The following is a 113,450-nucleotide window of genomic DNA, read 5'->3' as shown; positions in this document are numbered from 1 at the left end:
TGCCCGTATCACAGCTGGTCGTACGCGCTCGACGGCACGCTGCGCGCGCTGCCGTACGGCGACGGCTACGAAGGCGTGTGCGAGAAAGGCGACCTGCCGCTCGTGAAGCTGCGCGTGGGCGTGTACCAGGGGCTGATCTTCGCGAGCTTCAACGACGCCATCGAACCGCTTGCGGATTTCCTCGGCGGCGCGAAGCCGTGGATCGACCTGTTCATGAAGCAGGGTGCCGGCTACCCGATCAAGGCGAACGGCGAGCACAAGTTCAAGTTCAAGGGCAACTGGAAGATCCAGCTCGAGAACACGACCGACCTCTATCACTTCCCCGTCGTGCACAAGTCGTGGATGAAGTCGATCGACGACGAAACGGCGGCCGCGATCACGAGCTTCATGACGAGCGAGGACGCCTTCTGCCGCGGGCTCGGCAACGGTCACAGCCTCGCGGTGCTGATGCCCGAGCTGATCGATCTCGACCAGGACGACGGCGCGCCGCTGCCCGAACGCTTCGCGCCGCTCGCGGCGAAGCTCGCCGAGCGCCACACGCCGGACGAAGTGCGCCGCATCGTGCGCTCGCTGATGGGGGTCGGCTTCAACCTGAACCTGTTTCCGAACCTCGCGCTGTCGATGGCGTTCTTCCGCGTGCTGCGGCCGATCTCCGCGAACGAAACCGAGATCCGTCACGTCGCGCTCGCGATGGATGGCGGCCCGGACGAAGCGAATCGCGAGCGGCTGCGGATTCACGAGCATTTCCAGGGACCGTTCGGCTTCGGCAGCCCCGACGACGCGGAAGCATGGGAGCGCGTGCAGCGCGGCGCGCATGCGGGGCCGGACGTGCCGATCCTCGTGAACCGCGGGCTGAACCGCGAGACGACCGCCGCGAACGGCGAAAAGACCGCGCATGCGACCGACGAGACGGGCATGCGCGAGGCCTACCAGCAATGGCGCAAGATGATGGAGCAACAGTAATGGACGACCGCAACGCCCTCTTTTCCGAGCAGACCTTCGCCCGCGCGGTCGAATTCGTGTGGCGCGAAGCCGAGTTGCTCGACCGCCGAGACTATCGCGCATGGCTCGACCTGTGGGATCCGGCCGGTCACTACGTGGTGCCGATCGATCCCGACACCACCGACTTCGCGGCGACGCTCAACTACGTGTTCGACGACCAGGACATGCGCGAGAAGCGCGTGCAGCGGATGCTGTCCGGTTACTCGGCGTCGGCGACCGACGCGGCGCGCACGGTGCGCACCGTGTCGCGCTTCACGCTGGAGAGCAGCAGTGCCGGCATGGTCGAGCTGAAATCCGCGCAGGTCGTCGTCGCGTACAAGCGCGGCGTCGCGACGCTGTTCGCGGCCGACGTCACGCACAAGCTGCACATCGACCCGGACGGCGAAATGCGGATAGCGGAGAAGGTCGTGCGCCTGATCGACTCGACCGAGGCACTCAGCGCGATCGGCTTCCTTCTGTAAGCGGCCGCCGGTTCGCTGTCGCCAGCGCAACGGTGAACCGGCCACCTTCACCTTTCGGGACGCTCATGCTCACACTCTAATGCGGAAACGGTCGTCCGTCCGATCGGTTCGGCCGAATCACTCGGCGCGATCGGAACGGTGAGGCGGCCACCTTCACCTTTCCGGACGACCCAGCCCACACTCGAATGCGGAAACGGTCGTCCACCTGATCGGCTCGACCGATGCGCGCAGCGAGATCGGCTTCCTGCTGCAAGCGGCCACCGGTTCGCCGTCGCCAGCGCAACGGTGAGCCGGCCACCTTCACCTTTCCGGACGACCATGCCCACACTCGAAGTTTTTCTGCCGGCCGGCCACGACGACGCGCGCAAGGCCGAGCTGATCGCGCGGCTCAGCGGCGCGACCGTCGACGCGATCGGCGCACCGCTCGAATCGGTGCGCGTCCTGCTCACCGAATTGCCCGCCACGCACATCGGCCTTGGCGGCCGCACGGCCGCCGATGGCGCACCGCCGTCGCTGCCGGTGATCGTCGCGATCCTGATCGCCGGCCGCACCGACGAGCAGAAACGCGCGTTGATCGCGGCGCTGTCGGACGCCGGCGCGAACGTGCTCGATGCGCCGTTGCAGGCGACGCGCGTGATCATCAAGGACATCCCGAACACCGACTTCGGGATCGGTGGTCAAACCGCGCGGGCGCTGGGGCGCTGATCGTGTGCAGCGCGTCGCTGCCCGGTCGCGATGTGCGCGATGTGCGCGATGTGCGCGATGTGCGTGATACGCGTGATACGCGTGACGCGCGCGACGTGCATGGCGCCCGTTACGCTTGCGCCGCGACGCACCGGTTACGCCTGCGTACCGACAAGCGGCAGCGTCACGCGACAGTCGAGCCCGCCGCCTTCGGCCGGGCTCGCGCCGATGCGCCCGCCATGACGCGTGACGATGCTCTTGCACAGCGACAGCCCGATCCCGTTGCCGCCGGCCTTCGACGACGAGAAACCGTCGAACAGCCGGTCGTGCGCCCCTTCGGCGATACCAGGCCCGTTGTCGATCGCCCGCAGCTCCGCGTGGCCGCCGACGTCGGCGGTGCCGAGCGTCAGCGTGCACGGCGCGCGCGCGCACCCGGCGAACGCCTCGATCGCGTTGAAGGCCAGATTCAGGATCACCTGCCCGATCAGCACACGCTCGCAGCGAATCGGCAGCGGCCTGTCGGCCTGCACGATCGCGACCGTCACGCCCGCTTCCTTCGCACGCAGCTCGATGAAATACGCGACGTCGGCGAGGATCTCGCGCAGGTCGGCGAGCGCGACGACCGGCTCGCGCTTCACGATGAACTCGCGCACGCTCTTGATGATCAGCGCCGCATGCTCGGCCTGCCGGTCCGCGCTGCGCAGCCCCCAGATCGCATCGTCGACGGCGCCGCGCGTGTTCAGCCGCTGCACCGCACCCTCGATGAAGTTGCGCACGGCCGCGAGCGGCTGGCTCAGCTCGTGCGCGATCACCGTCGCCATCTCGCCCATCGCGTTGTAGCGGCCCGCGTATTCGAGCATGCGCGCTTCGGCGCGGCGCGCCTCCTCGATCGCGACTTCGTCGCTGACGTCGCGAAAATGCACGAGCAAGCCGTCGAGGTCGCCTTCGATCTCGACTTGCCGGCACGTGATGCGCAGCCAGCACGCCGAGCCGTCGCGCCGCACGAAGCGGTAGCGCTGCGGCTCGGACGGGCACGTCGACGGCGCATCGCGCAGCTGCGCGACGAGCCGGTCGCGATCGGCCGCGGTGCAGTAGTCGAGCACGCCGCCGAGCGCTTCGTCGGGCGCGAGCCCGAGCACGCGGCGCCCCGACTCGCTGATGAACTGCGCGCCGCCGTTCGGCGTCACGACCGCGATGCCTTCGTCGAGGTCCTGCATGAATTCGCGCAGCCGCGCCTCGTAGCGGCGCAACTGCTGACGGATCGCCTCCTCCGCGCTGATGTCGCGGAACTGCACCATCACGACGTCGCGCCCGCGCAGCGGCACGTGCGTCGCGATCGCCTCCGACAGCATGTCGACGCCGGTGCGCGACCGATAGCACCACTCGTACACCTGCGGGCGCCCTTCGGCAATCGCGCGATCCATCGCGCCCACGCCGATCTCGCGCCGGTATTTCGGTTCGGGACGCGTCATGTCCGGCGCCTTCAGCGGCAGCAGCTCCTCGACGGAAAAGCCGAGCGCGATGCACGCGGCGCGGTTCGCCCACACGATCGCCTTGGTCTGCGCGTCGTGCAGCAGCACGCAGGTCGTCAATGCGTCGAGCAGCCGGTGGAAATCGTCTTCGTCGGGGAAGCTCATGAGCGGATTCGGTTGAAGGCGCGCGGCGTCGCGCGGCCGGATGTCCAACATAGCACCGGCGTGCACGGCCCGCATCTGAAGATTTCTTTAGTCCGGCACGGAGCCACACCAGTCGCGCGGCCTTACGCACCAATTGCTGCGTGTTTTCGGCGTTTCTAGACTGATTGCATCGTCTTTCGAACCCCATTCCCAGGAGCCACTCATGCCCAACGCCGCCCTCGCCATCGACGCCGCGTCCCCCTCGCCGCATGCGGTCCGCGAAGCGGTCGCGCGGGTGTCGCCGCTCGACGCGGTGATCGAGACCGTCGCCGCGCGCCGCGACGAATTCGACCGCCTGTCACACGTGCCGCGCGACGTGATCGCGCTGTTCAAGGAGGCCGGCATCTATCGCGCGGGCACGCCGCGCCGCTTCGGCGGCGATGCGCTCGCGCCCACCGCGTTCCTCGACATGATCGAGCGGATCGCGACTGCCGACGGGTCGGCCGCATGGGTCGCGAGCTTCGGCTCGGCCAACGTCTATCTCGCCGCGCTGCCGCTCGCCACGCAGGCCGAGCTGTACGCGGGCGGCCCCGACCAGGTATTCGCGGGCGGGCTGTTCCCGGTCCAGCCGGCGCAGGCGGCACCCGGCGGCTGGCGCGTGAACGGCACGTGGAAATTCGCGAGCGGCTGCAAGGGCGCCGACTGGCTCGGCGTCGGCATCGCGGTGCCCGGCGCGCAGGACGCCGCGCCGAACAAGCCGCGCACGGCCGTGTTCCGTGCCGCCGACGTCGAGATCGTCGAGAACTGGAGCGTGGTCGGCATGCAGGGCACCGGCAGCCACGACCTGCGCGTGGACGACCGCTTCGTGCCCGACGCGTGGACCTTCGTGCGCGGCGGCGAGCCGACCGTCGACGAGCCGCTGTACCGCTATCCGACCGTCGCGTATGCGGCGCAGGTGCTCGCCGTGGTCAACCTCGGGCTGGCCCGCGCGGCGCTCGACGTCGCGAACCGGATGTCGGGCGGCCGCCAGACGACCACCGGCGCCCCGCGCCTCGCCGATCGCGCGTATTTCCGCATCGAGCTCGCGAAGGCCGAAGCGCAGCTGCGCTCGGCGCGCGCGTTCTTCTACGACACGACCGACTCGGTCTGGCAATCGATCCTGGCCGGCAACCCGGTCACGCCCGAGCAGGTCAGCCTGCTGCGGCTCGCGGCCACGCATATCGCCCGCGAAGGCGCGAGCGTCGTCGAGCGCGCGTACCGCCTCGGCGGCACGGCCGCGATCTATCGAACGCATCCGCTGCAGCGCCTGCTGCGCGACGCGATGGTCGTCACGCAGCACGCGTTTCTCAGCGAAGGCAACTTCGACGGCGCGGGTGCGGTGTTCACCGGCGTCACGCCGTTTCCCGGCTATCTGTAATCCGCGTCGATTCGCTTCGACGCCGCACAACGCATTCTTCAGGAGAACCTTTCATGTCCGATTCGAATCCGCTGCCGCTGCGCGTGCTGTTCTGCTGCGGCGTGTCGCAAAACTTCTTCGACCTGCCGCGCGAGAAGATCGGCGAAGTGTGGCAAGCGTACGGCGCGATGCTCGCCGCCGTCGAGGCGATGCCCGGCGTGCGCGTGCTCGGCGTGATGGATGACGATCGCCTCGTCGTCGGCCAGGCCGACGGCGCGCCGTGGACGTTCTACATCATGGCCGACGTCGCGGACTTCGACACGACGGTCGCGGTATGCAACCTGTATCGCACGACGCCCGTCGGCGAATACAACCTGTGGCGCTACGGCAAGATCGAGGCGCGGGTCGGCCGTGCGCTGACCGTGCCGCCGGCCGCGAAGCCCGCGGCGTGAGGCGCGCGATGACCGGACCCGATTCGACGCGCGCGCTCGAAGCGCCCGACGCACGCGAAGCCGTCAAAGCGCTCGACGCGCTCGCGCGGCGCGTGGCGATGCTCGACGCCGAACGCGCGGTGCGCGCGACGATCACGCGCTACATGGCGCTGTGCGACGTGCCGGAGGATGCCGGCGACGGGCCGGCGCTCGCCGCGCTATTCACGGCCGACGCGGTGTGGGAAGGCATCGGCCCGCAGTACGCGCGCAAGTTCGGCCGCCTCGAAGGCACGGACGCGATCGTCGCGATGCTGCGCCGCTACCTGCCGCCCGAACCACATTTCTCGGCGAACCTGCACTTCCTGACGTCGGAGTCGATCGACGTCGGCGCCGATCATGCAAGCGCGCGCGGCCGCTGGATCATGCTGCAGGCGTCGCGCTACGCCGACGGCACGGCCGAGCTGATCGCCGCGCGGCTGACCATCGATTTCGCGCCGGCCGCCGACGGCGCGACCTGGCTGATCCGCCATTTCCGCACCGAGCGCGTGCTCGACGGCCCGTGGCCGCTCGCCGCCGCGCCGCTCGCCTGCCCCCCTTCACCGCAACTCGCACGCCATCGACCATGACAGGCTTCATCGACACCTTCACGCTGGGCGGCCCGGGCCCGACGATCGCAATCAAGGACACGATCGACATCGCCGGCCATCCGACCCGCGCGGGCAGCCGCGCGCTTGCCGACGCAGCGCCCGCCGCGCAGCACGCGGACGTGGTCCGCCTGCTGCTCGACGCCGGCTGGCAGATCGCCGGCAAGGCGAACATGCACGAGCTCGCGTTCGGCATGACCGGCATCAACGACTACACGGGCACGCCGGTCAATCCGCAGGATCCGACGCGCATCCCGGGCGGCTCGTCGAGCGGGTCGGCATCGCTCGTCGGGCTCGGCGCCGTCGACGCCGCGCTCGGCACCGACACCGGCGGCTCGATCCGCGGGCCGGCCGCCTGCTGCGGCGTGGCCGGGCTCAAGCCGACGTTCGGCCGCGTGTCGCGACGCGGCGTCGCGCCGGACGTCACCACGCTCGACTGTGTCGGGCCGTTCGCGCGCGACATCCGCACGCTTGCGGCCGTGATGGCCGCCATCGCGCCGGGCTTCGACCGGGCGCTCGCGGCGGCACCCGTTGCCGGCTGCACGATCGCACGCGTGATCGTCGAAGCCGAGCCGGCCATCGCGGCCGCGCTCGACGCGGCGATTGGCGCGTCGGGCCTGCGTACGCACGACGTCGTGCTCGATGCGATGCAGGATGCGTTCACCGCGGGGCTTGCCGTCATCAATGCGGAAACGTCGCGTGCATTCGGTCATCTCGTCGAAACCGGCAAGCTCGGCGCGGATCTCGATGCGCGGCTGCGCTCGGCCGCGACGACGCCCCCCGCCGCGCTCGCGCAAGCGGAAGCCGTGCGTGCGCGCTTCACGGCGCAGGTCGATGCCGCGCTCGAGCGCGCGGAGGTGCTGGTGCTGCCGACCTTGCCCGCGCTGCCGATCACGCTTCGGCAGGCACGCGACGGCGTATCGGTCATTGCGATGTCGTCGCTGATCCGGCCGTTCAACCTGAGCGGCCATCCGGCGCTCAGCCTGCCGCTGCCGCTCGCGGGAACGCCGCTGAAGGCCGGGCTGCAGATCGTCGGACGCAAGGGCGCGGACGAACACGTGTGCGCGGTCGCCGCGCACTTCGAAGCGGCGCTCGCCGCATGAACCACGATGCGGGCGCGGCTGTGGCCACGATCCGCGAACCAACGGAATCACGCACCATGTCAGACCGAGTCGTCCTCGTCACCGGCGCCGCGCGCGGGCTTGGCACCGTCATCGCCGAACGCTTTCATGCGGCCGGCTATCGCGTCGCGCTGGCCGACATCGCCGTCGACGCCATTCACGCGCATGCGCGCGACCTCGACGCGAGCGGCGCACGCGCAGTCGCGCTGCCGCTCGACGTCACGTCGAAACGCGATTTCGAAGCCGCGCGCGATGCGCTCGTCGCGCGCTGGGGCGCGATCGACGTGCTCGTCAACAATGCCGGCGCATCGAAGGTCGTGCCCGCGATGGAGATCACGGCCGAGCAGTTCGACCAGGTGATCGACGTGAACCTGCGCAGCGTGCTGTTCGGCTGCCAGGTGTTCGGCCAGTACTTCGCGACGCGCGGCGCGGGCCGCATCGTCAACATCGCGTCGCTCGCCGGGCAGAACGGCGGCTCGGCGACGGGCGCGCACTACGCGGCCGCGAAAGGCGGCACGCTGACGCTGACCAAGGTGTTCGCGCGCGACCTTGCCGCGCAGGGCGTGACCGTCAACGCGATCTCGCCGGGGCCGCTCGACCTGCCGATCGTGTACGAGAGCGTCGCGCCGGACAAGCTGCGGCAGGTGCTCGCGAGCCTGCCGGGCGGCAAGCTCGGGTCGGCCGGCTTCGTCGCCGATGCGGCCATGCTGCTCGCGTCGGGCGACGCGCATTTCGCGAACGGCGCGTGCTGGGACATCAACGGCGGGTTGTACATGCGTTGAGCGGCGGCATGCGTCGAGCGTGCGGTGCAATCTGCTAGCGCGACGACTCCCCGTCGTCGCCCCACACGACCATCACGTCGCGCACCAGCGCGGCGATCGACGTCGCGCCGAGCTTCTCCTTGATGCTCGCGCGATGCACGTCGACGGTCTTCACGCTGATCGACAGGTCCGACGCGATCTGCTTGCTGCCCTTGCCGTCGACGACACCGCGCAGCACCTCCTTCTCGCGCGCGGTCAGCGCATCGAGCCGCTGGCGCAGCTCGCGGTGACGCTGGCCGACCGCGTGCCGCTGCTGCGCGAGCCGCAGCGCGCGTTGCACGCGCTCGAGCATCTGCTGCGAGTTGTACGGCTTCTCGACGAAGTCGATCGCGCCGTTCTGCAGCGCGCGCACCGACATCGGAATGTCGCCGTGTCCGCTGACGAAGATCACCGGCAGCGTCGCGCCGCGCGCGTTCAGTTCCGCCTGCACGTCGAATCCGCTTTTCTCCGGCATTCGCACGTCGAGCACCAGGCACGCGGGCAGGTTCACGTCGAAGCGCGCGAGAAAATCGGCGGCATTCGCGAATCCCTCGGACGCGATGCCGACCGATTCGAGCAACCACGCGAGCGAGGTCCGCATGCCGCTGTCGTCGTCGACGATGTATACGATCGGAGCGGGTGACGTCATCGGGTTGTCTCGCAAGATATCGGTATCGGTATCGCACGCGCCGCGGGTGAGGCAAGCGTCGTTCGTCGGGGGTGTGCGGCACATCATAACGAGCCGAAAATGCGCTGAATACCCCTTTACGTACCGCTCGAACGCCCGATCGCACTTTTTTTCGCGCGTCGTATCGCGCATCTAGGTAGAACCTTTAGATGCGTTGGCGGGAACGCCATCTTCATCGTCAATCGTGCGAATGTTCGCCGGCTTTTTCGCGACGTACGCTTGGTTCATCATCGACGATCCGCTGCCGCATCGACAATGCGCACGTTCGCCGCCCTCATTCACCCAGGAGCGCCCATGTCCGCAACGACCGATACCCCGCAACCGGCACGCGCCGCCCCCACCGACGCGCAACAGGCCTTCCGGCAGGCAATGGCCCACCTCGGCGCGGCCGTCAACGTGATCACCACCGCGGGGCCGCACGGCCGCTGCGGCATCACCGCGAGCGCCGTCTGCTCCGTCACCGACGCGCCGCCGACGCTGCTCGTGTGCCTGAACCGGTCGAGCGCGATGCATGCGATCTTCGAGCGCAATCGTCAGGTCTGCATCAACGTGCTGCCGGCCGAGCACGAACTGCTCGCGCGCCATTTCGCGGGGATGACCGAGCTGCCGATGGAACGCCGCTTCGAATTGCCGGTGTGGGATCGCGGCGAGCAGGACGTCCCCGTGCTGCGCGATGCGCTCGCGAGCCTGCAGGGCAGGATCGCCGAGATGAAGGAAGTCGGCTCGCATTCGGTGATGTTCATCGAGGCGACGTCGATTCGCGTGCGCAACGACGGCGACAGCCTCATCTACTTCAGCCGCGCGTTTCATCGCGTGTCGCGCACGGCCTGCGTGCGGTAACGGGAACGGTAACGGTCGCACTCACGTTGTCGCGCTCGCCGGTCGTTGCAGGCCCGATCGGCTACGCCGACGCCCTCAATGCACGCTGTCCGGCCGCGAGGGCCGCGCCCGCGAACAGCGTCAGCGCCGAATAGACGAGCCCGCGCGCAAGCCCCGCGCTGTCGGACACCCAGCCGATCGCGACCGGCCCGGCGATCTGCCCGAACGCGAAGATCGTCGTGAACGCGCTGATGCCCTTCGCCCAGCCTTCCGGCGGCAGGTTGTGGCGCACGAACGCGGTCGTCGACGCGACCGCCGACAGGAACGTCGCGCCGAACAGCACGCCCGACGCGAACGCGGCCGCCGGATGCACGAACAGCGCCGGCATCAGCGTCGCCACGCCGAGCAATGCGTTGAGCACGGCCAGCGCCTGGCCGCCATGCATCCGGTCGAGCAGCCCCGACCACAGCCGCGCCGACACGACGGTCGCGACGCCGAGCATCACGTAGAACGCGGACACGACCGTCCCGCTCATTCCCGCGCCGCGCAGCAGCGCGACGATGAACGTCATGTAGCCGATGTAGCCGACGCCGAACAGGCCGTAGCCGGCGAGCGCGAGTGCGAAGCGCGCGGGGCTCGCGGTCGCCGCCGGCGCGGCACCGCCACGCCGCGCGGCCGGTGCCGCGTGCGCATGCTCGATGCGACGCGCCGCCGACACGGCGATCGCCGAGAACAGCACGCATGCGAACGCGAGCGCGAACCATGCCGGTTGCCAGCCGTGCGCGCGCTGCACGAGCGTGGCGGGCACGAGCAGCGACGACGCGACGATGCCCCACCCGGTGCCGCCGTAATAGAGCCCGAGCAGCAGCCCCGCGTCGCGCGGCGCTGCGGACGCGAGCCGCGCGGCCAGCACGCCGCCGCTGATGAAGATCAGCGCGCTGCCGACGCCGGTCGCGAGCCGCTCGACGAGCAGCGCGTTCATGCCGGACGTGAGCCCGCATGCGGCCATCAGCGCCGCGGTCAGCGCGCAGCCGGCCGCCAGCAGCGTGCCGGTGCGCCAGCGGCGGGACAGCAACGGAAAGACGAGCGCACCGATCAGGTAGCCGGCCGCGTTGGCCGTGTTCAAGGCGCCTGCCTGCGCGAAGGTCCAGCCGAGATCGGCCTTCATCGGCGGCAGCAGCAGTGCGTACGAGAAGCGCGCGAGACCGAGCGCGATCGCGCTGCCGAGCGACAGGCAGATCGCGAGCCGCCACGCGGTCATGCGGTCGGGTTCGGTGGCGCCGGCGTCCTGTCGTGCTGGCCCGGCGTGCTCCGGTTGCGGCGTTGCGCGCATCGCGGTGTCTCCATCGTGGTTCGCATCGTGCCGCCGGGACGGCGGCAGGCGCGCGGCTGCGGCCCGCGCGCGAGGTCGTCAGATGGTGCCAGAAAACCGCTGAAGCCGGTTCGCGTCCACGATAACCGCGCGCATTGTTCGTGAATGGCGGAAATCGAAATGATCGACACGATTGAACTCGCGATTCAAAAAATCGCTTGAATGAATCAATCAATCGATCGCGGCCCCGATATTCGAAAAAAATCCTCGGGTTTTGCGATTGGATTCATACGCCTTCACCGCGCGAAATGTAGCGAACCCGCATGTTTAGCACGCCGCGGCTAAAAACCTCGCCACGCATTGCATTCACCAAATCATCAGACTAATATCGACGCCACTCGTCCGGTATTCAAAAAACATCGGATGAGCCGCGGTAATCCCGTTACCGCGCTTTCATGTTGAATCGCTCATGTTCACCACAGGAGAATTGACATGCAGGAAACCCGGCAGATCGAATTGCTTGACTGGATGCAGGAAGACACGCACCCCGAGGCCGTCGAGATGATGGTCGAGGATGCCGTGGTGCCGTTCGGCACCGCGCTCTGGCCGGTCTGAGCGGCCAGCCCGTTCCCGCGGAAGGGCCGCGGCCCTTCCGCCGCCTCCGGAGACACGCATGCTGAACCTGCACCGTGCGCTGGGGTATCACCCGGCGCTGCGCGACAAGCTCGCACGCGGCGAGACGGGCAAACTGCTGGTCGGCTGCGACAGCCGCAACCGCGACACCGCGTTGCGTGCGTTTTCCGCCCTGCCCGACTCGCTCGACGCGACGATCCTCTGCCTCGACACCACCCCGCCCGCCGACATCGCCGCCGCGCTCACGCACGCGGACCTATTCGTGCTGCTGTACGACTCGTCGTGCCTGCCGACGCCGTCGCCGAGCGGCCCGCCGTTCCTGGCCGCGATCCGTCCCGCGATCGTCAGGCACTGGAGCAAGTCGGTGCTGTTCAAGGATTACGGCCCGCATCTCGACGAGGCGTTCGCCGAATCGCTCGACGACATCGCCGCGCGCAACGGCCGGCTGATCGAAGCGGCCGCGCGCGCATCGCAGATCCATTTCATCGACGAAGCCGGCAACACGCTGACCGGCTCGCTTGCGCCGGACCAGAAATGGACGAGCGTGGACGGGATGGGCAATCTCGACGTCGTGCCCGGCGAGATCGCGACGCACGTCACCGACCTGCACGGCTCGATCGTGTTCAGCGGCACGTTCCTCGGCACCGTGCCGTTCGCGATCAAGTACCGCGTGACGGAGCGGCTCGCGACGCTGCATGTCGAAGACAGCCTGATCGTCGATTTCGACAGCGACGACACGGGCTTCCGGCGCGACTTCGCGTCGTACCTCGACCGGCACGACAATCACCGGCGCATCGAGGAATTCGGCATCGGCACGAACTTGGGCATCCGCGGGCTATACGGCCGCAACGCCGGCTTCGAGGAACGCCATCCGGGCCTGCATCTCGGCCTCGGTGGCGGCGCGAACGGCAGTCACCACCTCGACCTGATCTTCGCGCGCGGCACGCTCGCGTTCGACGAGCGGATCGTGTTCGACGGCGCGTTCGCCGTCTGACCTTGGCATCAGGCGTCGGCGGCCGCCGCGTCGCCGAGCCACTTGAACATCACGAAGCAGTCGACGAAGCCGAGCCGCGCGTGACGATACGCGCGCGGCAGGCGGCCGACGATCTCGAAGCCGAGCTTCTGCCACAGCGCGACCGCCACCTCGTTCGTCGCGACCACCGAATTGAACTGCATCGCGAGGAAGCCGCGTTCGCGCGCCACCTGCTGCGAGTGCTCGCACATCAGGCGCGCGACGCCCTTGCCGCGCGCGGCCTCGCTGACCATGTAACCGCAGTTGCACACGTGATTGCCGGGGCCGGCCGCGTTCGCCTTCAGGAAGTACGAGCCGAGCAGCACGCCATCCTCTTCGGCAACCCACGTGCAAAGCGGCGCATCGAGCCACAGCGCGCGGGCGGCTTCACGCGTGGGCGCCGGATCGAATGCGTAGGTCTCCTGCGCGGCGACGATCGCGTGGTACGTGGGCCAGAAGCGGGGGAAGTCGTCTTCGGTCATCGGGCGAAGCGTGATCATGCGGGTCCTCTCGTGAAGGGGTTGGGGAATGCGCGCGTGGCGCGACACTGCGTCAGGGCGAGCCGCCGTCGCGCAGCAGGCCGCTGCGATACGTGCCGGGCGGCACACCATACCAGCGCTTGAACGCCTGCGAGAAACTCGACAGGTCGCTGAAGCCGAGCCGCTCGGCCACTTCGGTTAGCGACAGGTGCGCATCGCCGAGCAGCGTCTCGGCCATCGCGCCGCGCGCCTGCGCGAGCAACACCCTGAACGTCGTGCCTTCTTCCTGCAGCCGGCGCTTCAGCGTGCGCGGGCTCGTGTTCATCAGCCGCGCCATGTCCTCGAGCGAGAACGGCACGTTGCCGGGCGTCGCCGTCAGATATTGCCGCACCATCTCCGACGTGCCGAGCCGCGCGCGCCGCGTTTCGACCAGCTGGCTGCACATCTGCTCGCACATCGAGACCGTCAGCGGGTTCGCATGCGGCAGCGGCCGGTCGAGAAACGCACGGTCGAATGCGAGGCTGTTCGCGCGGGCGCCGAACGCAGGTTCGACGCCCGCGATGCGCGCTGCGGGTGCGAACGCGGCTGCGCTCGCCGCGCTCGCGGCCTGCATCGTGAAGCGCGACAACGCGAAATCGCCGCCGCCGATTTCCTGCAGCAGCACGGCCGCAGCCGCCATGTCGCGTTCGACGAGGAACCGGCTCAGGTCGGCATCAAGCTCCGGCGCGCCGAAATTGAGCACGCCCGTCTGCAGTTCCTCGCGGTACGTGATCACCGTGAACGCATACGTGAGCGGCAGGAAGCGCATCGCGAGCGCCAGCGCGTCGCGCGCGGTCGCGCTCGCGATCAGCCCGTAGCCCCACACGCCGTACGCGGAGAAGTGATAGCGCTGCCCGACTTCGAACCCGAGGCCCGGCGCGCGCCCGAGCGCGCGCAGCAGGTTGCCGGTCAGCCGCAGTTCCTGCGCGGCCGTCACCTCGACGTTCGGATCGTCGAGCTGCGCGTCCGCGAGCCCTGTACCGGCCAGCAACTTCGCGCGCGGCACGCCGCGTTCGTCGCCGAAATCGACCAGCAGCCGCGCGCTGGCCGGACTCCGGGTGAAGTCCCAGAAGCTCATGCGGAGAAACCCTCGAAGCGCCGATTTGGCCCAAATACTAAAACAATTGTCCCGAAGCAGCATTGGTGTTTTCCCATGCGGCCCGCACCATCGGCGTCATCAGTCGTCGCCCGAACGACGTCAACGCCCCCGGAGGAGACACCATGCGACCGAGTCGCCCACCCGACCTCGCCGCCCGCTTCGAACACCAGCGCGAGGCATGTGCCCGCGATCCCGCCCCGCCGCTCGCGATCCGCCTGTCGCGGCTCGATCGCCTGTGCGCGCTGCTCGATACGCACAAAGCCGCGCTCGTGCGTGCGATCGACGCCGATTTCGGCGGACGCTCCGCGCACGAAACGCGGCTCGCCGAACTATTCGTGGTTCGAAGCGGCCTGCGCCATGCACGCGCGCATCTGCGGCACTGGATGCGCGAACGCCGCGTGCCGACCGCCGCGCACTTCCGGCCCGGCTACAACCGGATCGCGCCGCAACCGCGCGGCGTCGTCGGCGTGATGGCCCCGTGGAACTATCCGCTGCAACTCGCGATCGGGCCCGCGGTTGCGGCGCTCGCTGCCGGCAACCGCGTGCTGGTCAAGCCGTCGGAACTGACACCGCAGCTGTCGGCGCTGCTCGAGACGCTCGTCGCCGACGCGTTCGATGCCGACGAGCTGCGGGTCGTCACCGGCGACGTCGACACGGCGAAGGCGTTCGCGCGCTTGCCGTTCGATCATCTGTTCTTCACCGGCTCGACCGCGGTCGGCCGCGACGTCGCGCAAGCTGCGGCCGCGAACCTCACGCCCGTCACGCTCGAGCTCGGCGGCAAGTCGCCGGCGATCCTCGATCCGTCGTGCGACGTCGCACACGCGGCCGGGCGCATCGCGTTCGGCAAGCTGCTCAATGCCGGCCAGACCTGCATCGCGCCCGACTATCTGCTGGTGCCGGCGGGCACCGCACCGATCGTTGCCGCGCGCCTGTCGGACGCGATCGCGCGCCGCTACCCGACCCTCCTCGCCAACCCCGACTACACGGCGATCATCGGCGCGCGCCACCGCGACCGTCTGGCGGCCCTGGTCGACGATGCGCGCGCAGGCGACGCACGCGTGCTCGAAGTCAATCCGGCCGGCGAACGCTTCCCCGCCGGCTCGCGCAAGTTCGCGCCGACGCTCGTGCTCGGCGCGCGCGACACGATGCGCGTAATGCGCGAGGAGATCTTCGGCCCCGTGCTGCCGATCGTCGAATACGCGGATCTCGACGAAGCGATCGAGCGCGTGAACCGCGGGCCGCGCCCGCTCGCGCTGTACTGGTTCGGCCGCGACGCCGCGCGCCGCGATCGCGTGCTGCGCGAAACGGTGTCGGGTGGCGTCACGGTAAACGACTGCCTGTGGCATCTCGCACAGGAACACCAGCCGTTCGGCGGCGTCGGCCCGAGCGGCATCGGTGCGTATCACGGCAAATGGGGCTTCGACACGTTCAGCCATCACAAGCCCGTGTTCCACCAGGCGCGTCGCAGCGGCACCGCGCTGTTCCACCCGCCGTACGGCAAAACCTTCGACCTGCTGCTGCGCGTGCTCACGCGCATCGCTTGACCCATCGACCATCGGGAGACGATTTCATGAGCAAGACTTTCGACTACATCGTCGTCGGCGGCGGATCGGGCGGCTGCGTCGTCGCGGGGCGCCTCACCGAGGACCCGGCCGTCACCGTCTGCGTGCTCGAGGCCGGTGGCCGCGGCGACAACGCGCTCGTCAACGTGCCGACCGGCGCGGTCGCGATGCTGCCGACCCGCATGAACAACTGGGCATTCGACACGGTGCCGCAGCCGGGGCTCGGCGGGCGCATCGGCTATCAGCCGCGCGGCAAGGCGCTCGGTGGCTCGTCCGCGATCAACGCGATGGTCTACGTTCGCGGCCATCGCGTCGATTACGACGGCTGGGCCGCGCTCGGCAACGAAGGCTGGTCCTACGACGACGTGCTGCCTTACTTCCGCCTGAGCGAGCACAACGAGCGCTTCGACGACGCCTTTCACGGCCGCGACGGCCCGCTGTGGGTCAGCGACCTGCGCACCGGCAACCCGTTCCATGCGCGCTACCTGGAAGCGGCGCGACAGGCCGGCCTGCCGCTCACCGACGACTTCAACGGCGCGCGGCAGGAAGGCGTCGGCCTCTATCAGGTCACGCAGAAGCACGGCGAGCGGTGGAGCGCGGCGCGCGCGTACCTGCTGCCGCACGTCGGCCGCCGCGACAACCTGACGGTCGAGACACACGCGCAGGTGCTGCGCATCCTGTTCGACGGCACGCGCGCGACGGGGGTCGAGGTACGGCAGCGCGGCGAGGTTCGCACGCTGCGCGCACGGCGCGAAGTCGTACTCGCGGCCGGCGCGTTGCAGACGCCGCAGTTGCTGATGCTGTCGGGCGTCGGTCCGGCCCGCGAACTGCAGGGGCTCGGCATCCCGGTGCGGGCCGACCTGCCCGGCGTCGGCCGCAACCTGCAGGATCATCCGGACTTCATCCTCGGCTACCGCGCGCGCAGCGTCGACACGATGGGCGTGTCCGCGCGCGGCGGGCTGCGCATGCTGCGCGAGTTCGCGCACTTTCGCCGCGAGCGGCGCGGGATGCTGACGTCGAATTTCGCGGAAGGCGGCGGCTTCCTCAAGACGCGAGCCGACCTCGATGCACCCGACATCCAGCTGCACTTCGTCGTCGCGCTCGTCGACGATCATGCGCGCCGGCTGCACGCCGGCCACGGACTGTCGTGCCACGTGTGCCTGCTGCGGCCGCGCAGCCGCGGCTCGGTCACGCTGCACAGCGCCGATCCGCTCGCCGCGCCGCGCATCGACCCCGCGTTCTTCGACGATCCGCGCGATCTCGACGACATGGTCGCCGGCTTCCGCATCACGCGCCGGCTGATGGAGGCGCCGGCACTCGCCGAATGGATCACGCGCGACCTGTTCACCGCGAACGTGACGACCGACGACGAGATCCGCGACGTGCTGCGCCGGCGCACCGACACCGTGTATCACCCGGTCGGCACGTGCCGGATGGGGCGCGACGCGTTCGCGGTCGTCGATCCGCAATTGCGCGTGCATGGCGTAGCGGGGCTGCGCATCGTCGATGCGTCGATCATGCCGACGCTGATCGGCGGCAATACCAACGCGCCGACGATCATGATCGCCGAGAAGGCCATCGACCTGATCCGCGGCGTGCGGCGTGTGCCGCTACACGCCGCGGCCGACACCGGACGCGAACCGGCCGCCGTGCCGGCACATCGTGACACTGTTCCCGCGTCGTGCGCGCCGCACGATGCGATCCTGCCCGAGGAAAACCGCCATGTCGTCGCCTGAAGCATCCCGTCCCGCCGCACCGGCCGCGCCGCTGTCGGCGATCATCATCGGCGCCGGCTTCGCCGGCATCGGCATGGCCGTCGCGCTGCAGCGCGCCGGCATTCACGACTTCGTGATCGTCGAGCGCTCGCACGACGTCGGCGGCGTGTGGCGCGACAACCGCTACCCGGGCGCCGCGTGCGACGTGCCGTCGCATCTGTACTCGTTCTCGTTCGAGCCCAACCCGGACTGGTCGCGCGTGTTCGCGCCGCAGCCTGAAATCCATGCGTACCTGCAGCATTGCGCGCGCAAGTACGGCCTCGCACGCTACCTGCGCTTCGGCGCGAACGTCGAACGCGCGCAGTATGACGAGGCCCGTGCGCTGTGGCACGTCACGCTCGCCGACGGCACGACGCTCAGCGCTGCCGTGCTCGTCAGCGGCACCGGCCAGTTGAGCCGCCCCGCGATGCCGGACCTGCCCGGCATCGACACGTTTCGCGGCCGCGCCTTCCACTCCGCGCACTGGGATCACGACTATCCGCTCGCGGGCAAGCGCGTGGCGGTGGTCGGCACCGGCGCGTCGGCGATCCAGTTCGTGCCCGCGATCGCCGGCGACGTCGAGCGCCTCGTCGTGTTCCAGCGCTCGCCGGCCTACGTGATGCCGCGTCCCGACCGCGCCTATCGTCCGTCGGAGCGGGCGCTGTTCCGCCGGCTGCCGTGGGCGATGAAGCTGCATCGCGCGTCGATCTACGTGCGCTACGAGTCGCGTGCGATTGCGTTCACGCGGCTGCACGGGCTGATGGACATCGCGGTCGGCCGGCCGTTCCGCAAGCTGCTCGCGCGCGACGTGCGCGACCCGGCGTTGCGCGAACGGCTCACGCCCGACTATCCGATCGGCTGCAAGCGGATCCTGCTGTCGAGCGACTACCTCGCCGCGATCGGCCGCGACAACGTCGCGCTCGTCACGCAGCGCATCCGGCGCGTGACCGAGACCGGCATCGAGACCGACGACGGCGTGCACCATCCGGTCGACGCGATCGTCTACGGCACCGGTTTCGCGGCGACCGCGTTCCTGTCGCCGATGCGCATCACCGGCCGCGACGGGCTCGACCTGAACGACGCCTGGCGGCGCGGCGCGCAGGCGTATCTCGGGCTCACCGTGCCGGGCTTCCCCAACTTCTTCATGCTGTATGGCCCGAACACCAACCTCGGCCACAACTCGATCGTCTACATGCTCGAAAGCCAGATCGCGCACGTGATGCGCTGCGTGCGCGCGATGCGGCGCGACGGCGCGTGCGCGATCGACGTCGATCCGCGCCGCTACCGGCGCTACAACACGCATGTGCAGCAGCGGCTCGAAGGCTCAGTGTGGAGCGGCTGCAAGAGCTGGTACGTCGACGCGTCGGGCCACAACAGTACGAACTGGCCCGGCTTCACGCTGACCTATCGATGGATCACGCGCTTCACGGGGCTGTCCGCGTATCGCTTCACGCAGCCGTTGCCCGGCACGGCGACACCCACATCAACCCCGACGACGACGCACGGTGCCGTCGTCGCGCCGCCCGCCGGCCGCGTGGAAGCACTCGCCGCGGCGTCGCTGCGCGGCTTTCTGCGCGTCGCGTTCCGGCCGCTGATCGGGCCGCCGTTCGGCGCGCGCATGCAGCGCCGCGTCGTCGCGCTGCTGTCGCCGCTGATGCCGGGCACAGGCGACACGCTGCGCTACCGGACGTCCGCCGCCGGCGTGCCGGTCGAAGTGATCGCGCCGAAGCGCGGCGAGGCGGGCGGCGCGATCCTCTATCTGCACGGCGGCGCGTTCTGTCTCGGCGGCCCGCATACGCATCGCGGCGTGACGACGCGGCTCGCGACCGAAGCCGGCCTGCCGGTGTGGGTGCCCGACTACCGGCTCGCGCCCGAGCACCCGAGCCCGGCGGCGCTCGACGACGCGCTGGCCGCATACGATGCACTGCGCACGCAAGGCTACGCGCCGCACCGGATCGTGATTGCCGGCGATTCGGCCGGCGGCGCGCTCGCGCTGGCGCTCGCCATCGCGCTGCGCGAGCGCGGCGAACCCGCCGCGGCCGCGCTGCTGCTGATCTCGCCCGTGACCGACCCGACGCTCGGCGGCGACACGCTCGCATCGCGCCGCCACGACGATCCGATGATCCGTCGCGGCTGGCTCGAACAAGGGCTGCGCTGGTATCACGGCGCGGGCTCGGCTGCAGCGCCCGGCCCGCTCGACACCGACCTGCGTGGACTGCCGCCGATGCTGGTGCAGGCTGGCGACCAGGAAGTGCTGCTGTCGGACGCGCAGCGACTCGCGTCGCATGCGCTCGCCTGCGGCGTGCCGTGCCGGCTGGAGATTCATGCCGCGCGCTGGCATGTGTTTCATCTGCAGGCGTTCTATCTGCGCTCGGGGCGGGACGCGTTGCGGACGCTGGCGGGATTTGCCGCGCGGCGGGTGGCGGCGACGGCGGTCGCGACGTGACGATCCGGTGATGCCGGCGATCGAGGCTGCGGAGCGCGACTGCCTCGATCGACCCGCTTGCAACAATGCGACACCCTCTTGCCAAAACCGGCCGTTTATTTTTTTCCGGCATGCGCGGCCGGCATGATCTCCGCCAGCCTCGGCGTCGTGCCGCGGCGACGACCACCCCACCCTGGCGGAGACACCAATGAAAAAAGGCCCCATCCTCAAGACGCTTGCGCTGCTCTGTTGCCTGGGCGTCCAGTGCGCGACGTCGGCATTCGCGGAGGAACCGAAGAAGGTCGCGTTCGTCGATACGGGCAATACCGGACGCAGCGTGATGGCCGAAGCGATCGCCGGACAACTGATCGCGCAACGGCACGCGCATATCGCCGTGATCTCGCGCGCGGTCGACGAGGATCCGTATGACGAAAAGCCCGAGGAAAACGGTGTGATCCTGATGAAGCGGCGCGGAATCGACACGTCCGCGCATCGTTCGGTGCAACTGAATGCGAACGACGTCAAGCACTCCGACGTGATCCTGACGATGACCGACAAGCACAAGGAGAAGGTGCTCACGCTCTATCCGTCTGCCGCCGGCAAGGTCTTCACGCTTGCCGAATACGCGACCGGCGTGCACAAGGACGTACCCGACGCGTGGGGCAAGCCGATCGACTTCTACGAATCGGTGACCGCGCAGCTCGACACGTTCATCCCGGCCGCGCTCGACAAGGTCGCGACGGCCGCGCCGGCGAAGCAGTAACGCAGGGCCGGACTCGCCGGGTCGACCGTCGCGTCACGCGGCGGCACCGGCGGTCCGATCGTTTGAGCAGTCCCTCCCCCGCACGGCGCGTTTCCCGTACGCGCCGACGAGATCAGCCGTTCGGCCGAATCGTCATCCGACGCCCCGAATCAAAGAATGATTTTCATTCGGGCAACCGGTCTCGCCGCCCGACACCCCGAGCCACGAAGGCACTGCAGGCATTCCCGCGCAGCGCCTTCGCGTCGTGCTTCGTCTCGATTCGGCAGTCGGCCCGCGTGCGTTTCACGTCATCCGCCTCATCGGGCCCACAACGCAATCACGCCGATATCCATGCCCTTCATGTAACTTATAAGCTACAATGCTCTCCAAGTTCGAACTGCTTCGCTATCAGCGCGCCGACGGTCGCGAGCCTTTCACCGAATGGTTGAACGCCGTGCGCGACAAGGTCGCCCAGGCGCGGATTCGCGAGCGGCTGCGTCGCGTGCAGACCGGAAATTTCGGCGATTGCGAGCCCGTCGGTGAAGGTGTGATCGAACTGCGCATCCACGTCGGTGCCGGCTATCGCGTGTACTTCGGCCGGTACGGCAGTGCGCTGGTGCTGCTGTTGTACGGCGGCGACAAGCACAGCCAGTCCGACGATATCAGGCATGCGAAGGAACACTGGCTGGACTGGAAACGGAGGCAAGCATGAACAAGCTCAAAGGCGCGGTATCGCACCACGACGCGGAAGTCGCCGAACTCGGCGCGGACCGCGAGCTCGCGGTGGCCTATTTGCGCGTCGCGATGGAATCGCTCGACGACCCCGACAACCGCGCGGCCGCGCTGCTCGCGCTGCGCACGGTCGCGGAAGCGTATGGCGGGCTCGGCGCGGTCGCGGCCGACGCCGGCATCAGCCGCGAATCGCTGTATCGCACGCTGTCGCCCAACGGCAACCCGACGCTGAAAACCCTGCTCGCGGTGCTCAAGACGGTCGGCCTGCGCCTGTCCGTCGTCCCCGCGCAACCGTCGCACGCATAACGCGGCGCACGCGCTTCAAGGCTGCACCATCCACACGAGCAGCACCGCGGCCGGCGCCCCGCTCATCCCCGCCGGCGGCCGCGCGAGCGTCGGCTCGACCTGCAGCGCCTGCGCGATCGTCGCCGCATCGTCGATCGTCGTCGTGCGCACGACCGTCATCAGCCCCGCGGGCCGATGCAGCGTCTCGCGATACAGCGCGCCGTACCACAGCGGCCGCGTGCCGAGCGCATCCTGCAGCGCGTACGGATAACGCCACAGCCGCAGCACGAGGCGGCTGTCCGGACGGGCCGGATCGACACGCACGAACACGCGGCGCGTACTCTCGCCGTGCGTATAGCGCGGCAGCACGGGCAGCGCATCGGCCGGCCCCTGCGGCAGCAGCCAACGCAGCGCGGCGGCGGCCGACCACGGCGTCGCGCGCTGCCAGCCGGCCAGCGAAAGATGGCGATCGAGCGTGTCCGACGTCGCGCACCATTGCAACGGCAGATATTCCTCGCGATCGCCGCCGATCTCGGTGCGCCGCGTCGGCACGCGCGGCCACCCGCCGCGCATCCATTGATCGACGGTCATCGCGACGACGTCGCCCACGTGCGGACGCGCGGCGCGATCGAGTTGCCATTGCGCGGGCACGGTCCAGACGCCGGCCGTCGCGAGCACGACGAGCACCGCGACGAGCGCGCCCCGCGGCTGCACATGCTCGCGCACCTGCCAGTACGCATAGGCGCCCGCCAGCACCGCGAACCACGCGAGCCCGAGGCTCCAGCCGCCGAGCAGACCCGACAGCCACGTATCGCCGACGTACAGCCGCGCGAAGCCGCCCAGCACGATCCACAACACGACCGCGGTCACGACCGGAATGCGCCACAGCGCCGGCCGGTCGCGTGTGATCACCCAGCCGATGCCGCTGCTCGCGAGCATCGCGAACGCCGCGTCGGCGTCGGGCAGCGGCACGTGCGGCGCGCCGGGCGGCAGGCTCGCGGGCGTCATGCCGGGCAGGCCGGTGCCGAACGCCGGCACGAGCACGACCGCGATGCCGACTGTCGCGAGCCACCACGCGGACGTCACCCAGCAGCGATGGATCATCAGCCAGACCAGGAACGCGGCCGCGACGATCAGCCCCGTATCGTGTCCGTGCAGCACCGCGAGCGCGCGCATTGCGGCATCCACCGGCGGCGTGCGCAGGTCCTGCAGGAACGCATACACCGTGATGTCGGCGTGCATCAGCGGATCGTTCGCGACGACGTCCTGCACGATGCCGGCAAACAGCCACACGCAGCCGACGAACAGCAGCGCGAACACGGGCACCACGCCCGGCAGGCGGCGCCCCTTCTCGATCGCGTCGTGCAGCCAGCCGCCGACGCGCGGCCAGCGGCGCGCGCATGCATGCACGGCCGCGCCGGCCGCGCGGCGCAGCAACGGCCAGCCGCGCCGCAGCGCGACGCGCACGCCGATCCACACGAGCGCGACCAGCGCGGCGATCACGAGCAGGATCGCGGCGACCCGCACGCTGATCGCGGCGGCCAGCACCGCCGACGCGCCGAACAGGATGCCCGGCACGATGTGCACGGGCGCCCAGATCAGCGCCGACACGACATTGACCGGGTAGAACGACCGGCGCGGCAGCGTCGCGCAGCCGACCACGACCGGCACGACCGCGCGCACCGGCGCCAGGAAACGCGCGAGCACGATGCTCTTCGTCCCGTGGCGCAGCACGAACTGCTCGCCGCGCGCATAGGCATCCGCATAGCCCAGCCGGACCCACCCGTTTCGAATCGCGCCGCGGTAGCGGCGTCCGAGCTCGTAGCTGATCCCGTCGCCGAGGATCGCGCCGGCGGCCGCGACGCCGATCGCCGTCCAGCCGTCGAGCGCGCCCGCGCCGATCAGCGTGCCGGCCGCGAACAGCACGGCACCGGCCGGCACGACCGTGCCGATCAGCGCGATCGCCTCGGCACAGGCGGCGGCGAACACGATCGCCAGCACGAGCGCCGGATGCGCGCCGATCGCACCGAGCCATGCGTGGATGGTGTCGCTCATCGCAGGCCGCGCGGCGTGGCGGCGCGGCGTGTCTGCACCGGGCCGGCGGTGGCGTGGGGAAGGTTCATCGGCGTGTGCGCGCGGTCGCGCCGGCGGGCGGCGTCAGTCGAACTCGTGCTGGCGCGCGTCGGCCTCGAGCGGCGCGTCGTGGTAGCCGACGGTCGCGATCTCGTGCAGATAGCGCGCGAGAAACGCGCCGATCGACCCCGCTTCCTCGTACTGATGCACATGGCGGAATTCGTGCGTGAGCAGGCGTCGCGTGTCGTGACCGCGCAGCACGAACACCGCATGGCCGAGCGTGAGGCCGATCGTCCCCGGCGACAACAGGCCGGTGTCGCGCGCGATCGCGCCCAGCGCCGGCGTGTCCGGGAACGGCAGCCGGTCGGCGACCACGACGCGGATCCGCTCCGGCCGGGCGACGCCCACGGTGCGCGCGTCGTCGGCCTGCGCGGGCGTCAGCGGCACGCCCTGCGCGAGCCCGTGGGCCGCCTGCGCGTCAGCCCACGCGACGGCGTCGGGCAACGCGGACGGCAGGATGTCGGCGAGATCGATCATCGTGGCGGCTCCTCGGGTCGGGACGGTGCAATCAGGCACCAGTTTATCTCTGAATCAGGGCGGTCCGCGACGCATGCCGCCCGCACGGCGGCGACCATTCCTCGGGAATACCCGCCCCATCTGGCCCTATCGCCTGTACCATTTCACGCCGATTATTTCGCTTCAAGACAGATTCGACACTCTCGTATCTCAAAAATATCCCGCAGGTGCACCATTTTTGGTTTCGGCGGAATATATTGGTCAGAAGAACGGCCGCGGCGGCTACCGGCGGAGCAGCCCGCGGCATCATCCCGAAGAGGACCGCTAGATGATCAGGGTAATGCTGGCTGACGATCACGCAGTCATGCGGGACGGACTGCGTCACATCCTGGAAACGGCCGGCGGTTTCGAAATCGTCGGCGAGGCGAGCGACGGCGCGGCCACGCTCGCGCTGGCCGAGCGTCGCGCCGCCGACGTGCTGCTGCTCGACCTGTCGATGCCCGCGCCGACCGGTATCGAGCTGATCCGGCTGGTCAGGACGCATGCGCCGTCGCTGCGCATGCTGGTGCTGACGATGCATGCGGAGGCGCAGTACGCGGCGCGCACGTTCAAGGCCGGCGCAACCGGCTACCTGACGAAGGACAGCGCGACCGCCGAACTCGTCGAGGCCGTCATCAAGGTCGCGGCGGGCGGCGTGTACGTGAGCCGGTCGGCAGCCGAGAGCCTCGCGCGCACGCTGCGCACGCCGGCCGACATGCTGCCGCACGAGCGGCTGTCCGCGCGCGAACTCGACGTGATGCGCCGCATCGTCGCGGGCCAGACGGTCACGCGGATCGCGGCGGAACTCACGCTGAGCGCGAAGACGGTCAGCACCTACAAGACCCGCATCCTCGAGAAGATGGAACTGCCGCACGAAGCGGCGCTGGTGCGCTACGCGATGCGCCACGATCTCGACCTCGGCGTCGACGACGCATGATGCCCGCGTTCCGCGTCCGCTCCGCCGCCCCCGACGACGACGACGCGTCGGATCCGTCGCGCCTGTTCATGTCGTCGCTGCCGCCCGACCGGCGCGAGCGGCGGCTCGCGATCGCGACGGTGATCGTGTCGGCCGTGATCTTCGCCGCCCTCGCGCCGTTCGCGGGCGTGCCGCTCGCGCGCGTGTTGGGCTTCATTCCCGTGTACCAGTCGGCGATCGTGATCAACGACATGGTGACGGCCGGCCTGCTGCTCGGCCAGTACGCGATCCTGCGCGAGAAATCGTTGCTCGCGCTCGCGGGCGGCTACCTGTTCACGGGCTTCATGGCCGGCACGCACATGCTGACCTTTCCTGGGCTGTTCTCGCCGACGGGCCTGCTCGGCGCGGGCGAACAGACCACCGCGTGGCTCTATCTGTTCTGGCACGGCGGCTTTCCGCTGACGGTCGCCGCGTACGTGCTGCTGCGCGCGGCGGCGCGCGCGCGACCGCCGTCGCTCGAGCAGCGTCGCGCGGCGATTCCGATCCTGCTTTGCATCGCGTCGGCCGCGGGCGCGACCGTCGCGCTCGCGCTGCTCGCGACCGCCGGCCACGACCTGCTGCCGCGCATCATGCAGGGCAACCGGATGGCGTCGACGATGACGCACGCGATCACGATCGTCTGGGCACTGAACCTCGCCGCGCTCGTGTTGATGTGGCGGCTGCGGCGTCGTCATTCGGTGCTCGATCTGTGGGTGATGATCGTGCTCGTCGCCTGGCTGTTCGACATCGCGCTGTCGGCGATGCTGAACCACGGTCGCTTCGACCTGGGCTTCTACGCCGGGCGGACCTACGGCCTCGTCGCATCGTGCGTCGTGCTGTTCGCGCTGCTGTTCGAGAACGGCCGGCTGCATGCGCAGACGGTGCGCGCGCTGGCCGGCGCGCGCTATCAGCACCTGCTCGTCGTGCAGAAGAGCGCGCAGCTCAACGAGGCGAACGAACGGCTCGAGCAGCGCGTCGCGGCGCGCACCGCGCAGTTGAGCGCGTCGAACCGCGACCTGCGGCGCGAAGTCGAGGAGCGCGTGCGCGCGGAGCGGGCGCTGCAGGCGTCGCGCGAGGAGTTGCGCGAGATCGCGGCGATCAGCGCGAGCGCACGCGAGGCCGAACAGCGCCGCATCGCGCGCGAACTGCACGACGAACTCGCGCAGACGCTCGCGGCGCTGAAGAACGATCTCGAATGGCTGCTCGACCGCGTGCCGCAGGACGACGCGCCGCTGGCGCGCAAGATCGCGGCGATGCATGCGCTCGCGCGCGGCGCGGTGACGGCCACGCGGCGCATCGCGTCCGACCTGCGTCCGCTGATGCTCGACGACCTCGGGTTCGCGGCCGCGATGCAATGGCTCGTGGAGGATTTCCAGCGCCGTCACGGCATCGCGTGCGCGCTGCACGTCGAGCCGGGCGAATTGCTGCTCGACGAACCGTATGCGACGGCCGTGTTCCGTATCGCGCAGGAAGCGCTCGCGAACGTCGCGCGGCACGCGGCCGCGTCGAGCGCGACCGTGGCGCTCGTCTACCGTAACGAGATGATCGCGCTGACGATTCGCGACGACGGTGCGGGCTTCGATCCCGGTGCGCCGCGCAAGTCGGGATCGTTCGGGCTGGTCGGCCTGCGCGAGCGCGCGTATCTCGTCGGCGGCACGCTGCGGATCGATACGACGCTCGGCGAAGGGACGACGGTGGAGGTGGATATTCCGGTGGCGTCGGCGCATGTGGCGATTGCGCATGACGGACGGGGGACGTCACGGACGGAAGAGGTAAGGGCGAAGCAGTAGCGGCGGTGTGCTGCCATGGGGGTCAGTGGTAGTCCTCTTCCCGCTGATGCCGAACGGTGAGGATCGTGACTTGTTCGACCGTGCCCGTCGATCGCCACCACTCGTCTAATCAGTTGCCAACGCTACACGTGCGGCTTTCAGCATCGTCACAGGTCAGGTCTGGACTTCTGCGGCATCGACGTATTCACCGACCATGCCCGTCGCTCACCCCGCTCGTCTAACCGGTTGTCGTCGCTGCACGCGCGGCATTCAGCATCGTCCCAAGGCTGGCCTGGACTTCTGCGGCATCGACGTATTCACCGGTACGCCGCGCCTCATCGGCCGACGCCAGGCCGCGCGCGACAAACTCGCGCTGCGTTCGTCGGCGTGCGACGGCAGCGCGCAGCGTCGATTCGACGAACGCGGACAGCGTCTCGTTTTCCTCCAACACGCTTTCCGCTGCCTCGAGCAACTTGCGATCGACTCGAAGCACGGACATCGCCGTCGTTTTCATTTCGCTCTCCATGCATGCGGAACGCATGCACGGTAGCACATCGGCCCGATCGGCAGCAGGGACTGCGCGATACCGCAGCCCCCGGCCGCCGCCGCCCATCACACCCGCGCCGCCACCATCCCCCGCTCCGAGCGCGTCCACGCGACGAGCGCGCCGATCCCGAGCAGCGCGAGGCACACGATCGGCACGATCATCGGCCCGAACGCCGTGCCCGTCACCTTGCCCGCGAACGGCATCAGGTTCTGGCTGAAGAAGCCGCCGAGGTTGCCGATCGAGTTGATCGCCGCGACGCTCGCCGCCGCACGCGCGCCGGTGAAGTAACGCGGCGGCATCGACCAGAAGCACGGATACAGCAGCGGGATGCACGCCCCGCCCAGCACGAGCGCGACGAAGCGCAGCGGCGTCGACGGCAGCACGAGGCTCAGCAGGAAGCCGAGCGCGCCGAGCGCCGCGACGATCGCGATCGTGCGCAGGATGCTCTTCGCGCGGCGCAGCTTCGACGGCAGCCACACCAGCAGCACCACCGCGAGCGCCCACGGCAGCATGCTCAGCAAACCGTTCGTACTGCTCGACACACCGAACGATTTCACGAGCGTCGGCAGCCAGTACGTAACGCCGTACAGCGACGTCGACATCAGCATGTAGGTCGCCGCGAACAGCATCACGCGCGGATCGAGCAGCGCCTTCCACGGCTGCGCATGCTCGGCCTGCGCCGGCTTCTCGCGCTCCAGCGCGGCCGCGACGATCTGCTTCTCGCGTTCGTCGAGGAACGGCGCCTCGCGGAACGACGCCGGCAGCACGCGGAACACGACGATCGCGACGATCACCGCCGGGATACCCGTCGCCACGAACACCCACTGCCAGCCCGCGAGCCCCCACACGCCGTTCAGGCTCAGCAGCACGCCGCCGACCAGCGAGCCGAGCATGTTCGCGAGCGCGCTGCCGAGCGTGAAGATGCCGAGCACCTTCGCGCGATAGCTCTGCGGGAACCACAGCGTCAGGTAATAGATCACGCCCGGATAGAAGCCGGCCTCGGCGATCCCGAGCAGGAAGCGCAGCGAACAGAACGCGGGCATCGACGTCGTGAAGCCCATCAGCACGGTGATGAGGCCCCACGTCAGCATGATCCGCGCGAGCCACACGCGTGCGCCGTAGCGATGCAGTGCGAGCGTGCTCGGCACCTCGAACAGCAGGTAGCCGATGAAGAACAGCGACGACGCGAGACCGAACGCGGCCTCGGTCATCCCGAGGCTGTGCACCATCTGCAGTTTCGCGAAGCCGACGTTCTGCCGGTCGATGAACGCGATCAGGAACATCACGACGAGGATGGGCATCAGGCGCCGCGCCATCTTCGACATGATGCGCTGCTCTTCGGCGGACGCGGGGTCCAGGGTTTCGGTGGCATTCACTGCGGGCTCCTCCGTGAAGCGGTTGCTTGTCGGTTGAATCGGCGCCGCGCGCGATGCATGCGCGGGCGCGGTTGGGTTCGATGAAATCGGGATCCGGAAACGGATGGCCGCCGTCGTCAGCCGGTCCGGTAGTCGTCGAGCATCGGCGCGAACATCTCGTGCCACGCGCGCGGCTTCGCCTTGATCGTGCCGGCGAGATACAGGAATTCGACGTAGTCCATCAGCTGGTTCGGCTGCACCGAGAAACGCGTGTCAGGCGCGGCGAGCATCTGCATCACATCGTCGTGCGACACGGCGACACCCGACGACGCCGCATACAGCGCGGCCGCCGCGCGCGGGTCCTGCGCGATCAGGCGGTTCGCTTCGTCGAGCGCACCGAGAAACGCCGCGGCCAGCGCGGGCTCCGTATCGACGAGCCGCTTCGGCGCGAACACGACGTCGAGCGTCAGCGGGCCGAGCACGTCGACCGAATTCACGACACGATGAATGCCCGGCTGCCGCAATTCGAGGGTCGAGAACGGCGGCGACGTGAAGTGTGCGGTGACGCCGTTCTCGCGGCGGATCAGCGCCTGCATCGCCTGCGGATGCGGCAGGTTCACGGTGATCGAGTCGAGTTGCGTGAAATGCCGCGCGCCGAGCTGCCGGCTCGCGACCATCTGCAGCACGACCGCCGACAGCGACGTGCGGATGCCCGGCACCGCGATCCGGTCGGACGGCGTGAAGTCGCGCAGCGACGTCAGGCCCGGACGGTTTGCATTGAGCGACAGCGAGGTCGTGGACAATCCGCTGATGCCGATCACCTCGACGTTCGGAATCCCGCGCGCCCGCGCCCACAGCTCGATGAAGCCCGGCGCGCCGGCACCCGCGAAATCGAGCGTGCCGGCCATCATCGCGTCGTTGACGGAATTGCCGCCGTCGAGCAGCACCCAGTCGACCGCGACGTCGCGCAGGCCGTGCCGCGCCGCATGCCGCTCGAACAGGCGCTGCTTCTCCATCACGAGCAGCGGCAGGTACAACACGCCATAGCCTTTCGAGATCCGCACCGTGCGTGGCTTCGCGCGCACCGGCGACGGCGCCCCGAGCGCGCCCAGCATGCCGAGGCCGGCGGCGAGCAACGCGCGGCGGCGCGGCGACGTCTTCATGCGCATGCCTCCATGCGGCGCGCGACCAGCGGCAACGTGGCAGCCGGCGTCAGGCTACGCCGTGCATCCGGCCGCGCCTTCGTCGTGCCCGTGACATGCTGCATGTTGCCGTCTCCTCTGGTATTAATGCCGTCGTCGCTTGCTCCGGCTGAACACAGGTTATCGAGCGAGTCTGAGAAAATACTGACATCCCGCCCCCGGGAAAACCCCTAACCCCTCACCCTGCAAACGGCACCATGCGCATTCTCGTCGTGGAGGACGATGCCGAAATCGGCGCGGCGATCCGCAGCCGCCTCGCGCGGCTCGGCCATGCCGTCGATCTCGAAACCGACGGCTCGACCGCGAACGGCCTGCTGCGCGTCGAGCGCTTCGACCTCGTCGTGCTCGATGCGAACCTGCCCGGCCTCGACGGCTTCGCGGTGCTGCGCAACCTGCGCGCGTCGGGCAGCACGACGCCGGTGCTGCTCGTCACCGCGCGCTCGGCGATCGACGACCGCGTGAGCGGCCTCGGCCTCGGCGCCGACGACTATCTCGTGAAGCCGTTCGACTACCGCGAGCTCGATGCGCGCGTCCAGGCGCTGCTGCGCCGCAACAGCGGCCATGCGAACGACGTGCTGACGCTCGGCGGCCTCGTGATCGACCGCAGCAGCCGGCTTGCCGAACTCGACGGCCAGCCGCTGTCGCTGTCGCGCCAGGAATTCGCGCTGCTGGAGATCCTCGCGAGCCGTCCGCAGCGGATCTTCTCGAAGGACGAACTGCTGAACCAGCTGTTCAGCTTCGGCAACGAGCCGACCGCGAACGCGGTCGAGCAATACGTGACGCGCGTGCGCAGGAAGCTGCAGGGCAGCTCGGTCGAGATCCGCACCGCGCGCGGGATGGGGTATCAGATTGCCGCGCACTGACTGGTTCCCGAAGACGCTGTTCGGGCGCACGCTGCTGTTCATCGCGCTCGTCGTCGCGACCGGTGCGCTCGCGCTGGCCGCGATCGCGCGCTACTACGCGGGCGTCGCGGCCGAGCGCGCGTACGACCAGCTGCTCGCCGGCGCGTCGATCCAGGTCGCGGAGAACCTGTACGTGCAAGGCGGCGTGCTCGCGCTGAACCCGCCCGTCGCCGCGCTGTCGACGCTGTCGCGCTACGACCTCGTCTACTACAAGGTGGTCGATTCGCGCGGCGTCGTCGTGGCCGGCTACAACGATCTCGCGAACCCCGCGACGCTCGCGGCCGCGAAACAGGGCCCGTCATTCGCGAACGCCGTCTACCAGGGTCACCGGATCCGCACCGCGACCATCGCGCGCTACATGCCGGAGGAAAGCACGCCGGGCTGGGCGCTCGTGACGGTTGCGCAAACAACCAATGCGCGGCAACAGCTGACGAACGACATGAGCATCAAGGTGTGGACGCTGATCCTGCTGATGAGCGTGCTCGCGATCGGCGCGAGCGGCCTCGCGATCCGGCGCGGGCTGCGCCCGCTCGCGCAGATCGGCACGATCATCGCCGCGCGCGACCCGGCCGACCTGCGGCCGGTGGCCGTCGACACGCCGAGCGAGATCGACGCGATCATCGGGTCAATCAACGGGCTGATGCGGCGGCTCGCCGAGCGGATCAACGCGATGCAGCGCTTCATCGCCGACGCCGCGCACCAGATGCGCACGCCGCTCGCACGGCTCGACGCGCAGATCGAACTGCTCGACGGCGAAGCCGATCCCGCGCGTCATGCGGCGCGGCTCGATGCGTTGCGCGCGACCTGCTCGGATGTCGGGCGGCTCACCGGGCAGTTGCTCAATCATGCGATGGTGATTCATCGCACCGAGGTGGTGCCGCTGCAGCCCGTCGATCTCGTCGCGCTCGCGAAGGACGTGCTCGGCCGCACGATTCCGCTCGCGGACGCGCGCGACGTGGCCGTCGCGTTCGCGAGCGACGCGCCGCATGCGTGGATCGACGGCGATGCAATCAGTCTGCAGGAGGCATTGTCGAACGTGCTGCACAACGCGCTGCTGCACGGGCATGCGGACGATATCGTCGTGTCGGTCGCCACCGCGGGCAACGCGGATCGGTCGGTGACGCTGACCGTCACCGACAACGGGCGCGGCATTCCGCGCGAGCATTGGGACGCGGCATTGCAGCCGTTCGTGCGGATCGCGCCGGACGGCAGCGAACGCCGCACCGGGTCGGGGCTCGGGCTCGCGATCGTGCAGGAAGTGATGAAGGCGCACGGCGGGCGCGTCGGGTTCGCGTTTCCCGATGCGGGCGGGTTCGCGGTGGTGCTGACGTTTCCGCGGCCGGCGACGGCGCACGCCGGTCACGCATGAATCGGCGGAACGCGGCGCCCCTTCCGTCGACTACGCCGCCACCGCCTCCCCGCCGAGATACGCATCGCGCACGCGTTCGTCGTCGAGCAGCGTTTTCGCGGGCCCTTCGAGCACGACGCGCCCCGTCTGCAGTACGTATCCGTAATGCGCGATCTCCAGCGCGAGGCTCGCGTTCTGCTCGACCATGAACACCGTCACGCCCTGCCGGTTGATCGTGTCGATCAGTTCCAGCACCTTGTCGACGTAGAGCGGCGACAACCCCATCGTCGGCTCGTCCATGCAGATCAGCTTCGGACGCGCCATCAGCGCGCGCGCCATCGCGAGCATCTGCTGCTCGCCGCCCGACAGCGTGCCCGCGCGCTGCGCGAGCCGCTCACGCACGCGCGGAAACAGTTCGAGCACGCGCGCGTAGTCGTCGGCCACCGCCGTACGATCGCCGCGCGTATAGGCGCCCATCAGCAGGTTCTCGCGCACGCTCATGTCGCCGAACAGCCGCCGCGCCTCGGGCACGGCCGCGATCCCGCGCCGCACGCGCTGCGGCGTCGCGAGCGCGGTCACGTCGTCGCCGTCGAAACGCACGACGCCGCGACGCGGCCGCATCAGCCCGAGAATCAGCTTCATCGTCGTGGACTTGCCGCTCGCGTTGCCGCCGAGCAGGCTGACGATCTGCCCACGACCGACTTCGACGTTCACGTCGAAATGCACCTGCACCGGGCCGTAGAACGTGTCGAGGTGTTCGAGTTTCAGCAGTGCGTCGGTCATGGTCGTGTCGGGTCCGGAAGAAGGTGCGCTCATGCGGCCGCCTGCACGGTGCGCTCGGCCGTCGTGCCGCCTGCATGGCGGCGACCGAGATAAGCCTCGATCACGCGCGGATCGTGCCGCACGTCGCGTGGCGCGCCTTCGGCGATCTTCACGCCGTTGTCGAGCACCATCACGCGGTCGGACACGCGCATCACGAGTTCGAGCTTGTGCTCGATCAGCAGGATCGTCAGGCCGCGCGTCTTCAGCGACTGGATCAGTTGCAGCATCTCGGCGGTCTCGGTCTCGTTCATCCCGGCGGTCGGCTCGTCGAGCAGCAGCAGGCGCGGATGCAGCGCGAGCGCGCGGCCGATCTCCACGCGCCGCCGGTTCGCATACGACAGGCTGTGCGCCGGATGATCGATGCGCGGCGTGAGCCGCTCGCCGAACCCGGCGATGATGTCGCGCGCCTCGTCGCGCAGCGCCGCTTCCTCGCGCCGCACCGACGCAGGCCGCACGAGCGCGCGCCACACCTCGGCCGCCGCGCCGAGCGCCGGCCAGCCCGGCCGCGCCGCGCGCAACCGCGCGTGCGCGCCGATCAGCACGTTGTCGAGCACGCTCAGGTTGCCGAACACGCGGCCGTGCTGGAACGTGCGCGCGATGCCGAGCGCCGCGAGCCGTTCCGGCGGCGTGCCGGTGATGTCGCGGCCGTCGAACGTCACGCGGCCGGCATCGGGGCGGTCCGCGCCCGCGATCAGGTTGAACAGCGTCGACTTGCCCGCGCCGTTCGGGCCGATCACGCTCAGCAGCTCGCCGTCGGCGAGCGTCAGGCTTGCCGCGTCGAGCGCGGTCACGCCGTCGAAGCGGCGCGTCAAACCCCGTACGTCGAGCAAGGGTCGAGTGGTGGTCATCGCATTCCTCCTCACACCGTGCCGAGCAGGCCCTGCGGCCGGAACCGGACGAGCAGCAGCAGCACGAGGCCATAGATCAGCATCCGGTAGTCGGCCGCCCAGCGGAACAGCTCGGGCAGCCCGATCAGCGCGATCGCGCCGACGACGCCGCCGAGCACGTTGCCGAGCCCGCCGAGGATCACCATCGTCAGCGCGAGGATCGACACCTGCGAATCGAAGGTCTGGTGATTGATGTAGCTGTACAGGTGCGCGGCGATGCCGCCGCTCACGCCGGCCGCGACGCCGCCGACCGCGAACGCGATCGCCTTGTAGCGGTTCGGTGCGATGCCGTGCGCACGTGCGGCGACGTCGTCCTCGCGCACCGCGCGCAGCGTGCGGCCGAGATGCGAGCGCAGCAGCCGCACCTGCACGAGCGCGAACGCGACGAGCACCGCGAGCGTGAACCAGTACGCGGCGCGCGCGGTCGTCGCCCACGGCAGCGGCGCGATGCCGGTGATGCCGAGCGGGCCGCGCGTGAGGCCGTCCCAGTTCAGGATCACGAGGCTCACCACTTCGCCGATCCCGAGTGTCGCGATCGATACGTAGTGCCCGCGCAGCCGGAACGCCGGATAGACGAGCAGCGTGCCGAGCACGGCGGTGATCGCGCCCGCGCACGGAATCGTCACGGCCGGCGACCAGCCGAGATCCGACGACAGCAGCGCCGACGCATACGCACCGATCACGAGCAGCGCGGCGTGGCCGAGCGAGATCTGCCCGACCGTGCCCGCGACGAGCGTGAGGCTCAGCGCGAGCAGCCCGTACAGCCACGCGTTGGTCAGCGTCTGCAACACATAAGGCGATGCACCGAACCACGGCAGCACGGCCGCCGCCACGATCAGCACCACGAGCACCGGGCGCGGCACGCGCACGGCTTTCGCGGCCGCGAAGAAGGTGCCCGTCATCGGCTCCGGCGGCAGCGCGCGCTTCCCGCTGAACAGGCCGTTCGGCCGCCACACGAGGAACACGATCAGCAGCCCGAACGCGAACAGGTCGCGATAGCTGGTGCCGAACAGCGCGACGCCGTAGCTTTCGACGAGGCCGAGCAGCAGGCTGCCGGCGATCGCGCCGGGCACGTTGCCGAGCCCGCCGATCAGCAGCGCGACCACGCCCTTCAGCGTCGCCTGGAAGCCCATCGCCGGATCGATGCTGTTGTAGTACATGCCGACCAGCAGCCCGCTGACACCGCCGAGCGCGCACGCGATCGCGAACACCGTCTGGTTCACGCGATCGACGTCGACGCCCATCTGCAGCGCCGCGTCGCGATCCTGCGCGGTCGCGCGCACGGCCCAGCCGAGCCGCGTGAAGCGCAGGAAGCCGTACAGCAGCGCGGCCGCCGCGAGGCCGATGCCGGCGATCAGCAGGTCGAGCGCACCGAGCGTCGCGCCGGCGATGCGCAGGTGCCAGTCGGGCAGCGGCGTCGGCACCGCACGCGGGTCCGCGCCGAACGCGAGTTGCGCGAGCTGGTCGAGGATGAAGCTGATGCCGATCGTCGCGAGCAGCGGCGCGATGCGCGCGGCGTGGCGCAACGGCCGCAGCCCGACCCGCTCGATCGCGATGCCGAGCGCGCCGCAGCCGACGACGACCGCCGCGAGCGCGGCCGGCAGCGGCAAGCCGAAGCGCGTCAGGCACAGCCAGCCGATGAAGGCGCCGACCATGTAGACCGAGCCGTGCGCGAAGTTGATCAGGTGCGACACGCCGAAGATCAGCGCGAGCCCCACCGCGAGCAGCGCGTAGATGTTGCCGACGATGAGGCCGTTGAGCGTGTAGTCGAGCCAGGAAGCCATCACGATGCGTCCGTCATTTGCATGCGGTTCCGGGTCGGGGTCAGCGCGCCGCGAGCTGCGGCTTCGCGCCGTCCCACAGCGCCCACTGCCCCTGCTTCACGACGAGATACACGGTGCGTGCGCCCGCGACGCGGCGCGTCTGCGGATCGAAACGCACCTTGCCGAAGATCACGCTCGGCACGTCGCTCACTTTCTCGAAGCCGTCGTGCGCGGCCTGGCGCGTCACGCCGTAGCGGCGCAGCACTTCGGCCGACAGGATCAGCGCATCGTATGCACGCGCGACGAACGAATCGGGATCGGCATGGAATTTCGCGCGATAGCGCTGCACGAACGCCTGCACCTCCGGTCGCGGTTCGGCCGGGAAGAAGTTCGATTCCGTATAGACGCCTTCGACGGCCGTGCCGCCGAGTTCGAGGAACTTCGGCGAATACACGGAGCCGACTGCCGCGATCGGCAGCGTGAGCCCCGACGTGCGCGCCTGCCGCACGATCTGCGCGCCGTCCGCGTAGTAGGAAATCAGCACGATGGAATCGGGCTTCGACGCACCGATCCGCACGAGCGTCGAGCGGAAATCCTTCTCCGCCGGCTGGTAGCCTTCGGCCGCGACGACCTGCGCGCCGAGCCCCGTCACCGCCTTCGCGAAGATGTCCTTGCTGGTGCGGCCCCAGTCGGTGTTCAGGTACAGCACCGCGATCCGCTTGAAGCCGAGCTCCTTCACCGCGTAGCGCGCGAGCAGCGGCTGCTCCTCGGCCTGGCTCAGCGCGGTGCTCCACAGGTAGTCGCCGCCCTTCGTGAAATCCGGATGGGAGTTCGTGAAGCCGAACTGGATCAGCTGCCCGCGCTGGTAGATCGGCGACGCGGCCATCGACGTCGCGCTGGAAAAGTCGCCGAGCTCGATCACGATGCGCGGGTCCGCGACGAATTTCTGCGCGATCGCCACCGCCTGACGCGGATCGCTGCGGCTGTCCTGGAAGTCGACCGCGAGCGGCCGGCCGTGGATGCCGCCGCTGCCGTTGATCTCGTCGAGCGCGAGATCGAAGCCGCGCTTCCATTGTTCGCCGTATTGCGCGTCCTGCCCGGTGAGCGGCCCGCTCACGCCGATCACCACCGGCTCGCCGGACACGCCCGCCGCGAGCGCGCCGCCCGTCGACAAGCCCCATGCGGCAGCCAGTGCCGCCACCGTGCCCAGCACGCGCCGCCATGCGCCGCGTGCGTCGTTCCCCGAAACGTTCATGCGTCCCCCCAGCTTCAGTCAGTCGAAAAGAGTGAGGGCATGTAACCATCCGGTTCAGGGCGTTCCAACGAAGTTTTGCGCATATCGATATCGTGCGCGGCGCGAAGCGCAACATCACTGCCACGGTCTCCTGCACGGCGCGTCCCGCGCGACGCATCGGCATGCGCTGCAGCGCATTGATTCGATTGACGTTTGCCGTCGTGCAGCGCTGCCGGCCGACGCGCGTGCATGCACGGCTCGTCGTCCCGGCGCGCGTGCCCTTCGCATGTTTGGTACTGTCGATAGCAAAAATCATTATATGAATCGTGCATGCTCGCACTCCTACAATGCGCAAATCGCATCATCGGAACGCGTCATGGAGTTGCATCAACTCGAAGCCTTTTCCGCGGTCATGTCGGCCGGCAGCGTGACCGGCGCGGGCGAACTGCTCGGCCGCTCGCAGCCGGCCGTCACGCGGCAGATCCAGGAGCTCGAAGCCGATCTCGGCTATGCGCTGTTCGACCGGCACGGCCCGCGCGTCACGCCGACGCGCCGTGCATTCCTGCTCTACGAGGAAGTCGAACGCTCGCTCGTCGGCCTGCGCGCGATCGAAGCGCGGGCGCGCGCACTCGGCGACGAAACCGCCGAACCCGTGCGCATCGCGGCCACGCCTTCACTCGCGGCCACGCTCGTGCCGGCCGCGCTCGCCGCACTGCCCGACGGCGCGCACGCGCCGCACTACCAGTTGCGCAGCGAGTCGGCCGAACACGTCGTGCACGAAGTGCTCGCCGGCACGGCCGATATCGGCGTCGTCACGCTGCCGATGGCGCATGCGGGGCTCGACGTGCACTGGATCGCGCAAACGCCCTGCGTCGCCGTGCTGCCGGCCGACGATCCGCTCGCGGGCAAGCCGCGCATCGCGCTGCGCGATCTCGCGGGCCGCCGCATCGTGACGGTCGCGAACCGGCACCGGCTGCGCCAGCGGATCGATGCGGCATTCGCGGCCGCACGCGTCGACGCGCACGTGTTCATCGAAACCAATGCATCGCTGAACGCGGTGATGGCCGCGCGCGCAGGCGTCGGGATCGGCATCGTCGACCCGGCGACCGGCGTGGCACTGCCGGTGGACGGCGTCGTCGCACGACCGCTCGATGTCGACATCCCGTTCGCGTTCGGTGTCGCGACGCCCGCCGGCAAGACGCGCACGGCCGCCGTCGAGGCGCTGCTCGACGCGCTGCAGAACACGACGCGCGCGCTGCTCGACGACGTGACCTTTCACGATGCATCCGTGCACGACGCGTTGTTGCGAGGCGACCGGTTGCGCATCGATCGCCCGCCTCGCGTGACACGCGCCACACGAACCGCCCGCACACGCGGTACCCGCCCGGAGGCCGCATGACGGCGACGCCCGACACACCCGACACACCCGACACACCCGACGCACCCGACACGCTCGACGCACTCGAAGCCCGCCTCGCCCAGGACCTACGCTGGCTCGACCTGCCCGCGCCGTCGTGGGTGCCGCCGCGCGACGTCGACGGCACGCGCGTGCTCGACGTCGCGATCGTCGGCGGCGGAATGGCGGGGCTCGCGGCATCCGCCGAACTGCGCCTGCTCGGCATCGACAACCAGTGCGTGATCGACCGCGCACCGGCCGGCTACGAAGGCCCGTGGATCACGTTCGCGCGGATGGAGACGCTGCGCTCGCCGAAGCAGCTCACCGGCCCCGCGCTCGGCCTGCCCGCGCTGACGTTCCGCGCGTGGTTCGAAGCACGATACGGCCGCGACGCGTGGGATGCGCTCTACAAGATTCCGCGCACGCAATGGATGGAATACCTGCGCTGGTATCGCCGCGTGCTCGACCTGCCGGTGCGCAACGACACCGCGCTCGTGGCACTGCGTCCGCGCGACGACGGCCTGCTCGCGCTCGACCTGCGCGCGAACGGCCAGGCGCAGACCGTGCTCGCGCGACACGTCGTGCTGGCGACCGGCCGCGACGGGCTCGGCGGCCCGTACGTGCCGGCCGTCGCGCAACGCGCGCCGCGCTCGCGTTGGGCCCATTCGTCCGAGCCGATCGATTTCGCTTCGCTCGCCGGCAAGCGCGTCGGCGTGGTCGGCGCGGGTGCGTCCGCGTTCGACAATGCGGGCACCGCGCTCGAAGCGGGCGCCGCGCGCGTCGACCTGTTCTTCCGTCGCGCGGACATTCCGCGCATCAACAAGCTGACGGGCATCGGCAGCCCGGGCCTCGTGCACGGTTATGCCGATCTCGACGATGCGACGAAGTGGCGCTTCATGCACTACGCGCTGACGTCGCAGACACCGCCGCCGCGCGACAGCGTGCTGCGCGTGTCGCGGCATGCTCACGCACACTTCCATGCAGCCAGCCCGATCGAAACGCTGGTCGAACACGCGGACGGCCTCGACGTCGTCACGCCGCGCGGCCGCTACACGGTCGACTTCCTGATCTTCGCGACGGGCTTTCATTCCGACTGGACGACACGCGCGGAATTCGCGTCGTTCGGGCCGCATGTGCGGCGCTGGAAGGATCGCTATCAACCGGAACCGGACACATGGCTCGACGAGCTCGCCGAGTCGCCCGACCTCGGCCCCGCGTTCGCGTTCCAGGAACGCGAGCGCGGCGCCTGCCCGGCCGTCACGCGCATCCATTGCTTCAACCATGCGGCGAGCCTGAGCCACGGCAAGCTGTCGGGCGACATCCCCGCGATCAGCGCGGGCGCCGGGCGGCTCGCACGCGGCATCGCGAGCCGGCTGTTCGACGCCGATCGCGACCGCCACTACGACGCGCTCGTCGCGTTCGCGACCGCGGAGCTGCAGGGCGACGAATGGCGCGACGCCGACGCATGAGCGCCGCCGCGATCCACGCTACTCACGACGACTGGAATCCATCACGATGACCGAACCCATCCCGCCGGCCGCCGCGCCGGATACGATCGACGCCGTCGCCGGCCTGCGCGAAGGCGATGCCGTGGCCACGCTGCGTCGCGCACGCGACAAGGTGCTGCTCCATACGCGGCTCAGCGAAGCCGCGCTGTTCGACACCGCTCTGCCCGATCTTTCGTTAATCGAACGATTGCATGCGGCGCGGTACGTCGCGCAGCGCTCGAATGCGCACGCACTGGCCGCAACCTATCGCGCACGGCTGATCGACGCAGGCGGCACGCCCGACGACATCGCCCGCGCGGATGCCGATGCATTCGACGCGCTGCCTCGACGCCTCGGCGCGCTCCTCGCGCATGCGCGGCGCCTGACGCGCTCGCCCGCCGACGCACGCCCGTCCGATCTCGACGCACTGAAGTCGGCCGGGTTCACGACACCCGCGATCGTCGCGCTGTCGCAGCTCGTCGCCTTCGTCTCGTATCAGCTGCGTGTCGCGGCAGCGGCGCAAGCGTTGCAGGCGCGTGCCGCCCGGGAGGCCGCATGACGATGGCCACGCACGGTTTCACGTCCGCCACGCTCGGCTGGCGTGCATGGCTCGACACGGTGCCGCTCGAGCGCGCCACGGCCGACCAGCTCGCGGTGCTCGAAGCGAGCCATCCGCAAGCGAAAACGTCTGACTACTACCTGCTGCTCGTCCACCTGCCCGACATCCTGCGGCAGCGTTCCGGCGTGTTCAACGCGATCATGTATGGTCCGGGCGGACTGTCGCGCGCGGAACGCGAGCTGGCAAGCACGGCCGTGTCGCGCGTGAACGGCTGCGTGTATTGCGCATCGGTGCACGCACAACGCTTCGCGCAGCTCGCGAAACGCACCGATGCGATCGACCAGGTGTTCGACGATCCGTCGACAGCCGGCACGACCGCGCGCGAACGCGCGATCATCCGCTATGCGGTCGCGCTGACCGAGCGGCCCGACACGGTGGACGAACGCGACATCGCCGCGCTCGAAGCCGAAGGGCTCACCCACGAAGAAATTCTCGACCTGTCGCACGCCGTCGCGATCTTCGCGTGGGCGAACCGGCTGATGCTGACGCTGGGCGAACCGGTGTTTCCCGAACCCGCAGCGGGCAACTGACACGCCGCCGCGCTGGCGCAGGCGAGCACGCCGGCCGACGCGCGCCGCCGCGCGTCACGCCTTGTGCGTCGACAACAGAATGCTCGTCTCCGTATTCGCGATCCCGTCGATCAACCGGATCGCGCCGAGCACGCGATCGAAATGCTCGAGCGAATCGGCGTGCAGCTCGGCGACCAGATCCCAGCGCCCGTTGGTACTGTGGATCGACGCGACGTTCGGATGCCCGCGCAGCACCTTCACCACTTCCGCGCCGCGATTGCCCTGCACCGCGATCGACATCAGCGCGCGGATCCGGTGCCGCTCGGCGGCCGGCTTGAGCCGCACCGTATAGCCGACGATCACGCCGTTCTTCTCCAGCCGCGTCAGCCGGTTCTGCACGGTCGCGCGCGCGACGCGCAACGCCTTCGCAAGGGCGACGACGGGCATCCGCGCGTTGTCGCGCAGCAGCGCGATGAGTTGCCGGTCGACGTCGTCGAGCGTAATCATGAACGGACCTTCCTGTTGAACGTGACACGGCCGCCAGCGTGCCGGACGGCACGCATTTCGACCAGCATGATTTGAACAAACTGCCATATCCGGCCAGCAATCTGCCAAGTCTATCGAGAAATCTGCCATTTTTGCCGTCTTTTTGTTGGCTCGACTCACGGAAATAATGACTCCATCGACCGGCCGCATGGGCCGCAACGCCGCTTTTGATGGAGCCGGGGCCCGGGCCGACACGCCCGCCCCGGTCGACCAGAACGCCTGGACACGCGTCCGGGGCAACAAAATGGAGACAGACCTATGACCCGCTTCCTCGACGTTCCCGCCACCGCCCGACTGATCGCCCAGACCGGCGTCACGCCGTTCCTGCGCGCGCTCGTCGACACGCTGCGCGCCGATTACCTGCACTGGGCCGACTTCGACAAGTCGCCGCGCGTCGCCTGCCACTCGCGCGACGGCGTGATCGAGCTGATGCCCGTCGCGAACGCGTCGCTGTTCGCGTTCAAGTACGTGAACGGCCACCCCGTCAACGCCGCGCGCGGGATGCACACCGTGATGGCGTTCGGCGCGCTCGCCGAAGTCGACACCGGCTACCCGCTGCTGCTCGCCGAACTCACGCTGACCACCGCGTTGCGCACCGCCGCGACGTCGGTGCTGGCCGCGCAGGCGCTCGCCCGCCCCGACGCGCGCACGATGGCGCTGATCGGCAACGGCGCGCAGAGCGAATTCCAGGCGATCGCATTCCATACGCTGCTCGGCATCGACGAGATCCGCGTGTTCGACGTCGATCCGCTCGCGACCGACAAGCTCGTGAAGAACCTCGCCGCTTACCCTGAATTGCGCGTCGTGCGCGCCGCGTCGACCGCCGACGCCGTGCGTGGCGCCGACATCGTGACGACCGTCACCGCCGACAAGGCGTATGCGACCATCGTCACGGCCGACATGATCGAGCCCGGCATGCACGTGAACGCGGTCGGCGGCGATTGCCCGGGCAAGACCGAGCTCGACGCGGGCGTGCTGCAGGCGGGCCGCGTGTTCGTCGAATTCGAGCCGCAGTCGCGCATCGAGGGCGAGATCCAGCAGATGCCGGCCGACTTCCCGGTGACCGAACTGTGGCGCGTGCTGCAGGGCGAGACGACCGGCCGCGAGCGCGCAGATGAAGTCACGGTGTTCGACTCGGTCGGCTTCGCGCTCGAGGACTACTCGGCGCTGCGCTACCTGTATGCGCTCGCGCAGCAGCACAACGCGGGCGTCGAGATCGCGCTGATTCCGCCGGCCGTCGATCCGAAAAACCTGTTCGCGCTGATCGACGATCCGGCCGCGATCGCGCAGGGTCATGCGGCGTTCGTGACCGAAGCCGTCGCCGCGTTCGCACGCTGATCGTCATCCCGAGCGGCCGGCGCGCCGCCCGATTCTCCGCCTGTCTCTTCAAACGTTCATGAATCTCGTATCGATCCAGGCGCCGGCCGCCGTCGTGATGATCCGGCCGCACCGCTTCCTGCCGAATCCGCAGACCGCGGCCGACAACGCGTTCCAGCGCACGGCCGTCGGCGGCGCGCACGACACGCTGTCGGTGTCGGCCGCCGCGCGCGACGAAGTCACGGCCGCCGCGCGCACACTCGCCGATGCAGGCGTGCGCGTGCACGTGTTCGACGATCACGGCGAGCGCGACACGCCCGACTCCGTGTTCCCGAACAACTGGTTCTCGACTCATCCGGGCGGGCATATCGCGCTGTTTCCGATGCATAGCCCGAACCGCCGCCGCGAGCGGCGCGCGGACATCGTCGAAATGCTGAAAGAGGAATACCGCGTGCAGGACGTGATCGACTACTCGGGGCTCGAATACGACGACGTGTTCCTGGAAGGCACCGGCGCGATGGTGCTCGACCACGTCGCACGCATCGCGTACACCGCGCGTTCGCGCCGCGCCGATCCGGTCGCGCTCGAACGCTTCTGCACGCACTTCAACTTCGAGCCGATCTGCTTCGACACGGCCGATGCGAACGGCAACCCGATCTATCACACGAACGTGATGATGAGCGTCGCCACCGAGTTCGCGATGATCGGCCTCGACCTGATCGCCGACCGCCGGCGCCGCGACGAAATCGCGCAACGCCTGACCGAAACGGGCCGCACCGTGATCGCGCTCGATCATGCGCAGATCGCGAATTTCGCGGGCAATACGCTTGAGTTGTCGGGCAAGGACGGGCGCGTGCTCGCGCTGTCGCGGCGCGCGTTCGACTGCCTCACCGGCGGCCAGCGCGCGACGATCGAACGCTCCGCGCGGCTGCTGCCGCTCGACGTGTCGACGATCGAACTGGCCGGTGGCTCGGTGCGCTGCATGCTCGCGGGCATTCATCTCGCGCGGCGGGCCGCAGCACATGACGTGAAGGAAATGGAATCGGCGGCGCGGTAACGCGAACCGGTGCCGCACGCCTGAGCGGACATCCTGCGGCGGATAGCCCGATGCGTCGCCGGACGATGCTTCGATCTGCGAATCAGATCGAAGCATCGTCCCGCCCGTTCATCACCCCGCCAGCAGCTTCAACCCGGCCGGCAACGTTTCGCCGAACACACGTGCGGTGTCGGCTTCATCGAACGCAATCGCCTCGCGCACCATGTCGATCCACGCGGCCGACACATTCGCGGAAGACAGGCGCTTGATCACCGCCTCACGCGTTTCATCCGGCAAATCGCGTTCGCGGTCACCTGTCATCCGCGCGATTTGCGCGACCGCGAACGCCGCGGGTTCGACCTGCTTCCAGTCCAGCGCGAACAGCGCATCGAGCCAGCGGTTCGCGACGTCGGCCGGCACCACGCTGTGCGCGCTGCCGTAGAACGGCCGGCGCGCACCGATCCGCCCGAGCGCCCACGCGCACAGCGTGCGCTCGGCCGGCTTCTGCAATTGCACGATCAACCGCTCGGCCAGTTCCACCTTGCGCTCGACCGGCAGTCGTTCGAGCGACGCGGACAGGCGCGTCATGTCGGCCGGGCCGACCTTGGCCGGGTCGAACGGCAGCTTGCGGCGCTTGTCGTCGGACGGTTCGAGGAACGCGATCGCATCGCGCACCTGCGTCTGCGCGTCGTCGTCGAGGCCGCCGGACACGCGCCGCCACAACGTCCACCACTCGGACCACACCTGCGCGTCGTTCACGTACTGGATCCCGTCGTCGAACAGCGGCCACAGCTGCTCGATGCGCCACGCATCGAGCGGATGGCCGAAGCCCGGGCGCAGGCAATAGCCGGCGAGGTTCAGCCACGCGCGTTCGTGATCGGCCGAGCGCCGCCGGCGACGCGCGCGCGCAAGCAACGCGTCGAACAGCTCGCGCGCGAGCGCGACGTCCCACTCGTCGCGCGGGCCGAGCACCTGTTCAAGTTGCGCGCGCAACCGTCGCGTGTCCTTCGGCGTGACGTCCGCGGCCTTGCTGCCGAACGAGCGGTCGATCAGCTCGATCGCGTGATCGACGCGCGGATGGCGCGCGAACGCGGCATCGTCGCCTTGCGCGGGCGCATCGCCGCGCAACTGGAATTCGAGCCGCCAGCGGCGCGCTGCATCGTCGGTCGCGATGCAGTGCATTTCGAGCGTGCCGACCTCGGTCAGCGACGCGGTCAGTTTCACCGGCGTTTCGCGCACATCGCTACCGGCCTTCGCGTCGACGACCGTCGCGATCGGCGGCAGCCGCACGAAGTCGCCGCCGTCCAGCTCGACCAGATCGCCCGGCTGGTACGCGGTGTCGGCGACCGTCGACACGAGGTGGAAACGCACCGGCTGCCCGAGCTGCAGCGCGAACGTGCGTTCCTCGAGCCGGATCTCGCGGCCCTCCTCGGCACCGCGCGGCAGCAGGCAGACACCGCGCGCCGCCGTGGCGCCCTCGCCATCGTCGAGCACGAGGAAATAACTGCGCGCGGAACCGCCGCCGATGCGCGGCGCATGCCCCGCCCGCGCCAGGCCATAAGCCACCGCGCCGCGCGCGACCGCCACGTCCGGATGCGCGTTGTGCAGCACGTCGAGCGGCGCGCCGCGCCACGCGCCGAGCGTCTGCGCGAGACGGCCGGCCAGCGCACCCGCGCGGAACACGCCGCCGTTGAGCAGCAGCGTGTCGGGCAGCGGGCCTTCCGCATGACGATTCAGGAACGCGGCGACGTGGCGCGTGACGGCCGGGTCGCTCGCATACGGCAAGCCGAATTCGACGATCGCGGCCCGCGCGCGGCGCGGCAGCTCGCCGGCCTCGACCTGCGGAAAGAAGCCGTCGACGACGATCTGCTCGACTTCCTGACGCGTCAGCTCGGCCGAGCGTGCGCCGCCGACGAGCTTGCTGCCCGCGCCGAGCAGCGTCACGGTGACGGAGGCCGGCGCGTCGTCGCCGAGCAGCCGCTCCTTCGCCGCGCGGCAGCGCTCGACGAGCTGCGACAGGCTCGCGGCCGACAGCCGCGTGCCGGGCTCGGTCAGCCGCGTCTCGACCAGGCGCGCGAGCGCGAGGTCCATGTTGTCGCCGCCGAGCATCAGGTGATTGCCGACGCCGACGCGCGTGAAGGCCGGTTCGCCATCGTCTCCCGGCGCGACGTCGACCAGCGTGAGGTCGGTCGTGCCGCCGCCGACATCGCAGATCAGCACGCGGCGCGGTGCGGCGAAGGTGTCGCGCAACGTCGCGCGCTGGCCGTACAGCCAGTCGTAGAACGCGGCCTGCGGTTCTTCCAGCAAGCGCAGCGCCGGCAGTTTCGCGCGTTTGGCCGCCTCGACCGTCAACGCGCGGGCGCCGTCGTCGAACGACGCCGGCACCGTCAGAATGACGTCCTGCTTCGCGAGCGGCGCATCGGGAAAACGCGCATCCCACGCGGCCCGCACGTGCGCGAGATAGCTCGCGCTCGCGTCGACCGGCGACACCTTGTCGACGCCGTCGGCCGCGCCCCACGGCAGGATCGCCGCGAGCCGGTCGACCGATGCGTGCGACAGCCAGCTCTTCGCGCTGGTGACGAGCCGCCCCGGCACCTGCGCGCCGAGCGTGCGCGCATAGCGGCCGATCACGGCCGGCGGTGCACCGGCCGCATTCGCGTTGGCCTTCGGATCAGCCTTCGCACCCGCCTTCGAATCGGCCGCCCACGGCAGGCGCAGCGCGTCCGGCGGCAGCTCACCCGCCGCCGGGTGATAACGCACCGACGGCAGCAGCGGCTGCGCCGCCACCGCGCCGGGGCCGACCAGCTGCTCGACGTCGAACACGCGGATCGCGTCGGAGCCGGCCTCGACGTATGCGACGACCGTGTTGCTCGTGCCGAGGTCGATGCCGACCGTATAGCGCTTCATCGCGCTCAGGCGGCGCCGCGCACGTCGAACTCGACCTTCCAGCGCTCGTTCGTGCCGCTCGGGATCGCCTCGAGTTCGAGCGTGCCGGCTTCGGTCACGCGCGCATGCAGCTTCACCGGCACGACCTCGCCGACCGTGCGCCCTTCGGCGGGCAGCGTGGCCTGGATTTCCTCGAGTTCCTGCAGCTCTTCAGGCGACCAGTAGTCGAGCAGCGTGCCGACCTGGTCCTGGCGACGCACCGACGACCCGAAGAAGCGGAACTGCACCGGCTCGCCGACGACGAGGCCGAACTCCTGCGGCGGCAACGCCGCATCCGAGCCTTCCTCCATCCCGAACGGCGCGACGCAGAGCGCCTGCACCGGCGGCTCCAGCCCCGGCACCGCGGGCATCGCCGACTCGATCGCGACGTAGTACGCACGCGCCGTGCCGCCGCGAATGCGCACGCCGCGGCCGCGCTTCACGTAGCCGTAATAAGCCGCGCCGCGCGCGACCGCCAGATCGAGGTCCGCGCCTTCGAGCAGGCGCGCGGCCGGCGCGCCTTCGGCCACGAGCCAGCTATTGAGCGTATCGAGCACGCGCTGCGTGAGCAGCGGCGACTTGAACACGCCGCCGTTGAACAGCACCGCGGTCGGATGCAGGAACGTCGCACCTTGCGGCAGCGTGCGCTGCACGCCTTCGAGCGCGTCGAGCGCCGCGACCTGGCGGCCGAGGAACGCCGCGAGGTGGCGCGTGATGCCCGCGTCCTGCGCATACGGCAGGCCGAGCTGCGTCAGGCCGACGCGCGCGCGGCTCACCGGGCGCGCGGCCGCGTCGACTTGCGGGAAGAAACCTTCGAGAATCGTCTGCGTGAGTTCCGCGCGCGTCAGTTCCGTGCGGATCGAGCCGCCGATCAGCTTCGAGCCGCGGCTCGGCACGACGAGCGGCACCGCGTCGGTCGTCGGGTCGGACAGCAGCGTTTCCTTCGCCGAGCGGCACGCGTAGGTCAGCGCGCGCAATTGCCACGGATCGGCCTGCGTGCCCTGCTGCGCGAGCTTGCGCGCGACCACGTGCGCGAGCGCGAGGTCCATGTTGTCGCCGCCGAGGAGGATGTGCTCGCCGACCGCCACGCGATGCAGTTCGAGATTGCCGTCGCGCTCGACCACCGCGATCAGCGACAGGTCGGTGGTGCCGCCGCCGACGTCCACGCACAGGATCAGGTCGCCGACCTGCACCTGCTTGCGCCAGCCGCCTTCGCTCTTCTGGATCCAGCTGTAGAGCGCCGCCTGCGGCTCTTCCAGCAGCGTCATGCGCGAATAGCCGGCGGCACGCGCGGCTTCCGCCGTCAGCTCGCGCGCGGCCGGGTCGAACGACGCGGGGATCGTGACCGTCACGTCCTGGTCGGCGAACGGCGCGTCGGGATGCGCGTGGTCCCACGCTTCGCGCAGGTGCGTCAGGTAGCGGATCGAGCTTTCCAGCGGCGACACGCGCGCCACTTCCGGCGGCGCATCGCTCGGCAGGATCGCCGCGCGGCGATCGACGCCCGGGTGGCACAGCCAGCTCTTCGCGCTCGACACGAGGCGAATCGGCGTGCCAGCGCCACGCGTGCGCGCCATCTCGCCGACCGCGAACGCGCGCGAGGCCGTCCACGGCAGCGTCAGGTCGCCCTGCGTCAGCTCGCTTTCATGCGGAAGATAGAGGAACGACGGCAGCAGGTCGCGCGACTCCAGCGCGCCGGGCGCGGTCAGCTGCGCGATCGGCAGCACCTGCTGCGTGATCGTTTCGCCGTCGCTCGCGGCGCTGTCGACGTACGACAGCGCGCAGTGGGTCGTACCGAGGTCGATACCGATCGAATAGCGCGGATCGTTCACAGTTCCACCTCCGCCGGTGCGACCACCGAGGCGTCGTGGCTGCCGGTCAGCTTCGGCAGGCGCACGTCGGCCACGCGCCAGCCGCGGTGGCTGACCGTGCCCGTGAACGGCGCGGCGCCGACCACGTTGCCCGTCACGCGCACGGCCGTCGCGTCGAAGCCGGCCGGCAGCGTCACGCGGCTGCCTTCGGCTTCGTCGCGCACCGGCACGATCGTGAAATGTTCGCGCAGCGCGGCGCGGCAGCCGTCGTGCACGAGGCGTGCGGCGGCGCCGATGTCGGCGTCCGCGTAGCCCGCGATGTCTTCCTCGACGAAGTCGATGAAGCGCGCATCGCGCTGCAGCAGGCCGAGCAGTTGCAGCGCGGCTTGCGGGCTCGCTTCGCGCAGCTCGGGGGCCGGCGCCTTCACGGGCGCGGGTGCCGGGGCCGCCGCGGGGGCCGGCGCAACCGGCGCCGGCGCGACCGGTGCCGGGGCGCCGTCGCGCACGCGCAGCACGCCGGCCGCGAACTCGCGGTTGCCGATCACGGAGAAGAACGTGCCGACGGCCAGCGATAGCCGGCCGAAGAAGGACAGGTTGGATTCGGGCATGGGGTCTGGACTCCTGTGGGCTCGCGACACGGCGAGCAGCTTGCCTGGGCGCCCGGCGGCGGCGTGCGAATGCGCACTGCCGCCGCCCGGCGCGTGATTCGGACGCGCCCTCGCGGGTGCGGAAAACCCGTATTTTGCCCTGTGGCGGGCGAACCGGGCAGAAGTTGGGGGACAGAACACAACGGCGCGCGGGTTTTGGGCGGCGCCGGATTGCATCGGACTGCCGGCTATCGGGGGTCGGCCGGGTGTCGGCCGCGATGTTGCGGCGCGTCAGCGCGGCTTGCGGCGGCGTACCGCCTTCACCCCAAAATCGCGCGAATTCGGGCGCGCGACGTGAAACGCATGCCCCCGCATGGGGACCGCGGCGGCGTAGCGCTACATGCTTCATGCAATGTGATGTTTAATGCCCGGCAACGCCAGCATTAAAGGACACGCAATGCTCGACCTCGACGACCTTCGCCTCGTGCGCGCGATCGGCGCGTCGCGTTCATTGGCATCCGCCGCGCGCCTGCTCGACCTCACCCCGCCCGCGGTCACGATCCGCCTGCAGCGGATGGAGGCGCGGCTGGACGTCCGGCTCGCCGTGCGGCAGCCGAAAGGGATCGAGTTGACCGACGAAGGTCAGCGGCTTTATCGGGAAGCCGTGGAGATTCTCGAGCGCGTGGACGCGCTGCCGGGCAACATCGCGGGCGATCACGGCGACGTGCAGGGCACGCTGCGCGTCGTCGCGCCGTTCGGCTTCGGACGCAAGTACGTCGCGCGGATCGTGCGCGACGTGCAACGCGCGCATCCGAAGCTCGAAATCTCGCTGCACCTGTCGGAGAGTCCGCTGACCAGCGCGTCGGGGGCCGACGTGGTCATCCATGTCGGCAGCCTGAAGTCGTCGTCGTGGATCGGCTATCCGCTCGCGCCCAACGAGCGCTTCCTGTGCGCGAGCCCCGGTTACGCGCGGCGCATCAAGCAACTGGACCATCCGTCCGACCTCGCGCACTACGACTGCCTGTGCCTGCGCGAGAACGACGAGGACGTGCCGCGCTGGCGCTTCTCGCAAGCCGGCGACGGCAAGGGCGAATCCAGACGATCGGCGGTGATTCGCGTCACGGGCGCGCTGTCGTCGAACGACGGCACCGTCATCACCGACTGGGCGCTTGCCGGACTCGGCATCGTCGAGCGCTCCGAGTGGGACGTCGCGCCGCTGCTGGCGAACGGCAAGCTGGTCAGGCTGCTGCCCGACTGGCATTTGCCGCCCGCGCCCGTGACCGCGCTGCTGCCGTCACGCACGGGCCGCTCCGCGCGGCAGCGGGTTTTCCTCGAAGCCGCGACGCAATTCCTCGCTCCGCCGCCGTGGCGCGGCAAGGCATGAGCGCGGTCCCGGGATTAAATGCTGCTTAATGCTCGATTTGGCATGCGTTAAACACGCTGCGCGCCAAACGCCCTACTGTGTTCGCTGTCGGCAATCCACCGAGGCAACGCATCATGGGCATTCCCCTCCTTCTCAACACCCCCGCCGCATTGATCGACGTCGGCCGCATGCGTGACAACATCGCGCGCATGCAGGCGCGTCTGGACGCGCTCGGCGTCAGGTTCCGGCCGCACGTGAAGACGACCAAGTGCCAGCACGTCGTCGACGCGCAGGTTGCGGCCGGCGCGCAAGGCATCACGGTATCGACGCTGAAGGAAGCCGAGCAGTTCTTCGCGGGCGGCGTGCGCGACATCGTCTACGCGGTCGGCATGATTCCCGCGAAGCTCGGCCAGGCGCTCGCGTTGCGCCGGCAGGGCTGCGACCTGAAGATCGTCGCCGACAGCCTGCAGGCCGCGAATGCGATCGCAGCGTTCGGGCGCGAGCACGGCGAGCGCTTCGAAGTCTGGATCGAGGTCGATGTCGACGGCCATCGCTCGGGGATCGCCCCCGACGACGACCTGCTGATCGACGTCGGCCGCGCGCTGGTCGACGGCGGCATGACGCTCGGCGGCGTGCTCGCGCACGCCGGCTCCAGCTACGAATACGACACCCGCGACGCGCTGGTCGCGATCGCCGAACAGGAGCGCAGCCGGACCGTGCACGCCGCGGAGCGCCTCAGGGCCGCCGGGCTGCCCTGCCCGGTCGTCAGCATCGGTTCGACGCCGACCGCGCTGTCCGCGGAGCGTCTCGACGGCGTGACCGAAGTCCGCGCGGGCGTGTACGTGCTGTTCGACCTCGTGATGCACAACGTCGGCGTGTGCGCGCTGTCCGACATCGCGCTGTCGGTGCTGACCACCGTCATCGGGCACCAGGAAGAAAAAGGCTGGGCCATCGTCGACGCGGGCTGGATGGCGATGAGCCGCGATCGCGGCACGCAGCGGCAGGCGCGGGATTTCGGCTACGGGCAGGTGTGTAGCGACGACGGTGACGTGCTCGGCGAGTACGTGATGAGCGCGGCCAATCAGGAGCACGGCATCGTGTCCCGCATCGGGACGCCGGACACGGATATCGCGAAGCGGTTTCCGATCGGGACCCGTTTGCGGATTCTGCCGAACCACGCGTGCGCGACCGGCGCGCAACATTCGGAATACCACGCGGTGGGCGACGACGGCATCGTGCAGAGCTGGCCGCGCTTCTATGGGTGGTAAGCAGAGGCGGCGCGGTGGCGTTCGCCGGTGCGGCGAACTGATACGCCGACGTCCGGCGACGCAACCGGCCGCCGCGCGCGACCGACTGACCGCCCTCCCGACATTGACTATTTGTCCAATTCTATACAAACTATAAAAGCGCGATTCACATTGCATCCGACAGGCTCCCCCACCATGCCGACAGACGCCCACCTCCTTCTTCTCGACCGGGATGTCGTCGAACCGGCCCTTCAAGCCGAACACGTGATGGCGGCGGTCCGCGAAGCCTTCGTGCTGCACAGCCAACGCGCGGGGCGCGTGTTCCCGGTCGTGCGCGAGAAGCTGCATACCGGCGGCGTGTTCGGCATCAAGTCGGGCGACGTCGCGAGCCAGGATCTGCTCGGCTTCAAGGCGGCCGGATTCTGGCCCGGCAATCGCAGCCTGGGCGGCGAGCCGCACCAGGCGACGATCGCGCTGTTCGATCCGGCCACCGGCCGCCCGTTCTGCATCATGGACGGCAACGCGATCACCACCGCCCGGACCGGCGCGGCCGGCGGCCTGGGCCTGCAGGCGCTGGCCCGCCGCGACAGTACGCGCATCTGCGTGTTCGGCACCGGCGTGCAGGCGCGCGTCCAGCTCGACCGTGCGCTCAGGCTGCTCCCGCAACGGTGCGCGGTGCAGTACGTGAACGCGCGCGGCGAAGCGGACGCGGTGTTCGAATCGGCATTCCGCGAACGCTGCGACATCCGCGTCGCACGCGACCGAAACGATGCGGTGGCCGACAGCGACGTGGTCATCACGGCCACGCCGGGCGGCGGCCCGCTGTTCGATGCGGACGCGGTTCAGCCCGGCACCCACCTGACCTGCGTCGGCGCGGACACCGCGGGCAAGCGCGAGCTTCCCGAAGGCGTGCTGCAGCGCGCGCGCATTTTCGTGGACGATCACGAGCAGGCGCGCGGCATCGGCGAGTGCCAATGGGCGCCCGATCTGCCGCGCACCGAAATCGGCGACGTGCTCGCCGGGACCGTGTCGGTCGATCGCTCGCCGGGCGAGATCACCGTATTCGACATGACGGGGCTCGCGCTGCAGGACCTGACCGTGGCGCGCTTCCTGTATCGGCAGGCCGTCGAGCGCGGCACGGGACGCTCGATCCCGTGGCCGTGGTGAACGGCAACGGCGTGATATCTTCCATCGCCATGCGTCTATCCAAAGTTTCCGCCATCTCGTTCGATCTCGACGACACGCTATGGCCGTTCGGCCCTTCCGTCGCACGGGCCGAGGCGTCGCTGCATGCGTGGCTGATCGCGCACGCCCCCGATACCGCGAGCGTGCTGCCGACGTCGCAGACGCTGGCTCAACTGCGCGATGAATACGAACGCTCGCGGCCAGATCTCGTCGGCGACTATCGCGCGTTGCGCATCGGATCGATCCGGCTGGCGTTGCAGCGCGCGAACGAAGACGTCTCACTGACCGACCGCGCCTACGACGTGTTCTATTCGGCGCGAAACCAGGTCGAGTTCTTCGACGATGCATTGCCGGCGCTCGCGTGGTTGAGCGCGCGGTTTCCGCTGATCGCGGTGACGAACGGCAATGCGGACCTTCAACTGACCGGCGGCGGCGAGTTCTTCCGTGAAACGCTCAGCGCGCGTGCGTTCGGGTTCGCGAAGCCCGAGCCGGAAATCTTCCATGCGGCCGCCGCGACGCTCGGCGTGCCTGCGGCGGAGCTGCTGCACGTCGGCGACGACTTTCACCTCGATATCGTCGGCGCGTTGAATGCGGGGCTTCAGGCAGCGTGGGTCGTGCGTCACGCAGGGGCGCAAGCGGAGCACGCTGCGCATCGTGCCCCGTCGCCGCATCTGACCGTTCGTGACTTGTCGGTGCTGTGTCGCGCGCTGGGTGCGCCTGACGCGGTGTCGTAACCGCAAGCCCGCAAGATCGCGCGGCCGCGGTCGATCACGCCCGTCGACATGACCGACCGCCGCTTCACGCCGCCTTGCGTGCGTCCGCGATCCGTTGCGGCGCCTTCGGCCGCGCATAAAGCCGCTCGAGGTACGCACGCAATTGCGGGAACGGTTCGATCAGGTGGCATTCGCTCGCCCAGTCGATCAGGTAGACCGTCACGCAATCGGCCACCGTCAGCGTGTCGCCGACGATGAATTCGCGCCCTTCGAGATGCCTGTCGAGGATCGCGGCCATCGTCGCGAAATCCTCGCGTGCCAGCTCGATATCGGCCGGCGAGCGCTTTTCCGGCGGATAGAGGAACGAATGGCGCGTAATCCGCCACAGCGGCTGCTCAAGCTCCGTCACCGCGAACATGACCCATCGATAGGCCTGCGCGCGCAAAGCGAGATCGACGGGCAGCAGCGCCTTCTCCGGGTACTTGTCCGCGAGATACAGCACGATCGCGGCCGACTCCGGAATCACGAGGTCGCCGTCCACCAGCACGGGCACCTTGCCGGCCGGATTGAGGCGCAGGAATTCGGGCCGCTTGTGCTCGCCTTTTAGCAGGTTGACCGACACGAACTCGAAATCCGCGTCCAGTTCCTTGAGCCCCCAGAGCGCGCGTTGCGTGCGCGTGCCGGCGAATCCGTAAAGCTTCATCGCAATGTCTCCATCGATAATGTCGGGAAAAATCGCCGCGCGCAGGCGACGGCCAATCGGCCGCTTCGAATGCTTCGAATGCTTCGAGTGCTTCGAGTGCTTCGAGTGCTTCGGGTGCTTCGGGTGCTTCGGGTGCTTCGGGTGCTTCGGGTGCTTCGGGTGCTTCGAGTGCTTCGAATGATCTGAATGCTTCGAACGCTTCGATCACTTCGGCCGCTTCGCCCGCGCATGCAGCGCCTGTCGCCGCTCACATGCCGGGTACCGGGAGCACCGGCATCACGTCGATCGCATCGCCCGGGAACAGCGTGAAATGCGGATGGCCCTCGAACAGCGCGGCGGCCGCGTCGTGCGATGCGGCACGCACGACCGTGAAGCCGCTCATCGCATTGGCGGTGTCCGTCACGCCGCCCTTGCCGATCGTCTTGGTCTTGCCGAGCGGCCCGCCGGGCTCGACGATCGCGTCGCGATGCCGCTCGACCCACGCATGCCACGCGGCGATCCCTTCGCGCTCCCGCGTGCGCCGCTCGTCCTCCGGCAACGCCATCCACGCCTTCATGCCCGGGCTATCCTTGCTGCCGAGGAATACCGCGAGATACAACTGCTGTTGAGCACTCATGCTTCCTCCGTCCGATGGCGGGCACGGCGGGCTGCCGCACCTCGCCCTTGACACAGTAGGTTGATATCAACACAATTGCAACATGGCACGCAAAGAAAAGCTCCCTTTCGAAACGACGCTGATGGTGCGCGATTGCTGCCTGTGCCTGCACATGCAGCGCGCGGCGCGCAATCTCGCGCGCATCTTCGACGATGTGCTGCGTCCGCTGGATCTCACCAACGGCCAGTTCTCGCTGCTGATGTCGCTGAACCGGCCGCAGCCGGCCGCGATGAAATCGGTCGCGTCATTGCTCGCGATGGATCGCACCACGCTGACTGCCGCGCTCAAGCCGCTCGAGCGGCGCGGGCTGCTCACTATCACGACGGATCCGGACGACAAGCGCAGCCGCCGGCTCGAACTCACGCCGGCCGGTCATCAGTTGCTGGCCGAAGCGTTCCCGCTCTGGCAGCAGACCCATACCGAGATCGAACGGCCGTTCGCGCCGGAAGCAGTCGATGTGTTGCGCGGCCAGTTGCGCGCGCTGTCGGAGGATCCGGCTACGCGCGGCTGAAGCGGCGCGTCACGTCATTCACTTCCGGCCCTTCTTCGGCATCAGCAGTTGCGCGCATTCCTGCAGGAAGCGCACGGGCCCGTGCGCATGCAGTGCCTGCCCGCTGCTGAGCGCGCCGTCGATGACGGTCGCGAGCCGCAGCGCGTAGGTTTCCGGCGGTTTCATCGACAGCGAGCAGATGCCGAAAGCACGCTTCGGGCGTCGCGCCGCCATGCCGGCGGCGCACATCGCCCAGGCGGCGTCCTGTCCCGCTATCCGCTTGATACGATCGACTCGGCCACGCCACGCCGCATGAACCGGGCCGGCTAATGCACGACTGGCGCGACCTCGCCGCGCCACTAGCCGATGCGCGATCGCGCGCATCGGCGTGCCGTAATCCGTCACTCGGCCAGCGCCGGTGCCACGCCGACCCGCTTCGGCACGCCGGTCACGATCGTCGCGACCGCGACGGCCAGCACCGCGGCCGCGCCCAGGAACACGCCGCCCGCGCCGTTCGCGTCGAACACGACGCCGCCGGCCGCCGCGCCCGTCGCGATCGCGAGCTGGATCGCCGCGACGATCAGCCCGCCCGCGCTCTCGGCTTCGTCGGGCACGGTGCGCGTGACCCACGTCGACCACGCGACCGGCACGCCGCCGAACGCCATCCCCCACAACGCGACGAGCACCGCGTCGATCATCGGCGCGCGGCCGAGCGCGACGAGCGCGACGCCGAGCACGACCATCAGCGCGGGCATCCCGATCAGCATCGGCCGCAGCCGGTGCTCGAGCACGCGCCCGGCGAGCGACGTGCCGACGAAGTTCGCGATCCCGTAGCCGAGCAGGATCGCCGACAGCCCGTTCACGCCGACGCCCGCGACCTGTTCGAGGAACGGCCGCAGATACGTGAAGAACGCGAAATGCCCGGTGAACACGAGGATCGTCGCGAACATCCCGAGGCCGACGGTCGGCCGGCGCAGCACGTCGACGAGCGTGCGCAGCCGCGTGGTGCCGCTCGGCGGCATCGACGGCAACGTCATGACCTGCGACACGAACGCGAGCGCGCCGAGCCCGGCCGCGATCAGGAACACGTTGCGCCAGCCGATCAGGTGCCCGAAATAACTGCCCATCGGCGCGGACGCGATCGTCGCGACCGCCACGCCGCTGAAGATGATCGACAGCGCACGCGGCACCATCGCGGTCGGCACGAGCCGCATCGCGGTGGCCGTCGCCATCGTCCAGAAGCCGCCGAGCGCGATGCCGAGCACGACGCGGCCGATCAGCAGCATGGCCAGGTTCGGCGCGAACGCGACCGCCAGGTTCGACGCGACGAGCAGCACCGAGAACACGAGCAGCACGCGCCGCCGGTCGATCGTGCGCGTCAGCGCCGAGATCAGCAGGCTCGTGACGAGCGCGACCGTCGCGGTGGCCGTGACGGCCTGGCCGGCCACGCCTTCGGTCACGCCGAGGCTTTCGGCCATCGGCGTGAGCAGGCTCGCGGGCAGGAATTCGGCGGTGACGAGGCCGAACACGCCGAGCGTCATCGCGAATACCGCGCCCCAGGCCGGTTCACGGGGGGCCGCCGTCGAAGCGGCCGAGGAGATTCCGGGATTCATGCGGGGTTCCGTGTCGGTTAGGGAAAGTACTGATGAGGGCGTATCGTAAGGAACAGCGGCAGGACGGTCTATGACATACAATCCGTTCTTGTTGATCGATCGTCCGAATCTCGCGATGTCCGAGCCCTTGCTTCCCCCCGTGCCCGACGTACACGACCTCGTCAGCGAGTTGCTGCTGGGGATGCGCCTGAGCGGCGTGCAGTACCGCCGGATCCAGGTGCCGCGGCCGTTCGGGCTGAGCTTCGGCCATGCGCCGGGCCGCGCGCAGTTCCATTTCGTCGGGCGCGGGCCCGTGCTGCTGCGCGACGCGGACGGCACGACGGTGCGGCTCGAGGCCGGCGACGCGATCCTGCTGCCGCACGGCCGCACGCATGCGCTGGTGTCCGATCCGGACGCGCCGTGCCGCGAGATCGGCGGCTTCGCGGCCGCGAAGATCTGCGACACGGTCGCGTCGGTGGGCGCGACGACGTGCGCCGCGACGGAGCCGGCCGCCGGCGATACGCTGATCTTCAGCGCGTGCATGGAGCTCGATCTCGGCGGCATGCAGCCGCTCGTCGGGACGATGCCGGCATTCATGCACGTCGGCACGCTGCTCGCGCGCTACCCGGAAATCCGCCCGATGCTCGACGCGATGGAGCGCGAATCGTGCGCCGCGCGCGCGGGTTTCGCGGGCATCCTCGCGCGGCTCGCGGACGTGGTCGCCGCGTTCATCGTGCGCGGCTGGGTCGAGTGCGGATGCGGCGACGCGACGGGCTGGGTGCAGGCGTTGCGCGAGCCGAAGCTCGGCCGCGCGATCGTCGCGCTGCATCGCGATCCGGGGCGCAACTGGAGCGTCGCGGAACTGGCCGCCGAAGCGGGCGTGTCGCGCTCGGTATTCGCCGAGCGCTTTCTCGCGGCCACCGGGATGACGCCGGTGCGTTACCTGACCGAGTTGCGGATGCGGCTCGCCGCGCAGTGGATCGCCCGCGAGGGCGAGACGATCGAAGCGGTGGCGTACCGGCTCGGCTACGGGTCGCTCGCCGCGTTCAGCCGCGCGTTCAAGCGCGTGGTCGGCAGGCCGCCGGGCGCGGTGCGTGCCGAAGGCGACACGCACGCCGATGCGTGACGTGTAACGCGTCACGCGCAACGCACGGCGCAGCGAACGCCTGCCGGGTCGCCCCGGCATCGCACGATCGGCCGCCGCGCGTGACGATTCCGTTCAGCCGCTGCGCGCGTCGAGCTCGTCGATCAGCGCCGTCGCGCACTTCACGGCCAGCGCCGCGCACTGTTGCGCATCCACCGGCGCGCCGTTCGTCACCGCGCCCTGCACGATCCGGCCCAGCAATTCCTTCGACAAATCGGCGATCTCGTGTTCCCGTTCCGTCATGTTCCTCTCCTGCGCGCCGGCCGGCTTTGGCCGCGCGCGCGATTGCACCGGCGCCGCGTGCGCCGCGCCCGACCTTCAACGTTGCCTGGCCCGCACGACGATCTGCGCCTGCGTGTCGCGTTCGATGCGTTCGAGCGACGCGCGCAGCGCCGTGAACTCGTCGGGCGTGCAGACCTGGCGGCCGAATTCGGCCTTCATCCTCCGCTTGACCTGCACGACGTGCGCGGCCGCATCGAATACGTAATGCGACGTGAACTCGACGAAACGGTCGTGCACGGCCGTATCGGCCGGCAGGTCGGTCACCGCGACGTCGGCCGGCAGCGCGACCTGGCCGGTCTCGTCGAACGTGCCGCCGATGCATGCCCACGGCTGCGTGCGCACGGGCTCGGCCAGCCAGCCCTCGACCTGCGTCGCGATGCCGCCCGTGAGACTCGACAGCGCGGGCACGGCGGTCGTGCCGTCCGGCCACACGAAGTGATCGAGCGTGCCGGCATACGTGACGTCGAACGGCCCGTCCGTCGCACGGCGATCGCTCGTCGCGATCTGCGCGCGGCCGCGCAGCCCGCTTTGCCGCAGGCGTTCGTTCGCGAGCTGCCGGATGCGGTCGGGCGCCGCCCGGCGAAACAGCGTGCGTTCGAGTTCCGCGGTCCAGCCGTCGTCCTCGACGCGCGCATGAAACCGCGCGGCGCCCGGTTGCGCGGCATCGATCTCCACGCGCGCGGCGCGGTGCTTCGGCTGCGTGGCCGGCGTGCGCGACAGCACGCCGGTGTCGACGAGCAGCGCCGGCCGGTCCATCACGATCGGCGGCAGGTAGCCGAACGCGATGCCGGCCGTCGTGGTATCCGCGTAGACGCCGAGATCGGGCAGCCACGTGATCGCGTGATTGATCGCGCCGCCGCCGTAACCGGGCACCGACGGCAGCGTGTACACGGAGCCGAGATTGATCAGCACCGGTTCGCTGCGGATGCCGGCCGCCGCGAGCAACGCGCCGAACAACGCGACGTGGTCCTTGCAGTCGCCGTAGCGGTTGCGCAGGATGTCGGTCACGCGGTGCGGCGCGGCGGCCGTCTCGCCGAGAAAAAGCGCGACGTAACGCACGTTCGCCTGCACCCAGTCGTACAGGACGCGCGCGCGATCGCGCGGATCGGCGGTGCCGGCGGTGAGCGCGCGCGCCAGTTGCACGACGGCCGGATCGTTTGCGCCCGGGTCGACGGCCGCGTTGCGGTAGCGCGCGGCGAACGCCGCGTAGTCGGGTAGCGTGGACACCACGAGCCGGTCGCCGTAGGTCGGATAGCCGACCGAGCCGTTCTCGATCCGGTCGTACGTGCCGTGCCGGTATTCGAATGCGTAGCGCGTGCGGCCGTTCGCGGTCACCGGCGGCAGCGCGACGTAACCGCGTGCGTCCGCATGCAGCGGCATGTCGGCCGGCACGTCGAAGATCAGCCGCTGGTTCTCCACCGGCTCGCGCGACGGTTCGACGTAGTAGCCGAAGTAACCTGCGTTGACCGGCTTCGTGCGCGACTTGCGGAACGCGATGCGCGTGCTCGATCCGGCTTCGACGCCGGGAAACACGACGGTGCGCAGCAGCCCGTCCTGGAACGTCGGTGCGCCGGCCGAGCGCGGCTCCTGCACATCGCGGATACCTTCCGGACCGACCGGATGCGCGACGCCGTCGCGATCGATCGTCTCGGCCGCGACCAGGTCGACCTTCTCGAGGTTCTTGTCGAACCACACGTAACGCTGCGCGATCGCATCGATCCCGTTCGCATCGTTCGCGCGCAGTGTCGAATCGTCGTCCTCGTCGAGCGAGCCGTCGTGCTGGATCACGAATACATGGACGTCGCTGACGAGCGTGACGGGCGCGGCGTCGCCCGCGTCGGCGAACGCGGGACGCACGAACGCCAGCGCGATCGCGGTCACGGCAACCGCGAGCGTTGCGGCGCGACCCGGCAGCCTGCCGGTCGATCGGAACGGAAAACGCACCACGTCGAAGCTCTCCGCGCGTTCGTGTTCAGGTCGGGACGCAACGGGCACGCATTGGCGCGCGCCGCGCCCCGTCGTTCGACCCAGTGTGGGTGACGTGCCCGCGAGCGTCAAGCCACGGGGCGGCGGCCCGCGCCGCCATGCACCGGGCGCACGAGGAAGCGCGCATGCGTCATGCAGGCATGACTGTCGAACTTTCGCGCCCTGCTGGCTGCGCGATCGCCATTTATGTCATGTCGCGACATATTATTTGGGCGCGTAACGCGCGCGTGCGAGGTCGCCGAAACGCATGACGATCGGGTGAATTCGACACGCCGACATGGGGATGGAGACATCGTGCCGATCGACACGAATTCGAAATCCGTTATCTCGTGATCGCGTTCGCGCTGCCGGGCGTGATCCCGATCGGTGCGCTGCATCTCGAACGGTGGCATCCTGAACGTGTCGGCGCCGCGATCGGCGCGCGGCTCGGAATCGCGCTGATCGAAGCGATGCCGATGCTGACGCGAACGCGGCCTGGCCCTCGTTCTTGCCCCCCGTTTCCGCTGCGCCGTGTGCGCGTTCGCGGCCCGGGGTCGGAACGAGCGGCACCGGCCCCTACCTGCCGGAGGCGACATGGAAAACGCTATCGTCGCGATCATCCTGATGCTCGCGGTCCTCGTGTTCGCGGTGCTGTTCTTCGCGGAACGGCGCAGCCGCGACCGCACGCGCGACCGGCTGCTGCACCGCTCGTCGCAGCGCTCGGCACGCTCGCATACGCATCACCATTCGTAAGCGGAAAGCGCGCCGCGCACGTCGAGCCCCTTCAAGCGTACAGCCCCGGAATGGCGGCACATGTTTCTCGAGGACATCAACGGGCGCAGAAGGGCGCTCGTGGTCCGGCTGCTTGCGCGTCGAGCGTCGTTGCGTTCAATGGCAATCGCCGACGCGCTTGCCGCGCCACGTCCACGCGAGCGTGTATGCGCCGGCCTGTGCATGCTGCCCGTGCAATTGCCCCTTGAGGTCGTAGCGCGTCGGCGTCACATCGCCCGTCACGGTCGCGTTGCCGCGGCCCTGTTCGTTCGCGCAGCGCGTGCGCCCGGTCCGGCGTGCGTTATTGCTGCACGAGTTCGACGCGGCGGTTCTGCGCGCGGCCGGCGTCGTCGCCGTTGGACGCAACCGGCGACAGCGACCCGACACCCTTCGCGACGAGCCGCGCCGGCGCGATCTTGTAGGTCGTCGCCAGTGCCTGCGCGACGGCCTCCGCACGCTTTTGCGACAGGTCGGCGTTGTGCGCGAACTGCCCTTGATTGTCGGTATGGCCGACGATGTACACCTTCAGCGCCTGATTCGCCGTCAGCAGCTTCGCCATCTCGTCGAGCTGCGGCTTCGACTCGGGCTTCACCTGCGCCTTGTCGGTGTCGAAGTAGATGCCGTACAGCGCGATCTTGCCCGTCGCGGCGAGGCCCTTCTGCAGCGCACCGGAATCGAGCACCTTGACTTGCCCGGTCTGCATCGGCTTCACTTCGACGACTTCCTCGTAGACGAGCGTGCGCTTGTTCGATGCCGAATTGTCCATGATGTGCAGGAACACATACGCATCGCCGGACGCTCGCGGCAGCTTCGCGAGGATCGTGCGGTGCTTGTCGCCGAAGTTCGCGTCGCCGCCGCCCGCCTGCCGCAGCCGGCCGGAATTGATCACGACGCTCTGGAAGTCGTTGCCGCCGCTCTTTCCGCACTGCTCCGCCGTGCAGCGGAACAGAATCTGGAAGCCGCCCTTCTGCAGCGCGTCGAGATAGTTGCGCTCGACTTCCAGCGTCGACCGGCCGCCGTCGATCGCGTACGAGATCCGCGTGATCTTGCCTTCGAGATTCAGGCCCTTGGCGGTCCTCTCGTCGTCGATCGGCTGGTTCGGCAGGAACGCCTCGTCGAACGGCGTCTGCGAATATGCGGTGATGGTCGCGCCGGCGAAACGCGTGAGCAACAGATGATCTTTCGCACCCGGCTTGTCGCCGCCAGCGCTCGCCAGCGACGAAAGTGACAGCAGCGCGGCGGCGAACAGTGCGTTGCGGCCACGGCGCGCGACATGGAATACGGACGATGCTGCGTTCTTCATTGAGCCCCTCGGAAAGGATTTGTCGTTCTGTTGATGGCGTCGAAGCGCGCGCATCTTATCAAATCTTTCCGGGAAAACGGGCAATAGCTTTCGGATACTGAACGTTCTGACGCGCCACGTCATGTTGAATCGTTTCCAGGCGTGCGCGGGCGTCTCCCGCGTGCATCGCTACCCGACGTTCATCGGCAACAACACCATCTGCCGCCCCTCGACGTGCAGCCGCGCCTGCAGCTCGACGGGCGTCTGGTTGTGCAGCCACGCGGTCAGGAAATTCACGCGCCTGAAGATCAGCTTGCTCGCGAAGCACACCGCGTTCGGATAGGCATCGAGCGTCGACGACGCGAGGTTCATGAATTCGACGACCGGGTTCGTGCCGAACGCGATCCGGTAGTCGGCCGCGATGCCGTTGCGGCGGCAGTGCGCGACGTAATAGTCGAGCGCTTCGGTGATCGTGTGACGCAGCCGCTCGAGATGCTCGTGCCCGTCGTACGCCTTCGCATCGACCTCGCCCACCGCGAGAAAGATCACGTTGCGAAAGTGCCCGGGAAACAGCCGGTTCACCCACAGCAGCGCGTGCATGCTCGCGCCGCGATGCTTGCCGACCAGCAGCACCGCGGTCGGCTGCGACGGGTCGGGCTTGCCCGGCGCCATCGCCTCGTCGACTGCAGGCGGCGGCCCCGAGAACAGCGCGTCTTCCTTCGCGAGCTGCGCGCGCGTGTACGCGTAGTGGCGGTTGATCATGACGCACAGCGCGATCACCGCGCTCGTCACGAGCACCGTGAGCCAGCCGCCGGCCGTGAACTTCTCGATCAGCGTGATGACGAGCACCGTCGACGTCACGCTGAACCCGAGCGCCGACAGGAAGAAGTGCTTGAACCAGCCGCGCTCGCTGCGATGGCGCCACCAGTACGTGCACAGCCCCAGCAGCGACATGCTGAACGTGAGGAACACGTTGATGCTGTACAGCACGACGAGCACGTCGACGCTGCCGTGCGTCCACAGCAGGATCAGCAGGCCCGACAGGCCGACGACGATGATGCCGTTCTGCCGCACGAGGCGCGTCGACAGGTCGCGGAAATGGCGCGGCACCCACGAGTCCGACGCCATGTTCGACAGCACCGCCGGCCCGTCGAGAAAACCCGTCTGCGCGCCGACCAGCAGCAGCCCTGCCTCGAACGCGAGCACCGCCGCGAGCAGCGCGTGGCGCGCGACCGCGGAGCCGAGCCCGAGATGATCGATCACGCTGCCGAACACGACCGCGTTGAGCGTCTCGCCTTCGACGGGCCGTGCGTGCCACAGCATGTACAGCAGGATGATGCCGCCGGCCGTGAACGCGAGCGACGTCGACATGTACCACATCGTCGCCTTGCCGTTCGGCACGCGCGGATCGGCGAGCATGTTCACGTTGTTCGACACGGCCTCGAGGCCCGTATAGGTGCCGCCGCCGAGCGAGAACGCGCGCATCAGCAATGCGAGCATCACGAACACGCCGAGCGATTGCGACATCCCGTGCGCCTCGTGCACCGCGTCGGGCACGATCGTCGCCAGCGCGCTGCCGTGCACCGCGACGCCGTACACGATCAGCCCGAAATGCAGCACGACGAAGCCGATGAAGATCGGCAGCAGCACCATGATCGATTCGCGCATCCCGCGGAAGTTGAGCCCCGTCATCAGCAGGATCAGCACGATCTCGGTCGTGAGCTTGAACGCCTGCGCACTGACCGGCAGCAGGCTGAAGAACGCGTCGACACCGCTCGCGAGCGACGTCGCGACGGTCAGCACGTAGTCGACCAGCAGCGCAGCGCCCGACACGAGCCCCGGCTTCGACCCGAGCAGCGAGGTCGCGACGCGATAGCCGCCGCCGCCGGTCGGGAACAGCTCGATCACCTGGTTGTAGCCGAGCGCGATGATGAACACGGTCGCCGCGGTGGCGCAGGCGAGGAACAGCGCAAGCGGCGTGTGGTGCGCGAGCGCGAGGAACGCCTCCTCCGGGCCGTAGCACGACGACGACAGGCCGTCCGCGCCGAGTCCGACCCAGGCCAGCAACGGCGTCACCGCGATCGCATGGCGCGTGCGCGGATCGAGCGGGTCCAGCGGCTTCCCGACGAGCAGCTGCCACATCTTCTGGAATGCGGTCACGGTCCCCTCCCGGGACGCCGGGCGCGGCGGCGTCATCTTCTAAAGCTAGCCGACGCCCGGCCGCTGCACCAGTCCGCACAATCCATGAGACGCGGTCGGCGGCACGGCGTCGCTTTCACCGCGTAAGCGGCCGGCACGCCGCGCGTCGGCCGAAGCGGCGTGCCCGTACCGCCCGCCGGCCGATCGCGCGGATCGCGCACGGCATCGTCATCGCGGCCGCCCTCACCGCCCTCACCGCCTTCGCTGCCTTCGCTGCCTTCGCTGCCTTCGCTGCCTTCACCGCCCCTGACGACCACCGGCCCGATCCCGCCCACCTCTCATCACGGTTCTCCCGCCGGGCGATCACATCGACCACATCGTTCGCATCACCCGCATGACCCGCACGGTTCGCGCCGGACGCGATACCCGCCCGCGCCCCCGTCATGCGTTGTTCCCCGCAATTCGACATTTGTGCGCGCGCAACAATGGCGGTGCCTCGCGGCCGGCGCCGTGCGGGGGCAGGTTTCCACGTCGCCGGCCGCGTCGGTCTCTGAAAAACCACATCTCTCGAGGACATACCATGCAACTCCAATCCCATCCGGCGTGCCGTCCGTTTTACGAAGCAGGCGAACTCACGCAACTGACCGCGTTCTACGAAGAAGGCCGCAACGTCATGTGGATGATGCTGCGATCGGAGCCGCGGCCGTGCTTCAACCAGCAACTCGTCACCGACATCATCCATCTCGCGCGCGTCGCACGCGACTCGGGCCTGCCGTTCGACTTCTGGGTGACGGGCTCGCTCGTCCCCGAGCTGTTCAACGTCGGCGGCGACCTGAGCTTCTTCGTCGACGCGATCCGCAGCGGCCGCCGCGACCAGCTGATGGCCTACGCGCGCTCGTGCATCGACGGCGTATACGAGATCTACACGGGCTTCGGCACCGGGGCGATCTCGATCGCGATGGTCGAGGGCAGCGCGCTGGGCGGCGGCTTCGAGGCCGCCCTCGCGCACCACTACATGCTCGCGCAGAAGGGCGTGAAGCTCGGCTTCCCCGAGATCGCGTTCAACCTGTTCCCGGGCATGGGCGGCTATTCGCTGGTCGCGCGCAAGGCGGACCGCGGGCTCGCGGAATCGCTGATCTCGTCCGGCGAGGCGCATGCGGCCGAGTGGTACGAGGATCGCGGGCTGATCGACCAGACGTTCGACGCGGGCGACGCATATCTCGCGACACGCACCTTCATCGACGTGATGAAGCCGAAGCTGAACGGCGTGCGCGCGATGCTGCGCGCCCGCGAACGCGTGTTCCATCTCACGCGTTCCGAGCTGATGGACATCACCGAGGAATGGGTGCACGCGGCGTTCACGATCGAGCCGAAGGATCTCGCGTACATGGAACGCCTGGTGATGCTGCAGAACCGGCGCGTGTCGAAGCTGCGCACGGTGTGACGTGAGCGGCGCGCCGCCGCGCAAGCGGCGGCGCCCGTCATGCGGGGAGGCTCAGGCGATCAGCCTGAGCTTTCTGGTTTCCGCGAGCCAGGCCTCGAAGGCCTGGGCCGGCATCGGCCGCGCGAAGTAGAAACCCTGCGCGTGGTCGACGCTGATCTGCTTCAGGAATTCGGCTTCCGCGTGCGTCTCGACGCCCTCGGCGACCACCGAGAAACTCAGCGCCCGCGCGAGCGACACGACCGAGCGCACCAGCGCCTGCGAGCGCGGGTTGCGGTCGATGCCCGTGATGAAGCTGCGATCGAGCTTGATCGAATCGAGCGGCAGCCGCGACAGTTGCGACAGCGACGAATAGCCGGTGCCGAAATCGTCGAGGTGAACCTCCGCGCCGAGCTGGCGGAACTGCTTCATCAGCTCGTGCGCCGCTTCTTCGTCCTCGATGAAGCTGCTTTCGGTGAGCTCGATGTCGACGAGGCTCGGCTTCAACCCGGCGCTGTCGAGGATCGACGCGAACTGATCGACGATGTTCATGTCCTGCAACTGCCGCGCGGACACGTTCACCGCGATCCGCACGTCGAGCCCCTTCGCCTTCCACGCGGCGGCCTGCGCGGCCGCGGTGCGCATCACCCAGCGCCCGAGCGGCGCGATCAGCCCCGATTCCTCGGCGAAGCGGATGAACTCGATCGGCGCGACGAGCCCGCGATCCGGCGACTGCCAGCGGATCAGCGCCTCGACGGCGTGCACGTCGCCGGTCGCGATGTCGACGACCGGCTGGTAGTGCAGCACGAACTGCTCTTCCTCGAGCGCCTTGCGCAGGTTCGTGTCGAGCCACATGTACTTCGCGACCTTCTGGTTCATCTCCAGCGAGAACACGCGGTACGTATGCTTGCCCTCTTCCTTCGCGACGTACATCGCGGTGTCGGCGCTGCGGATCAGCGTTTCGAGCGAATCGCCGTGCTGCGGATACATCGCGATGCCGATCGAGCAGCTCGTGTAGACCTCCACCAGCCCGAGGTGGATCGGCGTACGCAGCCGCTCGAGGATGATTTGCGCGGTCGCCTCGAGCAGCGGCCGCGTGCCGTGCTCGAACAGCACCAGGAATTCGTCGCCGCCGAGCCGCGCGAGCGTCGCGCCGGACGGCAGGCAGCCGCCGATGACCGCGGACACGTCCTGCAGCAGGCGGTCGCCGGTGATGTGCCCGTAGTGGTCGTTGACGCGCTTGAAGTTGTCGAGATCGAGGAACAGGATGCCGACCTGGCCGCGCACGTCGGTGCGGTCCGCGGCCAGCGCGACGCGGATGCGCTCGCTGATTGCATGACGGTTCGGCAAGCCGGTCAGCACGTCGGAATTCGCGAGTTCGCTGAGCCGCTGCTGCGCGTTGCGCTCCTCGGTGACGTCGACGCCCGAGCAGATCAGGAACTGCTCGTCGGCGCCGCTGCCGCTCTGCACGAACTTGTTGCGGAACTGGAACAGGCGCGGGCCGTTGACCGTGTTGATGTAGCGCTCGACCTCGAACGCCCGGTTGCTCGCGAAAAAGCCGGTGATGTTGCTGCGCGACTGCGCACCCTGGTCGGGGCTCATGAACAGCTCGAACGCGCTGCGGCCGATCACGTCGACCTCGCGCTTGCCGGTCACTTCCTCGCACAGGCGGTTGAAGCGCTGCACCATGCCGTTGCGGTCGAGGATCACGACGAGCGAATTCACCTCGGACACGACCTGCTCGGCGAACGCGAGCCCGTGCGCGAGGTCGCCCGCGACGGACGCGGTATCGGAATAGGCGGAGGCGGTGCCGGCCCAATTGGCGGTGTCGACCTTCCTGCCGACCAGATGGAGGCTGACCGGATCGCCGAACAGCGCGAGTTCGAGCACGAGGTGCGACGTGACGCCGGTGAGCGCGCGGATTCGCGCGGCCTGCTCGCCGGTCAGCGCCACCGCGACATTGGTCAGGCCGCGAACGGCGGCCAGCTCGAGTGCATTGCTATCGCTGCCGAGCCGCCAGCACGGGCTATGCGTACCGAGATGCGCTTCGAGCACGGCGCGATCGTTTTCGTCATCCATGGACACGCCCCGATCCAGAAAAAACGCACAGTGTAGACGGAGGCGAGCCGGCCGCCCCCGATCCCCGGGCGCGCAGTGCGCCTACCTGGTGGGGCAGTCGTGATGACCGTGCCAGTGGCCCTCGTTCCGTACTTGTTTCCAACCAATGCGAACCGGCGTTCGCGCATCTCGCGCGCAGGTTTTCCAAACGAATGATGGAACCCATCTTATCAAATGACGAAGAAGATTGGCACTCACATTTGGAACGAGGTGTCAAGGAATCGGAACTCGGTTGGCATAACGGATTTTTCGTGATCGGCGGGACGCATGAAGCCGGTCGCGAACGCGTCGAACCCGGCCGGTGGAATCGCCGGAGCGCCCCGCCGGACGGCGGTTTGCGGGAAATCGAGGCATCCCGGCAGCGATGTGTCGGCACGGCGCTGCGGCGGGGTCGGATCGCATTGCGCAGCGCGCGGAATCGGGATTCTCGTTGCCCGTTCGTGCGTGAATGCGCGCCCTTATTCCCAGCGCCGTTGCAACATCGCGTCGATCGGTGCGAGCGAATAGATCGCCGGACCGCGCAGCCGATGCAGCGGCATGAATGGAACCGGTGCGATCGCCGCCCGGAACGCGCGAAAGCGGTGCGGCGGGCGCCCCGCCGCACCGCTTTCCGCGTGCGCCCCCTGCCGCTCAGCCCGCCGCGCCGTACCCGCCGCCGCCCGGCGTTTCGACGACGAACACGTCGCCCGGCGCCATCTGCGCGCGGCCGATATGCTCGAGCGTCTCGACCGTGCCGTCCGCCCGCTCGATCGTGTTGCGACCGAGCGCGCCGGCCTCGCCGCCCGCCGCGCCGAACGGCGCGTGGATCCGGTTGTTCGACAGGATCGACGCGGTCATCGGCTCGAGGAAGCGGATCCGCCGCACCGCGCCGTCGCCGCCGCGCCAGCGCCCGGCGCCGCCGGAACCCGCGCGCAGCCGATGCGAGTCGAGCCGCACCGGATAGCGCCATTCGAGCACCTCCGGGTCGGTCAGCCGCGAGTTCGTCATGTGGGTCTGCACCGCGCCGACGCCCGCGAAGCCGTCGCCCGCGCCGCTGCCGCCGGCGATGGTCTCGTAGTACTGGTAGCGATCATTGCCGAACGTGAAGTTGTTCATCGTTCCCTGGCTCGATGCGACGCAGCCGAGCGCGCCGTACAGCGCGTTGGTGATCGCCGACGACGTCTCGACGTTGCCCGATACCACGGCCGCCGGATACTCGGGGTTCAGCATCGAGCGCGCCGGCACGATCACCGTCAGCGGCTTCAGGCAGCCGGCGTTCAGCGGGATGTCGTCGCCGACCAGCGTGCGGAACACGTACAGCACCGCGGCCATGCAGACGGCCTTCGGCGCGTTGAAGTTGTTGTCGAGCTGCGCGGACGTGCCGGTGAAGTCGATCTCCGCGCGGCGCGCCGCGCGGTCCACGCGGATCGCGACGCGAATCTCGGCGCCGTTGTCGAGCGGATAACGATACGCGCCGTCCTGCAGCGCGCCGATCACGCGCCGCACCGCTTCTTCCGCGTTGTCCTGCACGTGCCCCATGAACGCGAGCACGACGTCGCGGCCGAACTGCCCGACCATCCGCCGCAGCTCGTCGACGCCCTTCTGGTTCGCCGCGACCTGCGCGCGCAGGTCCGCCATGTTCTGCTCGACGTTGCGCGCCGGATAGCGGCCCGACGCGAGCAGCGCGCGCGTGTCGGCATCGCGCAGCACGCCCGCCGACACGAGCTGCCAGTTGTCGATCAGCACGCCTTCTTCGTCGATGTGCGTCGAATCGGGCGGCATCGAGCCCGGCGTCGTGCCGCCGATGTCCGCATGGTGGCCGCGCGAGCCGACGTAGAACAGCGGCGTGTCCGAGCCGTCCGCGAACACCGGCGTGATGACGGTGACGTCCGGCAGGTGCGTGCCGCCGTGATACGGGTCGTTCAGCATGAACACGTCGCCGTCGCGCATGCGGCCGCGGTTGCGCTCGATCACCGTGCGGATGCTCTCGCCCATCGAGCCCAGATGCACCGGCATGTGCGGCGCGTTCGCGATCAGGTTGCCATCGCCATCGAAGATCGCGCACGAGAAGTCGAGCCGCTCCTTGATGTTCACCGAATACGCGGTGTTCTGCAGCCGCAGCCCCATCTGCTCGGCGATCGACATGAACAGGTTGTTGAAGATCTCGAGCCGCACCGGATCGGCATCGGTGCCGAGCGAGCGGCGCGTCGGCAGCGGCGTCGTGCGCGTCAGCACGAGGTTGCCTTGCGCGGTCATCTGCGCGCGCCAGCCGGGTTCGACGACGGTCGTGCCGTTCTTCTCCGCGACGATCGCCGGGCCGTCGATCGCGTCGCCGGCCAGCAGCGCGTCGCGCACGTACAGCGCCGCGTCGTGCCATTGACCGCCGGAATGGAAACGCACGGCGCTGTGCGCGCGTGGCGCCGCGCCCGTGTCGCGCGGCACGAGCGGTGCGATCTCGACCGGCGCATCCGAGCGGCCGATCGCCTCGACCGATGCCAGCTCGGCGACCAGCGGCGTGCCGGGCATCAGGAACGCATAGCGCTGCCGGTACGCGGCCTCGAACGCCTGCTGCATCGCGGCGACGCTGCCGGCCGGCACGTCGAGCGCGGAATCGGTGCCCTGGTAGCGCAGGTGCACGCGCCGCTCGGTCGCGATGCGCTCCGGCGCCACGCCCTGTTCGAGCAGCGCGCCGACCGCGTCGTCGGCCAGCCGGTCGAGCGCCGCGTTCAGCGCCGGCAACGATTCATCGGACAACACGGCTTCCACCGCGCGCTCGCGCATCGCGGTCTGGTCGGCGAGCCCCATCCCGTAAGCGGACAGCACGCCCGCGAGCGGATGCGCGAACACCTGCGTCATCCCGAGCGCGTCGGCCACGCCGCAGGCGTGCTGGCCGCCCGCGCCGCCGAACGTCGTCAGCACGTAGCGCGACACGTCGTGGCCGCGCTGCACCGAGATCTTCTTGATCGCGTTCGCCATGCTGCCGATCGCGATTTCCAGGAACCCTTCGGCCAGCGCCTCGGGCGTGTCGCGCCGCCCGGTCGCCGCGTGAATCTCGTCGGCGAGCGCCGCGAATTTCGCGGCCACGCCGTCGCGGTCGAGCGGCTGGTCCGCATGCGGGCCGAACACGCGCGGGAAGTGATCGGGCTGGATCTTGCCGAGCATCACGTTGCAGTCGGTCACCGTCAGCGGGCCGCCGCGCCGGTAGGCGGCCGGCCCCGGGTTCGCGCCGGCCGATTCGGGCCCGACGCGCAGCCGCGCGCCGTCGAAGCCGAGCACCGAACCGCCGCCGGCCGCGACCGTGTGGATGCTCATCATCGGCGCGCGCATCCGCACGCCGGCCACCTGCGTCTCGAACACGCGCTCGAATTCGCCGTTGTAGTGCGACACGTCGGTCGACGTGCCTCCCATGTCGAAGCCGATCACGCGCTCGAAGCCGGCCGCGCGCGCGGCGCGCACCATCCCGACGATGCCGCCGGCCGGGCCGGACAGGATCGCGTCCTTGCCCTGGAACGCGTCGGCGCGCGTCAGGCCGCCGCTGCTCTGCATGAACTGCAGGTTCACGCCGGGCATCTCGTGCGCGACCTGCTCGACGTAGCGGCGCAGGATCGGCGACAGGTAGGCGTCGACCACGGTCGTATCGCCGCGCGACACCATCTTCATCAGCGGCGACACCTCGTGCGACACCGACACCTGCGTGAAGCCGATCCGGCGCGCGAGGTCCGCCAGCGCGCGCTCGTGCGCGGTGTAGCGATAGCCGTGGATCAGCACGATGGCCAGCGCCTGCACGCCCGAGTCGAACACGCGGCGCAACGCCGCTTCCGCGCGTTGCACGTCGAGCGGCACGACGACGTCGCCGTGCGCGCCGATCCGCTCGTCGACCTCGACGACCGTCTCGTACAGCGCATCGGGCAGCACGATGTCGAGATCGAACAGGCGCGGCCGGTTCTGGTACGCGATGCGCAGCACGTCGCGAAAGCCGCGCGTCGTCGCGAGCGCGGTGCGTTCGCCCTTGCGTTCGAGCAGCGCGTTGGTCGCGACCGTCGTGCCCATCTTCACCATGTCGACGCGCTCGGGCGTGATCGGCTCGCCGTCGGCGAGGCCGAGCAGGTGGCGGATGCCGGCGACGGCCGCATCGCGATACTGCTCGGGATTCTCCGACAGCAGCTTGTGCGTGACGAGCGAGCCGTCGGGCCGGCGCGCGACGATGTCGGTGAAGGTGCCGCCGCGGTCGATCCAGAATTGCCAGCGCGCGGCGTCGGAGGAAACGGGGAAAGTGTGTCGGTCAGTCATGGCGATGAACTCGATGCGTCGTTGAACGAAGGACGAGCGCCGCCGCACGGCGCGCGTCGCGCGCCGCGTGAGGGCTTCGATGAAAAGGGAGCGGTAGAAAGGCGGCGGGCGGGCGCCCGCCCATGCGGCGTTATGCGGCGTCGAGTTCGCGGCCGCGCGTCTCGGGCAGCGTCAGCGCGGCGACGATCAACACGCCGTAGGCGGCGACCGCGAAGATCCCGATGCTCGCGCCGAGCCCGTAGTGCTTCGACAGCGCGCCGATCAGGAACGGGAACAGGGCGCCGATCGCGCGGCCCACGTTGTAGCAGAAGCCCTGGCCCGAGCCGCGCACCCGCGTCGGGAACAGCTCGGTGAGGAACGCCCCCATCCCGGAGAAGATGCCCGATGCGAAGAAGCCGAGCGGGAAGCCGAGCCACAGCATCGACGCGTTCGTGAGGTGCAGCACCGGCGACGTGTAGGCGAACGCGATCACCATCGAGCCGAGCGCGAACAGGATGAAGTTCGGCTTGCGGCCGAGCCGGTCGGTCAGGTACGCGCTCGTCAGGTAGCCGACCCACGAGCCGAAGATGATCATCGCGAGATAGCCGCCGGTGCCCATCACGGTCAGGTGCCGCTCGGTCTTCAGGAAGGTCGGCAGCCAGGTCGTGATCGCGTAGTAGCCGCCCTGCGCGCCGGTGGTCAGCAGCGCCGCGCGCAGCGTCGTCGACAGCAGTTTCGGCGCGAAGATTTCGGTGAGGCGCGGCGCGTCGGCTACCTTCGCCTGCGTGGCCTTCTCCTTCTCGTAGACGTCCGGCTCCTTCACGTAGCGGCGGATCACGACCACCAGCAGCGCCGGCGCGAGGCCGACGAGGAACAGCGCGCGCCAGGCCTGTTCGGCCGGCAGCACCGAGAACAGCAGCGCATACAGCAGCGCCGACAGCCCCCAGCCGATCGCCCAGCCCGACTGCACGAGGCCGACCGCCTTGCCGCGATCGCGGGCGCGGATCACTTCGCCGATCAGCACCGCGCCGGCCGTCCATTCGCCGCCGAAGCCGAAGCCCATCAGCGCGCGCGCCGCGAGCAGCTGGTGATAGTTCTGCGCGAGCCCGCACAGCGCGGTGAACACGGCGAACCACAGCACCGTCAGCTGCAGCGTGCGCACGCGGCCGATCCGGTCGGACAGGATGCCCGCGATCCAGCCGCCGAGCGCCGACGCGAGCAGCGTCATCGTGCCGATGAAGCCGGCGTCCGCGAGCGAGATGCCCCACGTCGCGACGAGCGTCGGGATCACGAACGACAGCATCTGCGTATCCATCCCGTCGAGCATGTAGCCGACCTTGCAGCTCCAGAACGCGCGGCGTTCGCGCGGCTGCGCGTCCGCATACCATCCGAACAGGCCGTTGCGTGCGGGGCCCGCGGGGTCGGCGGCGGGCGCCGCGAGGGTCTTGCTTTCCATGGTGAAGCTCCTGTCGAAATATGCGGTCGAAACCTTGCGTGTGGTGTCGTGCGCTTCTTGCGTCGTGCGTTGCTTGCGCGCGTCGCGCCGCGGGTGCGCGCCGCCCTCCGGGCGGGCGGATCGTCTGTGGTCGCGGCATGCCGCCGCGCCGGGGCCGGACCGGCGCCCGTGCGGGCCGCCGGCGTCGGTCGGGTCAGAACACGGCCAGCGACGCGTTCGTGATGTCGGTCATCAGCATGTAGCCGGGCGTATGCGCGATCGCGAGCGGCAGCTTCGCGTCCATCAGCGCGGTTTGCGGCGTCACGCCGCACGCCCAGAACACCGGCAGTTCGCCGTCGCGCACCGTCACCGCGTCGCCGAAATCGGGCGCGCCGAGATCGGCGATGCCCAGTTCCTGCGGATGGCCGATATGGACCGGCGCGCCGTGCACGCCCGGGAACCGGCTCGTGATCTGCACCGCGCGGATCGCGTCGGCGCCGCGCAGCGGCCGCATCGACACGACCAGCTGGCCGCCGAAGATTCCCGCGCGCCGGTTCGGAATCGTCGTACGGTACATCGGCACGTTGCGACCCTCCTCGATGTGGCGCAGCCCGATCCCTTCGCGCGCCAGCATGTCCTCGAACGAGAACGAGCAGCCGATCGCGAACACGACGAAATCGTCGCGCCACAGCGCTTCGAGCGATTCGACCCGCTCCGTCAGGCGCCCGTCGCGGTAGACGTTGTAGCTCGGCACGTCGGTGCGGATGTCGAGATCCTCGCCGAGCACGTCGAGCCGGAACGCGCCGGGTTCGCCCACGCCCAGCAGCGGGCACGCTTTCGGGTTCGCCTGGCAGAAGCGCAGGAAGTCGTGCGCGTACGCGTTCGGCAGGATCGCGAGATTGGCTTGCGCGAACGGGCCGCACTGGCCGGCCGTCGGGCTGCGAAACGTGCCGTTGCGCACGGACTGGCGGAATTCGGTAGGCGTCATGATGGTCGCGGGCAGATCGATATGTCGTCGGAATGACGGTTGCGTCAGCGGATACGGCGAAGAATAGAAAAGAAAAAATTTTGTCGCCAACGAGTTTTTTTGCGTCGCGTGTATAGAATTTCTTTACACGAAGCCGGGTTTTCCCCAGTCCCGTTCATTTTTTCAGCGGGGCAAGCTGCGCGCCCAACGCCTTGCCGACCGCCATGAACACGCGTTTCCTCGAAACCTTCGTCACGCTCGCGAAGCTGCGCAACTTCCGCACGACGGCCGCCGCGCTGCATGCGACGCCGGCCGCGATCTCGCAGCGCCTGAAGGCGCTCGAGGACGAATTGCAGACCGTGCTCGTCGATCGCGACAGCCGCGAATTCCGGCTCACGCCGAACGGCGAGTACCTGCTCGGCTATGCGAAGGCCGTCGTCGAGGCGACACACGAGCTGCAGGCCGCCGCGGCCGGCGAAAGCGCGCTGCGCGGCAAGTTGCGGCTCGGCGTGATCGAGACGGTCGTGCACAGCTGGCTGCCGCATTACCTGCGCCGCCTCGCCGCCGACTATCCGCAACTGGAGATCGACCTGACCGTCGACGTCAGTGTCGTGCTGCAGCGCCGGCTGATGGCCGGCGAACTGGACCTGATCATTCGCGTGGAGGGAAGCGACGAGGCGTCGGTCGTCTGTGACGCGCTCGCGAACTATCCGGTGCGCTGGATCGCGCGCGCGGGGCTGCTGCCGACTGCGCGCGCCGGCCTCGCGCGGCAGGTGCTGCGCCAGCCGATCCTGACCTACGGGCGCGGTACCGCGCCGCACCGCGCGCTCGAGGACATCGTGCGCACGCTCGCGCACGCGCATGGCGTGCCGCTGTCGGAGACGCGCATCACCGGCTCGCCGTCGATCTCGGTGATCGTGCAGCTCGTGCGCGACGGCTTCGGCGTCGCCGCGATTCCGGTGCTGTTCGTGGATGCGCTGATCGCGAGCGGCGAGGTCGTCGAGCTGCCGCTGCAGCCGTCGCCGCCGTCGATCGTCGTGTCGATGTCACGGCGGGCGGACGCGCCGAAGTTCGTGCATGGCGCGTCGATCGCGGCACGCGCCGCGTGTCACGAGTATTGCGAGAAGAGCAACCGGCTGCTGGTCGAGGCGCTTTGATGTCGTGTGGCGATGCCGGGCGGATCACGCACGGCGCCTGAATCGCCCGTTCGGCGATCGGCTTACGCCGGCTGCCGCGCATGCGGCTGCGCGAGCTTGCCGTCGCCGTACTCGTGCAGCACCTGCGAGATCACCACGCGATAGCCGTCCAGCCAGCGCGCCTGCTTCGCCTTCGCTTCCAGATGCGCGGGATGCTGCATCAACTGCCGCAGCGCCGCCTCCGATTCCCAGTAGTAGACGTTCTGGATCAGCCCCGCCTCGGCGTTCTCCCACGTCTCCTCGCCGAGGTAGCCGGGCGTCGCGCGCGCCATGTCGGCGATCTGCCGGTCGAGGCGGTGGAATTCGTCGTCGTATTGCCCTGCGCGGAAAATGAAGGTCGATGCGTACATGCGCGCCCCATCGGAGACGGTTGAAAGAGCGCCAAGTGTAAGGCACGCGCGGCGTGCCGCCGGTGTCACGCGGTGAGCGCGATGGAAGCGTGCCGATCGTCGAGCCACGCGTCGATGCGCGGGGCGTCGGTGCGCGTGCCCGCCGTGGCGGCCGGCATGGCGGCGAGTGCGTTCCCCGCACGTTCGAGTGCCTGCGCAAAGCCGCGCAATTCGGCCGTCGCCGGCCGGTCGTCAAGACGACGGCGTGCGAGCGCCGCCTCGATACGTGCGTCGATCAACGCGCGCTGCGCGTCGATGAAGTCGATGCACAACGCGCGGCAATGTGCGGACACCGATGCGACCGCCAGCAGCACCGGCACGATCGACATCGTCAGGTAACCGCCGGGCGCAAGCCGCGCCAACGCCGCGCGCACCTGCGGTCCGCCGTCGATCAGCGATGCGAACACCGCGTCGCGCCATACCGCACGCTCGAACGCGAGCGCATCGCGAAACGTGTCGAGCGCCGCGCGGTCCGCGAGCTGCCCTGCCGTCACGAGCGGCAGCGCCGACGCCATATCGACGGAAGCCGTGCCGTCGTCCGCGCCGACGATGCAATTCGCACCGAGCCACGCCGTCTCGTCGCGCCGCCCGGCGAGCACGCGGGATTGCAGGCGGTCCGGCAGCATCGGATCGAGCGGCACGGCGCCGCAGATCGAAGGCTTGTCCGCATGCACGCTGCAGCGGCCGTCGTCGGCCAATGCAGGACAGCGCCCGAGCGACGGATAGTCGTAGCCCTGAAGCGTCAGCGCAATCCATTCGTCGTTCGCGCCGCGTGCGCGGTGGAACAACGCGTTCGCGAGCGCATCGCAGGCGGCGATGTCGTCCGCGTCGAGCGCATGCTCGCGTCCGCCCGCGCGCGTTCGTTCACCGATGCGCCGCTTCGGCACACGATGGATCGTCAGCGCGCCGACGAAGCGGTGCCGATGCCGGAACAGTTCGCGCAACGACAGCGTCGGCGCGCTGTTGCAGCAGCGGCCGCACGCATTGCACGCGAGGCGGTAGTCGTCTACCACGGCCGCCGCACCGAGTCCTGATAGCGTGTCAGGATGAAATGCGCGACGTCGTGCGAGTGATACGCGGCGACGAGCTGCGCGACCCACGGCTTCGTGCGGTCGGCGTCGCGCACGGTCAGCACGTTCGCATACGGCGAGCGCGCATCCTCGAGATTGATGCTGTCGCGCGCCGGTTGCAGCCCAGCGCGCGCGGCGTCCTCGTAGTCGATCGCGACGAACGCGGCCGAGTCGAGCGCCGCATGCAGCCGGTCGCGGCGCAGCGCGACGAACTTCAGCGCGAGCCGGTTGCCCGTCACGTCGCGCAGCGTCGCGTGCAGGCCGGCCTGGTCGCGCAGCGTCACCAGCGTGTCGTTCTGCAGCAGCACGAGCGCGCGAGCCATCCCGCGCGGATCGGCCGGGATCGCGACCGTCGCGCCGGGCTGCAGTTCGTTCAGACTCCTGATCTTTCGTGAATAGAGCGCCATCGGCAGCGTGACGGTCGGCGCGACGGCGTTCAGTGCATGACCTTTCGCCGTGCGCGTCGCGGCAAGGCGCTGCGCGTCCTCGAAGCTCGCCGCGTCGATCCTGCCGTCGGCGAGCGCGGTATCGATGCGCGACGCGTCGTCGAATTCGACGACGTCGACATTCAGCCCGCGCGTGGCGGCGACACGCTTCACCTCGTCCAGGATGTCCGCATGCACGCCGCGCGTCACGCCGACGCGGATCGTCGACGTGACGGTTTCGGCCGCAACGATCCAGCCCGAATGGGCGACACCGCACGCAACGATCAACGACGCGGCAACGCAATGCATCACCCGCTTCATGACGCATCCCTCAGAATCGTGCGGAACCCGATATGCGATGCACCGAGATCCGCTTCCTGCTGCTCGCGCGACGACGCGCGATAGCGCACGCAGTAATCGCGCGAGCACAGGAACGAGCCGCCCTTGATCACCATCGGCGTGTCGTGCCGGCGCGTCGGCGGTGCGACGGCCGCCGTGTCGCCGTTCGTGTGCGACTGATGCTGGCCCGTGTATGTGTCCTTCGTCCATTCCCACGCGTTGCCGATCATGTCGTACAGATGGAAACCGTTCGCCGCATAACAGCCGACCGGTGCGAGGCCCGCGTGGCCGTCCTCGGCCGTATCGAGCACCGGGAACGCGCCCTGCCAGTAGTTCGCGGCCGGCTTGCCCTGCGCGTCGCGCGGCGCCGCATCGAGCGACGCGTCGTCGCGACCGGCCTTGCCCGCGTATTCCCATTCGGCTTCGGTCGGCAGATCGCGGCCGAGCCAGCGCGCATACGCGAGCGCGTCGCGCTGCGTGACGAGCGTGACGGGCAGGTTGCCGAGCCCGTCGACGCTGCTGCCGGGGCCGCGCGGCTGCCGCCACGATGCGCCCTTCACCCAGGTCCACCATGCGAGGTCGCGCGCGTTCAGCTCGTCGCGCGTCGGCACGTGAAACACGGCCGCGCCGCCCTGCTGCTCGGCCTCGGTCACGTAGCCGGTCGCCTGCACGAACGCGGCGAACTGCGCGATCGTCACGTCGGTCTGGTCGATCCAGAAGCCGCCGACGCGCGTCTTGCCGTCGCCCGCCGGACGCTCGTCCGCATAGCCGCGTGTGCTGCCGAACACGAACGCGCCGCCGCTCAGGTGCACCATCCCGGCCTTCGGGTCGTCGCGCCACTTCGCGGGCAGGCCCGAGTAGCGCTCGCACTGCCGCTCCGAGCCGAGCGGCACGAGCGGGCGGCCGCGATTCGCGTCGTCGAAGGCGCCGGCGGGCGGCGCCGACGGGCTCGCATAGCCGACGGCGAACGCAGCCGCGAACAGCGTGGCCGCGAGCGCCGCGCCGAGTGTCCGGAAGCGGAACCGCATCGTGCCGTCCTCAGTAGTAGCCGCGCGGACGCAGCGATTCCACCCCGCCGACGTTGCTCATGTACGTCTTCCACTGGTCGACGAGCGTGCTGATCACCGACGGGTTCTGCGCCGACACGTCGGTCGTCTCGCCGCGATCCGCTGCAAGGTCGTACAGCTGCCAGTGGCCATCGAGCGGCCCGAGCGGCGGCTCGGTCCACAACGCCTTCCAGCGGCCGTCGGCGCTGCGCAGGTATGCGCGGCCGTACGCTTCGTCGCCGAACGGCGTGGTATGCACCTCGCCCGTCGCCGAGCCGGTGAGCACCGGCAGCAGCGACTGGCCCGTCGGCGGATAGACGTAGCGGTTGTTGTAGACGACCTTGCCCTTGTTCTGGTCGACGCCCGTCAGCGTGTTCACGAGCGGCGGCGCCGGTTGCGACGGCGGCGTGACGCCCGCGACCGCGAGGAAGGTCGCCGTGTTGTCGGTCACGTGCGTGAACGCGCGCAGCGTCGGCAACTGGCGTGTCTGCCCCGGCAGCCGCACGATCGTCGGCGTCGACACGCCGCCTTCGGCCGAATAACCCTTCGTGAGCCGGAACGGCGTCGCGCTCACTTCGGCCCAGCGCAGCCCGTACTGCAGCCGTTGCGCGTTCTGCTTGCCGTTGTCGGTGCCGAGCGTCGAATAGACCGGCTCCTGCCCGTTCGCGGTGTCGGTCGCCGTCGGGTCCGCGCCGGAGTCGATCGGCCAGCCTTCCGCGCCGTTGTCCGACTGGAACATGATGAACGTGTTGTCGTATTCGCCGATGTCCTTCAGGTGCTGGATCAGGAGGCCGATGTTGTAGTCGAGATTCTCGACCATCCCCGCGTAGATTTCCATGTAGCGCGCCTGCGCGCGGCGCTCGGCCGGGCTCAGGCTCGCCCACAGCTTGTCGACCTTGCCGGTGCCGTAGTCGCTGTAGCCGTCGGCGGCGGAATGCACGGCGCTGATGTACTTCGCGTTCGCGGTGCCGTTGTTCGCCGTCGCCGGCGACGCGGCCGTCGTTTCGGGCAGGCCGTCGAACGGCTTGAAGTCGGCGGGGATCAGGCCGAGCGCCTTCTGCCGCGCGATCCGCGCGTTGCGGATCGCATCGTAGCCGGCGTCGTATACGCCCGCGTACTTGTGCAGCCACGGGTCCGGCACCTGCAGCGGCCAGTGCGGCGACGTGTAGGCCGCGTACGCGAAGAACGGCTTGCCGTCCTGCCTGTTCGCATCGATGTACGAGATCAGCTTCTGCGTATAGAAGTCCGTCGAGTAGAACACGGCCGGATTGCCGCCCGCGCCGCCCGGCTGTCCGGGCTGGCCCGGCTGCACGTAGCTGCCGTCTTCCGTGTAGTTCGACGAGCCGGCCGGCTCGTGCGCGAAATGGTTCGTCGCCGCGCCGCCGAGCAGCACGTAGCTGCGCTCGAAGCCCCACTGGTCGGGCGTCTGTCCGCTGCCCGTCGCACTGCCGACGATCCCCGAGCCGATGTGCCACTTGCCGGCGATGTACGTGTGATAGCCGGCGTCCTTCAGTAGTTGTGCGAACGACAGCGCGCGATCGTTCAGGTAGCCCTCGTAGCCGGGCAGCGCGCGCCGCTCGTCGGTCGGCACGCCCATCGTGCCTTCGCCGACGAGGTGGTGGTCGGTGCCGGAAATCAGCATCGCGCGCGTGATCGCGCAGACGGTGCCCGTGTGGTGGTTCGACAGGATGCGGCCCGACGCGACGAGCGCGTCGAGGTTCGGCGTGTTGATCTCGCCGCCGAATGCATGGATGTCGGAGTAGCCGAGATCGTCGGCCATGATGTACAGGATGTTCGGGCGCTTCGCGGCCTGCGGCGGTGTCGCGGCCGACTGCGACGGCGCATCGCTGTCGACGCCCCCGCACGATGCGAGCGACAACACGCCGGCAATCGCGGCGCAGACGACACGGAAACGGAAGGCATGCAACGGCGACGCGGACTTTTTCATTTTGTCGAACGCTCGATTACGGATCGGCGATCTTAGCGGCGCCCGCGCGGCGCCCAAAGTCGGATTCGTCACATGCTAACGGGAAGCAGGAATATGCACGCCGCCCGTTGATCGACGACTCGCGCCGTCATGCACGCGTTGCGTCAGTTGCGTCCGCCGAGGGTACCGCCGTCGTTCACCGCGAGCGCGTTGACCGTCACGCCGTGTCCGGCGAGTTCCAGCGCCCACGTGCGCGTGCAACCGACGAGCGCGCTCGCGCGCGGCGCATGCACGACCCGCACCGATTGTCCGTCAGGCGCAGAAAACGCGTGTGGTCGCCGTCGTCCGCGTCTTCCGCATCGCCCGATCCTGCGGCGTCGCTACGTAGCGTGAACGCTGCGCCGCGGCACGCGCTCGCCGTCGGCGTCGTCCGATGCCAGCATGCGCGGAATCTCGTCGACGAACGCATCGATGACGACGCGCACCTTCGACGGCACGTTGCGCGACGCCGGCCGCACCGCGAACACTTCGGCGCCCGACACGCTGTCGCTGTCCATCACGAGCGCGAGACGCCCGTCGCGCACGTACGGCGCCATCAGCCAGCACGGCAGCCACGCGAGGCCCGCGCCGGCTGCGGCCGCGTCCGCGATCGCCAGCAGGTCGTCGAACCGCAGGCGGCCGGCCGGGCGATGGTCGTGCACCGCGCCGTCCGGGCCGATGATCCGCCACGGCGTCGGCTGCCCGCCGCGCGAATACGCGATGCCGACGTGCGACGCGAGCTCGTCGGATCCAGTCGGCCGGCCGTGACGTTCGAGATACGCCGGCGATGCGCAAATGCCCATCCTCTGTACGCCAAGCCGCCGCCCGACGAGCGTGCTCGTATCCGCAAGCTCGCCGATGCGCACCGCGATGTCGAAGCCGTCGTTGACCAGGTCGGCCAGGCGATCGCTGAACGACACGTCGATTTCAAGCCGCGGATAGCGCTCGATGATGCGCCGTACGACGGGCGCCACACATTGCCGGCCGAACAGCACGGGCACGCTGATCCGCACGCGCCCGGCCGGCTCGCGCCGGCCCGAGTCGAGCGCGGCCTCCGTCTCGCCGAGTTCCACCAGCAACCGCCGGCACTGCTCGTAATAGACGAGCCCTTCGTCGGTCAAGCCGAGCTGGCGCGTCGTGCGCTGCAAGAGCCGCGCGCCGAGCCGTTGTTCGAGACGCGCGACGATCTTCGCCACGGCCGAGCGCGTCATGCCGAGGCGCAGCGCCGCCGCGGCGAAGCTGCCCGACTCGACGACGTCGACAAATTCGGCGATGCCTCTCAGCCGCTCGTCCATGCAGTTCCACTCCGATGGGATGACAGGTTTGTATCCGTGCCGGCGACAATCGTTGGCCGAATAATCGCCAATGCGTCCGGACGCGCAACACTATGATAGTCCGGTCTATCTCGAAAAAGGAGTCGACATGCACGCATGGCAAATCAGACCGGGGGACGGCATTGCCGCGCTCCGGCGCATCGACGCGACGCGTCGCCCCGTCGGGCCAACCGACGTCGTCGTGAAAATCCACTCGGCAGGCCTGAACTACCGCGACCTGATGTTCGCGCGCGGCGACTATCTCGGCATCGGCAAGGACGCGCTGATTCCTGTCGCCGACGGCGCCGGCGAGGTCGTCGAAACCGGCCGCGACGTCACGCGCTTCAAGCCGGGCGATCGCGTGATCAACACGTACTTCCCGCGCTGGATCGACGGGCCGCCCACGCCGCAGAAAGTCTCCGGTTCGCCCGGCGCGCAATTCGACGGCGTGCTGGCCGAGCACTTCGTGTCCGACGAAGCGGCGCTGGTCGCGATTCCCGCGCATCTCGACTACGACGAAGCGGCGACGCTGTCGTGCGCGGGCATCACCGCATGGAACGCGCTGTTCGCCGACGGCGGCGCGGGGCCGGGCTCGACCGTTGTGCTGCTCGGCACGGGCGGCGTCTCGATCGTCGCACTGCAGCTCGCGCACGCGGCGGGCCTGCGCACGATCGTCACGTCGTCGAGCGACGCGAAACTCGAACGCGCCCGCGCACTCGGTGCGGATGCAACGATCAACTATCGCGCGACGCCCGAGTGGCAGCACGAAGTGCTGCGGCTCACCGGCGGTGCGGGCGCGGATCTCGTCGTGGAAGTCGGCGGACACGACACGCTGCCGCGCTCGGTCGCCGCGACGAAGCTGGGCGGCGTCGTGTCGGTGATCGGCGGCGTCAGCGGGTTCGGCGGCCCCGAACTCGGGCTGCTGTCGCTGATCGGCGGCATTCGGAAACTGCACGGGATCATGGTCGGCAGCCGCGCGATGCTCGACGACGTCGTGCGGCTCGTCGATGCGAAACGGATCAGGCCGGTGGTCGATCGCGTGTTCGGCTTCGACGAGGCGCCGCAAGCGTATGCGTACCTGCAGTCGGGCCAGCATTTCGGCAAGGTCGTGATTCGCGTCGCTTCGTAACGGATGGATGAAGGCGGCCGCCGCCGCCTTCTTTCCCGCACACCCGGAACCCGTGCCGGATCCCCGGACGTCCCCGGATCGCCGGCTTCGCGACGCCGGTCGTCGCGTCGTCGCGTCGTCGCGTCGTCGCGTCGTCGCGTTGTAGCGTTGTAGCGCACCGTCGTGTACACGTATCGCGCGCCGACGAACGACGCAGGCATGAACCGAACCTTGCCGTTCACTTCGACGTTCCGATACCTGATCGACGTTACCGTCGCGCCGTTCGTCGAACGGACGCGGCATGCGCCGCGCGTCAGATCTTCGCGGTCAGCGTGATCCCGACCGTGCGCGGATCGCCGTACAGCACCGGATACGCGCCATACGACGGCAGCAGCTCGAGCTTCTTGTAAACCTTGTTCGTCAGGTTCGTCACGTAGCCCGTCACGATGTATTTCTGGTTCGGCGTCGTGTACGACACATGCGCGTTCAGCACCGTATAGCCGCCTTGCCAGAGCTGCGGCATCGTCTGCCGCGTCGCGCTGAAATATTCGCGGCTGCGGTAGTTCACGTCGCCCCCGGCCGTCAACGTGCCGAACGACACCGGCACGCGATAGTCGAAGCCCGCGTTCAGCGTCGTATGCGGCGAACGCGCGAACGAGTTGCCGACGGCCGTCGGCACGTAGCGGAACTCCGTGAAGCGCGTGTTCAGCATCCCGAGGTTCGCGAACAGGTACAGGCTGTTGACCGGCTGCGCCTTCAGCTCGAGTTCGAAGCCGTCCGCGCGCCCCTGCCCCGCATTCGACAACGTCGACACCGGCGGCCCGCCGAACGGGTTCGGCGCGAGCGCGAATACCTGGATGTCGCGATAGTCGTAGTGGAACACGCTCGCGTTGACGATCAGCCGCTTGTCGAACCACTCGCTCTTGATGCCGATCTCGTAGTCGGTCAGGTACTCCGGCGACACGGTGGACACCGTGCTCTGCGTATACGCGTTGCCGTTGTAGCCGCCCGAGCGGAAACCGCGTGCATAGCGGAAATATGCGCGCACGTTGTTGCTGAGCGCATATTCCGGCGTGAGATCCCAGGTCGGCGCACGCCACGTGTTCGTCTGGTTCTGCTGCGCGCTGACCGCGAGCGGCGACGACACCGACGACGGCGACCACCAGCTGTTCGGATCGCTGAACGTCACGCTGCCCGTGCCCTGCAGCCCCGTCAGATTGATGGTCTTGCGCTCGATCGTGTAACGCAGCCCGCCCGTCACGTTGAAACGGTCGGTGAAACGGTACTTGACGCTGCCGAAGATCGCCGCGCTCTGCGTGTGCTGCGTGAGGTCGGTCTGGTGGTAGAACGCGGGCGATGGCGCGCCCGGCAGGCCGCCGCCGGCGCCCTGCTCGGCCAGTTGCTCGGTAAACAGGTGCGTGCCGACCAGCCAGCTCAGCCGCTCGCTCTGCGGCGATTCGAGCCGGAACTCCTGCGAGAACTGGCGGCTCGACAGGCGGTCATGCGAGCGTGCCGCATCGAACGGCGAATAGTCCTCGTCGTCCTGATACCAGCGGTGCAGCCCTTCGAACGCCGTGATCGACGTCAGCGACACCGCCGGGTTGATGCGCCAGTGCGCGGTGAGCGACGTACCCCAAGTCGAGATGTGATCGCTCGACGGCGCATTGAGCGACACCGTGTACGGATCGGTCGACCCGACGAAGCCGAACTGGTTCGCGCCGCCGCGACCCGCGCCCTCCGCGTGCCATGCATCGCCGCCGCCCGTGTAGTTGCGGCCGTGGATGTTGAACAGGAAATCGGTGTCGGACGTCGGCACGGCCAGCACCTGGAAGCGCACCGCGTTGTCGTGGAAGCCGCCGAAGCGCCCTTGCTGCACGGTGTTCGTGTAAACACTGTCGGCATTCTCGTGATACACCGACACGCGCGCGGCCAGCACGTCGTTCTTGCCGATCGGACCGCCGATCGCGGCTTCCGCGAGCCGGCTGTTGTACTGGCCGAGGCCGAGCTTGCCGTAGCCGCTCACGTCGAAGGTCGGCTTCTGCGACGTGATGCTGAGCGCGCCGCCGACGGTATTCTTGCCCCACAGCGTGCCCTGCGGCCCGCGCAGCACCTCGATGCGATCGAGGTCGAACAGCGGAAAACCCTGCCCGAACACGCTGTTGATGTATACGTCGTCGAAGTACACGCCGATCGGGCTCAGCGAAAGGTCCGAAGGATCGTTGCTGCCGACGCCGCGCAGGAACCAGCGCGGCCGTTCGCGGCCCTCGGTCGATTGTCCGTTGAAGTTCGGCACGTACTTCGTCACGTCGTTGATCACGCGCAACTCGTTGTTCTTGATCGCGTCGCCGCTCAGCGCACTCACCGCGACCGGCACGTCCTGAATGCGCTCCTTGCGCCGGCGCGCGGTCACGGTCACCGTGCCGAGATTCGCTTCGCGTACGGTCGACCCGCGATTCGCGCCGGTGGTCTTCGGCGCTGCCGCGGTCGCGTCGTCCGACGCCTGTTGCGCCGGCTTCGCGTCCGGCGCCCCCGCGGTCGCCGCGCCATCCTCTGCCCATGCGGGCAACGATACGGTGCCGCCCGTCAGCAGTCCCCCCAGCGCGGTGACGATTAGTTTTTTCCTGAACATCGATGAGTCATCCTGTTTGATCGGTTGAACGCACGTGCGTGCGCGACGCACGGGTTCTGTATTGCAATTCGGATGCCAGCATCGAGAAGCCCGTCACACGGGGCTGCCGGCACGCGCACGGTGCCGGCGTTGCTGCATACGCATCTGTGGAAGAAAGCAAACTGCTGGTCTCGCAACACCGGCAGCCAAGATCGTCAGGATAGCTTTGCAGGCAGCGGCTGCGCCGCACCGCGACGGCTCCCGGCGAACCGCAGCGCGAACGCCACCAGCACGACCACCGGCAGCCAGCACAGAAACACGGCCTGCAATCCGACGACCGGCACGAGCGCACTGCCGGCCAGCGGTCCGCAGAACGCGCCGGCCATCGACGCGAGGTTGTACAGGCTCGACACCTGGCTCTTGTCGGCCGGGTGGCGGCCCAGGTGCTGCATGTTGACGAGATGCAGCAGCGATGACCCGGCGCACAGCGCGGCGAGCCCTGCGCCGACGATCCACGCGTCGCGCGCGAGGCCGAGCGCGAGCAGCCCGGCGATGCCGCCTGCGAGACCGAACGCATGGCAACGGCGCCCGGTCATCCGCTGGGCGACATTGCCGAGCCCGAACAACGCGATCACCGCAACGGCACCCTGCAAGGTGAGCAGCGCGACGGCGCGCGTCTGCGACAGTCCGAGCGACTGAATCGCGAGCACCACCGTATACGTGCCGACGAGCGAGCGTGTCGCGCTGTTCACGGCCTCCAGCACGAGTTGCTCGCGCACGTCGTGGCTCCACGCGAGCGCGAGCAGCGCGCGCAGCGTGCCCGTTTCAGGCCGTGCGCGGCGCGGCGGCTGCTCGGCGTCGCCAAGCAGCATCCGGCTGAACAACGCCATGCCCGCGAAGCTCGCCGACGCCGCGCAGAACGTCGCGACCGCGCCGTGCGCGCCGATCAGCCAGCTCGCGAGCCACGGCCCCGCCATGCCGGTTCCGACCGACATGGCCGCGCGATACCAGCCCGCGCGCGCGAGGCCGATCTGCGCGAGACGCGCAAGGAATACGCCGTTGATCGACACGATCCGGAACGGGATGCATAGCCCGATCAGCCCCTGCGTGAGCGCGATCAGCGGCCACGCGCCGGTAAACGGCACGATGAGATTGAGCAGCATCGGCCCCATGCTCGCGGCGAAGTACACGCGCCGCGCGCCGTAGCGCGCGACGAGCAGCCCGGCAGGCAGGGTCATCAGTGCAATGCCGAGGGGCTCCATCGCGGCGATGATGCCGAGCCGCGCGCTGTCGACGCCGAGTGCCAGCGCATACAACGTCGTCGCGAGCTGCGCCATGCTGATCGTCGTGCCGCTCGCGAGCGCGAGCAGCATGAAGCCGCCGGTGAAGCGCTCGCGCCGCCATGCGCCGGCGACGCGTGCCGGCACGCTCACCGCGCGGCGTCGCGAAACGATGCCGCGATGCCGTCGAGCGCACGCCGGTCGATCCACGCGCGCACGTCGAAGTCGGCGGGCAGGAACCGCCAGTCGACCAGGAAACGCTTGAAATCGTCGAGCGCGGCGATCGACGCTTCGTCGAGATCCGTGCGCAGCCGCCGGTGGACGTCCGCGCCATAAGCCAGCCGCAGCCAGTCGTGGCCCGACCCCGTCTCGCGGCCGAGATAGCCGAGCACTTCCTCTTCGTGCTCGCGCGCCCAGCCTTCGACATCCGTCACGCGCGCGAGGAAGCGGCTGACGATGTCGGGATGGCGCTCGAGCGTCGCTGCGTTGACGGTCAGCGGCCGCGGCGAACCGTTGTTGATGCGGATCTGCGGATCGGGATGAAAGCCGATGTCGACGACCGGCTGCGCGCCGATCAGGTGCGCGGCTTCGAGCCCGAGCGAGCCTTTCACGTAGATCGCATCGACGTCGCCCCGCACCAGCGCGGCCGCTTCGGCTGCATAGAGCCGCCGGCTCGACAGGCTCGCCGGATGGCTGAATGCCGCGTCGCGGGTCACGGGGGTCGACACCGGCGCGCGCAGGTTCGACGCCGGTACGTCGACCCATTCGACGTCGCCGGGGCCGAGCCCGTCGAGCGACAGCGCACTGACGAAGCCGCGCAGCGCCGCCGCGCGGAAGATGTCGATGCGCTCGCCGTCGCGGCGCGGCAGGCCGATGCGGCGCCCGCGCAGGTCTTTCGGCCGCGTCAGGCCGGCTTCCGGCAGCGCGACGATCACCTGGGCCTCGTCGACCCAGGTCAGCGCGACCACACGCGTGTCGGCGCCGGACGCGCGCGCCCACAGCGCCGGAATGCTGCCGCCCTGCCGGAACGCGTTGTCGAGCGAATGATCGACGTGCGCGTGATGCAGCGCCGCGTGCTGGCTTTCCTGCAATGCGCGTACGGTGATGCCGTCGCCGGCGAATTCGCTGTCGAGCCAGCCGAGATGCGCGGCAATGCCGAGCGGCGTCGGTACCGGACAGCGCGTGTACCAGATCGACTGGACGTTGTGTGAAGCCGTGGTGCTCATGGATGCGTTCGCAAAGGAAGTCTTGAAGGGCGCGTCAGCCGCGCGGCGCGGTGAGCACCGACAGCCGCGTGATGCCCGCGTGCTCGATCGCGGCCATCAGCTTCGCGACGGTGCCGTACGGCACATGCTCGTCGGCCTGCAGGTCGAGCGCGACGTCGGGGCGGCCGGCCTTCAGCGCGGCCAGCTCGGCCGGCACCGTGTCGAGCGCGACCGCGCGCTTGTCGAGATACACGATGCCCTTGGCGTCGACGCTCACGGTGACGTTCGGCTTGCGGTCGGCCGGCGCGGTAGCGACGGTATTCGGGAGATTCACGTGTACCGCGTTGTTGAGCAGCGGCGCGGTGACGATGAAGGCGACGAGCAGCACGAGCATCACGTCGACGAGCGGCGTGATGTTGATTTCGCTGAGCACGTCGTCGTTGTCGGAAGAAGACGAGAAGGCCATTATGCGAACGCCTCCTGGCGGGTGTCGTCGGAACGGCGTGCCGGCGCGGCGCCAGGCGCGGCGGCCGGCACGCGGAAGCCGGCCTTCTGCGCGAGCGTGACGAAGTCGGTCGCGAACGCATCGAGGTCGGCCGACGCGGCCTTCACGCGACGCACGAAGAAGTTATACGCGAGCACGGCCGGCACGGCGACCGCGATGCCGATCCCGGTCGCGACGAGCGCCTCGCCGATCGGCCCGGCAACGACGTCGATGCTCGCCGACGCGCTGTGCGTGATCGCGGTCAGCGCATGGATGATGCCGAACACGGTGCCGAACAGGCCGACGAACGGCGCGGTGCTGCCGATCGACGCGAGCACCGCGAGCCCCGCTTCCTCGCGTCGGCGCGCATTGTGGATCTGCTGGCGCAGATGGCGTTCGAGCAGGTCGTGGCGGCTCCAGCTGTGTTCCAGATCGTGCGCGCTGCTCTCGTCGGCACGCCGCAGCGCGTCGAAGCCCGTCGCGGCGAGTTCGCCGACCGGGCTGTTCGCGCCGTCGAGCGCGGCCGCGTCGTGGAAGCTGTTCGCGGCCCAGAATGCACTGACGTAACGCCGGTTGCGCGCGCTCGACCGCAGGCTCTGGATCGCCTTGACGACGATCAGCGTCCACGTGACGACGGAGAAGACGACGAGCAGCCAGAGCGCGCCCTGGACGATGAAGGTGGTCGGGATACCGGTCATGATGTGAATTCCTTGGAAAATGTGGCGAGCCGCCCGGCGGGTCAGCCCAGCTTGAAATCGATCGGCACGTTGACCCAGCCGTCGACCGCTTCGTCGCCGCGCTTCGCGGGCACGAACGTCCAGCGCTTCACGGCGGCCACCGCCGCGTTGTCGAGCACGCGGCGGCCGCTGCTCGTGCGGACCTCGACGGAATCTGGCGTGCCGTTCGCGAGCACGTGCACGCGCAGCACGACGCGCCCTTCCCAGCCCTGGTCCTGCGCGAACGCCGGATAGTCGGGTGCCGGGTTACGCAGGTATGCCGCGTCGCCGATCGGCGCGGATTCGCGCACGGGTGCGGCCGGCGCGGCGGAGACGGGCGCCGGGTTCGGGATGGCAGGCGCTGCGGCGACCTGTGCCGGTGCAGCAGTCGATGCGTCGCGCGCCACCGCGGGCACGACAGCCGGAGCGGCCGCCTGATGCGCAACGGCCGCACGCGGCTTCGGCGGGGTCGGCGCCTGCTTCAACGGCTTCGGCGGCACGACCGGCGGCGGCGGATGTACGGCCTGCGGCAACGGTTCGGGCGGCCGCGTCAACTCGACCGTCATCGGCAGTGGCCTCGGCGGTTGCACGGGCGGCTCGGCGGGCGCACGCGCCGCCAATAGCGCGATGCCCGCGTGCAGCGCCGCGACGGCGAGCGCAATCGCGCCCGCGCCGCGCCAAGCGCCCGGCTGCGCAGGCCGCACGTCCTTGCGCGCAGGCGGAACCGCCGGCGGCAGCCGTGTCGCGGGCACCGCAACCGCGGCGGCCGTGCGCGCCGCGTGCCGGCGCGCCGGCGGCACGCCGTATTCGATCGCCAGTCCTGTCATGTTCGACTCCTTGCAATGACGCGCCGCGGCGCGCTACGCGACCCACGCATGGCGATGCCGGTCGATCTGCGTGAACGGCGCCGGATCGATCCATGCGCGCGCATCGAAATCGCGTTCGAGAAAGCCCCACTCGACGAGGAAATCCTTGAACGCGACCAGTCCGTCGATCGACGTCGGCGCGAGCCCCGTTTCCAGATGCCGGTGCACGTCCGCGCCGTACGCGTAGCGCACCCACTCGTCGGACGCGCGCGTTTCGCGGCCGATATAGGCGACAGTCTCCGCCGGATGGCGCGCGGCCCAGTCGCCCGCGCCGACCACGACCGACAGGAAGCGGCTCACGAGATCGGGGCGCGCATCGATCAATGCGCGATCGACGGTCAGCGTGCGCGGCGTTCCGTTGCCGATCCGCACCAGCGGATCGGGGTGCGCGCCGAGATCGATGACGACCTGCGCGTCGATCAGGTGCACGGTTTCGAGCCCTTCGACACCTTTCACGAACACCGCGTCGACCTCGCCGCGCACGAGTGCCGCGATCTCGAGCCCGTACTCGTGCGGGCCGCGCGTGAACGACGCGGGCCCGGTGCGGCGCTCGTGCGTGTCGGGCAGGTCGACCCATTCGGCGTCGCCGTGGCCGAGCCCTTCCAGTTCGAGCGCGCTCAGGAACCCCTTCAACGCGGCCGCGCGCCAGAAGTCGATGCTGATCGGATGGCGCGGCAACCCGAGCCGCCGGCCGCGCAGATCGCGCGCGGTGCGGATGCCGCGCTCGGGCAGCGTGACGATCGCCTGGAATTCGTTGGTCCACGACAGGCCGATCACGCGCGTATCGGCGCCGCGAGCCCGCGCCCACAGCGCGGGAATGTTGCCGCCCTGCCGGAACGAGTGCGGCAGGCTGTGATCGAAATGCGATTCGCGCTTGTCGGCGTCGGCCGTCTCCTGCAGCGAGTGCAGCGCGATGCCGTCCGGCCCGAACTCCTCGTCGAACCAGCCGCGATGCACGGCGATGCCGAGCGCGGTCGGCACCGGGCAGCGCGTGTACCAGAGTGCGTCGCAAGCCGTGGCCTGCGCAGCGAGTGTCGTCATGGTGAGTGTCCTTGTCGTTTGAATGTGCAGGCCCACCGCCGCGCTCAGGCGCCGGCCACGCGCAGCGCCGCCTGCGTGCCGCGTGCGTTCAGCGCGCCGTCGACGAGCGGCAGCACTTCCTCGCCCACGCGGTACGCCTCTTCCAGATGCGGGTTGCTCGCGAGGATGAACGTCGAGACGCCGATGTCGACGTATTCCGCCAGCCGCTCGGCTACCTGCTCGTGGCTGCCGACGATCACGCAACCGGGGCCGCCGCGGATCTGCGACATCCCGGCCCACAGGTTCGGGCCGACGATCAGGTCGTCGAAGTGCTGCGTGTTGCCCTGGTGCAGCGCGAACTGACGTTTCGCGCCGACCGATTCCGACTCGCCGCGCCCGCCGAAGCCGTTGTGCGTCGACGCACTCACGGTCGCGAACATCTGCCGCAGCTCGGCCCACGCCTGCTCCTCGGTCTCGCGCGCCAGGATGTCGATGCGCATGCCGAAGCGCAGGTCGCGCTCGGCGTTCTGGCGGTCGAGCGCGCGGCGCGCCGCATCGATCACCTCCTTCTGCTTCGCGAGCGGCTCGCCCCAGCTCAGGTGCACGTCGCCGTGCTTCGCGGCGACCGCGAGCGCGGCATCGCTCGCGCCGGCCAGATAGATCCGCGGCGGTGTCTGGCCGCTCAGCGGCGGCAGCAGCCCGCCGGCTTCGACGCGATAGAAGCGGCCGTCGAACGTGAACGGCGCGCCGGCCGCGACGCCCTTCACGACGTCGAGAAATTCGTCGGTGCGCGCATAGCGGCTGTCGTGATCGATGAAGTCCCCGTACGCGCGCTGGTCGGGACCGCCGCCGCCCGTGACGACGTTCCACTCGACGCGGCCGCGGCTGATCCGCTGCAGGCTCGCGGCCATCTGCGCCGCATAGACGGGATGCACGAAATGCGGCTGCAGCGCGATCAGCAGTCGCAGCCGGCGCGTCTCGCGCGCCAGCGCCGCCGCGACGACCCACGGCTCCTCGGTAAAGCGGAAGATCGGAATCAGCGCGCCGTGAAAGCCGACGATATCGGCCGCACGCGCGACTTGCGACAGGTAGTCGATGTAGCCGAAATCGTCGTCGTCGACTTTGGGCGCAACGCGCGCTGCGCGCTGGCGGTTCCATTCGCCGCGCGTATGCAGGTCGTGTGCGCGCCGGCCGTCGCCGTGCATCGGCAGGCGCCACAGAAATTCAACAGTCATCGGGATTCTCCTTGTCGGCCCGTTCGGATTGCGTGCGGCACCGGCGTGCCGCGCGTATGCAGCGCTGTTAAGCACGCGGTGTGCCAACGCGCTCGCTCGCCGACCTGCGAAGCGACCGACGAGCGCGCGCGACGCCTTGCGGGCCGGGCGTCGGCGGCAAACGGCAGGAACGCGCCCGAGGTTGCCGGCATCGCGAACACGAGGCGGCGCGGTGCTGCTGCACCGGCCGCACCGGTGCTGCATGCGCAACAGCGCTCGATGCGACTGTTGCTCACGCAACAGGCGATGCGCGGGCCGACGCGCCACGCATCGCGCGCGATGCCCGCTGCGCTTGCCGCACGGCCGTTTCCGTTCACTGGCCCGGAACTTGCAATGTGGAACGGCCCGCGCGTGCGACACCGCGCCTCGACCACGCTTACCCAGACAGGGGAATCTCACACATGACAGACAGGCCCGATTCGTCATCGGACAAGCAGCAGACGTTCTGGTACGCCCGATCGCCGGTGCCGACGCCGCTCGGCATCGCCGTGCATCTCGGCTGGCTCAACGGCGAGACGTCGGCCGACGGCGTCGCGATCCGCTCGCCGCGCGGCGCCACGCGGCACGACGTGTCGTCGATCAGCGACCACACGCTCGCGCAGTCGTTTCGCCAGGGCGGCAGCATCCCCGCGATGTGGGCGCGCTCGAACGACGCGAATACGCGCGTGATCGGGTTGTCGTGGGTCGACGAATCGCAGCTGATCCTCGCGCGCCCCGAGTCGGGCATCCGCTCCGTGAAGGCGTTGCGCGGGCGCCGGATCGCGATTCCGAGCCGCCCCGACGATCGCATCGACATCTTTCGCGCGTCGGCGCTGCGCGGCTTCGTCAATGCGCTGAGCCTCGACGGATTGACCACGCGCGACGTCGAACTCGTCGACGTGCGCGCACGCACGCTGCAGGCCGTCGGGCCGGCGCGCGCGGCGAACCTGTTCGCGTCGCCGCAAGGCTTCTCGAGCCGCGCGCTCTATGCGGCCGAAGCCGGCGCGCTGCTGCGCGGCGAAGTCGACGCGATCTACGTGAAAGGCTCGACGGGCCTCGAGATCGCGCAACTGATCGGCGCGCACGTCGTGATCGACATCGGCTTCCATCCGGAGCGCTCGATCCGCAACAACAACGGCACGCCGCGCCCGCTGACCGTCAACGCGGACGTGCTCGCGAACCATCCGGACATCGTCGCCGGCTTCCTGAAGCTCGTGGTCGCCGCCGGCGAGTGGGCGAGCGCGCATCCCGACGAAACCGCGCACTACGTGGCCGGCGAAACCGCGTCGTCGATCGACTGGGTGCGCGCCGCGTACGGCAACCAGCTGCACCGCCATCTCGGCGTCAATCTCGACGACGAATCGATCGCCGCGCTCGACGAGTTCAAGACGTTCCTGCATGCCCACGGCTTTCTGGAAGCGGACTTCGATGTCGCCGACTGGATCGACCCGCGCCCGCTTGCCGACGTGCTGCGGCCGTCGCTGCAGAAGCGCGCATGAGCCCCTTTACCGTTCACTGTCCGGGACCATCATGAAACACACGCTCTCCCTCGCTTCGCTGCGCCGCCCGCTACGCGCGCTGCTCGCCGCGCTGCCGCTGGCCGCGGCGGCGCTCGCGGCACCGGCCGCGCATGCGGAAGACGCCCCCAAGGTCGTGCGCATCGCCGTCGTCGCGTATTCGAGCGGCGGCAAGACGCAATACGCGGGCGCCTCAGCACTGATCGACGCCGACAAGTCGCTTGAAAAAGCGCTGGCGGCACGGCACGTGAAGCTGCAATGGGTGCCCGTGTCGACCGCGGCGGTCGGCACGCTCGTCAACGAGGCATTCACGAACGGCAGCATCGATTTCGCCGGTTACGGCGATTTGCCGTCGGTCGTCGTCAACGCATCGGGCACGCACACGCGCCTGATCGTGCCCGGCGGCGTCGGCAGCAACACGTATCTCGTCGTACCGGCCGGCTCGACCGCGAAATCGATCGTCGACCTCAAGGGCAAGCGCATCGCGCTCAACCGCGGCCGGCCGTGGGAAGTCACGTTCGGCAAGCTGCTCGCCGAGAACGGGCTGAAGCTGTCCGACTTCAAGATCTACAACCTCGATCCGCAGGCCGGCGCGGCGGCCGTCGCGGCCGGCCGCGTCGACGGCTTGTTCACGCTGTCCGACGCGTATTCGCTCGTCGACAAGCAGGTCGGCAAGATCATCTGGTCGACCAAGACCGCGCCCGACGACTGGAAGATGCGCGCGGAACTGTGGGCGTCCGACGATTTCGTGCGGCGCTACCCCGACATCACGCAGCTCATCGCGACGGCCTATGTCCGTGCCGCGCACTGGATCTCGCAGCCGCAGAACCGCGACGCGTACGTGAAGATCCTGAGCGCGTCCGGCCAGCCGGAAAGCATCGTCCGCCGCGAATACGCGGACGAAGCGACGCCGTGGAAGGAGCAATGGACGCCGCTCTTCACGCCGGCGCTGACCGGCCACTATCGCGACGTGATCGCATACAGCCGCCAGGCCGGCCTGACTTCCGTGCCGGTCGACGTGAACGCGCTGCTCGCGCCGACCTTCGTGTCGACCGCGCTCAAGCAGCTCGGCCTCGACGGCTACTGGCACGCCGACGCCGCGCGCGTCGCGAGCCGCTGATGCCGATGCGCGCCCTCGCGCCGAACGGCTTGCGCGCCATCCGCCTGCCCGGCATCGCGCGGCTCGGCGAACATGCGCTGTGGTGGATCACGCCCGTCGCGTTCGCCGCGCTGTGGTGGCTCGCGAGCGCGCAGCGCTGGTTTCCGCCGCAGCTCGTCGTGCCGCCCGAGCGCCTCGCGGCGACGCTGCGCACGCTGCTCGACACCGGCGAGCTGCGCGACAACCTGCTGATCACGCTGCATCGCCTCGCGCTCGGCTTCGCGATCGGCGCGACGGGCGGCGCCGCGTTCGGCATCCTGCTCGCGCGCAGCCGACTGTTCTCCGACTATCTGCGGCCGACGTTCGACCTGCTGCGGCAGGTGCCGACGCTCACGCTGATTCCGCTGCTGATCCTGCTGATCGGCGTCGAAGAACCGCTGAAGCTCGTCGTGGTCGGCAAGGCCGTGTTCTTCCCGGTTGCGCTGGCCGCATACACGGGCGTGCACGACGCGCCGCGCGATCTCGTCGAGATGGCGCGCCACTACGGGCTCGGCCGCTTCGCGCTGCTGCGCGACGTGCTGCTGCCGGCCGCGCTGCCGCCGCTGCTGACCGGCGTGCGAATCGCGCTGGCGCGCGCGTGGCTCGCGCTCGTTGCGGTCGAACTGCTCAGCGCCGACAGCGGGATCGGCCAGATGATGGAACTTGCCCGGCAGATGCTGCGGCTCGACGTGGTGCTCGTCGACGTCGCGGCGATCGGGCTGATCGGCTTCGCGCTCGACCGATCGATCGCGCTCGTGCAGCGCTACGCATTGCGCTGGCAGACGCCCGCACGCTGACCCTGACTGGATACGCTTCGGCATGACCTTCGCTACCCGCGCTTTCTCGTTCGCCCCGCTGCGCCGCCGCGCGCGCGGCTTCGTCGTGCCGGCCCTGCTGGTTGCCGCATGGCAATACGCGTCGTCCGGCGACGCGGCTCATCAATACGCGTTCGTGCCGTTGCAGCAGGTCGGCGCCGCGCTGGTCGAACTCGCACGCAGCGGTGAACTCGCGACCGATCTCGGCGCGAGCCTGCGCCGCACGACGCTCGGGCTCGGAGTCGGCGTCGCGTTCGGGCTCGTGTTCGGTGCGTCGATGGCGCGTTCGCCGCTCGCGCGCAAGCTCGCCGAGCCGGCCTTCCAGGCACTGCGCTACGTGCCGCTGCTCGGACTGATTCCGCTGCTGAGCCTGTGGGCCGGCACCGGCGAATTCGCGAAGGTGTTCATCATCGCGCTCGCCGCGTTCTACCCGATGACCACCGCCAGCTTCGACGGGCTGCGCCGCGTCGATCCGCGCTACGTCGAACTCGCGCGGTCGTATCGCCTGAGCCGGATCGGCTTGTGGCGCGACGTGCTGATTCCGGGCGCATTGCCCGACCTGTTCGCGGGCGTGCTGCAGGCCGTGCCGTTCGCGTGGATCACCGCGACCAGCAGCGAGCTGCTGTTCAACACGGGGGCCGGCGTCGGCAGCCTGATGCAGAACGCGCAGGCCGGTGCGCGCGCCGACGTGCTACTGGTGTGCGTGCTGGGCGTGACGGCGCTGGCCGTCGGGATGAGCGCGGTATGCGAGCGGGTCGCACAGCGCGCGCTGCGCTGGCGCGATCACGCCTGACGGCGCAGCCGCGCGTCGGCGTCGCCCGCATCGCCCGCTCCACCCGCATCGCGCGGCTTCAGGATGCCGAGCTGCGCGAGCCGTGCGCGCACGATGTTGCGCGATTGATCGAGCAGGCGCGACATGCGCAGCTGGTTGTGCTCGCTGTAGTCGAACACGCTGCGGTAGACGGTGTCCTCGATGTGCTGCCACAGCGCCGGCGTGCCGAGATCCAGCAGCTCGATCACCGCGTGACGCAGCGCGTCGGTCGCTTCGGCGACGTCGCGCGCACGGCGCGGCGGTGCGGCGGCCGCGCCCGGTGAATCGGCCATGTCGGGCGCGAGCGACAGCGCCGAGAACTGCAGGTCGCCGACGTCGATCGCGCCGCCCGCGCAGATCAGCACCGCATGATGGATCACGTTCTCGAGTTCGCGGATGTTGCCGGGCCACGCGTGCGTGTGCAGCCGTGCGCGTGCGGCGTCCGTGAGCGTCGGCGCGGCCACGCGCAGCCGCTTCGCGTAGGTGTCGATGAAGTGTTCGATCAGCGGCGCGATGTCGCCGGGCCGCTCGCGTAGCGGCAGCAGGCTCAGCTTCACGACGTTGAGCCGGTAGTACAGGTCCTCGCGGAAATTGCCCGCGCGCACCGCGGCTTCGAGATTCACGTTGGTGGCCGCGACGAGCCGCACGTCGATCTTCACGGTCTTGCGCGAGCCGACCGGCGTCACCTCGCGCTCCTGCAGCACGCGAAGCAGCTTGACCTGCGCGGACAGCGGCAGGTCGCCCACTTCATCGAGAAACAGCGTGCCGCGATTCGCGGATTCGAACCAGCCTGGCTGGCTGTTGATCGCGCCGGTAAACGCGCCGCGCTCGTGGCCGAACAGCTCGCTCTCGATCAGCGTCTCCGAGAACGCACCGCAGTTGACCGCGACGAACGGGCCGTCGCGGCGCTCGCTCAACGCGTGCACGAGGCGCGCGATCAGCTCCTTGCCGGTGCCGCTCTCGCCGGTGACGAGCACCGTCGCATCGCTCGGCGCGACGAGCTGGATGCGTTCGAGCAGCACCCGCGATTTGGGATCGTCGAACGTCAGTGCCTTCGCACGGATCGTGATCGCATGCGAAGTCGGGTCCGGCAAGCTGAAGATGGCCATGGCACGACCGGCGTGTTGAACGGGAGAGGTTCGACGATAGCAAGGCGCGCGCCGGCCAGGAACCAATTCATCGAGCTATCGGTATGACGGCGGCCGGATTGCGCCGCCCGCGGCGCGGCGTCACGCGAGGCCGGTCATCTTCCATTGCTGCTCGAGCGCGCCCGGGCCGAATTCGAGCGAGCCGCCGAGCGGTTCCGCGAGCGCCTGGAAATACGCGGCTTCCTCGAGGATCAGGATGTACTTCGACACGTCGAGAATCGACTTGCCCCAGAACGTCGCGCCGCCGTTCGCCTCGATGATCGCCGGGACTTCGGGGTCGCGCCGGATCGTGTCGACGATGAAGCGCGGTTCGCCGGGACGGCGATCGACGTAGACCGGAATCTCGCGGGCCCTTGTGTAGCGCGCGGCCGGCGCATAGCGGATCGGCAGCGGACGATGCGCGCTCGCCCACGCGCCGAGGTACGGGCCGTGCACGTGAATCACGACGTCGACTTCCGCTACCTCGCGGAATACGCCCGCATAACGCGGCCCGTTGGCGCCCGCGCGCGCATCGCCGTGCAGCACGTCGCCGTCGAGCGTCACGACGACCGGCTGGATCTCCTGAGACGCAGCCCACGGGCTCGGCGCCGACAGCGCGACGACGAGTTCCGTGCCCGGCACGCGTTGAAACGCCTGGAACGTGTTGGTGGCGGACAGCGTGCGCGTTTCCTTCAGCACGCGCGCGGCCTGCGCGAATTCGCGCGCGGCGCGCTCGACGAATGCCACGAGTTCGCCGCCGTCGATGGCTTGGGTGACGGACATGAGTACGGTTTCCTTGATCGGGTGGACGGATGGGCTCGCGTCGCAACGCCGCGACGCACGGCAACCGGATCAGCAGCAATCGTGCCAGCCGGGCACGCGAGCGTCGCATGCGTGCGCCACCGCGCGGGCGTGCCGTGTGCGCGCCGTGGACGAACCGCGCGGCGCGATACGTGTGTCGGCATCTGTTGCGGGAGCAACAACCGGCGAGCCCGGATTGCTGCGCGAGACGCAGCCGGCGCCTGCGCGCGCCGCACGCCGCGCGCGGGCGTTTCCCCGTCGTGCCGCACGCCGCGCGTGCCGCTCACGCGCTGCACTCGCGCTGCACTCGCGCTGCGCCCGCGCTGCCCCCGCGCTGGTTCAAAACTTGCGTCGTGGTCGGCCCGCGCCGGGCACTGCCCGGCGCGTCCGATCCGATCTCACCGACTTCCATCCGACCATGACGCTCCTCCCCCTGCGCGGCTTCGCTGCGCGCACGCTGCTGGTTTCGGCGCTCGCCGTGCCGTCCCTCGTTTCGCATGCGGCTTCGCCCGGCCGCGTTCCCGCGCCCGATCCGTTGCAGGGCGACGGTCACGTATCCGCGTTCTACACGTGGGACCGCGACGTTCCGGCGACGCCCGGCGTGCTGCTGCGCACCGAAGCACTGCCCGCGACGCTCGGGCTCGCGAGCGCCGGACGGCAACTGCGCATCCTGTATGCGTCGACCGACGGCGTCGGCGGCCGCGCGCCGATCGCCGTATCGGGCGCGCTGTTCGTGCCGCGCGGTACGCCGCCGGCCGGCGGCTGGCCGATCGTCGCGTGGGCACACGGCACATTCGGGATGGCCGACATCTGCGCGCCGTCGTGGTTCGGCCGCTCGTATCGCGACGTGCGCTACCTGAACGCATGGCTTCAACAAGGATTCGCGGTCGTCGCGACCGACTATCAGGGGCTCGGCACACCGGGCCCAAATCCGCAGCTCAACAACCGCTCGAACAGCTACACGCTGCTCGACAGCGTGCGTGCGGTGCTGGGCGGCGTGCCGGGCCTCGCGAACGAAGTCGTGCTCGTCGGCCAGTCGCAGGGCGGCTCGGCCGTATTCGCGGCGGCCGGCTACGCCCCCGTCTATGCACCGGAACTCGCGATCCGCGCGACCGTCGCGACCGGGACGATCTACAACGCGTCGCGCGCCACGCTCGCGTCGCTCCCGAAGTTCGAAACCGCATACCGGCGCGATCCCGAGCGCGTCGATCCTACGCTCGCGTACCAGTTCTACTCGGTGCTGTCCGCGCAGCAGATCGACCCGTCGCTGCGCGCGGACGAAGTGCTGACCGACACCGCGCTGCCGATCCTCGAACAGGCGCGCATCGGTTGCCTGGCGTCGCTCGAGGACGATGCGGCGCTCGCGCACCTCACCCACGCGAACGCCGTGAAGCCGGGCGGCGATGCGCGTCTGAAGACGTGGTGGGACGAATACCTGAAATATCCGACGCTGAAGATCGCCACGCCCGTGTTCATCGGCGCGGGCGCGGACGACGGGCTCGCACCGCTCGAGCTCGCGCTCGCGAAGGATGCGTGCGCGGCGGGCACGACGGTCGAGGCGCACCTGTATGCGGGCCGCGAACACAACGGCACCGTCAACGCATCGCTTGCCGACTCGATTCCGTTCGTGAAGCGCGTGCTCGCCGGCGCGACGATCCGCCCGGTTTGCACGCCGGCCGCGCAGCAGGCCGACGCGCAATAGCCGGCAGCACGTGCTTTGCATGACGGCGCGAATGCTTTCCCGGAATCGACGCATGGGCTGCATCGTCGCGGCAGGCGCGTCCATAGCGCCTGCACGCAAATGCATTTCGGAATCCGTTATTGGATCGCGCCGTCGCGCGTTTTTATACTCGTCAGCACTCTCTGCTAAAGAGTGCCAGCCAATTTCGACACAACAGAACAGGACGGACAGATGAGCCTACGCCCCTTGCACGACCGGGTCATCGTGAAGCGACTCGACCAGGAAACCACCACCGCCTCGGGCATCGTGATCCCCGACAGCGCCGCGGAAAAGCCCGACCAGGGCGAAGTGATTGCCGTCGGCCCCGGCCGCAAGGACGCGGACGGCCAGCGCATCGTGCCCGACCTGCAGGTCGGCGAACGCGTGCTGTTCGGCAAGTACGCGGGCCAGGCGGTCAAGGTGGACGGCAATGAATTCCTCGTGCTGCGCGAGGAAGACATCGTCGCGGTCGTCAATCAATAACGGAGTGCAAATCATGGCAGCGAAGGAAATCATTTTCAGCGACGTCGCACGTGCGAAGCTGACCGAAGGCGTCAACATTCTCGCGAACGCGGTGAAGGTCACGCTCGGGCCGAAGGGCCGCAACGTCGTGCTCGAACGCAGCTTCGGCGCGCCCGTCGTCACCAAGGACGGCGTGTCGGTCGCGAAGGAAATCGAACTCGCGGACAAGCTGCAGAACATCGGCGCGCAGCTCGTGAAGGAAGTCGCGTCGCGCACCAGCGACGCCGCCGGCGACGGCACGACGACGGCCACCGTGCTCGCGCAGGCGATCGTGCGTGAAGGCCAGAAATACGTCGCGGCCGGGCTCAACCCGCTCGACCTGAAGCGCGGCATCGACAAGGCGGTGGCAGCGGCCGTCGACGAGCTGAAGAAGATCAGCAAGCCGACCACCACCAGCAAGGAAATCGCGCAGGTCGCGACGATCTCCGCGAACGGCGAGGAATCGATCGGCCAGCGCATCGCCGAGGCGATCGACCGCGTCGGCAAGGAAGGCGTGATCACCGTCGAGGACGGCAAGTCGCTCGCCGACGAGCTCGACGTCGTCGAAGGGCTGCAGTTCGACCGCGGCTACCTGTCGCCGTACTTCATCAACAACGCCGACAAGCAGATCGCCGAGATCGAGAACCCGTACATCCTGCTGCACGACAAGAAGATCTCGAACATCCGCGACCTGCTGCCGGTGCTGGAGCAGGTCGCGAAGTCGGGCCGGCCGCTGCTGATCATCGCGGAAGACGTCGAAGGCGAAGCGCTCGCGACGCTGGTCGTGAACAACATCCGCGGCATCCTGAAGACGGTCGCGGTCAAGGCGCCGGGCTTCGGCGATCGCCGCAAGGCGCTGCTGGAAGACATCGCGATCCTGACCGGCGGCCAGGTCGTCGCCGAGGAAACGGGCCTCACGCTCGAGAAGGCGACGCTCGCCGAACTCGGCCAGGCCAAGCGCATCGAGGTCGGCAAGGAAAACACGACCGTGATCGACGGCGCGGGCGACGCGAAGAACATCGAGGCCCGCGTGAAGCAGATCCGCGTGCAGATCGAGGAAGCGACCTCCGACTACGATCGTGAAAAGCTGCAGGAACGCGTGGCCAAGCTCGCGGGCGGCGTCGCCGTGATCAAGGTCGGCGGCGCGACCGAGATCGAAGTGAAGGAGAAGAAGGACCGCGTCGACGACGCGCTGCACGCGACGCGCGCGGCCGTCGAGGAAGGCATCGTGCCGGGCGGCGGCGTCGCGCTGATCCGCGTGCGGCAGGCGATCCGCGCACTCAAGGGCGCGAACGCCGACCAGGATGCGGGCGTCAAGATCGTGCTGCGCGCGCTCGAGGAACCGCTGCGCCAGATCGTCACGAACGCGGGCGAGGAAGCGAGCGTGGTCGTCGCGAAGGTCGCGGAAGGCACGGGCAACTTCGGCTACAACGCGCAGACGGGCGAATACGGCGACCTCGTCGAGTCGGGCGTGCTCGATCCGACCAAGGTCACGCGCACGGCGCTGCAGAACGCGGCATCGGTCGCGGGGCTGCTGCTGACGACCGACGCGACCGTGTTCGAAGCGCCGAAGGATGCGGCGCCGGCCGCGGTGCCGGGCGGGCCGGGTGCGGGCGGGCCCGGGTTCGATTTCTGACATCGCTGTGCGCGGCCGCCCGAACCGGGCAACCGCGTTTCGATCCACGACGCGTGGCGGCACCGGTCGCCACGCGTTTTTTCATGCGTGAACGCCGCGCGCGCCGTCGTCAGAACATCTGGCGCAGGCCGATCGCGGCCCCGACGTTGTTGGTCCTGCCGATCTGGTCGACCTTGCCGGTGAGCCGGTTGGTGGCGCCCGGATAGTCGGCCGCGAACGCGCCGTTGCCGCGCGCGAAATCGACCGTGCCGTATACCTCGGTGTGCTTCGACAGCGCATATTCGGCCAGCACGGTCGCCGAGTAGTTGATCCCGGAGCCGAGCGTGCCGTCGAGCCGCTCCGCATTGCGCGCGTGGCCGTAATAGCCGGCCACCGTGATCAGCAGCGGCGCGGTAGCCTGCCAGTTCGCGCCGACGTAGAACGTATCGTCGATACGATTCGGGCTGCCGCCACCGAGCGTGGGCGCGCCGGCCTGCTGCATGTTGAAGTCGGTCGTACCCGTCTTGTCCTGCCCGTGCAGCCAGCCGGCCAGCAGGCGCACGGACGGCGTGACCTGGTACGCACCGCTCACGTGCAGGAAGTTCACCTTCGCGCCGTTGACCGCGCTGCCGTTCACGGACGATACCGAGGTCTGCTGGAAGCCGGCGTTGATCGACGCGGGCCCTTGCGCGTAGGTCAGCTCGACACCGTACGTGCTGTCGAGACCCATTGCACCGGCATGATTGCCGAACCCGTAGATCGCATCGACGCTGAAGCCGTTGGTCGAGAACTTGTACTTCACCGAGTTCGCCACCGTCAGGTAGTTGCCGATGCCGTTGTACGCCCAGCTGTCCTGCCAGTAGTCGCCGACGGTCATCGGGTCGAACACGTCGCCCATCGTGTCGTACAGCGGCGCGTACTGGTTGCCGAAGGTCAGCGAGCCGTACCGGTCGCTCGCCAGGCCGACGTATGCCTGCCGGCTGAACAGCGTGTTCGCGACGTGCAGTCTGCCGTCGCCGAGCTCGAAGCCGTTCTCGAGACGGAAGATCGCCGCAAGGCCGCCGCCGAGATCCTCGCTGCCACGCAAGCCCCAGCGGCTGTGCGTTTCCGGGCCGACCGTCATGCCGACCAGGTCCCGGCCGTCGGGGCCGGCGTTCGTCTGATAGCGGATCGCCGTATCGACGAGGCCATACAACGTGACGGAACTCTGCGCAAAGGCGGGTGATGCCGCTGCTACGGCGAACACCGCGCCGACACCACCGGATACGACGATGCGGTTCATGAAAGGCCTCCCTGAGCGATTGATTTTGTAAGCAGTCCGACAGCATTTGCGGCTGGCGGACGGTACTGCGCTCGGGAGAATAATCGGTCATATTCGCGACACCTATTGCCGATTCCGGATTGCACCTTTCCAACGCGCTCAACAATGGCGGCGGCGTGCGGCGCACGCCCGCCGGCCGGTGCCGAAGCGACCGCGCGGCGCCATCGACGGCACGCCGGGGTAAGATGAACGCTCCTTCCGCCGCTTCGCCGCCCGCGCCATGTCGACCACCATCAACACCCTGCTGCCGCTCGCCGGCGTCCTGCTGCTCAGCGTGGCCAGCCCCGGCCCGAACTTCGTGATCGTCACGTCCACCGCGCTCGCGCAGCGCCGCGCCGGCGTGATGACCGGGCTCGGCCTCGCCGCCGCATCGGGCACCTGGGCCGCGATCGCGATTGCCGGCCTCGGCCTGCTCGTGACCCACGTCGCCTGGGTGCACACCGCGCTGCGACTGGCAGGCGCCACGTACCTGATCTGGCTCGGCCTGAAGATGGTGCTGAGCGCACGCAAGCCGCTCGCCGTGTCCGCGCCGCCCGCGTCCTCCGGCTGGCAGGCCGCGAAGAAGGGCTACGTGGTCAGCATGACGAACCCGAAATCCGTCGCGTTCTACGGCAGCATCTTCGCGTTGATGGTGCCGGCGCATACGCCGGTGTGGCTCGATCTCACGGTCGTCGTGCTGTCGATCGGGATTTCGGGCGCGTGGTACTGCGCGATGGCGCTGCTCGCATCGCATCCGTCGGTGCGCCGGCTGCTGATCCGGCGCAAGGCCGTGCTCGACACGACGGCCGGGCTGCTGCTGATGGGGCTCGGCGGGCGCATGCTGGCCGGGCGCTGAGCGCCGTCGCGCTGCCGCATCGCCACGAAAAAAGGCCGCTTGCGACGCCCCGTTGCCGGGAGTCGCAAGCGGCCTTTCCGCATGCCGCGCGCCTCAGCGCCGTGCCGCCAGCCTTCTCACGACACTCACGAGCGCATCGACCTCATCGCACGTGTTGTAGAACGCCAGCGACGGCCGCACCGTCGCCTCGAGCCCGAAGCGCCGCAGGATCGGCTGCGCGCAGTGATGCCCCGAGCGCACCGCGATGCCCTCTTCGTTCAGCGCCTGCCCGACTTCCTCGGTCTCATAGCCCTTCAGCACGAACGACAGCACGCTCGCCTTGTCGCGCGCGGTGCCGACGAGCCGCACGCCCGGCACCGGCGCGAGCACGCTCGTCGCATACGCGAGCAGGTCGTGCTCGTAACGCGCGATGTTCTCGATGCCGACGCGGTTCACATAGTCGAGCGCCGCGCCGAGCCCCACCGCGTCCGCGATGTTGCCGGTGCCGGCCTCGAAGCGGTTCGGCGGCGGCTGGAACACCGTGCGCTCGAACGTCACGTCCGCGATCATGTTGCCGCCGCCCTGCCAGGGCGGCATGTCGTCGAGGATCGCGCGCTTGCCGTACACGACGCCGATGCCGGTCGGCCCGTAGATCTTGTGCCCGGAGAACACGAAGAAATCCGCATCGAGCGCCTGCACGTCGACGCGCATGTGCGAGATCGACTGCGCGCCGTCGACCAGCGCCTTCGCGCCCGCGCGATGCGCGAGATCGACGATCTCCTTCACCGGCACGACCGTGCCGAGCGCATTCGACACCTGCGTGACGGACACGATCCTGGTGCGGTCGTTGAGCAGCTTCCGGTATTCGTCGAGCAGCACCTGCCCCGAATCGTCGACCGGAATCACGCGCAGCTTCGCGCCCTTGAGCGCGGCAAGCTGCTGCCACGGCACGATGTTCGCGTGATGCTCGAGGTTCGACACGATGATCTCGTCGCCTTCGCCGACGTTCTGCACGCCCCACGACTTCGCGATCAGGTTGATCGCCTCGGTGGTGCCGCGCACGAACACGATCTCGTCCGGCGACGACGCTCCGATGAAGCGCTGCACCGTTTCCCGCGCATGCTCGTACGCATCCGTCGCACGGCCGGCCAATGCATGTGCCGCCCGGTGAATGTTCGAGTTCTCGTGCGCATAGAAATACGCGAGTCGGTCGATCACGGCCTGCGGCTTGTGCGTCGTCGCCGCGTTGTCGAACCAGACGAGCTGCTTGCCGTTCACGCGCTCCTGCAGGATCGGGAAGTCGCGGCGGATCGCGTTCACGTCGAACGGCGGGTGTGCGCCGCGATACAACTGGCCTTGCGGCTCGGCCGCACGCGTATCGTCGATGAAGTAACGCGGCACCTCGCCGCCCGATGCGCGCGACACCGGCACGTCGCGCTGCACGGCGAGCAGTTCGCGCAGCGCATCGTCCCCCGGCAGCCCGAACGCTTCCGGCGACGCGAGGCCGTTCGACGGCACGACGATGTCCTGCGGCGTCGCCTGCCAGCCCTGCCGCGAGCCGTCGGTGAAGTAAAACGGCGACGCGGCCGGCGCGGCCTGCACCGCGCCCTCCGACACCGCCGCCTGCGCCTGCGGCACGCCGAGCGCCGCGCCGCCGACGCGCGGCTCGAACGCGGGCGCGATCGACACCGCGTTGTCGGGCAGCCCGTTTTGCGCGGCCGCGTGCGGCGCGAGCGCGGGCACGCGATTGCCGAGCGACAGCACGTGCGTCGGCGCGGACGGCGCGAGGTTCGTGCCGGGCGCCTTGCCTTGCGGCAGCGCGAGGCCCGGCACGCCGGTGCCCGTGCCGCCCGGCCCCGCGAGCGGCGAGCCGCCCGGCGCCGGATTGCTCACCGACGCGAGGATCGGCGCGGCAGCCGGCAGCGCCGACGGCACGCCGCCGACCGCCCCGCTGCCCGCCGACAGCCCGGGCGCGGTGGCCTGCCCGGGCGGCGTCGCGAAGAACTCGGACGCGAGCCGCGCGAGCGCCGCCGGATCGGGCAGGCCGGCCGGCAGCGGCGCGTGCGGCAACGCGAGCGCGTCGCTGCCGGCCGAGCCGGGATTAACGGTAGGTGTCGGGATAGTCATGGTACTTGGCGATTTCGACGTCATCGAGGACAGCCAGCGCATCCGGCGAATGGACCGCGAGCGAGCAGTACAGCGAGATCAGGTACGACGCGATCGCCTGGTTGTTGATCCCCATGAAGCGCACCGACAGGCCCGGCCCCTGCTCGCCCGCGACGCCCGGCTGATAGAGGCCGACCACGCCCTGGCGCTTGTCGCCGACGCGCAGCAGCAGGATCTTGGTCTTGCCGTCCGCGACCGGAACCTTGTCCGACGGGATCAGCGGAATGCCGCGCCACGTGAGGAACTGCGAGCCGAACAGGCTGACCGTCGGCGGCGGCACGCCGCGCCGCGTGCATTCGCGGCCGAACGCGGCGATCGCGAGCGGGTGCGTGAGGAAGAACGCCGGTTCCTTCCATACCTTGGTCAGCAGTTCGTCGAGGTCGTCCGGCGTCGGCGCGCCCGTCAGCGGGAAAATCCGCTGTTCGTCGGTCACGTTCGCGAGCAGCCCGTAGTCCGGGTTGTTGATCAGCTGGCTTTCCTGCAGTTCCTTGATCGTCTCGATCGTCAGGCGCAGCTGTTCCTTGATCTGGTCATGAGGACTGCTATAGAGATCGGAGATCCGCGTATGCACGTCGAGCACCGTGCTCACCGCGTTCAGGAAATACTCGCGCGGTTGTTCCTCGTACGGCACGAAGGTCTGCGGCAGCACGCTTTCGTCCTCGAGCTGCGTGCACGCGGCGCGCACGGCTTCCGGGTTCTTCACCTGGTTCAGGCGGTAGATGCCGGCCTCGACCGGCACCCACTGCAGCAGATGGGTCAGCCAGCGCGGCGTAATCGTGGAAAGCTGCGGGACGGTCTTGGTAGCGTTCGCTAGTTGGCGGGCGGCGTGATCGCTCAGCGCGGCCGTGCCGCTTGCAACGGTCGACATGTGTGGCTCCGGGTTCTTAAGATGAAAAACGGGATTGCTTATGACGCTGGGTGATTATCGGAAGCACGCACCTGCCGGCTCAACATGCTATAGCCGTCACGCGGCACCACCGAACGGGAAAGGAAGCGGAATGCGTCAGGCGACGGACACGCCGGGCAACAGCGTCGAGATCGACACGTCGAACGCGCGCGCGATCTTGTCGGCGGTGACGATCGAGGCAATCGCCTCGCCGCGCTCGATCTCGCCGACGTACGAGCGGTTCAGCCCCGCGTGTTCGGCGAGCTGCTCCTGCGACCACGTGCGCGCCTCGCGCAGCTTGCGCACGTTGGCGCCGAAGTGCTGGATCAGGTCGCTCATGTCGTTACCTGTGCGTCGGGCACCGGCTCGGCCGGCTCGCTCCGCGCGCGCGGCGCGGCATTCGCCTCGCTGCGCAGCACGGCCTGCGTGATGTTCGCGCCCGCCGGCACGTCCTGCGTGAGCCACACGTTGCCGCCGATCACCGCGCCGCGGCCGATCGTCACGCGGCCGAGGATCGTTGCGCCCGCATAGATCACCACGTCGTCCTCGACAATCGGATGGCGCGCGAGCCCCTTCTCCAGATGACCGGCCGCATCGCGCGGGAAGCGCTTCGCGCCGAGCGTGACGGCCTGGTACACGCGCACGCGCTCGCCGATGATCGCGGTCTCGCCGATCACGACGCCCGTGCCGTGGTCGATGAAGAAGCCGCCGCCGATCCGCGCGCCCGGGTGAATGTCGATGCCGGTTTCCGCATGCGCCTGCTCGGCGATGATCCGCGCGAGCAGCGGCAGCCCGAGCCGGTACAGTTCGTGCGCGAGCCGGTGGTGGATCATCGCGAGAATGCCGGGATAGCACAGCAGCACTTCGTCGACGCTGCCCGCCGCCGGATCGCCGTGGAACGCGGCCAGCACGTCGCTGTCGAGCAGCCGGCGGATGTCGGGCAGGCGTGCCGCGAAGGCCTGCACGGCCGTGGCGGCCGCTTCGTCGATCTGCGCGTCGGCGTTGCGTTGCCGCGCCGCGTAGCGCAGCTCGAGCGTCACCTGCGCAAGCAGCGCGTTCAGCGCCGCGTCGAGCGCGTGAGCCACATAGAAGTTCTCGCTCTCCTGCCGCAGGTCGGGCGGCCCGAGCCGCATCGGGAACAGCACGCCCTTGAGTGCGCCGATGATCTGTGCGAGCGCCTCGCGCGCCGGCAGGTCGCGCCCGCCCGGTTCGAGCGAGCGCCGCTGCTTCTCGCGCCACGCGCGGCGCACGGTCTGGAGCGACTGAACGATGTCGTCGATATCGAATGCGGCCATGCTGACTTCTCCCCGTAACGGCCGTGACTCAGTCCTGCGCCCACGGCAGGCCGCGATGGCGCCAGCCGTTGCTGCCGCCGCGATGCTGCTGTTCGTCGAGGTCGCCCTCGAACCCTTCGAGCACGTTGAATACCTGCGTGAAGCCGCCTTTGGCCGCGGCCTCGGCTGCCTGCGCGGAGCGGTTGCCGCTGCGGCAGAGCAACAGCACGACCGCGTCCTTGCCGGTCTTCGCTTCCAGTTCGCGCACGAAGCGCGGGTTGCGCGTCAGGCTCGTGCCGGTCGCCCACGGCACGTGCAGCGACTCCGGCACGTGGCCGACGAATTTCCGTTCTTCCGCGGTGCGCACGTCGACCAGCAACGCGTCGCCGGCGGAAAAGAGCGCCCACGCGGCTTCCGGCGCCACGCCGCCCGCGTACGGCGTGCCCGCCGCTGCGGCCGCCGCGCGGGCGTCTTCGAGCGCCTGCTGGGCGGCGGTTCGTTCTTCCAATGCAAACGTCATCACGCTTCCTTGTTCTCGCAGATTCGTATGATCAAACATGCCGGGAATGCGGCCGGTGCAGCTTGCGTGCTGTCTATAGCCGTCAGCCCCACTATGCGAGCGCGCTTGGGGAAGCAGAACCAATAAAAATTCATTTCCTAATCAGCAGCGCGTGAAATGCAATAGCAGACGCGCGCAATTGGGGCGGATTCGTGCGGAGGACGGGGAGCGACGGCCGTTCGATGTCGCGCATCGAAGGTTTTTGAAAGGATCGGCGGCGGCGAAGCCGGGAACGATGCCGCACGCGACGCGCGCCGCGCGTCGTGATGGAATCCGCAATGGAATCGTGCGCCGGGTCGAACGGCGCACGCTTCAATGAATCGGCAAACGGCAGGCGGCCGGCGCGGTGCATCGTCGGCGCACCACGCCCGTCACCGCATCAGCGGCCCGGATCGTCGCCGCGGGCAATCGCGCGATCCACCTCGTCGGCCTGCCGGCGCACGTCGTCGGGGCGATGCTCGACCACCGCGTTGATCGCCGGGTTCACTCACTGCGCATCCTGCTTCGCACGTTCCGCGGCCGCGATGATCGCGTCGGCCACGGCTTTCGGCTGGCTCAGCATCGCGACGTGGCTGCCGTTCACACGCGTGACCGTCGCGCCGATCCGCTTCGCCATCGCCTCCTGCAGCTTCGGATCGATCATCCGGTCCTGCGTCGCGACGACGAACGACGACGGCTTCGCATGCCACGCGGCCTGCGCGACCTTCTCCGAAATGCAGCCACCGTACCACGGCCCCTGCGTCGCCGCGACGACGCGCTGCTGCGCGGGCGGCAGGTCCGGTGCGAAATCCTGTGCGATCGCCTTGTCCGACAGCGTCGCGAAACCGCCCGCATCGTTGCGCAACTCGCCGGCCCACGACGGTGCCGGCAGCCCCTGCGTGACGTCGGCGATCGACTGGCCGTTGTCCGGCGCGAACGCGGCGACGTAGACGAGCGACTTCACCTTGTCGTCGTTGCCCGCATCGCTGATCACGACACCGGCCCACGAATGGCCGACCAGCACGACGGGCCCCTTCTGCTCGTCGATCGCGCGCTTCGTCGCGGCCGCGTCGGCGGCGAGCGAGCTCAGCGGGTTCTGCACCGATACGACATGCAGGCCGCGCGCTTCGAGCAGCGGAATCACGCGGTTCCAGCTCGACCCGTCGGCGAACGCGCCGTGCACCAGCACGACGTTCGTGCCCTTCAGGTCTTCCTTGGGCGCCGCCTGCGCCGCGACCGCACCGAACAGCCCGCCGAGCACCGCCGCGGACACCAGAACCCGTTTCGTCAAACCGACCATCGTCATGCTCCTTTTCATCGTGTTGTGCATCTGAAGTGTTTCCGATGCGGCCGCGCCGCTCGTCTCCCGGGCGCGGCCGCGGATCACGAGTGCGCGTACAGATCGTCAGCGTCCGTGCGCGCGTTCCGTGCGGCGCGCTGGTCGGCCGCGGCGTAGCGGGAGGCCGGCGCCGACGCGGCAGCCACGTTGTCGTCCTGCGACTTCGACGGGCCATTCTGGTCGGAGCGCGCGACCTGCTGCGCTGCGATAACGTTCTGTGCGGCGGCGATATCGTCCGGGTAACGCGCGTCGCTGCCGGCCGGGTTGTAGCCGGCCTGCTCGAGCCGGACGAGGTCGGCGCGCACATCGGCGCGCGTGAGGCCGTGGCCGGCATCGGCGAACGACAAGACGGGGATCGAAGCGAGTACGGCAACTGCGAGGATTCGAGCGGCTTTCATGAGATTTCTCCTGGAAGGAAGGTGGGGTATCGATCACTCGGCATCCGGTGCGAACGCTTGGCACCGAACGTTTTCTGCATGTCGACAGTAGAACCCGCTCACGTATCCGGGATGTTTCCAAAACTCGCCTTCAGTGCAATCCGATGTTTCCGGAGCCTCGATAGATACAGTGCGATACAAATCCGTCAGCATCGCCACGTACACACGGACGATAGCGATTCGAGCGCTTCCAAGTACGGACGCGATGTCATGCGCAGCTGTGTCATGAGGCCGATTCGCCGGATGGTCGCCTGTCGGACGACAGCGAATCGCACGGCCACGCTCTACGTCAGCAGCGAAGCCATGCGACCGATTCGGGCCTGAAACACATTCTGACAATCCGTGTCCGTTATCACGGGCTCCGCGCGGAGTTTTCGGGCGGCCGCGTCTTTCATGCGCGCCGATTCAGTATGCTCGCCGCCTGATCACGTTTCCCTCTTGCTTCGGACACTTATCTTTTCATTCCGTGTCGGTCCGATGGCGGTGGAACGCATCCCGCATGTTGAGGAGTCTGGATGACCGATTCAATTTTCGATCCTCGATCGGAAGCAAACACGCGCAATGACGAACCCGTCGCGCACGCGGCTGCGCCTGACGCGCCCGCATCTCGGCCGGCACCGCCGCCGATCGTCGTCGGCCGCGTCGAAGGCGTGACGATGTTTGCGAAGAACACGCCGCTCATCTGTCTCAAGCAGATGCCCTTGCCCGGTATCGTGATCTTCGTTCATGGGGTGAACTCGGAGGGCGAATGGTTCGAGGCGTCGGAGGAAGGGCTGTGCAAAGGCCTGAACCGCAGGCTCGGGCGTCTGGACGATCAGATGATGTATCACGGTATCGATGCGGGGCAATTGACGCCCGCGAAGTACACGGAGAGTGTGACGCCGGATGGGTTTCTGAACCCTGATTTGCTGGCAGACAATTACATCAAGCCCGAGCCGTCGTTCTCGCCCGTCATTCATTTCCGCTGGGGCTATCGCGCGACTGCCGCGGAATTGAAGGAGTACGGCGACAAGATCTTCCTGAACGAGAAGGACTATTGGGGCGGCGGCCCGTTCACGAACGGCTGTGCCAGTCTGCCCGATCTTTGGCACGGCGGTCTGGACGATCGAACGATGGGCTGGATGACCGTGCAAGGCATCAATCCGACCAACCGGCCACTGTATCGCGCGCCGCCTCGAGCGTATGGCGTACTCGCCGCGTTGCGCCTTGCCAGGCTGATCGAGTCGATTCGCCGAATGCAGGCCGATGT

Annotated in this window: 101 protein-coding genes and 2 pseudogenes (1 of these 103 running past the window's edge); 46 read left to right on the top strand and 57 right to left on the bottom strand. The window is 69.1% G+C overall.

The genetic code is table 11. The annotated features are described in order from the left end of the window. From DIE04_RS11740 to DIE04_RS11725, 3 genes are all read left to right on the top strand, one after another. Positions 1-963 carry the 3' portion of a Rieske 2Fe-2S domain-containing protein gene (locus DIE04_RS11740; RefSeq protein ID WP_124522018.1) on the top strand. 321 nt of this gene lie to the left of the window's left edge, so 963 of the gene's 1,284 nt are visible here — the last part of the coding sequence; the start codon falls outside the window, past its left edge; it ends in the stop codon at positions 961-963. Continuing rightward, positions 963-1,463 carry an aromatic-ring-hydroxylating dioxygenase subunit beta gene (locus tag DIE04_RS11735; protein ID WP_124520368.1) on the top strand — a complete coding sequence of 167 codons (501 nt, stop codon included), beginning with the start codon at positions 963-965 and terminating at the stop codon, positions 1,461-1,463. The genes DIE04_RS11740 and DIE04_RS11735 overlap by 1 nt, the downstream gene beginning before the upstream one ends. A gap of 318 nt (positions 1,464-1,781) precedes the next feature. After that, the gene (locus DIE04_RS11725) at positions 1,782-2,168 is read left to right on the top strand and encodes a 2-hydroxymuconate tautomerase family protein (protein WP_044845361.1); all 387 of its coding nucleotides are present in this window, start codon (positions 1,782-1,784) and stop codon (positions 2,166-2,168) included. Positions 2,169-2,302: 134 nt separating this feature from the next. On the opposite strand, the gene DIE04_RS11720 is transcribed toward DIE04_RS11725, so the two are convergent. After that, complete coding sequence (locus DIE04_RS11720) at positions 2,303-3,859, bottom strand: ATP-binding protein (protein ID WP_124522016.1); 1,557 nt, start codon at positions 3,857-3,859, stop codon at positions 2,303-2,305. A 127-nt stretch (positions 3,860-3,986) separates the two neighbouring features. Here DIE04_RS11720 and DIE04_RS11715 point away from each other — a divergent pair, with 127 nt between their 5' ends. The 5 genes from DIE04_RS11715 to DIE04_RS11695 are packed head-to-tail and all read left to right on the top strand — an operon-like array spanning position 3,987 to position 8,137. After that, complete coding sequence (locus DIE04_RS11715) at positions 3,987-5,180, top strand: acyl-CoA dehydrogenase family protein (protein ID WP_124522014.1); 1,194 nt, start codon at positions 3,987-3,989, stop codon at positions 5,178-5,180. A gap of 53 nt (positions 5,181-5,233) precedes the next feature. Continuing rightward, a complete protein-coding gene (locus DIE04_RS11710; RefSeq protein WP_011356094.1) occupies positions 5,234-5,611 on the top strand; it encodes a hypothetical protein in 378 nt (125 codons plus the stop codon). A gap of 8 nt (positions 5,612-5,619) precedes the next feature. Then, on the top strand, positions 5,620-6,216 hold the full coding sequence (locus DIE04_RS11705; protein ID WP_124522012.1) for a nuclear transport factor 2 family protein: 597 nt from the start codon (positions 5,620-5,622) through the stop codon (positions 6,214-6,216). Beyond that, positions 6,213-7,337 carry an amidase gene (locus tag DIE04_RS11700; protein ID WP_124522010.1) on the top strand — a complete coding sequence of 375 codons (1,125 nt, stop codon included), beginning with the start codon at positions 6,213-6,215 and terminating at the stop codon, positions 7,335-7,337. Before DIE04_RS11705 ends, DIE04_RS11700 begins: the two co-directional genes overlap by 4 nt. A gap of 56 nt (positions 7,338-7,393) precedes the next feature. Further along, positions 7,394-8,137 carry an SDR family NAD(P)-dependent oxidoreductase gene (locus tag DIE04_RS11695; protein ID WP_124522008.1) on the top strand — a complete coding sequence of 248 codons (744 nt, stop codon included), beginning with the start codon at positions 7,394-7,396 and terminating at the stop codon, positions 8,135-8,137. Between the two features lie 34 nt (positions 8,138-8,171). Here the strand turns inward: DIE04_RS11695 and DIE04_RS11690 are convergent, their stop codons facing one another. After that, positions 8,172-8,804 carry a response regulator transcription factor gene (locus DIE04_RS11690; protein WP_044845365.1) on the bottom strand — a complete coding sequence of 211 codons (633 nt, stop codon included), beginning with the start codon at positions 8,802-8,804 and terminating at the stop codon, positions 8,172-8,174. A 333-nt stretch (positions 8,805-9,137) separates the two neighbouring features. On the opposite strand from DIE04_RS11690, the gene hpaC reads away from it, so the two are divergent. Continuing rightward, on the top strand, positions 9,138-9,683 hold the full coding sequence (hpaC, locus tag DIE04_RS11685; RefSeq protein WP_124520373.1) for a 4-hydroxyphenylacetate 3-monooxygenase, reductase component: 546 nt from the start codon (positions 9,138-9,140) through the stop codon (positions 9,681-9,683). A gap of 61 nt (positions 9,684-9,744) precedes the next feature. On the opposite strand, the gene DIE04_RS11680 is transcribed toward hpaC, so the two are convergent. After that, positions 9,745-10,995, bottom strand: a complete 1,251-nt coding sequence (locus DIE04_RS11680) for a YbfB/YjiJ family MFS transporter (RefSeq protein WP_124520374.1) — start codon at positions 10,993-10,995, stop codon at positions 9,745-9,747. A 471-nt stretch (positions 10,996-11,466) separates the two neighbouring features. Between DIE04_RS11680 and DIE04_RS30105 the strand changes: the two genes are divergently transcribed. Further along, positions 11,467-11,589, top strand: coding sequence for a hypothetical protein (locus tag DIE04_RS30105; protein ID WP_257770953.1), 123 nt, complete (start codon positions 11,467-11,469; stop codon positions 11,587-11,589). A 58-nt stretch (positions 11,590-11,647) separates the two neighbouring features. Next, entirely contained in the window at positions 11,648-12,601 is a 954-nt protein-coding gene (locus DIE04_RS11675) for a leucyl aminopeptidase (RefSeq protein ID WP_124520375.1), read from the top strand. Positions 12,602-12,609: 8 nt separating this feature from the next. Here the strand turns inward: DIE04_RS11675 and DIE04_RS11670 are convergent, their stop codons facing one another. Next, positions 12,610-13,119 carry a GNAT family N-acetyltransferase gene (locus DIE04_RS11670; RefSeq protein ID WP_044845369.1) on the bottom strand — a complete coding sequence of 170 codons (510 nt, stop codon included), beginning with the start codon at positions 13,117-13,119 and terminating at the stop codon, positions 12,610-12,612. Positions 13,120-13,171: 52 nt separating this feature from the next. After that, positions 13,172-14,215: an AraC family transcriptional regulator gene (locus DIE04_RS11665; protein WP_124520376.1), complete on the bottom strand. Its 1,044-nt coding sequence runs from the start codon at positions 14,213-14,215 to the stop codon at positions 13,172-13,174. A 143-nt stretch (positions 14,216-14,358) separates the two neighbouring features. On the opposite strand from DIE04_RS11665, the gene DIE04_RS11660 reads away from it, so the two are divergent. From DIE04_RS11660 to DIE04_RS11635, 6 genes are all read left to right on the top strand, one after another. Then, entirely contained in the window at positions 14,359-15,780 is a 1,422-nt protein-coding gene (locus DIE04_RS11660) for a coniferyl aldehyde dehydrogenase (protein WP_124522005.1), read from the top strand. A 26-nt stretch (positions 15,781-15,806) separates the two neighbouring features. Beyond that, on the top strand, positions 15,807-17,534 hold the full coding sequence (locus DIE04_RS11655) for a GMC family oxidoreductase (RefSeq protein ID WP_124522003.1): 1,728 nt from the start codon (positions 15,807-15,809) through the stop codon (positions 17,532-17,534). Next, positions 17,521-19,998 carry an alpha/beta hydrolase fold domain-containing protein gene (locus DIE04_RS11650; RefSeq protein WP_124522001.1) on the top strand — a complete coding sequence of 826 codons (2,478 nt, stop codon included), beginning with the start codon at positions 17,521-17,523 and terminating at the stop codon, positions 19,996-19,998. Before DIE04_RS11655 ends, DIE04_RS11650 begins: the two co-directional genes overlap by 14 nt. 187 nt (positions 19,999-20,185) lie before the next feature. Then, on the top strand, positions 20,186-20,740 hold the full coding sequence (locus DIE04_RS11645) for a protein tyrosine phosphatase (protein WP_124487679.1): 555 nt from the start codon (positions 20,186-20,188) through the stop codon (positions 20,738-20,740). Between the two features lie 358 nt (positions 20,741-21,098). Next, entirely contained in the window at positions 21,099-21,431 is a 333-nt protein-coding gene (locus DIE04_RS11640; protein WP_044845370.1) for a type II toxin-antitoxin system RelE/ParE family toxin, read from the top strand. Then, positions 21,428-21,757, top strand: a complete 330-nt coding sequence (locus tag DIE04_RS11635; protein ID WP_044845371.1) for an addiction module antidote protein — start codon at positions 21,428-21,430, stop codon at positions 21,755-21,757. The genes DIE04_RS11640 and DIE04_RS11635 overlap by 4 nt, the downstream gene beginning before the upstream one ends. A 15-nt stretch (positions 21,758-21,772) precedes the next feature. Here DIE04_RS11635 and DIE04_RS11630 read toward each other — a convergent pair whose 3' ends face one another. Both DIE04_RS11630 and DIE04_RS11625 read right to left on the bottom strand, forming a co-directional pair. Beyond that, positions 21,773-23,791, bottom strand: a complete 2,019-nt coding sequence (locus tag DIE04_RS11630; protein ID WP_124521999.1) for a VTT domain-containing protein — start codon at positions 23,789-23,791, stop codon at positions 21,773-21,775. Between the two features lie 102 nt (positions 23,792-23,893). Next, positions 23,894-24,346: a hypothetical protein gene (locus DIE04_RS11625; RefSeq protein ID WP_044845373.1), complete on the bottom strand. Its 453-nt coding sequence runs from the start codon at positions 24,344-24,346 to the stop codon at positions 23,894-23,896. Between the two features lie 307 nt (positions 24,347-24,653). Here DIE04_RS11625 and DIE04_RS11615 point away from each other — a divergent pair, with 307 nt between their 5' ends. Further along, on the top strand, positions 24,654-25,301 hold the full coding sequence (locus DIE04_RS11615; RefSeq protein WP_124487681.1) for a response regulator transcription factor: 648 nt from the start codon (positions 24,654-24,656) through the stop codon (positions 25,299-25,301). Then, positions 25,298-27,109 (top strand): sensor histidine kinase, encoded by a 1,812-nt coding sequence (locus DIE04_RS11610; protein WP_185500346.1) that lies wholly within the window; start codon positions 25,298-25,300, stop codon positions 27,107-27,109. Before DIE04_RS11615 ends, DIE04_RS11610 begins: the two co-directional genes overlap by 4 nt. A 217-nt stretch (positions 27,110-27,326) precedes the next feature. Here DIE04_RS11610 and DIE04_RS11605 read toward each other — a convergent pair whose 3' ends face one another. The 3 genes from DIE04_RS11605 to DIE04_RS11595 all read right to left on the bottom strand — a co-directional run bounded on the left by DIE04_RS11605 (position 27,327) and on the right by DIE04_RS11595 (position 30,153). Beyond that, positions 27,327-27,602: a YlcI/YnfO family protein gene (locus DIE04_RS11605; RefSeq protein WP_124487682.1), complete on the bottom strand. Its 276-nt coding sequence runs from the start codon at positions 27,600-27,602 to the stop codon at positions 27,327-27,329. Positions 27,603-27,700: 98 nt separating this feature from the next. Next, positions 27,701-29,011 carry an MFS transporter gene (locus tag DIE04_RS11600; protein WP_044845376.1) on the bottom strand — a complete coding sequence of 437 codons (1,311 nt, stop codon included), beginning with the start codon at positions 29,009-29,011 and terminating at the stop codon, positions 27,701-27,703. Between the two features lie 116 nt (positions 29,012-29,127). Next, positions 29,128-30,153 (bottom strand): ABC transporter substrate-binding protein, encoded by a 1,026-nt coding sequence (locus DIE04_RS11595; protein WP_124521997.1) that lies wholly within the window; start codon positions 30,151-30,153, stop codon positions 29,128-29,130. A gap of 236 nt (positions 30,154-30,389) precedes the next feature. Here DIE04_RS11595 and DIE04_RS11590 point away from each other — a divergent pair, with 236 nt between their 5' ends. Both DIE04_RS11590 and DIE04_RS11585 read left to right on the top strand, forming a co-directional pair. Beyond that, on the top strand, positions 30,390-31,055 hold the full coding sequence (locus DIE04_RS11590) for a response regulator transcription factor (RefSeq protein ID WP_124521995.1): 666 nt from the start codon (positions 30,390-30,392) through the stop codon (positions 31,053-31,055). Further along, complete coding sequence (locus DIE04_RS11585; protein WP_124521993.1) at positions 31,042-32,463, top strand: sensor histidine kinase; 1,422 nt, start codon at positions 31,042-31,044, stop codon at positions 32,461-32,463. Before DIE04_RS11590 ends, DIE04_RS11585 begins: the two co-directional genes overlap by 14 nt. 30 nt (positions 32,464-32,493) lie before the next feature. Here DIE04_RS11585 and DIE04_RS11580 read toward each other — a convergent pair whose 3' ends face one another. From DIE04_RS11580 to DIE04_RS11565, 4 genes are read right to left on the bottom strand one after another with little or no spacing between them, the layout of a single operon-like run. Then, the gene (locus DIE04_RS11580) at positions 32,494-33,258 is read right to left on the bottom strand and encodes an ABC transporter ATP-binding protein (RefSeq protein WP_044845379.1); all 765 of its coding nucleotides are present in this window, start codon (positions 33,256-33,258) and stop codon (positions 32,494-32,496) included. Beyond that, a complete protein-coding gene (locus DIE04_RS11575; protein ID WP_044845380.1) occupies positions 33,255-34,112 on the bottom strand; it encodes an ABC transporter ATP-binding protein in 858 nt (285 codons plus the stop codon). Before DIE04_RS11575 ends, DIE04_RS11580 begins: the two co-directional genes overlap by 4 nt. A gap of 11 nt (positions 34,113-34,123) precedes the next feature. Next, positions 34,124-35,935, bottom strand: a complete 1,812-nt coding sequence (locus DIE04_RS11570) for an ABC transporter permease (protein ID WP_124522072.1) — start codon at positions 35,933-35,935, stop codon at positions 34,124-34,126. 40 nt (positions 35,936-35,975) lie between these two features. Further along, positions 35,976-37,169, bottom strand: coding sequence for an ABC transporter substrate-binding protein (locus DIE04_RS11565; protein WP_124521991.1), 1,194 nt, complete (start codon positions 37,167-37,169; stop codon positions 35,976-35,978). Positions 37,170-37,524: 355 nt separating this feature from the next. Here DIE04_RS11565 and DIE04_RS11555 point away from each other — a divergent pair, with 355 nt between their 5' ends. From DIE04_RS11555 to DIE04_RS11540, 4 genes are read left to right on the top strand one after another with little or no spacing between them, the layout of a single operon-like run. After that, complete coding sequence (locus DIE04_RS11555) at positions 37,525-38,547, top strand: LysR family transcriptional regulator (RefSeq protein ID WP_124521989.1); 1,023 nt, start codon at positions 37,525-37,527, stop codon at positions 38,545-38,547. Continuing rightward, positions 38,544-40,013, top strand: a complete 1,470-nt coding sequence (locus tag DIE04_RS11550) for an NAD(P)-binding domain-containing protein (RefSeq protein WP_124521987.1) — start codon at positions 38,544-38,546, stop codon at positions 40,011-40,013. Before DIE04_RS11555 ends, DIE04_RS11550 begins: the two co-directional genes overlap by 4 nt. Positions 40,014-40,059: 46 nt before the next feature. Further along, the gene (locus DIE04_RS11545; RefSeq protein WP_124521985.1) at positions 40,060-40,590 is read left to right on the top strand and encodes a CMD domain-containing protein; all 531 of its coding nucleotides are present in this window, start codon (positions 40,060-40,062) and stop codon (positions 40,588-40,590) included. Beyond that, on the top strand, positions 40,587-41,180 hold the full coding sequence (locus DIE04_RS11540) for a peroxidase-related enzyme (RefSeq protein ID WP_124521983.1): 594 nt from the start codon (positions 40,587-40,589) through the stop codon (positions 41,178-41,180). The genes DIE04_RS11545 and DIE04_RS11540 overlap by 4 nt, the downstream gene beginning before the upstream one ends. 54 nt (positions 41,181-41,234) lie before the next feature. Here the strand turns inward: DIE04_RS11540 and DIE04_RS11535 are convergent, their stop codons facing one another. Further along, positions 41,235-41,666 (bottom strand): Lrp/AsnC family transcriptional regulator, encoded by a 432-nt coding sequence (locus DIE04_RS11535; protein WP_044845386.1) that lies wholly within the window; start codon positions 41,664-41,666, stop codon positions 41,235-41,237. A 297-nt stretch (positions 41,667-41,963) separates the two neighbouring features. Here DIE04_RS11535 and DIE04_RS11530 point away from each other — a divergent pair, with 297 nt between their 5' ends. Both DIE04_RS11530 and ctlX read left to right on the top strand, forming a co-directional pair. Beyond that, on the top strand, positions 41,964-43,043 hold the full coding sequence (locus DIE04_RS11530) for an ornithine cyclodeaminase (protein ID WP_124521981.1): 1,080 nt from the start codon (positions 41,964-41,966) through the stop codon (positions 43,041-43,043). A 58-nt stretch (positions 43,044-43,101) separates the two neighbouring features. Next, positions 43,102-44,079, top strand: coding sequence for a citrulline utilization hydrolase CtlX (gene ctlX, locus DIE04_RS11525; RefSeq protein ID WP_124520389.1), 978 nt, complete (start codon positions 43,102-43,104; stop codon positions 44,077-44,079). A 111-nt stretch (positions 44,080-44,190) separates the two neighbouring features. Here the strand turns inward: ctlX and DIE04_RS11520 are convergent, their stop codons facing one another. From DIE04_RS11520 to DIE04_RS11510, 3 genes are read right to left on the bottom strand one after another with little or no spacing between them, the layout of a single operon-like run. Beyond that, complete coding sequence (locus DIE04_RS11520) at positions 44,191-46,965, bottom strand: Hsp70 family protein (protein ID WP_124521979.1); 2,775 nt, start codon at positions 46,963-46,965, stop codon at positions 44,191-44,193. Positions 46,966-46,970: 5 nt separating this feature from the next. Then, positions 46,971-48,812 (bottom strand): Hsp70 family protein, encoded by a 1,842-nt coding sequence (locus DIE04_RS11515; RefSeq protein ID WP_124571129.1) that lies wholly within the window; start codon positions 48,810-48,812, stop codon positions 46,971-46,973. Next, positions 48,809-49,399, bottom strand: a complete 591-nt coding sequence (locus DIE04_RS11510) for a DUF2760 domain-containing protein (protein WP_124521975.1) — start codon at positions 49,397-49,399, stop codon at positions 48,809-48,811. The genes DIE04_RS11515 and DIE04_RS11510 overlap by 4 nt, the downstream gene beginning before the upstream one ends. 436 nt (positions 49,400-49,835) lie before the next feature. Between DIE04_RS11510 and DIE04_RS11505 the strand changes: the two genes are divergently transcribed. From DIE04_RS11505 to DIE04_RS11490, 4 genes are all read left to right on the top strand, one after another. Beyond that, a complete protein-coding gene (locus DIE04_RS11505) occupies positions 49,836-50,762 on the top strand; it encodes a LysR family transcriptional regulator (RefSeq protein ID WP_124521973.1) in 927 nt (308 codons plus the stop codon). A 113-nt stretch (positions 50,763-50,875) separates the two neighbouring features. Continuing rightward, the gene (locus tag DIE04_RS11500; protein WP_124521971.1) at positions 50,876-52,009 is read left to right on the top strand and encodes a DSD1 family PLP-dependent enzyme; all 1,134 of its coding nucleotides are present in this window, start codon (positions 50,876-50,878) and stop codon (positions 52,007-52,009) included. A gap of 174 nt (positions 52,010-52,183) precedes the next feature. Beyond that, on the top strand, positions 52,184-53,155 hold the full coding sequence (locus DIE04_RS11495) for an ornithine cyclodeaminase family protein (RefSeq protein WP_124521969.1): 972 nt from the start codon (positions 52,184-52,186) through the stop codon (positions 53,153-53,155). A gap of 29 nt (positions 53,156-53,184) precedes the next feature. Next, entirely contained in the window at positions 53,185-53,907 is a 723-nt protein-coding gene (locus tag DIE04_RS11490; RefSeq protein WP_124487699.1) for an HAD family hydrolase, read from the top strand. Positions 53,908-53,971: 64 nt separating this feature from the next. Here DIE04_RS11490 and DIE04_RS11485 read toward each other — a convergent pair whose 3' ends face one another. Together DIE04_RS11485 and DIE04_RS11480 are read right to left on the bottom strand one after the other, a co-directional pair. After that, on the bottom strand, positions 53,972-54,589 hold the full coding sequence (locus DIE04_RS11485; protein ID WP_124487700.1) for a glutathione S-transferase family protein: 618 nt from the start codon (positions 54,587-54,589) through the stop codon (positions 53,972-53,974). Positions 54,590-54,836: 247 nt separating this feature from the next. Beyond that, a complete protein-coding gene (locus DIE04_RS11480) occupies positions 54,837-55,205 on the bottom strand; it encodes a hypothetical protein (RefSeq protein WP_124487701.1) in 369 nt (122 codons plus the stop codon). An 82-nt stretch (positions 55,206-55,287) separates the two neighbouring features. Here DIE04_RS11480 and DIE04_RS11475 point away from each other — a divergent pair, with 82 nt between their 5' ends. Further along, positions 55,288-55,755 (top strand): MarR family winged helix-turn-helix transcriptional regulator, encoded by a 468-nt coding sequence (locus DIE04_RS11475; protein WP_124521967.1) that lies wholly within the window; start codon positions 55,288-55,290, stop codon positions 55,753-55,755. Between the two features lie 18 nt (positions 55,756-55,773). On the opposite strand, the gene DIE04_RS30100 is transcribed toward DIE04_RS11475, so the two are convergent. Then, entirely contained in the window at positions 55,774-56,139 is a 366-nt protein-coding gene (locus DIE04_RS30100; RefSeq protein WP_260426193.1) for a hypothetical protein, read from the bottom strand. Then, positions 56,136-57,347 (bottom strand): MFS transporter, encoded by a 1,212-nt coding sequence (locus DIE04_RS11465; RefSeq protein ID WP_124521965.1) that lies wholly within the window; start codon positions 57,345-57,347, stop codon positions 56,136-56,138. The genes DIE04_RS30100 and DIE04_RS11465 overlap by 4 nt, the downstream gene beginning before the upstream one ends. Before the next feature lie 70 nt (positions 57,348-57,417). On the opposite strand from DIE04_RS11465, the gene DIE04_RS11460 reads away from it, so the two are divergent. Beyond that, positions 57,418-58,452 (top strand): AraC family transcriptional regulator, encoded by a 1,035-nt coding sequence (locus tag DIE04_RS11460; protein WP_124521963.1) that lies wholly within the window; start codon positions 57,418-57,420, stop codon positions 58,450-58,452. A gap of 93 nt (positions 58,453-58,545) precedes the next feature. Here the strand turns inward: DIE04_RS11460 and DIE04_RS29735 are convergent, their stop codons facing one another. Both DIE04_RS29735 and DIE04_RS11455 read right to left on the bottom strand, forming a co-directional pair. Further along, the gene (locus tag DIE04_RS29735) at positions 58,546-58,713 is read right to left on the bottom strand and encodes a hypothetical protein (protein ID WP_185500345.1); all 168 of its coding nucleotides are present in this window, start codon (positions 58,711-58,713) and stop codon (positions 58,546-58,548) included. A 75-nt stretch (positions 58,714-58,788) separates the two neighbouring features. Next, the gene (locus DIE04_RS11455) at positions 58,789-60,699 is read right to left on the bottom strand and encodes a DUF3857 and transglutaminase domain-containing protein (protein ID WP_124521961.1); all 1,911 of its coding nucleotides are present in this window, start codon (positions 60,697-60,699) and stop codon (positions 58,789-58,791) included. 612 nt (positions 60,700-61,311) lie between these two features. On the opposite strand from DIE04_RS11455, the gene DIE04_RS29730 reads away from it, so the two are divergent. Beyond that, positions 61,312-61,470, top strand: a complete 159-nt coding sequence (locus DIE04_RS29730; RefSeq protein ID WP_185500344.1) for a hypothetical protein — start codon at positions 61,312-61,314, stop codon at positions 61,468-61,470. A 135-nt stretch (positions 61,471-61,605) separates the two neighbouring features. Here the strand turns inward: DIE04_RS29730 and DIE04_RS30300 are convergent, their stop codons facing one another. The 3 genes from DIE04_RS30300 to DIE04_RS11440 all read right to left on the bottom strand — a co-directional run bounded on the left by DIE04_RS30300 (position 61,606) and on the right by DIE04_RS11440 (position 64,930). Continuing rightward, positions 61,606-61,731: a hypothetical protein gene (locus DIE04_RS30300; protein ID WP_260439219.1), complete on the bottom strand. Its 126-nt coding sequence runs from the start codon at positions 61,729-61,731 to the stop codon at positions 61,606-61,608. A gap of 58 nt (positions 61,732-61,789) precedes the next feature. Continuing rightward, positions 61,790-62,791 carry an OmpA family protein gene (locus DIE04_RS11445; protein ID WP_124520396.1) on the bottom strand — a complete coding sequence of 334 codons (1,002 nt, stop codon included), beginning with the start codon at positions 62,789-62,791 and terminating at the stop codon, positions 61,790-61,792. Positions 62,792-62,959: 168 nt separating this feature from the next. Then, complete coding sequence (locus DIE04_RS11440; RefSeq protein WP_124487709.1) at positions 62,960-64,930, bottom strand: APC family permease; 1,971 nt, start codon at positions 64,928-64,930, stop codon at positions 62,960-62,962. Between the two features lie 559 nt (positions 64,931-65,489). Here DIE04_RS11440 and DIE04_RS11435 point away from each other — a divergent pair. Next, entirely contained in the window at positions 65,490-66,353 is an 864-nt protein-coding gene (locus tag DIE04_RS11435; protein ID WP_124487711.1) for a crotonase/enoyl-CoA hydratase family protein, read from the top strand. Between the two features lie 51 nt (positions 66,354-66,404). Here DIE04_RS11435 and pdeR read toward each other — a convergent pair whose 3' ends face one another. The 4 genes from pdeR to DIE04_RS11415 all read right to left on the bottom strand — a co-directional run bounded on the left by pdeR (position 66,405) and on the right by DIE04_RS11415 (position 75,118). Further along, on the bottom strand, positions 66,405-68,408 hold the full coding sequence (gene pdeR, locus DIE04_RS11430; protein ID WP_124487712.1) for a cyclic di-GMP phosphodiesterase: 2,004 nt from the start codon (positions 68,406-68,408) through the stop codon (positions 66,405-66,407). Between the two features lie 669 nt (positions 68,409-69,077). Continuing rightward, the gene (locus tag DIE04_RS11425; protein ID WP_124520397.1) at positions 69,078-72,716 is read right to left on the bottom strand and encodes a hydantoinase B/oxoprolinase family protein; all 3,639 of its coding nucleotides are present in this window, start codon (positions 72,714-72,716) and stop codon (positions 69,078-69,080) included. A gap of 130 nt (positions 72,717-72,846) precedes the next feature. Beyond that, entirely contained in the window at positions 72,847-74,151 is a 1,305-nt protein-coding gene (locus DIE04_RS11420) for an MFS transporter (RefSeq protein ID WP_044847288.1), read from the bottom strand. 193 nt (positions 74,152-74,344) lie between these two features. Then, positions 74,345-75,118, bottom strand: coding sequence for a putative hydro-lyase (locus tag DIE04_RS11415; RefSeq protein WP_124487714.1), 774 nt, complete (start codon positions 75,116-75,118; stop codon positions 74,345-74,347). 203 nt (positions 75,119-75,321) lie between these two features. On the opposite strand from DIE04_RS11415, the gene DIE04_RS11410 reads away from it, so the two are divergent. Continuing rightward, on the top strand, positions 75,322-76,254 hold the full coding sequence (locus DIE04_RS11410; protein WP_124520398.1) for a LysR family transcriptional regulator: 933 nt from the start codon (positions 75,322-75,324) through the stop codon (positions 76,252-76,254). 62 nt (positions 76,255-76,316) lie between these two features. On the opposite strand, the gene DIE04_RS11405 is transcribed toward DIE04_RS11410, so the two are convergent. The 7 genes and pseudogenes from DIE04_RS11405 to DIE04_RS11375 form a co-directional block, all read right to left on the bottom strand. Further along, positions 76,317-76,643, bottom strand: coding sequence for an antibiotic biosynthesis monooxygenase (locus DIE04_RS11405; RefSeq protein ID WP_124520399.1), 327 nt, complete (start codon positions 76,641-76,643; stop codon positions 76,317-76,319). Positions 76,644-76,708: 65 nt separating this feature from the next. Further along, the gene (locus DIE04_RS11400) at positions 76,709-77,695 is read right to left on the bottom strand and encodes a YkgJ family cysteine cluster protein (RefSeq protein WP_124520400.1); all 987 of its coding nucleotides are present in this window, start codon (positions 77,693-77,695) and stop codon (positions 76,709-76,711) included. Further along, positions 77,689-78,498 carry a MetQ/NlpA family lipoprotein gene (locus DIE04_RS11395; RefSeq protein ID WP_124520401.1) on the bottom strand — a complete coding sequence of 270 codons (810 nt, stop codon included), beginning with the start codon at positions 78,496-78,498 and terminating at the stop codon, positions 77,689-77,691. Before DIE04_RS11395 ends, DIE04_RS11400 begins: the two co-directional genes overlap by 7 nt. Beyond that, positions 78,495-79,544, bottom strand: coding sequence for a formylglycine-generating enzyme family protein (locus DIE04_RS11390; protein WP_124520402.1), 1,050 nt, complete (start codon positions 79,542-79,544; stop codon positions 78,495-78,497). The genes DIE04_RS11395 and DIE04_RS11390 overlap by 4 nt, the downstream gene beginning before the upstream one ends. Before the next feature lie 10 nt (positions 79,545-79,554). Then, positions 79,555-81,510, bottom strand: a complete 1,956-nt coding sequence (locus DIE04_RS11385; RefSeq protein ID WP_124520403.1) for an arylsulfatase — start codon at positions 81,508-81,510, stop codon at positions 79,555-79,557. A gap of 179 nt (positions 81,511-81,689) precedes the next feature. After that, positions 81,690-81,767, bottom strand: a pseudogene (locus DIE04_RS11380) (short-chain dehydrogenase); the annotation flags it as partial. Between the two features lie 102 nt (positions 81,768-81,869). Beyond that, positions 81,870-82,823 carry a LysR family transcriptional regulator gene (locus tag DIE04_RS11375; RefSeq protein WP_124487720.1) on the bottom strand — a complete coding sequence of 318 codons (954 nt, stop codon included), beginning with the start codon at positions 82,821-82,823 and terminating at the stop codon, positions 81,870-81,872. 127 nt (positions 82,824-82,950) lie between these two features. Between DIE04_RS11375 and DIE04_RS11370 the strand changes: the two genes are divergently transcribed. Continuing rightward, positions 82,951-83,970 carry an NAD(P)-dependent alcohol dehydrogenase gene (locus DIE04_RS11370; RefSeq protein WP_124487721.1) on the top strand — a complete coding sequence of 340 codons (1,020 nt, stop codon included), beginning with the start codon at positions 82,951-82,953 and terminating at the stop codon, positions 83,968-83,970. A 292-nt stretch (positions 83,971-84,262) separates the two neighbouring features. Here DIE04_RS11370 and DIE04_RS11365 read toward each other — a convergent pair whose 3' ends face one another. The 8 genes from DIE04_RS11365 to DIE04_RS11325 all read right to left on the bottom strand — a co-directional run bounded on the left by DIE04_RS11365 (position 84,263) and on the right by DIE04_RS11325 (position 93,363). Further along, positions 84,263-86,578 carry a TonB-dependent receptor gene (locus DIE04_RS11365; protein ID WP_124521957.1) on the bottom strand — a complete coding sequence of 772 codons (2,316 nt, stop codon included), beginning with the start codon at positions 86,576-86,578 and terminating at the stop codon, positions 84,263-84,265. 194 nt (positions 86,579-86,772) lie between these two features. Then, positions 86,773-87,990: an MFS transporter gene (locus DIE04_RS11355; RefSeq protein WP_124487724.1), complete on the bottom strand. Its 1,218-nt coding sequence runs from the start codon at positions 87,988-87,990 to the stop codon at positions 86,773-86,775. After that, the gene (locus DIE04_RS11350) at positions 87,987-89,063 is read right to left on the bottom strand and encodes an ABC transporter substrate-binding protein (RefSeq protein WP_124487725.1); all 1,077 of its coding nucleotides are present in this window, start codon (positions 89,061-89,063) and stop codon (positions 87,987-87,989) included. The genes DIE04_RS11355 and DIE04_RS11350 overlap by 4 nt, the downstream gene beginning before the upstream one ends. Positions 89,064-89,097: 34 nt before the next feature. Next, on the bottom strand, positions 89,098-89,508 hold the full coding sequence (locus tag DIE04_RS11345) for a biopolymer transporter ExbD (protein WP_124521955.1): 411 nt from the start codon (positions 89,506-89,508) through the stop codon (positions 89,098-89,100). Further along, positions 89,508-90,224 carry a MotA/TolQ/ExbB proton channel family protein gene (locus tag DIE04_RS11340; RefSeq protein ID WP_124487727.1) on the bottom strand — a complete coding sequence of 239 codons (717 nt, stop codon included), beginning with the start codon at positions 90,222-90,224 and terminating at the stop codon, positions 89,508-89,510. The genes DIE04_RS11345 and DIE04_RS11340 overlap by 1 nt, the downstream gene beginning before the upstream one ends. Before the next feature lie 41 nt (positions 90,225-90,265). Beyond that, positions 90,266-91,069: an energy transducer TonB gene (locus tag DIE04_RS11335; RefSeq protein WP_124487728.1), complete on the bottom strand. Its 804-nt coding sequence runs from the start codon at positions 91,067-91,069 to the stop codon at positions 90,266-90,268. Positions 91,070-91,102: 33 nt separating this feature from the next. Beyond that, positions 91,103-92,149, bottom strand: a complete 1,047-nt coding sequence (locus DIE04_RS11330) for an ABC transporter substrate-binding protein (protein WP_044847304.1) — start codon at positions 92,147-92,149, stop codon at positions 91,103-91,105. Between the two features lie 44 nt (positions 92,150-92,193). Next, positions 92,194-93,363: an LLM class flavin-dependent oxidoreductase gene (locus tag DIE04_RS11325; protein WP_124521953.1), complete on the bottom strand. Its 1,170-nt coding sequence runs from the start codon at positions 93,361-93,363 to the stop codon at positions 92,194-92,196. A 440-nt stretch (positions 93,364-93,803) separates the two neighbouring features. Between DIE04_RS11325 and DIE04_RS11320 the strand changes: the two genes are divergently transcribed. Genes DIE04_RS11320 through DIE04_RS11305 form a run of 4 tightly spaced genes read left to right on the top strand, consistent with a single transcriptional unit; the run spans position 93,804 to position 97,644 of the window. Continuing rightward, entirely contained in the window at positions 93,804-94,880 is a 1,077-nt protein-coding gene (locus DIE04_RS11320; RefSeq protein ID WP_044847306.1) for an ABC transporter substrate-binding protein, read from the top strand. Between the two features lie 31 nt (positions 94,881-94,911). Continuing rightward, the gene (locus DIE04_RS11315) at positions 94,912-96,018 is read left to right on the top strand and encodes a PhnD/SsuA/transferrin family substrate-binding protein (protein WP_124521951.1); all 1,107 of its coding nucleotides are present in this window, start codon (positions 94,912-94,914) and stop codon (positions 96,016-96,018) included. Beyond that, positions 96,018-96,833, top strand: coding sequence for an ABC transporter permease (locus tag DIE04_RS11310; RefSeq protein ID WP_124521949.1), 816 nt, complete (start codon positions 96,018-96,020; stop codon positions 96,831-96,833). Before DIE04_RS11315 ends, DIE04_RS11310 begins: the two co-directional genes overlap by 1 nt. Positions 96,834-96,855: 22 nt before the next feature. After that, positions 96,856-97,644 carry an ABC transporter permease gene (locus DIE04_RS11305; RefSeq protein WP_124521947.1) on the top strand — a complete coding sequence of 263 codons (789 nt, stop codon included), beginning with the start codon at positions 96,856-96,858 and terminating at the stop codon, positions 97,642-97,644. On the opposite strand, the gene DIE04_RS11300 is transcribed toward DIE04_RS11305, so the two are convergent. Next, complete coding sequence (locus DIE04_RS11300) at positions 97,635-98,771, bottom strand: sigma-54-dependent Fis family transcriptional regulator (RefSeq protein ID WP_124521945.1); 1,137 nt, start codon at positions 98,769-98,771, stop codon at positions 97,635-97,637. The two genes, DIE04_RS11305 and DIE04_RS11300, sit on opposite strands and share 10 nt — an antisense overlap. 120 nt (positions 98,772-98,891) lie before the next feature. Next, positions 98,892-99,572, bottom strand: a complete 681-nt coding sequence (locus DIE04_RS11295) for a class II aldolase/adducin family protein (RefSeq protein ID WP_124573029.1) — start codon at positions 99,570-99,572, stop codon at positions 98,892-98,894. Positions 99,573-100,008: 436 nt separating this feature from the next. On the opposite strand from DIE04_RS11295, the gene DIE04_RS11290 reads away from it, so the two are divergent. The 3 genes from DIE04_RS11290 (at position 100,009) to groL (ending at position 103,447) form a co-directional block, all read left to right on the top strand. Continuing rightward, positions 100,009-101,292, top strand: a complete 1,284-nt coding sequence (locus DIE04_RS11290) for an alpha/beta fold hydrolase (protein WP_124573027.1) — start codon at positions 100,009-100,011, stop codon at positions 101,290-101,292. 210 nt (positions 101,293-101,502) lie between these two features. Then, positions 101,503-101,793 carry a co-chaperone GroES gene (locus DIE04_RS11285; protein ID WP_011356207.1) on the top strand — a complete coding sequence of 97 codons (291 nt, stop codon included), beginning with the start codon at positions 101,503-101,505 and terminating at the stop codon, positions 101,791-101,793. Between the two features lie 13 nt (positions 101,794-101,806). Next, positions 101,807-103,447, top strand: coding sequence for a chaperonin GroEL (gene groL, locus DIE04_RS11280; protein ID WP_044847313.1), 1,641 nt, complete (start codon positions 101,807-101,809; stop codon positions 103,445-103,447). A 109-nt stretch (positions 103,448-103,556) separates the two neighbouring features. Here the strand turns inward: groL and DIE04_RS11275 are convergent, their stop codons facing one another. Continuing rightward, the gene (locus tag DIE04_RS11275; RefSeq protein ID WP_044847314.1) at positions 103,557-104,708 is read right to left on the bottom strand and encodes a porin; all 1,152 of its coding nucleotides are present in this window, start codon (positions 104,706-104,708) and stop codon (positions 103,557-103,559) included. A 259-nt stretch (positions 104,709-104,967) separates the two neighbouring features. Between DIE04_RS11275 and DIE04_RS11270 the strand changes: the two genes are divergently transcribed. Then, the gene (locus tag DIE04_RS11270) at positions 104,968-105,582 is read left to right on the top strand and encodes a LysE family translocator (protein WP_044847315.1); all 615 of its coding nucleotides are present in this window, start codon (positions 104,968-104,970) and stop codon (positions 105,580-105,582) included. Between the two features lie 93 nt (positions 105,583-105,675). Here the strand turns inward: DIE04_RS11270 and DIE04_RS11265 are convergent, their stop codons facing one another. The 8 genes from DIE04_RS11265 to DIE04_RS11230 all read right to left on the bottom strand — a co-directional run bounded on the left by DIE04_RS11265 (position 105,676) and on the right by DIE04_RS11230 (position 112,162). Then, a complete protein-coding gene (locus DIE04_RS11265; protein WP_124520408.1) occupies positions 105,676-107,688 on the bottom strand; it encodes a family 2A encapsulin nanocompartment cargo protein cysteine desulfurase in 2,013 nt (670 codons plus the stop codon). Then, the gene (locus DIE04_RS11260; RefSeq protein WP_034205507.1) at positions 107,663-108,595 is read right to left on the bottom strand and encodes a family 2A encapsulin nanocompartment shell protein; all 933 of its coding nucleotides are present in this window, start codon (positions 108,593-108,595) and stop codon (positions 107,663-107,665) included. The genes DIE04_RS11265 and DIE04_RS11260 overlap by 26 nt, the downstream gene beginning before the upstream one ends. Positions 108,596-108,730: 135 nt before the next feature. Continuing rightward, positions 108,731-108,952, bottom strand: a complete 222-nt coding sequence (locus DIE04_RS11255) for a helix-turn-helix domain-containing protein (protein WP_044849007.1) — start codon at positions 108,950-108,952, stop codon at positions 108,731-108,733. After that, on the bottom strand, positions 108,949-109,908 hold the full coding sequence (epsC, locus tag DIE04_RS11250; protein WP_044849008.1) for a serine O-acetyltransferase EpsC: 960 nt from the start codon (positions 109,906-109,908) through the stop codon (positions 108,949-108,951). The genes DIE04_RS11255 and epsC overlap by 4 nt, the downstream gene beginning before the upstream one ends. Positions 109,909-109,936: 28 nt before the next feature. Beyond that, positions 109,937-110,407, bottom strand: coding sequence for a rhodanese-like domain-containing protein (locus DIE04_RS11245; protein WP_044849009.1), 471 nt, complete (start codon positions 110,405-110,407; stop codon positions 109,937-109,939). 130 nt (positions 110,408-110,537) lie between these two features. After that, positions 110,538-110,798, bottom strand: coding sequence for a hypothetical protein (locus tag DIE04_RS11240; protein ID WP_124521939.1), 261 nt, complete (start codon positions 110,796-110,798; stop codon positions 110,538-110,540). Positions 110,799-110,933: 135 nt separating this feature from the next. Continuing rightward, positions 110,934-111,725 (bottom strand): alpha/beta fold hydrolase, encoded by a 792-nt coding sequence (locus tag DIE04_RS11235; RefSeq protein ID WP_124520422.1) that lies wholly within the window; start codon positions 111,723-111,725, stop codon positions 110,934-110,936. Positions 111,726-111,808: 83 nt separating this feature from the next. Further along, entirely contained in the window at positions 111,809-112,162 is a 354-nt protein-coding gene (locus DIE04_RS11230; RefSeq protein ID WP_124487737.1) for a DUF4148 domain-containing protein, read from the bottom strand. A 554-nt stretch (positions 112,163-112,716) separates the two neighbouring features. Here DIE04_RS11230 and DIE04_RS11225 point away from each other — a divergent pair. Next, a pseudogene (locus tag DIE04_RS11225) lies at positions 112,717-113,450 on the top strand (hypothetical protein); the annotation flags it as partial.

Origin of the sequence: Burkholderia sp. Bp8994 (assembly GCF_003853805.1) — a bacterium.
In the GTDB taxonomy this organism is placed as follows: Bacteria; Pseudomonadota; Gammaproteobacteria; order Burkholderiales; family Burkholderiaceae; genus Burkholderia.
This window is presented reverse-complemented; position numbering and strand designations above follow the sequence as displayed.

Coding starts and splice junctions, on each gene's coding strand:
- DIE04_RS11425 (WP_124520397.1), bottom strand. CDS start 72,716: ATGACTGACCGACACACTTTCCCCGTTTCCTCCGACGCCGCGCGCTGG.
- DIE04_RS11370 (WP_124487721.1), top strand. CDS start 82,951: ATGCACGCATGGCAAATCAGACCGGGGGACGGCATTGCCGCGCTCCGG.
- DIE04_RS11570 (WP_124522072.1), bottom strand. CDS start 35,935: ATGGCTTCCTGGCTCGACTACACGCTCAACGGCCTCATCGTCGGCAAC.
- pdeR (WP_124487712.1), bottom strand. CDS start 68,408: ATGGATGACGAAAACGATCGCGCCGTGCTCGAAGCGCATCTCGGTACG.
- hpaC (WP_124520373.1), top strand. CDS start 9,138: ATGTCCGCAACGACCGATACCCCGCAACCGGCACGCGCCGCCCCCACC.
- DIE04_RS11410 (WP_124520398.1), top strand. CDS start 75,322: ATGAACACGCGTTTCCTCGAAACCTTCGTCACGCTCGCGAAGCTGCGC.
- DIE04_RS11275 (WP_044847314.1), bottom strand. CDS start 104,708: ATGAACCGCATCGTCGTATCCGGTGGTGTCGGCGCGGTGTTCGCCGTA.
- DIE04_RS11530 (WP_124521981.1), top strand. CDS start 41,964: ATGACCCGCTTCCTCGACGTTCCCGCCACCGCCCGACTGATCGCCCAG.
- DIE04_RS11715 (WP_124522014.1), top strand. CDS start 3,987: ATGCCCAACGCCGCCCTCGCCATCGACGCCGCGTCCCCCTCGCCGCAT.
- DIE04_RS11295 (WP_124573029.1), bottom strand. CDS start 99,572: ATGTCCGTCACCCAAGCCATCGACGGCGGCGAACTCGTGGCATTCGTC.
- DIE04_RS11490 (WP_124487699.1), top strand. CDS start 53,185: ATGCGTCTATCCAAAGTTTCCGCCATCTCGTTCGATCTCGACGACACG.
- DIE04_RS11300 (WP_124521945.1), bottom strand. CDS start 98,771: ATGGCCATCTTCAGCTTGCCGGACCCGACTTCGCATGCGATCACGATC.
- DIE04_RS11520 (WP_124521979.1), bottom strand. CDS start 46,965: ATGAAGCGCTATACGGTCGGCATCGACCTCGGCACGAGCAACACGGTC.
- DIE04_RS11540 (WP_124521983.1), top strand. CDS start 40,587: ATGACGATGGCCACGCACGGTTTCACGTCCGCCACGCTCGGCTGGCGT.
- DIE04_RS11270 (WP_044847315.1), top strand. CDS start 104,968: ATGTCGACCACCATCAACACCCTGCTGCCGCTCGCCGGCGTCCTGCTG.
- DIE04_RS11345 (WP_124521955.1), bottom strand. CDS start 89,508: ATGGCCTTCTCGTCTTCTTCCGACAACGACGACGTGCTCAGCGAAATC.
- DIE04_RS11700 (WP_124522010.1), top strand. CDS start 6,213: ATGACAGGCTTCATCGACACCTTCACGCTGGGCGGCCCGGGCCCGACG.
- DIE04_RS29735 (WP_185500345.1), bottom strand. CDS start 58,713: ATGACGGAACGGGAACACGAGATCGCCGATTTGTCGAAGGAATTGCTG.
- DIE04_RS11630 (WP_124521999.1), bottom strand. CDS start 23,791: ATGAGCGACACCATCCACGCATGGCTCGGTGCGATCGGCGCGCATCCG.
- DIE04_RS11315 (WP_124521951.1), top strand. CDS start 94,912: ATGAAACACACGCTCTCCCTCGCTTCGCTGCGCCGCCCGCTACGCGCG.
- DIE04_RS11645 (WP_124487679.1), top strand. CDS start 20,186: ATGAAAAAAGGCCCCATCCTCAAGACGCTTGCGCTGCTCTGTTGCCTG.
- DIE04_RS11255 (WP_044849007.1), bottom strand. CDS start 108,952: ATGAGCGACCTGATCCAGCACTTCGGCGCCAACGTGCGCAAGCTGCGC.
- DIE04_RS11235 (WP_124520422.1), bottom strand. CDS start 111,725: ATGGTCGGTTTGACGAAACGGGTTCTGGTGTCCGCGGCGGTGCTCGGC.
- DIE04_RS11655 (WP_124522003.1), top strand. CDS start 15,807: ATGAGCAAGACTTTCGACTACATCGTCGTCGGCGGCGGATCGGGCGGC.
- DIE04_RS11495 (WP_124521969.1), top strand. CDS start 52,184: ATGCCGACAGACGCCCACCTCCTTCTTCTCGACCGGGATGTCGTCGAA.
- DIE04_RS11735 (WP_124520368.1), top strand. CDS start 963: ATGGACGACCGCAACGCCCTCTTTTCCGAGCAGACCTTCGCCCGCGCG.
- DIE04_RS11245 (WP_044849009.1), bottom strand. CDS start 110,407: ATGACGTTTGCATTGGAAGAACGAACCGCCGCCCAGCAGGCGCTCGAA.
- DIE04_RS11625 (WP_044845373.1), bottom strand. CDS start 24,346: ATGATCGATCTCGCCGACATCCTGCCGTCCGCGTTGCCCGACGCCGTC.
- DIE04_RS11365 (WP_124521957.1), bottom strand. CDS start 86,578: ATGTTCAGGAAAAAACTAATCGTCACCGCGCTGGGGGGACTGCTGACG.
- DIE04_RS11505 (WP_124521973.1), top strand. CDS start 49,836: ATGCTCGACCTCGACGACCTTCGCCTCGTGCGCGCGATCGGCGCGTCG.
- DIE04_RS11660 (WP_124522005.1), top strand. CDS start 14,359: ATGCGACCGAGTCGCCCACCCGACCTCGCCGCCCGCTTCGAACACCAG.
- DIE04_RS11650 (WP_124522001.1), top strand. CDS start 17,521: ATGTCGTCGCCTGAAGCATCCCGTCCCGCCGCACCGGCCGCGCCGCTG.
- DIE04_RS11575 (WP_044845380.1), bottom strand. CDS start 34,112: ATGACCACCACTCGACCCTTGCTCGACGTACGGGGTTTGACGCGCCGC.
- DIE04_RS11460 (WP_124521963.1), top strand. CDS start 57,418: ATGACATACAATCCGTTCTTGTTGATCGATCGTCCGAATCTCGCGATG.
- DIE04_RS11320 (WP_044847306.1), top strand. CDS start 93,804: ATGACAGACAGGCCCGATTCGTCATCGGACAAGCAGCAGACGTTCTGG.
- DIE04_RS11635 (WP_044845371.1), top strand. CDS start 21,428: ATGAACAAGCTCAAAGGCGCGGTATCGCACCACGACGCGGAAGTCGCC.
- DIE04_RS11335 (WP_124487728.1), bottom strand. CDS start 91,069: ATGACAGGACTGGCGATCGAATACGGCGTGCCGCCGGCGCGCCGGCAC.
- DIE04_RS30105 (WP_257770953.1), top strand. CDS start 11,467: ATGCAGGAAACCCGGCAGATCGAATTGCTTGACTGGATGCAGGAAGAC.
- DIE04_RS11640 (WP_044845370.1), top strand. CDS start 21,099: ATGCTCTCCAAGTTCGAACTGCTTCGCTATCAGCGCGCCGACGGTCGC.
- DIE04_RS11550 (WP_124521987.1), top strand. CDS start 38,544: ATGACGGCGACGCCCGACACACCCGACACACCCGACACACCCGACGCA.
- DIE04_RS11475 (WP_124521967.1), top strand. CDS start 55,288: ATGGCACGCAAAGAAAAGCTCCCTTTCGAAACGACGCTGATGGTGCGC.
- DIE04_RS11510 (WP_124521975.1), bottom strand. CDS start 49,399: ATGCCCGAATCCAACCTGTCCTTCTTCGGCCGGCTATCGCTGGCCGTC.
- DIE04_RS11610 (WP_185500346.1), top strand. CDS start 25,298: ATGATGCCCGCGTTCCGCGTCCGCTCCGCCGCCCCCGACGACGACGAC.
- DIE04_RS29730 (WP_185500344.1), top strand. CDS start 61,312: ATGGAAAACGCTATCGTCGCGATCATCCTGATGCTCGCGGTCCTCGTG.
- DIE04_RS11595 (WP_124521997.1), bottom strand. CDS start 30,153: ATGAAGACGTCGCCGCGCCGCCGCGCGTTGCTCGCCGCCGGCCTCGGC.
- DIE04_RS11415 (WP_124487714.1), bottom strand. CDS start 75,118: ATGACGCCTACCGAATTCCGCCAGTCCGTGCGCAACGGCACGTTTCGC.
- DIE04_RS11605 (WP_124487682.1), bottom strand. CDS start 27,602: ATGAAAACGACGGCGATGTCCGTGCTTCGAGTCGATCGCAAGTTGCTC.
- DIE04_RS11330 (WP_044847304.1), bottom strand. CDS start 92,149: ATGACGACACTCGCTGCGCAGGCCACGGCTTGCGACGCACTCTGGTAC.
- DIE04_RS11310 (WP_124521949.1), top strand. CDS start 96,018: ATGCCGATGCGCGCCCTCGCGCCGAACGGCTTGCGCGCCATCCGCCTG.
- DIE04_RS11445 (WP_124520396.1), bottom strand. CDS start 62,791: ATGAAGAACGCAGCATCGTCCGTATTCCATGTCGCGCGCCGTGGCCGC.
- DIE04_RS11395 (WP_124520401.1), bottom strand. CDS start 78,498: ATGAAGCGGGTGATGCATTGCGTTGCCGCGTCGTTGATCGTTGCGTGC.
- epsC (WP_044849008.1), bottom strand. CDS start 109,908: ATGGCCGCATTCGATATCGACGACATCGTTCAGTCGCTCCAGACCGTG.
- DIE04_RS11590 (WP_124521995.1), top strand. CDS start 30,390: ATGCGCATTCTCGTCGTGGAGGACGATGCCGAAATCGGCGCGGCGATC.
- DIE04_RS11615 (WP_124487681.1), top strand. CDS start 24,654: ATGATCAGGGTAATGCTGGCTGACGATCACGCAGTCATGCGGGACGGA.
- DIE04_RS11390 (WP_124520402.1), bottom strand. CDS start 79,544: ATGCGGTTCCGCTTCCGGACACTCGGCGCGGCGCTCGCGGCCACGCTG.
- DIE04_RS11305 (WP_124521947.1), top strand. CDS start 96,856: ATGACCTTCGCTACCCGCGCTTTCTCGTTCGCCCCGCTGCGCCGCCGC.
- DIE04_RS11405 (WP_124520399.1), bottom strand. CDS start 76,643: ATGTACGCATCGACCTTCATTTTCCGCGCAGGGCAATACGACGACGAA.
- DIE04_RS11555 (WP_124521989.1), top strand. CDS start 37,525: ATGGAGTTGCATCAACTCGAAGCCTTTTCCGCGGTCATGTCGGCCGGC.
- DIE04_RS11265 (WP_124520408.1), bottom strand. CDS start 107,688: ATGACTATCCCGACACCTACCGTTAATCCCGGCTCGGCCGGCAGCGAC.
- DIE04_RS11670 (WP_044845369.1), bottom strand. CDS start 13,119: ATGATCACGCTTCGCCCGATGACCGAAGACGACTTCCCCCGCTTCTGG.
- DIE04_RS11420 (WP_044847288.1), bottom strand. CDS start 74,151: ATGGAAAGCAAGACCCTCGCGGCGCCCGCCGCCGACCCCGCGGGCCCC.
- DIE04_RS11290 (WP_124573027.1), top strand. CDS start 100,009: ATGACGCTCCTCCCCCTGCGCGGCTTCGCTGCGCGCACGCTGCTGGTT.
- DIE04_RS11675 (WP_124520375.1), top strand. CDS start 11,648: ATGCTGAACCTGCACCGTGCGCTGGGGTATCACCCGGCGCTGCGCGAC.
- DIE04_RS11350 (WP_124487725.1), bottom strand. CDS start 89,063: ATGAGCACCACGGCTTCACACAACGTCCAGTCGATCTGGTACACGCGC.
- DIE04_RS11480 (WP_124487701.1), bottom strand. CDS start 55,205: ATGAGTGCTCAACAGCAGTTGTATCTCGCGGTATTCCTCGGCAGCAAG.
- DIE04_RS11725 (WP_044845361.1), top strand. CDS start 1,782: ATGCCCACACTCGAAGTTTTTCTGCCGGCCGGCCACGACGACGCGCGC.
- DIE04_RS11580 (WP_044845379.1), bottom strand. CDS start 33,258: ATGAGCGCACCTTCTTCCGGACCCGACACGACCATGACCGACGCACTG.
- DIE04_RS11485 (WP_124487700.1), bottom strand. CDS start 54,589: ATGAAGCTTTACGGATTCGCCGGCACGCGCACGCAACGCGCGCTCTGG.
- groL (WP_044847313.1), top strand. CDS start 101,807: ATGGCAGCGAAGGAAATCATTTTCAGCGACGTCGCACGTGCGAAGCTG.
- DIE04_RS11285 (WP_011356207.1), top strand. CDS start 101,503: ATGAGCCTACGCCCCTTGCACGACCGGGTCATCGTGAAGCGACTCGAC.
- DIE04_RS11690 (WP_044845365.1), bottom strand. CDS start 8,804: ATGACGTCACCCGCTCCGATCGTATACATCGTCGACGACGACAGCGGC.
- DIE04_RS11375 (WP_124487720.1), bottom strand. CDS start 82,823: ATGGACGAGCGGCTGAGAGGCATCGCCGAATTTGTCGACGTCGTCGAG.
- DIE04_RS11325 (WP_124521953.1), bottom strand. CDS start 93,363: ATGACTGTTGAATTTCTGTGGCGCCTGCCGATGCACGGCGACGGCCGG.
- DIE04_RS11230 (WP_124487737.1), bottom strand. CDS start 112,162: ATGAAAGCCGCTCGAATCCTCGCAGTTGCCGTACTCGCTTCGATCCCC.
- DIE04_RS11705 (WP_124522012.1), top strand. CDS start 5,620: ATGACCGGACCCGATTCGACGCGCGCGCTCGAAGCGCCCGACGCACGC.
- DIE04_RS11340 (WP_124487727.1), bottom strand. CDS start 90,224: ATGACCGGTATCCCGACCACCTTCATCGTCCAGGGCGCGCTCTGGCTG.
- DIE04_RS11695 (WP_124522008.1), top strand. CDS start 7,394: ATGTCAGACCGAGTCGTCCTCGTCACCGGCGCCGCGCGCGGGCTTGGC.
- DIE04_RS11545 (WP_124521985.1), top strand. CDS start 40,060: ATGACCGAACCCATCCCGCCGGCCGCCGCGCCGGATACGATCGACGCC.
- DIE04_RS11680 (WP_124520374.1), bottom strand. CDS start 10,995: ATGCGCGCAACGCCGCAACCGGAGCACGCCGGGCCAGCACGACAGGAC.
- DIE04_RS11665 (WP_124520376.1), bottom strand. CDS start 14,215: ATGAGCTTCTGGGACTTCACCCGGAGTCCGGCCAGCGCGCGGCTGCTG.
- DIE04_RS11260 (WP_034205507.1), bottom strand. CDS start 108,595: ATGTCGACCGTTGCAAGCGGCACGGCCGCGCTGAGCGATCACGCCGCC.
- DIE04_RS11535 (WP_044845386.1), bottom strand. CDS start 41,666: ATGATTACGCTCGACGACGTCGACCGGCAACTCATCGCGCTGCTGCGC.
- DIE04_RS11465 (WP_124521965.1), bottom strand. CDS start 57,347: ATGAATCCCGGAATCTCCTCGGCCGCTTCGACGGCGGCCCCCCGTGAA.
- ctlX (WP_124520389.1), top strand. CDS start 43,102: ATGAATCTCGTATCGATCCAGGCGCCGGCCGCCGTCGTGATGATCCGG.
- DIE04_RS11385 (WP_124520403.1), bottom strand. CDS start 81,510: ATGAAAAAGTCCGCGTCGCCGTTGCATGCCTTCCGTTTCCGTGTCGTC.
- DIE04_RS11435 (WP_124487711.1), top strand. CDS start 65,490: ATGCAACTCCAATCCCATCCGGCGTGCCGTCCGTTTTACGAAGCAGGC.
- DIE04_RS11565 (WP_124521991.1), bottom strand. CDS start 37,169: ATGAACGTTTCGGGGAACGACGCACGCGGCGCATGGCGGCGCGTGCTG.
- DIE04_RS11710 (WP_011356094.1), top strand. CDS start 5,234: ATGTCCGATTCGAATCCGCTGCCGCTGCGCGTGCTGTTCTGCTGCGGC.
- DIE04_RS11500 (WP_124521971.1), top strand. CDS start 50,876: ATGGGCATTCCCCTCCTTCTCAACACCCCCGCCGCATTGATCGACGTC.
- DIE04_RS11240 (WP_124521939.1), bottom strand. CDS start 110,798: ATGCACCGCGCCGGCCGCCTGCCGTTTGCCGATTCATTGAAGCGTGCG.
- DIE04_RS11720 (WP_124522016.1), bottom strand. CDS start 3,859: ATGCGGGCCGTGCACGCCGGTGCTATGTTGGACATCCGGCCGCGCGAC.